Annotated in this window: 81 protein-coding genes, 5 tRNA genes, 1 other RNA gene and 1 pseudogene; 32 read left to right on the forward strand and 56 right to left on the reverse strand. The window is 64.7% G+C overall.

From position 1 onward, the window contains the following. From G3446_RS27955 to G3446_RS06035, 8 genes are all read right to left on the reverse strand, one after another. The coding region (locus G3446_RS27955) for a light-harvesting protein (RefSeq protein WP_164451697.1) at window positions 1-116 on the reverse strand (116 nt) is incomplete at its 3' end. Between the two features lie 93 nt (window positions 117-209). After that, window positions 210-440: a light-harvesting antenna LH1, alpha subunit gene (pufA, locus tag G3446_RS06005; protein ID WP_164451699.1), complete on the reverse strand. Its 231-nt coding sequence runs from the start codon at window positions 438-440 to the stop codon at window positions 210-212. Between the two features lie 16 nt (window positions 441-456). After that, a complete protein-coding gene (gene pufB, locus G3446_RS06010; RefSeq protein ID WP_007042216.1) occupies window positions 457-600 on the reverse strand; it encodes a light-harvesting antenna LH1, beta subunit in 144 nt (47 codons plus the stop codon). A gap of 950 nt (window positions 601-1,550) precedes the next feature. Continuing rightward, the gene (gene pufA / locus G3446_RS06015) at window positions 1,551-1,712 is read right to left on the reverse strand and encodes a light-harvesting antenna LH1, alpha subunit (protein WP_164451701.1); all 162 of its coding nucleotides are present in this window, start codon (window positions 1,710-1,712) and stop codon (window positions 1,551-1,553) included. Window positions 1,713-1,747: 35 nt separating this feature from the next. Then, entirely contained in the window at window positions 1,748-1,888 is a 141-nt protein-coding gene (pufB, locus tag G3446_RS06020; protein ID WP_012971756.1) for a light-harvesting antenna LH1, beta subunit, read from the reverse strand. A gap of 93 nt (window positions 1,889-1,981) precedes the next feature. Beyond that, window positions 1,982-2,185: a light-harvesting antenna LH1, alpha subunit gene (pufA, locus tag G3446_RS06025; protein ID WP_164451703.1), complete on the reverse strand. Its 204-nt coding sequence runs from the start codon at window positions 2,183-2,185 to the stop codon at window positions 1,982-1,984. A 16-nt stretch (window positions 2,186-2,201) separates the two neighbouring features. Then, window positions 2,202-2,345, reverse strand: coding sequence for a light-harvesting antenna LH1, beta subunit (gene pufB, locus G3446_RS06030; protein ID WP_007042216.1), 144 nt, complete (start codon window positions 2,343-2,345; stop codon window positions 2,202-2,204). A 341-nt stretch (window positions 2,346-2,686) separates the two neighbouring features. After that, window positions 2,687-3,178: a hypothetical protein gene (locus G3446_RS06035; protein WP_245232341.1), complete on the reverse strand. Its 492-nt coding sequence runs from the start codon at window positions 3,176-3,178 to the stop codon at window positions 2,687-2,689. A gap of 293 nt (window positions 3,179-3,471) precedes the next feature. Between G3446_RS06035 and G3446_RS06040 the strand changes: the two genes are divergently transcribed. Together G3446_RS06040 and G3446_RS06045 are read left to right on the forward strand one after the other, a co-directional pair. Further along, window positions 3,472-4,986, forward strand: a complete 1,515-nt coding sequence (locus tag G3446_RS06040; protein WP_164451705.1) for an ATP-binding protein — start codon at window positions 3,472-3,474, stop codon at window positions 4,984-4,986. Then, window positions 4,983-5,687: a response regulator gene (locus tag G3446_RS06045; RefSeq protein WP_164451707.1), complete on the forward strand. Its 705-nt coding sequence runs from the start codon at window positions 4,983-4,985 to the stop codon at window positions 5,685-5,687. The genes G3446_RS06040 and G3446_RS06045 overlap by 4 nt, the downstream gene beginning before the upstream one ends. Window positions 5,688-5,915: 228 nt before the next feature. On the opposite strand, the gene G3446_RS06050 is transcribed toward G3446_RS06045, so the two are convergent. Further along, on the reverse strand, window positions 5,916-6,638 hold the full coding sequence (locus G3446_RS06050; RefSeq protein ID WP_164451709.1) for a hypothetical protein: 723 nt from the start codon (window positions 6,636-6,638) through the stop codon (window positions 5,916-5,918). Window positions 6,639-7,175: 537 nt separating this feature from the next. Between G3446_RS06050 and G3446_RS06055 the strand changes: the two genes are divergently transcribed. Together G3446_RS06055 and G3446_RS06060 are read left to right on the forward strand one after the other, a co-directional pair. Beyond that, window positions 7,176-9,812: a glycosyltransferase gene (locus G3446_RS06055; protein WP_164451711.1), complete on the forward strand. Its 2,637-nt coding sequence runs from the start codon at window positions 7,176-7,178 to the stop codon at window positions 9,810-9,812. A gap of 211 nt (window positions 9,813-10,023) precedes the next feature. Beyond that, window positions 10,024-10,413 (forward strand): septal ring lytic transglycosylase RlpA family protein, encoded by a 390-nt coding sequence (locus tag G3446_RS06060; protein WP_164451713.1) that lies wholly within the window; start codon window positions 10,024-10,026, stop codon window positions 10,411-10,413. Window positions 10,414-10,636: 223 nt separating this feature from the next. On the opposite strand, the gene G3446_RS06065 is transcribed toward G3446_RS06060, so the two are convergent. The 5 genes from G3446_RS06065 to egtB all read right to left on the reverse strand — a co-directional run bounded on the left by G3446_RS06065 (window position 10,637) and on the right by egtB (window position 18,391). After that, window positions 10,637-11,662, reverse strand: coding sequence for an ABC transporter permease (locus G3446_RS06065; protein ID WP_164451716.1), 1,026 nt, complete (start codon window positions 11,660-11,662; stop codon window positions 10,637-10,639). Between the two features lie 3 nt (window positions 11,663-11,665). Continuing rightward, window positions 11,666-12,547 carry an ABC transporter ATP-binding protein gene (locus G3446_RS06070; RefSeq protein WP_164451718.1) on the reverse strand — a complete coding sequence of 294 codons (882 nt, stop codon included), beginning with the start codon at window positions 12,545-12,547 and terminating at the stop codon, window positions 11,666-11,668. A gap of 9 nt (window positions 12,548-12,556) precedes the next feature. Beyond that, window positions 12,557-15,349 (reverse strand): phosphoenolpyruvate carboxylase, encoded by a 2,793-nt coding sequence (gene ppc, locus G3446_RS06075; RefSeq protein ID WP_164451720.1) that lies wholly within the window; start codon window positions 15,347-15,349, stop codon window positions 12,557-12,559. 685 nt (window positions 15,350-16,034) lie between these two features. Beyond that, window positions 16,035-17,090, reverse strand: a complete 1,056-nt coding sequence (egtD, locus tag G3446_RS06080) for an L-histidine N(alpha)-methyltransferase (protein WP_164451722.1) — start codon at window positions 17,088-17,090, stop codon at window positions 16,035-16,037. Next, a complete protein-coding gene (gene egtB / locus G3446_RS06085) occupies window positions 17,087-18,391 on the reverse strand; it encodes an ergothioneine biosynthesis protein EgtB (protein WP_425338381.1) in 1,305 nt (434 codons plus the stop codon). The genes egtD and egtB overlap by 4 nt, the downstream gene beginning before the upstream one ends. 430 nt (window positions 18,392-18,821) lie before the next feature. Between egtB and G3446_RS06090 the strand changes: the two genes are divergently transcribed. Further along, entirely contained in the window at window positions 18,822-19,487 is a 666-nt protein-coding gene (locus G3446_RS06090; RefSeq protein WP_164451842.1) for an LON peptidase substrate-binding domain-containing protein, read from the forward strand. 328 nt (window positions 19,488-19,815) lie between these two features. Here G3446_RS06090 and G3446_RS06095 read toward each other — a convergent pair whose 3' ends face one another. Continuing rightward, entirely contained in the window at window positions 19,816-22,347 is a 2,532-nt protein-coding gene (locus tag G3446_RS06095; RefSeq protein WP_164451723.1) for a PAS domain S-box protein, read from the reverse strand. Window positions 22,348-22,593: 246 nt separating this feature from the next. Here G3446_RS06095 and G3446_RS06100 point away from each other — a divergent pair, with 246 nt between their 5' ends. Continuing rightward, the gene (locus G3446_RS06100) at window positions 22,594-22,920 is read left to right on the forward strand and encodes a HesB/IscA family protein (protein WP_164451726.1); all 327 of its coding nucleotides are present in this window, start codon (window positions 22,594-22,596) and stop codon (window positions 22,918-22,920) included. A gap of 34 nt (window positions 22,921-22,954) precedes the next feature. Beyond that, complete coding sequence (locus G3446_RS06105; protein ID WP_164451728.1) at window positions 22,955-23,386, forward strand: SufE family protein; 432 nt, start codon at window positions 22,955-22,957, stop codon at window positions 23,384-23,386. A 182-nt stretch (window positions 23,387-23,568) separates the two neighbouring features. Here the strand turns inward: G3446_RS06105 and G3446_RS06110 are convergent, their stop codons facing one another. Next, window positions 23,569-25,719, reverse strand: coding sequence for a xanthine dehydrogenase family protein molybdopterin-binding subunit (locus G3446_RS06110; protein ID WP_164451730.1), 2,151 nt, complete (start codon window positions 25,717-25,719; stop codon window positions 23,569-23,571). Next, on the reverse strand, window positions 25,712-26,176 hold the full coding sequence (locus tag G3446_RS06115; RefSeq protein WP_164451732.1) for a (2Fe-2S)-binding protein: 465 nt from the start codon (window positions 26,174-26,176) through the stop codon (window positions 25,712-25,714). Before G3446_RS06115 ends, G3446_RS06110 begins: the two co-directional genes overlap by 8 nt. A gap of 244 nt (window positions 26,177-26,420) precedes the next feature. Between G3446_RS06115 and G3446_RS06120 the strand changes: the two genes are divergently transcribed. Both G3446_RS06120 and G3446_RS06125 read left to right on the forward strand, forming a co-directional pair. Continuing rightward, window positions 26,421-27,500 (forward strand): efflux RND transporter periplasmic adaptor subunit, encoded by a 1,080-nt coding sequence (locus tag G3446_RS06120; protein ID WP_164451734.1) that lies wholly within the window; start codon window positions 26,421-26,423, stop codon window positions 27,498-27,500. Continuing rightward, window positions 27,497-30,616: an efflux RND transporter permease subunit gene (locus tag G3446_RS06125; RefSeq protein ID WP_164451736.1), complete on the forward strand. Its 3,120-nt coding sequence runs from the start codon at window positions 27,497-27,499 to the stop codon at window positions 30,614-30,616. Before G3446_RS06120 ends, G3446_RS06125 begins: the two co-directional genes overlap by 4 nt. A 486-nt stretch (window positions 30,617-31,102) precedes the next feature. Here G3446_RS06125 and G3446_RS06130 read toward each other — a convergent pair whose 3' ends face one another. The 16 genes from G3446_RS06130 to rpsB all read right to left on the reverse strand — a co-directional run bounded on the left by G3446_RS06130 (window position 31,103) and on the right by rpsB (window position 46,406). Next, entirely contained in the window at window positions 31,103-31,483 is a 381-nt protein-coding gene (locus G3446_RS06130) for a c-type cytochrome domain-containing protein (protein ID WP_164451738.1), read from the reverse strand. 311 nt (window positions 31,484-31,794) lie between these two features. Next, on the reverse strand, window positions 31,795-32,370 hold the full coding sequence (gene rnhB, locus G3446_RS06135; RefSeq protein ID WP_164451740.1) for a ribonuclease HII: 576 nt from the start codon (window positions 32,368-32,370) through the stop codon (window positions 31,795-31,797). Then, window positions 32,364-33,551, reverse strand: coding sequence for a lipid-A-disaccharide synthase (gene lpxB / locus G3446_RS06140; RefSeq protein ID WP_164451741.1), 1,188 nt, complete (start codon window positions 33,549-33,551; stop codon window positions 32,364-32,366). The genes rnhB and lpxB overlap by 7 nt, the downstream gene beginning before the upstream one ends. A 132-nt stretch (window positions 33,552-33,683) precedes the next feature. After that, on the reverse strand, window positions 33,684-34,454 hold the full coding sequence (gene lpxA, locus G3446_RS06145; protein WP_164451743.1) for an acyl-ACP--UDP-N-acetylglucosamine O-acyltransferase: 771 nt from the start codon (window positions 34,452-34,454) through the stop codon (window positions 33,684-33,686). Beyond that, the gene (gene fabZ / locus G3446_RS06150; protein WP_164451745.1) at window positions 34,451-34,981 is read right to left on the reverse strand and encodes a 3-hydroxyacyl-ACP dehydratase FabZ; all 531 of its coding nucleotides are present in this window, start codon (window positions 34,979-34,981) and stop codon (window positions 34,451-34,453) included. The genes lpxA and fabZ overlap by 4 nt, the downstream gene beginning before the upstream one ends. Next, entirely contained in the window at window positions 34,981-36,027 is a 1,047-nt protein-coding gene (gene lpxD, locus G3446_RS06155; RefSeq protein ID WP_164451747.1) for a UDP-3-O-(3-hydroxymyristoyl)glucosamine N-acyltransferase, read from the reverse strand. Before lpxD ends, fabZ begins: the two co-directional genes overlap by 1 nt. Window positions 36,028-36,106: 79 nt before the next feature. Continuing rightward, a complete protein-coding gene (locus G3446_RS06160) occupies window positions 36,107-36,574 on the reverse strand; it encodes an OmpH/Skp family outer membrane protein (protein ID WP_164451844.1) in 468 nt (155 codons plus the stop codon). 65 nt (window positions 36,575-36,639) lie between these two features. Further along, on the reverse strand, window positions 36,640-38,922 hold the full coding sequence (gene bamA, locus G3446_RS06165) for an outer membrane protein assembly factor BamA (protein WP_425338382.1): 2,283 nt from the start codon (window positions 38,920-38,922) through the stop codon (window positions 36,640-36,642). 128 nt (window positions 38,923-39,050) lie between these two features. Then, complete coding sequence (gene rseP / locus G3446_RS06170) at window positions 39,051-40,415, reverse strand: RIP metalloprotease RseP (protein WP_164451751.1); 1,365 nt, start codon at window positions 40,413-40,415, stop codon at window positions 39,051-39,053. 18 nt (window positions 40,416-40,433) lie between these two features. Further along, on the reverse strand, window positions 40,434-41,621 hold the full coding sequence (gene ispC / locus G3446_RS06175; RefSeq protein WP_164451753.1) for a 1-deoxy-D-xylulose-5-phosphate reductoisomerase: 1,188 nt from the start codon (window positions 41,619-41,621) through the stop codon (window positions 40,434-40,436). Window positions 41,622-41,634: 13 nt separating this feature from the next. Continuing rightward, window positions 41,635-42,462 carry a phosphatidate cytidylyltransferase gene (locus G3446_RS06180; RefSeq protein WP_245232342.1) on the reverse strand — a complete coding sequence of 276 codons (828 nt, stop codon included), beginning with the start codon at window positions 42,460-42,462 and terminating at the stop codon, window positions 41,635-41,637. Between the two features lies 1 nt (window position 42,463). Further along, entirely contained in the window at window positions 42,464-43,258 is a 795-nt protein-coding gene (locus tag G3446_RS06185) for an undecaprenyl pyrophosphate synthase (RefSeq protein WP_164451756.1), read from the reverse strand. Between the two features lie 32 nt (window positions 43,259-43,290). Next, a complete protein-coding gene (frr, locus tag G3446_RS06190) occupies window positions 43,291-43,848 on the reverse strand; it encodes a ribosome recycling factor (RefSeq protein WP_164451758.1) in 558 nt (185 codons plus the stop codon). Between the two features lies 1 nt (window position 43,849). Further along, entirely contained in the window at window positions 43,850-44,572 is a 723-nt protein-coding gene (pyrH, locus tag G3446_RS06195) for a UMP kinase (RefSeq protein WP_164451760.1), read from the reverse strand. A gap of 53 nt (window positions 44,573-44,625) precedes the next feature. Continuing rightward, window positions 44,626-45,513, reverse strand: coding sequence for a translation elongation factor Ts (gene tsf / locus G3446_RS06200; RefSeq protein WP_164451762.1), 888 nt, complete (start codon window positions 45,511-45,513; stop codon window positions 44,626-44,628). Window positions 45,514-45,662: 149 nt separating this feature from the next. Then, entirely contained in the window at window positions 45,663-46,406 is a 744-nt protein-coding gene (rpsB, locus tag G3446_RS06205) for a 30S ribosomal protein S2 (protein ID WP_164451764.1), read from the reverse strand. Window positions 46,407-46,919: 513 nt separating this feature from the next. On the opposite strand from rpsB, the gene map reads away from it, so the two are divergent. The 3 genes from map to G3446_RS06220 all read left to right on the forward strand — a co-directional run bounded on the left by map (window position 46,920) and on the right by G3446_RS06220 (window position 50,899). After that, window positions 46,920-47,702: a type I methionyl aminopeptidase gene (map, locus tag G3446_RS06210; RefSeq protein ID WP_164451766.1), complete on the forward strand. Its 783-nt coding sequence runs from the start codon at window positions 46,920-46,922 to the stop codon at window positions 47,700-47,702. A 19-nt stretch (window positions 47,703-47,721) separates the two neighbouring features. Further along, complete coding sequence (gene glnD, locus G3446_RS06215) at window positions 47,722-50,379, forward strand: [protein-PII] uridylyltransferase (protein WP_164451768.1); 2,658 nt, start codon at window positions 47,722-47,724, stop codon at window positions 50,377-50,379. Between the two features lie 169 nt (window positions 50,380-50,548). After that, a complete protein-coding gene (locus G3446_RS06220) occupies window positions 50,549-50,899 on the forward strand; it encodes a hypothetical protein (protein WP_164451771.1) in 351 nt (116 codons plus the stop codon). A gap of 86 nt (window positions 50,900-50,985) precedes the next feature. Here G3446_RS06220 and G3446_RS06225 read toward each other — a convergent pair whose 3' ends face one another. Then, the gene (locus G3446_RS06225; protein WP_164451773.1) at window positions 50,986-51,360 is read right to left on the reverse strand and encodes a VOC family protein; all 375 of its coding nucleotides are present in this window, start codon (window positions 51,358-51,360) and stop codon (window positions 50,986-50,988) included. Between the two features lie 126 nt (window positions 51,361-51,486). Between G3446_RS06225 and dapC the strand changes: the two genes are divergently transcribed. The 4 genes from dapC (at window position 51,487) to dapE (ending at window position 55,201) form a co-directional block, all read left to right on the forward strand. Continuing rightward, entirely contained in the window at window positions 51,487-52,698 is a 1,212-nt protein-coding gene (gene dapC, locus G3446_RS06230) for a succinyldiaminopimelate transaminase (protein ID WP_164451775.1), read from the forward strand. A 135-nt stretch (window positions 52,699-52,833) separates the two neighbouring features. Further along, window positions 52,834-53,655 carry a 2,3,4,5-tetrahydropyridine-2,6-dicarboxylate N-succinyltransferase gene (gene dapD / locus G3446_RS06235; protein ID WP_164451776.1) on the forward strand — a complete coding sequence of 274 codons (822 nt, stop codon included), beginning with the start codon at window positions 52,834-52,836 and terminating at the stop codon, window positions 53,653-53,655. Further along, the gene (locus G3446_RS06240) at window positions 53,655-54,002 is read left to right on the forward strand and encodes an ArsC family reductase (RefSeq protein ID WP_164451778.1); all 348 of its coding nucleotides are present in this window, start codon (window positions 53,655-53,657) and stop codon (window positions 54,000-54,002) included. Before dapD ends, G3446_RS06240 begins: the two co-directional genes overlap by 1 nt. Continuing rightward, on the forward strand, window positions 53,999-55,201 hold the full coding sequence (gene dapE / locus G3446_RS06245) for a succinyl-diaminopimelate desuccinylase (RefSeq protein WP_164451780.1): 1,203 nt from the start codon (window positions 53,999-54,001) through the stop codon (window positions 55,199-55,201). The genes G3446_RS06240 and dapE overlap by 4 nt, the downstream gene beginning before the upstream one ends. 13 nt (window positions 55,202-55,214) lie before the next feature. On the opposite strand, the gene minE is transcribed toward dapE, so the two are convergent. The 8 genes from minE to ffs form a co-directional block, all read right to left on the reverse strand. Next, window positions 55,215-55,484 carry a cell division topological specificity factor MinE gene (gene minE / locus G3446_RS06250; RefSeq protein WP_164451782.1) on the reverse strand — a complete coding sequence of 90 codons (270 nt, stop codon included), beginning with the start codon at window positions 55,482-55,484 and terminating at the stop codon, window positions 55,215-55,217. Between the two features lie 6 nt (window positions 55,485-55,490). Continuing rightward, window positions 55,491-56,300, reverse strand: coding sequence for a septum site-determining protein MinD (gene minD, locus G3446_RS06255; protein ID WP_164451783.1), 810 nt, complete (start codon window positions 56,298-56,300; stop codon window positions 55,491-55,493). A gap of 52 nt (window positions 56,301-56,352) precedes the next feature. Next, complete coding sequence (gene minC, locus G3446_RS06260; RefSeq protein WP_164451785.1) at window positions 56,353-57,141, reverse strand: septum site-determining protein MinC; 789 nt, start codon at window positions 57,139-57,141, stop codon at window positions 56,353-56,355. A 226-nt stretch (window positions 57,142-57,367) separates the two neighbouring features. Beyond that, window positions 57,368-57,712, reverse strand: a complete 345-nt coding sequence (locus tag G3446_RS06265) for a histidine triad nucleotide-binding protein (RefSeq protein ID WP_164451787.1) — start codon at window positions 57,710-57,712, stop codon at window positions 57,368-57,370. A 452-nt stretch (window positions 57,713-58,164) separates the two neighbouring features. Continuing rightward, on the reverse strand, window positions 58,165-58,761 hold the full coding sequence (gene recR, locus G3446_RS06270; protein WP_164451789.1) for a recombination mediator RecR: 597 nt from the start codon (window positions 58,759-58,761) through the stop codon (window positions 58,165-58,167). A gap of 19 nt (window positions 58,762-58,780) precedes the next feature. Continuing rightward, on the reverse strand, window positions 58,781-59,104 hold the full coding sequence (locus G3446_RS06275) for a YbaB/EbfC family nucleoid-associated protein (RefSeq protein WP_164451792.1): 324 nt from the start codon (window positions 59,102-59,104) through the stop codon (window positions 58,781-58,783). A gap of 149 nt (window positions 59,105-59,253) precedes the next feature. After that, entirely contained in the window at window positions 59,254-60,957 is a 1,704-nt protein-coding gene (gene dnaX, locus G3446_RS06280) for a DNA polymerase III subunit gamma/tau (RefSeq protein ID WP_164451794.1), read from the reverse strand. Between the two features lie 175 nt (window positions 60,958-61,132). Continuing rightward, window positions 61,133-61,229: signal recognition particle sRNA small type (ffs, locus tag G3446_RS06285), an RNA gene on the reverse strand. 283 nt (window positions 61,230-61,512) lie between these two features. Between ffs and G3446_RS06290 the strand changes: the two genes are divergently transcribed. Beyond that, window positions 61,513-62,727, forward strand: coding sequence for a hypothetical protein (locus G3446_RS06290; RefSeq protein ID WP_342450053.1), 1,215 nt, complete (start codon window positions 61,513-61,515; stop codon window positions 62,725-62,727). Window positions 62,728-62,776: 49 nt separating this feature from the next. Here G3446_RS06290 and G3446_RS06295 read toward each other — a convergent pair whose 3' ends face one another. Further along, the gene (locus tag G3446_RS06295; RefSeq protein WP_164451798.1) at window positions 62,777-63,322 is read right to left on the reverse strand and encodes a hypothetical protein; all 546 of its coding nucleotides are present in this window, start codon (window positions 63,320-63,322) and stop codon (window positions 62,777-62,779) included. Window positions 63,323-63,500: 178 nt separating this feature from the next. On the opposite strand from G3446_RS06295, the gene G3446_RS06300 reads away from it, so the two are divergent. Then, window positions 63,501-63,899, forward strand: coding sequence for a hypothetical protein (locus tag G3446_RS06300; protein ID WP_164451800.1), 399 nt, complete (start codon window positions 63,501-63,503; stop codon window positions 63,897-63,899). A gap of 46 nt (window positions 63,900-63,945) precedes the next feature. Here G3446_RS06300 and G3446_RS06305 read toward each other — a convergent pair whose 3' ends face one another. The 4 genes from G3446_RS06305 to cysS form a co-directional block, all read right to left on the reverse strand. Beyond that, window positions 63,946-65,397, reverse strand: a complete 1,452-nt coding sequence (locus G3446_RS06305) for a nickel-dependent hydrogenase large subunit (protein WP_164451802.1) — start codon at window positions 65,395-65,397, stop codon at window positions 63,946-63,948. Window positions 65,398-65,722: 325 nt separating this feature from the next. Further along, window positions 65,723-66,730 carry an NADH-quinone oxidoreductase subunit B family protein gene (locus G3446_RS06310; protein WP_164451804.1) on the reverse strand — a complete coding sequence of 336 codons (1,008 nt, stop codon included), beginning with the start codon at window positions 66,728-66,730 and terminating at the stop codon, window positions 65,723-65,725. Further along, complete coding sequence (locus G3446_RS06315; RefSeq protein WP_164451806.1) at window positions 66,727-68,121, reverse strand: sensor histidine kinase; 1,395 nt, start codon at window positions 68,119-68,121, stop codon at window positions 66,727-66,729. The genes G3446_RS06310 and G3446_RS06315 overlap by 4 nt, the downstream gene beginning before the upstream one ends. Before the next feature lie 101 nt (window positions 68,122-68,222). Then, the gene (cysS, locus tag G3446_RS06320; protein ID WP_164451846.1) at window positions 68,223-69,605 is read right to left on the reverse strand and encodes a cysteine--tRNA ligase; all 1,383 of its coding nucleotides are present in this window, start codon (window positions 69,603-69,605) and stop codon (window positions 68,223-68,225) included. 179 nt (window positions 69,606-69,784) lie between these two features. Between cysS and G3446_RS06325 the strand changes: the two genes are divergently transcribed. Further along, entirely contained in the window at window positions 69,785-70,273 is a 489-nt protein-coding gene (locus tag G3446_RS06325; protein WP_164451808.1) for a peptidylprolyl isomerase, read from the forward strand. 146 nt (window positions 70,274-70,419) lie between these two features. On the opposite strand, the gene G3446_RS06330 is transcribed toward G3446_RS06325, so the two are convergent. From G3446_RS06330 to G3446_RS06340, 3 genes are all read right to left on the reverse strand, one after another. Then, the gene (locus G3446_RS06330) at window positions 70,420-71,337 is read right to left on the reverse strand and encodes a general secretion pathway protein GspB (protein WP_164451810.1); all 918 of its coding nucleotides are present in this window, start codon (window positions 71,335-71,337) and stop codon (window positions 70,420-70,422) included. After that, window positions 71,334-73,196, reverse strand: coding sequence for an AAA family ATPase (locus G3446_RS28925; RefSeq protein ID WP_164451812.1), 1,863 nt, complete (start codon window positions 73,194-73,196; stop codon window positions 71,334-71,336). The genes G3446_RS06330 and G3446_RS28925 overlap by 4 nt, the downstream gene beginning before the upstream one ends. Before the next feature lie 688 nt (window positions 73,197-73,884). Further along, window positions 73,885-74,364: a helix-turn-helix domain-containing protein gene (locus G3446_RS06340; protein ID WP_164451814.1), complete on the reverse strand. Its 480-nt coding sequence runs from the start codon at window positions 74,362-74,364 to the stop codon at window positions 73,885-73,887. 83 nt (window positions 74,365-74,447) lie between these two features. On the opposite strand from G3446_RS06340, the gene G3446_RS29110 reads away from it, so the two are divergent. From G3446_RS29110 to G3446_RS06380, 8 genes and pseudogenes are all read left to right on the forward strand, one after another. Then, window positions 74,448-74,666 carry a helix-turn-helix domain-containing protein gene (locus tag G3446_RS29110; RefSeq protein ID WP_164451816.1) on the forward strand — a complete coding sequence of 73 codons (219 nt, stop codon included), beginning with the start codon at window positions 74,448-74,450 and terminating at the stop codon, window positions 74,664-74,666. Window positions 74,667-74,679: 13 nt separating this feature from the next. Continuing rightward, window positions 74,680-75,003 (forward strand): helix-turn-helix domain-containing protein, encoded by a 324-nt coding sequence (locus tag G3446_RS06350; RefSeq protein ID WP_164451818.1) that lies wholly within the window; start codon window positions 74,680-74,682, stop codon window positions 75,001-75,003. After that, on the forward strand, window positions 74,993-75,886 hold the full coding sequence (locus tag G3446_RS06355; protein ID WP_164451820.1) for a helix-turn-helix domain-containing protein: 894 nt from the start codon (window positions 74,993-74,995) through the stop codon (window positions 75,884-75,886). Before G3446_RS06350 ends, G3446_RS06355 begins: the two co-directional genes overlap by 11 nt. Continuing rightward, window positions 75,883-76,587, forward strand: coding sequence for a hypothetical protein (locus G3446_RS06360; RefSeq protein ID WP_164451822.1), 705 nt, complete (start codon window positions 75,883-75,885; stop codon window positions 76,585-76,587). The genes G3446_RS06355 and G3446_RS06360 overlap by 4 nt, the downstream gene beginning before the upstream one ends. A 118-nt stretch (window positions 76,588-76,705) precedes the next feature. Continuing rightward, complete coding sequence (locus tag G3446_RS06365; protein ID WP_164451824.1) at window positions 76,706-76,996, forward strand: hypothetical protein; 291 nt, start codon at window positions 76,706-76,708, stop codon at window positions 76,994-76,996. Then, window positions 76,993-77,280, forward strand: coding sequence for a hypothetical protein (locus G3446_RS06370; protein ID WP_164451826.1), 288 nt, complete (start codon window positions 76,993-76,995; stop codon window positions 77,278-77,280). Before G3446_RS06365 ends, G3446_RS06370 begins: the two co-directional genes overlap by 4 nt. Beyond that, window positions 77,277-77,525 (forward strand): hypothetical protein, encoded by a 249-nt coding sequence (locus tag G3446_RS06375; RefSeq protein WP_164451828.1) that lies wholly within the window; start codon window positions 77,277-77,279, stop codon window positions 77,523-77,525. Before G3446_RS06370 ends, G3446_RS06375 begins: the two co-directional genes overlap by 4 nt. Beyond that, window positions 77,495-78,094 (forward strand): annotated as a pseudogene (locus tag G3446_RS06380) (site-specific integrase); the annotation flags it as partial. The gene G3446_RS06375 and the pseudogene G3446_RS06380, both read left to right, overlap by 31 nt. 16 nt (window positions 78,095-78,110) lie before the next feature. Here G3446_RS06380 and G3446_RS06385 read toward each other — a convergent pair. The 4 genes from G3446_RS06385 to G3446_RS06400 all read right to left on the reverse strand — a co-directional run bounded on the left by G3446_RS06385 (window position 78,111) and on the right by G3446_RS06400 (window position 78,608). Next, window positions 78,111-78,186 (reverse strand) — tRNA-Lys (locus tag G3446_RS06385). A gap of 51 nt (window positions 78,187-78,237) precedes the next feature. Further along, window positions 78,238-78,313: transfer RNA gene (locus G3446_RS06390), tRNA-His, on the reverse strand. A gap of 82 nt (window positions 78,314-78,395) precedes the next feature. Next, window positions 78,396-78,472 (reverse strand) — tRNA-Arg (locus tag G3446_RS06395). A gap of 59 nt (window positions 78,473-78,531) precedes the next feature. Further along, window positions 78,532-78,608, reverse strand: a tRNA-Pro gene (locus G3446_RS06400). A gap of 207 nt (window positions 78,609-78,815) precedes the next feature. On the opposite strand from G3446_RS06400, the gene folD reads away from it, so the two are divergent. The 3 genes from folD (at window position 78,816) to G3446_RS06415 (ending at window position 81,097) form a co-directional block, all read left to right on the forward strand. After that, window positions 78,816-79,673, forward strand: coding sequence for a bifunctional methylenetetrahydrofolate dehydrogenase/methenyltetrahydrofolate cyclohydrolase FolD (folD, locus tag G3446_RS06405; protein WP_164451830.1), 858 nt, complete (start codon window positions 78,816-78,818; stop codon window positions 79,671-79,673). 126 nt (window positions 79,674-79,799) lie between these two features. Further along, window positions 79,800-80,237, forward strand: a complete 438-nt coding sequence (locus tag G3446_RS06410; protein WP_164451832.1) for a PGPGW domain-containing protein — start codon at window positions 79,800-79,802, stop codon at window positions 80,235-80,237. A 26-nt stretch (window positions 80,238-80,263) separates the two neighbouring features. After that, a complete protein-coding gene (locus tag G3446_RS06415) occupies window positions 80,264-81,097 on the forward strand; it encodes a hypothetical protein (protein ID WP_245232343.1) in 834 nt (277 codons plus the stop codon). Window positions 81,098-81,137: 40 nt separating this feature from the next. Here G3446_RS06415 and G3446_RS06420 read toward each other — a convergent pair. After that, window positions 81,138-81,228 (reverse strand) — tRNA-Ser (locus G3446_RS06420). Between the two features lie 174 nt (window positions 81,229-81,402). Here G3446_RS06420 and G3446_RS06425 point away from each other — a divergent pair. Beyond that, window positions 81,403-82,236 carry a class I SAM-dependent methyltransferase gene (locus tag G3446_RS06425; protein ID WP_342450054.1) on the forward strand — a complete coding sequence of 278 codons (834 nt, stop codon included), beginning with the start codon at window positions 81,403-81,405 and terminating at the stop codon, window positions 82,234-82,236. Between the two features lie 74 nt (window positions 82,237-82,310). Here G3446_RS06425 and malQ read toward each other — a convergent pair whose 3' ends face one another. Further along, the gene (gene malQ, locus G3446_RS06430; RefSeq protein WP_164451834.1) at window positions 82,311-83,825 is read right to left on the reverse strand and encodes a 4-alpha-glucanotransferase; all 1,515 of its coding nucleotides are present in this window, start codon (window positions 83,823-83,825) and stop codon (window positions 82,311-82,313) included. 376 nt (window positions 83,826-84,201) lie between these two features. On the opposite strand from malQ, the gene G3446_RS06435 reads away from it, so the two are divergent. Next, complete coding sequence (locus tag G3446_RS06435) at window positions 84,202-87,765, forward strand: EAL domain-containing protein (RefSeq protein WP_164451836.1); 3,564 nt, start codon at window positions 84,202-84,204, stop codon at window positions 87,763-87,765. The last annotated feature ends 189 nt before the right edge of the window (window positions 87,766-87,954 follow it).

The raw sequence follows: 87,954 nt of genomic DNA on the forward strand, positions 1-87,954 counted from the left end.
ACGAACAGGTGAGCCAGAGCCGCCAGACCAACGAAGGCGGTGTAGGTCACTTTGAACTGCTCGTGGAATTCTTTTGCTTGCTGCTCGGTCAGACCCGACAAGGATTGCTCGGCCATCGATAAACCTCCCAAAGGGATGAATGAAGTTGCCTCTGTCTCTACAGATGGCAGTTATTCCACCGCGGCAGCGTCTGCCACGACGATACGAATTCAGCTAGCAGCAGCCTCGGCCGGCGCGGCCTCAGCTGGCGCGGCCTCGACAGCCTCAGGAGCCGGAGCACTCCAGCCCTGACCGTCGAGCGAGAAGGCAACGACGTGGACCAGAATCGCGAGCGCAGCGATTGCGATCAGAGTCGGAATCAACCAAGTGGCAGGATTGACGACCAGCCAGAACTTGTAGTCATTTTCGAGTGGCTTGTAGCCCATGAACTCAATTGCCATGATTCTTAATCTCCGATTACCACCAAGGATTCGCTGCGATGACGAACAGATGCGCCAAAGCTGCCAGACCGACGAATGCGGTGTAGGTCACTTTGAACTGCTCGTGGAACTCTTTTGCCTGCTGCTCGGTCAGACCCGAGAGACTCTTCATATCAGCCATTGTTAGGCCTCCGTAAATACTGATATCAACACTCACGCAACCTTAATGAGGACATCGAGCGATACGGCTCGCGACCAAAGAAGTGGTCTCAGAGGTCCTCAACCCGGTTTCAACACACCAGGATCCCGTCTAGATCCTGGGTGTCATCTTAGCTTGACATGGGCATATGTCAAGCCCCTTAGACAGTGATCTCGAGAGGATATCCCCGCCCTTGAGCGAGCGCAGTGTTCTGCGCTTCCGACATATCGAAACCTTGAAACGGCTGGGCATTTTGTGCATAGGGAACTGCCCGTTACCCCCGCCGGAGATCGCCTCAGAAGCCGAGAACAGGCACCCGAGCTCAGCCAGCATTGAGTCCATCCGAGCCTGGGCAGCACCGACCGAGGTCGAGAGCAGCTAAAGACCCAAGAGAAATCGGCGAAGGGGGTAGTCGGTTAGCTCCTCCTGGCACAACATCTTGTGATTTGCTACCGCGCGACTCGCCTCCTATCCCTCGCGGAACCTCCAGCCAATTAGGCACTTGAAGTCCCAAGGGCTAACTTAGCTATACCTTGTCGAACGACATGTAGACTGAGGCGGAGCTAAGCGATCACCCCCTATCGGCGAATATCGAAGGCGGTGACGCCGTACGGCTTCTCGAAGCCGATCGGATCGGTCGACGAGTGCTCGCCGCCGGCCAGATCACGGCCACTGGACGCGAGCATCAAGAGGTCAGAACCTCGGCAGGACAACCTCTGGGGGCTTGCCACTGATGCCGGGCCGCCCTTTTCCGGGGTGACCGAGCTTTGCGATCTGCTCATCGTCAAAAATGAGCATGAAGGGGAATCGGGAAGGGATGCCGTCAGCGGCGACAGAGAGAGCTACGAAGGGAATCAAACGCAGCCAGACGCACCGACAGGTGCGCCTGGCCAGTCGCGACGAACAGGATCGGCGCGACTCTCGCTAGACGATCAAGCGTGCCAGCCGAGACCGATAGCGAAAACGACCCAGTGAACAGCGATGGCAATCGCCAGCGTAGCCAGCAGGATAGGCATCAGCCAAGTGGCAGGATTGACAACCAGCCAGATCTTCCAGTCGTCTTCAGGATTTTTCGGCTTTGCGACGTCGCTCATTATATTGACCTCTTTAGTCGAGAGCTAAAACTAGATTACCACCAAGGATTGGCAGCAATGACGAACAGGTGAGCCAGAGCCGCCAGACCAACGAAGGCGGTGTAGGTCACTTTGAACTGCTCGTGGAATTCTTTTGCTTGCTGCTCGGTCAGACCCGACAAGGATTGCTCGGCCATCGATAAACCTCCCAAAGGGATGAACGAAATTGCCTCTGTCTTTACAGACGGCACTTATTCCACCGCGGCAAGACAAGCCGCGACGAGACGAAATCACTCAGCCGGCGCAGCCTCGGCAGCCTCAGGAGCCGGAGCGCTCCAACCCTGGCCGTCGAGCGAGAAGGCAACGACGTGAACCAAGATGGCTGTCAGCAGGACGGCGGCCAAAGTAGGAATCAGCCAAGTAGCAGGATTGACGACCAGCCAGAACTTGTAGTCGTTTTCGAGCGGCTTGTAGCCCATGAACTCAATTGCCATGATTCTTGATCTCCGATTACCACCAAGGATTCGCCGCGATGACGAACAAATGCGCTAGGGCCGCAAGACCCACGAAGGCGGTGTAGGTGACCTTAAACTGCTCGTGGAATTCTTTCGCCTGCTGCTCGGTCAGACCCGAGAGACTCTTCATATCAGCCATTGCTTGGCCTCCATACTGGGAAGATTGTGTCGCCATTTGCACGCTGGCGGTGGAGCACTCGGCAGCTTGCCGCCAGATGTACGCCATGCCCAAAGCCTGGGACTTAAAAACCTTAGGACCCGTCTGCGATCCTGGGTGTCATCTTAGCTTGACACAGCAAGATGTCAAGCCAGTTTTACATCCAAGGACGGCCGAATCAGCCAGCCCGGGGCAGACTTCGAGAGCCCTATTGACCGAGCGCAAAAAACCACCTGAAATCCAAGCGATTCACTTGGACGTTCCGCGTTGCCGAGCACGCAAGGCTCCAGACACTCGGACATGCGGAGGAGGCCAGCACACCCCTAAGCGAGCCAGCTCTTAAGATACGAAATCAAAATAGCCAGCGTCGCGATGACGACAGTGGCGATCACGGCGACTTTCCCCATGTACCACAGCATGGAGATGACAGGGCTGAGACTGGGCAAAGCAACGGGCTGATCCTCTTCTTGCTCTTGCTCTTGCTCTTGCGACGGCTCATCCGAGGACGAAGCTGCCGGCGCGGGCGCCTGCTTGCCGGGCTCGACGGGCTCGAAGGCATAGGGAGAGGTACCGACCACCTTCAGAAACTGGGTGCTCGGACCGCCATCGCCCTTGGACATGACGACCATCTCAGTATCGACCGGCAGCTGCTCGATCGCCGCGAACTCCGCGGCAAAGGCTTCAACAGTGTCTGCATCGCCTTCGTGCTCCCAAGACGACGCCTTCTCAGGCCAGGTTCTTTTCGCCGCAAACTTCACGAGCATTTCCTCATTCAGGTGATTCGGGTTGGGGAGCGCGACCTTGCGTGGACGCAAGCCGTCGCGACACGACACAAAGACAGAAGGCGCCCGAGACTCAGCAGTACATCGGCCGGGACAGGCGCGCCTGGGATACAGTTAGCCTACTGGAATCAGGGGATTGTATTTCGGCAGCCGCCCGTTGTCAGCCGCGGGGACTGACCGCCGTCAAGGATGCCTCATGCGTCATGCACGCGTGAAGCCGACGCATGAGGCGTCGATGAGCGAAAAGCTCGGCAAGCCAATCGCTGGCGGCCGACTGCTCCCTCTTGGTTCATCTTTCTTGCAAGCTGGGCCACCATCATCCGACCATGCGGCTGTCGATCCACTCCAAGCTGTTCCTCACCATCCTTTTCGCCTGCCTTGTCGTCCTCGCTGGCTCGCACGCCGTCATCCAATGGTCCTTCCAGCGCGGCCTCGTCGAGCTGGCCGACGCGCGCGAGCAAGACAGGATCAACCGCATCGCCGACCGCCTGGTCGACATCTACCGCCGTCAGCTCTCTTGGGATCCCTTGATCGAAAGCCCCAGCCTCTGGGTGAGCGCCCTCGTGGGACGCCGCGAGCCCTTCTTCGAGATCGGCCCCGAGCCCGGACGACTGGATCGCCGCCCGCCGTGGATGCGCCACGCGCAGCCCCCGCCCGGCGTCTGGCCGCCGCACGAGGCACTGGATCATCTGCGCAACCGCGACCGCCCCGCCCCCTTGGAGCTGCGCCTCATGCTGCTGGACGCGGATGGCAAGGCGCTCTACGGGAGGGAGGCCCTGATCGCGGACGCGCGGCGCATCCCGCTGGAGCTGGAGGACGAGATCATCGGAGAGCTGGCGCTGCTGCCAGGCTCGCCTATCCCTGAGTCCGCGGAGCTGCGCTTCCGCGCCACCCAGGGCGACCGGCTGTGGATGATCGCCCTGGCTACCCTGCTGCTCTCGGCCGCCCTCGCCTACCCCTTGTCGGTTCGTCTCGTCCGCCCGGTCCGCGGCTTCCAAGACACGGCGCGACGACTGGCCGCCGGCAACTTCTCGGCCCGCGTGCCCACCTATGGCGGCGACGAGATCGCACGTCTCGGCCGGGACATCAACGCCCTGGCTGCCGCACTGGAAAGGAACGAGTGCGCCCGCAGACGCTGGGCGGCCGACATCTCGCACGAGCTGCGCACTCCAATCGCCCTGCTGCGCGCGGAGATCGAGGCCCTGCAGGATGGGATGCGCCCTTTCGACCGCGACGCCCTGGACAGGCTGCACGGCGACACCCTGCGGCTCGGGCGGCTGATCGACGACCTCTACGAGCTCTCGACCTCGGATCTCGGCGCCCTCGGCTACCGCATGGAGGAGACCGACATCCTCGACCTGCTCGCCGCTGACGTCGAGGCGTTCCGGCGGTCGTTCGCGGAGGCCGGCCTTGCGCTCAGGCTCGACACCGAGCTCATCGGCCCCGTCACCATGACCGCGGACGCGCAGCGCCTCTCGCAGCTGTTCCGCAACCTCATGAGCAACAGCCAGCAGTATACGGACGCCGAGGGAGGACTCGCCATCACCCTCAGCCGCCGGGAGCACTGTATCCTCATCGACTTCCAGGACACGCCACCTGGTGTGCCCACGGAGGCGCTGCCGAAGCTCTTCGAGCGCCTCTACCGCGTCGATGCCTCGCGCAGCCGCCACACCGGCGGCGCCGGGCTCGGCCTGGCCATCGCCAAGAACATCGTCGACGCCCACGGCGGAAGCATCAGCGCCCATCCGTCCCCGACGGGTGGCCTCTGGCTGCGCATCAAGCTGCCCGTCGCCTGTTTTGCGCGCAATCGTAAGAAGAAGACCAAGCCCCAGATATCATGACCAACCGCACCAAGCCACTCATCCTGATCGTCGAGGACGAAGAGCGCCTCGCCAAGCTCGTCGCCGATTACCTCCAGGCATCGGACTTCAACGTCCACCACCTCACCGATGGCACCAACGCCGTCGCATGGACGCGCGACGAGCAGCCCGACCTCGTCCTCCTGGACCTCATGCTGCCGGGAAAGGATGGCTTGACCATCTGCAAGGAGGTCCGCGCCGACAGCCAGGTGCCCATCATCATGACCACGGCGCGCATCGAAGAGATCGACCGGCTGCTCGGCCTCGAGCTCGGCGCGGACGACTATGTCTGCAAGCCCTACAGCCCGCGCGAGCTGGTCGCCCGGGTCAAGGCCGTGCTGCGACGGACGCTCCAGACCGGCCAAAGCCGCACGCCAGGCCCGCTCACCCTGCTCCCCGACCGACTGCGCGTGCGCTCGGGCGACTGCGAGATCGAGCTCACCGCAGTCGAGTTCGCGCTCTTGGAGACGCTGCACGAGTCACCCGGCCGCATCTTCTCCCGCGACCGGCTGATGGACCGTATCTATAAGGATCACCGCGTCGTCTCCGACCGCACCATCGACAGCCACGTCAAGAAGCTGCGACGCAAGCTGGCTGAGCTGCTGCCCGAGCGGGAGCTGATCCACTCCGTTTACGGCGTGGGCTATCGCTACGAAGTGGCCGAAGCCGAGGAGGGAAACTGAGCGGGAAAATTGAACGGAGAACTGAAGAACCGGGATGGCGTCGCGCGGCCTCGCGATACAGAGACACCAATGCCGCACGATCACCAATTTTTCAGACTCAGAGGACAAGTGGGAGTATCGATCACCCAACCCAAATGAGGCGGACGCGCCTCCCCTCAATAGCAAACCGACCTCTACTGAGAAGCCGGAAAACGCCTGAACTGACCCCCACTTCCTAGAGTTGACGCGCTAAGACGCCTCAAGCCGAGCTCCACCCTTCTTACGCCAGCCGACCGTGACGACGCCAAGCAGGCCAGACCCAAAGAGCCAAGCCGCAGCCGGCAACGGAACCGCTTGCACAAGAAGGTCTTGCTTGCCGGGCTTACAACATGTGCCCTCGCTGACGAGTTTCTTCAAGCCGATGGATGATGATGGGCTTGCAGCCCAGCCCGTCAGGTAATCCTGCGCCTGATTCAAGATCTGGCCATCGGTTCCAGTAGCATTGAAACTTCCACTTCCAAGGTCGTAGGCAGAGTTCCCAGTATCGTAAACGATTTCCCAAACAGCGAGCTGCATCGCGGCCTTATCACCATTGCCTAGGCTCGATGCATTCGCCAAGCTCCCGCCAAGGTACGTACTGAACATTCTTGACAGAGCGCCTTCGACTTCCTGAGAAAAGCTTCTTACATCCCAGGTAACCTTCTCATTGAGGCCGATTCCATCGTGTAAGTCGACACAAAACGCGACGAAATCGGTACTTGAGCTACCACCAACATAAGCGGTTGGATCCGCGGTATCCTGCAGGGTGAAGAGCCCTGCTGTAACCGACTCGCCGTTAGCCTTAACTGCTACCCCCTCCACAGTCGTCAGCGTTGCCGTAACCGTAGCCGCCGATGCAGCCCCAAGAGTCAACCCACCCAGCACTGCAGCCAGCGCAAGGTAGACAAAAGACCTAGTTGATAAACGCCTCATTCTTGACACCCAATACTCTGCGATGATGAACCTCGAGCTCGACCCCAAACCCGCCTTCCCAGCGACAAAAATCGAAGCAGCGATCGCCGTCGAGCCACACTCGCCGCAAAGCAATGCAATAACGATTCCAACAGAGCAAAAGCCAAAAAATACGTAATTTTACGCAGTTACGCCGGAACAGGTCGCGCCATTTGCACTTTCTTGAGACGCATCAGCTTTACAATAAAGGTACAAATACTCAAGCAGCACTACTCAGAAACTGTTTTATTTTCTAAGACTTAGGAGCCCCAATCACGATGCGCCGACGCAGCTGCACAGGCCCGTAACCCGATAACAGGCATGTGACACAGGAAGCACCATGCGGCGTAAGCCTCGGCTCAGATACGCGACTCTCCACACCGCCCCACCTAACCGCTTCGCTTCACCCGCAGTCATGAGCCGTCGGCTCATGACAAGCCTCACCCCAGACTGCCCTTCTCGCGCTAGACTCTGCGCCCCAGACATCGCAATCGCGCCTTCGCGCGTCCGGGCCGCCCCATGAACCGCTCGATCAACATCCTCATCCCCATTCTGATCGCCCTGCTGACGGTGGCGGCCTGGTGGCTCCTGAATCGCCCCAACGATGAGCCGCCTTGGCCGACGCGGATCCAGGGCTTTTCCTTCTCGCCGATGCAGGCCGACGACGATCCGAGCCAGGATCGCTTTCCGTCGGTCGAGGAGATCGAGGGCGACCTCGCCTTGCTGGAGGGGAAGGTCCATGCGGTGCGGACCTATACGGTCGAGGGCACCCTGGCGTCAGTACCCAGCCTCGCGGCCAAGCATGAGCTGAACGTCACCCTGGGCGCCTGGATCGGGGACAAGCCCGAGGAGAACGAGCAAGAGCTCGAGCGGCTGCGGGAGGTGCTGGCGAAGGGCTACCGCAACGTCGTGCGGGTCATGGTCGGTAACGAGGCGATCTTGCGCGACGACGTCGAGGTGATGGAGCTGATCGACACCCTCGACCGCGTGCGCAAGATGACCTGGCTGCCGGTCAGCACGGCGGAGCCTTGGCACGTCTGGCTCAAGTACCCCAAGCTGGTCGAGCATGTCGATTTCATCACCATCCACCTGCTGCCCTACTGGGAGGGCGTTCCGCTCGATCAGGCCGTCGACTACGCGGTCAGTCGCTACGACCAGGTCAAGGAGGCCTACCCCAACAAGCCGATCATCATTGGCGAGGTCGGCTGGCCGAGCAACGGGCGGCGCAATCGCGGCGCCGAGGCCTCGCCCGCGAACCAGACCCGCTTCCTGCGCCGCTTCCTCGCCAAGGCCGAGGCGGAGCACTATGTCTACTATGTCATGGAGGCCTTCGATCAGCTCTGGAAGCTCAAGACCGAGGGGGCCACAGGCACCTACTGGGGCGTCTACAACTCGGACCGCGAGCCCAAGTTCGATTTCACCGAGCCGGTGGTGCGCATCCCGCATTGGCGCGAGCTCGCGGGTATCTCCGTGGTCATCGGCATCCTGCTGCTCGCCTTCCTCTATCGCGACAGCTCAACCCTCTCCAAGCGCGGCAAGAGCTTCCTCGCCCTCATTACTTACGCCATCTCGACCGGCGCGGTCTGGATCGTCTACGACTACACCCGCCAGTACATGACGCCAGCGACCGCCGGCGTCGGTCTCCTGCTCTTGGTCGGCGGCGTGGGGGTGATCGTGCTGCTGATGGCCGAGGCCCACGAGTGGGCGGAATCCGTGTGGCTGCGCAAGTGGCGCCGGCCCTTCCCGCGCCGCTTACTGCCGGATGCCGAGCTGCCCTTCGTCTCGGTGCATGTCCCGGCCTATAACGAGCCGCCAGAGCTGCTGAAGGAGACGCTGGACGGCCTCGCGGCCCTGGACTATCCGCACTTCGAGGTCCTGGTCATCGACAACAACACCAAGGACCCAGCCGTCTGGGAGCCTGTGCGGGACTATTGCGACCGGCTCGGCGAGCGTTTCCGCTTCTTCCACGTCGACCCGCTCGCCGGCTACAAGGCGGGCGCGCTCAACTTCGGGCTGCGCCGGACCAGCCCGCAGGCAGAGGTCGTCGCCGTCATCGACGCCGACTACATTGTCAAGCCGGAGTGGCTGCGCCACCTGGTGCCGCCGTTCGCCGATCCCGAGGTCGCCATCGTGCAGGCGCCGCAGGACTACCGCGACGCGCATCAAAACGCCTTTAAGGCCATGTGCATGGCCGAGTACCGCGGCTTCTTCCACCTCGGCATGGTCACCCGCAACGAGCGCAACGCCATCATCCAGCATGGCACCATGACCATGATCCGCCGCAGGACGCTGGAGGAAGGCGGCTGGGCCGAGTGGTGCATCACCGAGGACGCCGAGCTGGGACTGCGGGTCTTCGAGGCCGGCCACAAGGCGCTCTACATCCCCAGCACCTACGGGCGTGGCCTGATGCCGGACACCTTCGCGGACTTCAGAAAACAGCGCTATCGCTGGGCCTATGGCGCGGTGCGAATCCTGCTGCGCCACTGGCGCGAGCTCCTGGGAGTGCGCAAGTCGGCCCTCTCGGCCGGGCAGCGCTATCACTTCGTCGCCGGCTGGCTGCCCTGGTTCGCGGACGGCTTCAACCTGCTGTTCAATTTCGCGGCCCTGGCGTGGTCGGTCGCCATGGTGCTCTATCCGCAGCAGATCACCCCGCCCTATATGTCGATCGCCCTGATCCCGCTAGTCCTCTTCGGCTTCAAGATGACCAAGAGCCTGGTCCTCTATCGCCGCCGGGTGACCGCGACCTTCCGCCAGAGCATTGCCGCCGGCCTGGCGGGGCTCGCGCTCTCGCACACCATCGCGCGCGCCATGTTCGGCGGCCTGATCACGGGCAAGCTCGGCTTCTTCCGCACCCCCAAGATGGCCGAGGCACCTGCCGTCGTTCGCGCGCTGGGCGACGCCCGCGAGGAGGCCCTGCTGGCCTTCGCCTTCCTGCTCGCAGCCTTCGCCGTCATGCTGCGCGACGACGCCTTCATGCTGGACGTGCGCATCTGGGCCGCGGTGCTGGTGGTTCAGTCCATTCCCTACCTGGCCTCCGTGCTGGTTTCGCTCATCAGCGCCTGGCGGCACCTTTCAGCCGACCTCGTCGGCCCCATGTCCGCTATGAGCTTCGATGCCGACGCGCCGGTCGAGCGGCCGATTCGGCGCGAGGCTTAGAGCGGCCTCAGAGGCGAGCCAAGGGTGTCACCATGGATGGCGACCCGACCAGCAAGCCGAATAATCGACCAAGGCGCTTTCACGATATCTGTCGATTTCAGGGTTTACCCTACATAGGGTTTTCCCTAGACTTCACCCTCATTGCAGAATTGGAGGCATCCCCGGATCAGCACAAACCGGAGATGCGCCCAGGATGAATGAGGTTTGATCCATGAGAAAGACGCTTGTCACGGCTGCCCTGCTGGCCGCATTCCTACCCTTCGCCAGCACCGCAATGGCCGCGAAGACCGCGCCCGGTCAGACACAAAAAGGCATCGCTTCCTATTATCACGACAGCCTGCACGGCAATAAGACGGCCAGCGGGCAAGTCTACAACAAGAACCGGCTGAGCGCCGCGCACAAGACGCTCCCGCTCGGCTCCAAGGTGAAGGTGACGGACACCAATACCGGCCGCAGCATTGTCGTCAAGGTCAATGACCGCGGCCCCTTCGTCAAAGGACGCATCATCGATCTGTCGAGGGCCGCGGCGCGCAAGCTCGGCATCGTCAAGCGCGGAATCGCTCGTGTCGAAGTCAAGGTGCTGAGCACACCCAGAGGTTAGGCGATTGCCGGAAATTCTTATACCAGGTGGCGCCGGATTGAGGTCCGCCTTAAAGGAGCGCCGACAGGGGCATCGCTGGGCGATGTGACTGGCGGGGCGACACAGAAGGCGGGCGTCAAGACAAGCCAGATGGTATGGGAATTGACAGAAATCGCCCTAGTGTCCCACCGGCAGAGGGGAGGTCGCGGCCCGCCCTCTGCACGCTATCCAGATCGGCTGCCCGCTATTCCCACCGAAACAGCCAGGTCGCCAGGCTCAGAAAACAGACGGCCAGCGCGACCAGAAGCCCAACTTGCGGCAGTACATCCCAGACGCCCGCACCCTCGATCATCACCTTGCGCGCCGCCTCGACCAGATGCGTGAGGGGTAGCACCCGCGAGAAGGACTGCGCCAGCGCATTCGTCCCCTCCATCGAGAACCAGACGCCGGATAGCAGCAACATGGGCCATGAGATGAGGTTTAGCAGACCGTCCGCCACTTCCTCGGTGCGCAGCCGCGCCGCCACGATGAGCCCTAGGCTGATGGTGCAGAGGGCACCGGCGACATAGACGAGCCCCAGGGCGATGTAGGACCCGCGCATCGGGAAATCGAGCAGCAGCTCGGCACCGAGATAGACGACCAGGCTCGCGCCCAGCACCACCAGGAGCCGCGAGATGACCTGCGCGGTCAGGAACTCCCAGGGCCGCAGCGGGGTCGCCTTGAGCCGCCGGAGCACGCCGTTCTTGCGATAGCGCACGACTACCCAGCCAACGCCCCAGAGGCTGGAGAACATGACGTTCATCGCGAGCACCCCAGGCAGCACCCAATCGACATAGCGCAGCGCCTCTCCGGTCACCGTGGCGCGACGCGGCAGCTGCGCCCCCGCGTCATCGCCGTAAGCGCCGAGCAGCAGCCGCTCGGCCAGATAACCGTTGGCCGAATTGAGGTTCACCCAATAGGCGGGCGCCGCGCGCAGATCCAGCAGCAGGTCCAACTGGTGGCGCTCCACCTTGAGGATGGCGGGATCTGGGGTGTCGAAGGGGACAAAGCTCAGGTGCTTCAGCCCCAAGAAGGGCGACTCCACCTGCGTAATGTCGGCATCGGGTGCGACGACGCCGATCTTCAGAAGCCCCTTATCGTCGGCCTGAAAGATGAAGGCGAACGCCAGCACCATCAGGATGGGCATGAGGATATTCCAGCTCAGCCCGGCCCGATCACGATAGAACTCGCGATTCCGGGCGACGAGCACGGCAAGGATGCGCTTCAGCATGACTCAGGTCCTCAGCGCATGGCCGGTCAGCTTCAAGAAGAGGTCCTCGAGGTTGGGCGTCGCCACCCGCAGCTCGGTCAGATCGGCACCTATGTGCTCCAGCTCGGCCAGCATCCGGGACACGTCCTCCGCGTAGAGCTCGATCTCGCCATTGCCGACGAGCGCGCCCTCGGGCAAGGACGCATGATCCGGCCAGGCGGTATCCGGCAGGCGAATCACGCGCGCCGGAAAATGCTGTCGGACCAGCGCTTCAGGGCTTCCCTCGGCGATGATGCGGCCGTGGTCGACGATGGCGATGCGGTCGCAGAGCCGCTCGGCCTCTTCCATATAGTGTGTCGTCAGGATCACCGTGGTCCCGAGCCGCCGCACCCGCTCTATCAGGCCCCAGAAGTTGCGCCGCGCTTGGGGGTCAAGACCTGTGGTGGGCTCGTCGAGGAACACCAGTTGCGGCTCGTTGACCAGGGCGATGGCCAGCAGCAGACGCTGGCGCTGACCGCCCGAGAGCTTGCGCGTGTCGCGATTCAGGATATCGGCGAGATTGCAGAGGCGGATCAGCTCATTGCGATCCGCGCTCTGGCGATAGAGGCTGGCGAACATGTCCAGTGACTCGCCAACCGTCTGAAACTCCTGGAGCGCCGTGGCCTGGAACTGGATGCCGATGCGCTCGGCATGAGCGCGGCTCAGGGGCTGCCCCTCGAAGTAGACGGCACCCGAGGTCGGCGTCTGAATCCCCTCCAGCATCTCGAGCGTCGTCGTCTTGCCCGCCCCGTTCGGCCCCAGCAGGCCGTAGCATTGGCCCTTCTCGACCATGAAGCTAATGCCGTCGACGGCGCGCACGCCAGGATAGAGGCGCACAAGCTCTCGGGCTTCGATGAGGGGTGTCATTCGCCAGGGCTAGCCGGTGTTGCGCATTCCGGCCGCGATCGCGTTGATCGACCTTAGCAGCGGATCGAGCCAGGCCTCGCGCTTCTCTTCGTCCTCCTCGGCGCGATAACGCGCGAGCACGGCGACCTGAATGTGGTTGAGCGGATCGAGATAGAGGTTGCGGCGCGCGAGCGAGTGATTGAGGTCGGGCGTATCTTCCATGAGCACCCGCAGCCCCGCCACATTGAGCACCTGAGTCAGGGTACGCCTGTACTCCTCTTCGATGACGCTGAAGATGGCCGCGGCCTGCTCCTGATTCTCCGACAGCCGAAGATACTCGCGGGCGATGCGCATCTCCGCCTTGAAGAGGGACATCTGGGTGTTCGACAGCAGGGCGCGGAAATAGGGCCACTCCTGATACATTTTTTGGAGCTTGGCCAACCGCTCGACGTCGGTGCCTCGATAGCGCTCGATGGCATAGCCGATTCCCAGCCAAGCCGGCAGGGTATGCCGCGACTGGCCCCAACCGAAGACCCAGGGGATCGCCCGAATCGAGCCGAGCGAACGGTCCGCCTTCTTGCGGTGCGAGGGCCGCGAGCCGATGTTGAGCAGCGCGATGCCATCGAGCGGCGTGCACTCGTAGAAGTAGTCGAGAAAGCCGTCGGTCTGGCGCACCAGCTTGCGATAGGCCTCTTCGCCATAGCGCGCGAGCTCGTCCATGATGCCCAGATAGTCGTTGCGCTCTTCCTGCGGGGACTCGATCAGACAGCGGCTCGCCTTGATGAGTCCGCTGATCCCCATGGTCAGCTCGTAGCGCGCGGTCTCCGGGTTGGAGTAGCGGTAGGACAGCACCTCGCCCTGCTCGGTGAACTTGATCTGCCCGTGCACGGTATCGACGGGCTGCGCCAGGATGGCCTCGTGGGTGGGGCCGCCGCCACGCCCCACGGTGCCGCCGCGCCCGTGGAAGAGCCGGCAGGCCAGGCCACGGTCGTCCGCGAGCGCGATCACCTTCTTCTGCGCCTCGAAGAGATTCCAGCTCGACGACAGGATGCCGCCGTCCTTGCAGGAGTCCGAGTAGCCCAGCATCACCTCCTGCTGATTGCCGGACGCCTTCAGCAGCCCCTGGTAGGTCGGATTGTCGAGCAGCGTCTGCATGACCTGATCGATATGGCTCAAGTCGTCGATGGTCTCGAACAGGGGCGAGACCTGGATGCTGCAGAACCAGCCCTCGGCATCCTTGCCGACCAGCCCCGCCAGGCGCGCCAGCAGCATGACCTCCATGACATGACTGGCAGAGTGGGTCATGGAGATGACGTACTGACCAACGACCTTCTGGCCGATCTCGGCGCGCATCCGTGCGATGACTTCGAAGACCTCCAACGTCTCCCGCGTCTCGGCCGTCAAGGTGGCCTTGTCGATGACGAAGGGATGCGGATGGGCGATGGCCTCCGCAAGCGCCATGAGCCGCTGCTCCTCCGTGAACGCCTGGTAGTAGGGCGCTCCGGCCTGGCGCGCGAAGAGCTCGGTGACCGCTTCGGTATGGCGGGTCGATTCCTGGCGGATATCGAGATTGACGAGATGGAAGCCGAAGGTCTCGGCAAGACGGATCAGATCCTGCAGCGGCCCGCTGGCGGCGTTGGCGTCGCCGTGATGCACGAGCGAGTCGCGGATCAGATAGAGATCGTTGAGGAAATCCCGCTCGTCGCAATAGCCTTCCGGCAGCCCGTCGTAGTCCCGCCCCTCCATGCGCGCCCGCACCCGGTCCAGATTCGCCTGCAGGCGGTGCCTCATCATCGCCAGCTTGCGGCGATAGGGCTCGTGGAGAAAGAGCCGCTGGCGCTGCCCCATGGTGTCGACCCAGTAGTCCTCGTCGGCGTCTAGGCTGTCGAGAAACTCGGGAGAAGGCTGACAGAGCGCGCTCGAGTGACTTAGCATCCGCCGCAGCCCCGCGAGACGCTCCAAATAGAGCTCGAGCACCAGCTCGGCGTGCATGCGCACGGCAAGCTCCGTGGTCTCCGGCTTGACGAAGGGGTTGCCGTCGCGATCGCCACCGATCCAGGAGCCGAAGCGGATGAAGCTGGGCACACGAATGCCGCAGGTCGCGCCGTAATTGCGGCGCACCGCCTTCTCCAGAAAGCGGTAGACCAGGGGGACGGCCTCGAAGAGCGACTCGCGGAAAAAGTAGAGCCCCTGCTGCACCTCGTCCGTCACCTGCGGCTTGTGCACCCGCACCTCGTCCGTCTTCCAGAGGATCTGGATATGGGTGAGGATCTCCTGCAGCTTGTCCTCCAGCTCCTCCTCGTTGAGCTTGCGCCTGTGCAGGTCCTGGCCGATGAGAAAGATGCGCCGGAAGGTATCCGAGATGGTCCGGCGTTTGGACTCGGTGGGATGGGCGGTGAACACCGGCAGATAGACCAGATGCTCAAGGAGGCTCTGGAAGTTCTCGGCGCTGACGCCGTCCTCCGCGAACTGGCGGACCGTGTCGTCGAAGGAGCCCATCCAGAGCCGCTCGCCGGCGGAGATGAGATCCATGCGCGCGAGGTGGGCATTGAGCTCCTCGGCGACGTTGACGAGGCCGAAGTAAATGGTGAAGGCGCGGATCACCTCGGACAGGGTCTGGGGATCCAAGCCCTCGATCCGTTTCATGAGCTTGTCGCGCAGCTCCGCGTCTTCCTGCTCGCGCAGCTGCATGAAGCCGTCGCGCAGCCGCTCCACGATGACGAGGACGCGCTTGCGGCTATGCTCGCGCAAGACCTCGCCAAGGAGGGCGGTGAAGAGCTGGACATCACGTTCCAGCGTCTGCTCTTGGGTCAAATCGTTCATTGGGGCAGTACTCGATACCGGCAGCCGAAACAGGGCGATGCTGCGGATACTACCCCGCGCGAGCGTGACGAACAAAAACCATGTCGCCGATAAGAGATCTTCCGTCCCGACCCAAGTGGGCCGCCGCAAGCGCCCTTCGCCCACTCGCCGAGATCAGACAGCATAAGGTGATTTCCGGGAAACAGATTCCCCGTAGGATGGGCAAAGCGCAGCTTGCCCATCGTCCAGGCGCCTGAGCGACCTGGGTGGGCACGCCCCACAAACGGCTTCCCCATGCGCGCCGGCGTGCCAGGGGCTTTGCTCATCCGACTGGAGGCGCTGTTCTGGGTAAGATCATTTCAGGAAATCACCCAGGGCAACGGAAGCGGGAGAAAGGGACCGTCCGGCGGTCGAGAAGGAAATCGCCGACTTGAGCCCCCGAGAGAAGGAGCGCGCAAAGGCGCTAGACGCTGCCCAAGAGATCCTTGCATGCCAAGACCGCGAAGCGGCTTGCCCGAACACTGGACAGAATTCACGGGATTCTCAAGATCCGCAGGATTCATGCAGAGCACTCTTTTATCTGAAGAAATCCCGTCAATCCTGCAAAGCTTTGTTGATTCTGTCCGTTTTCTCGAGGCGCGCCTCTGACGACGGAGGGGCTGTATTCAGACAGCTTCTGAGCGCAGATGCGCTCAGTGTCGCTCCGCTAGGCCAGGCTGCCGCGGGCAGCAACCCGCAGGCAATGGACGCTGAAGAGCTGCTCGGAGTCCGTCCACACCTCCTCCGCCTCGAAACCGGCATCGCGCGCGAGAGCCTGGAAATCCGCGATGCTGTATTTGTAGGAGCACTCGGTATGAATGGTCTCGCCCTGCTTGAAGGGAATCTCGCGTCCGGCGATCCGCACGCTTTGGTCGCACAGACTCTCAAGGTGCATCTCGATACGGCTGACCTCGGCGTTGAAGAAGGCCTTGTGACGAAACGCACTGGTATCGAAGTCCGCCTCCAGCTCGCGGTTGATGCGCGTCAGGAGGTTGAGATTGAAGGCGGCGGTCACCCCCTGTGCATCGTTGTAGGCGGCACTCAGAAGGCTCGGGTCCTTGCGCAGATCGACGCCGATGAGCAATCGCCCGCCTTCCCCGAGCACGCCGGCGACCCGCCGCAGAAGCCCGCGGGCCTCCTGCGGCTCGAAGTTGCCGATGCTGGATCCGGGAAAGAAGGCCGCGAGCTGGCTCCAGCCGGGCTCCAAGGGCAGCTTGAAAGGGCCGGAGTAATCGGCACAGGCGGCCAGAATCATCAGTCCTGGGAAGCGCTCGGCCAGCGCGTGGGCGGACGCGAGCAGGTGGTCCTTGGAGATGTCGACGGGCACGTAGACATGGGGCCGCAGGGCCGCCAGCAAGGTCTGAATCTTGAGGCTGCTCCCGCTCCCCAGCTCGATGAGGACATTCTCGCGGCCCAGGCGGTCGGCCATTGCCTCGCCATGGGTCTCCAGGATGCCGATCTCGGTTCGGGTCGGATAGTACTCGGGCAGCTCGGTGATGGCGTCGAAGAGCTGAGAGCCGCGCCGGTCATAGAAGAGCTTCGGCGAGAGCCGCTTCGGAGACTGGCTCAAGCCTTGGAGGACCTCCTCGCGCAGGTCGGCTATCGTCGGATGGTAGTCGCAAAAGCTGACCCGGGCGTCCTGCGTCGGCTCTGCCGAATCGGAGTGCGCGTCCAGGGCCGGACCTTGGGGGTCCCGGTAAGCTGCCGCTGCGGCTTGCGTCATTTGAGTGTCTCCGCGAGTCGGAATCCTTTGAATTGCCAGCGCTCGACTGGATAGAAGAAGTTGCGATAGGTGGGCCTGATATGATCCAGCGAGGTGGCGCATGAGCCACCGCGCAGCACCATCTGATTGCACATGAACTTGCCGTTGTACTCCCCGAGTGCGCCGGCCGGGGCACGATAGCCTGGATAGGGCAGATAGGCGGAGCCGGTCCACTCCCAGACGTCGCCGAAGAGCTGCTTGAGCCCCGCGCCATCGGGCGCAGGACGCGGATGCAGCCAGCCGTCGTCCACGAAGTTGCCCGCGATCTCGACCGCGTCCGCGGCATGCTCCCACTCGGCCTCGGTCGGCAGGCGCTTCCCGGCCCAGGTCGCGAAGGCATCGGCCTCGTAGTAGCTGAGGTGGCAGACCGGCTCGGCTGGATTCAACGGGCGCATGCCGGAGAGGGTCATGAGCTGCCAGGCGCCATCCACCTCCTCCCAGTACAGCGGGCAGCGCCAGCGGCGTGTCTGAACCTCGGCCCAGCCGTCCGAGAGCCAGAGCGCTGGATTCTGGTAGCCGCCGTCCTGAACGAACTCGAGGTACTCGCCATTGGTCACGGGACGATCGGCAACCGCAAAGGGCTCGAGAAAGACCCTGTGCCTGGGGCGCTCGTTGTCGAAGCCGAACGCCGCGTCCGGTCCGCTGCTGTCCAGGCCCAGACGCACCAGACCGCCCTCGAGCGGCTCCCAGCGCAGGGGTGCGGGATCCGCGAGCGGCGACTGAGGCAAGTCTTTGAGGTAAGCCGGCCGCAGCGGATTGTGGGCGAAGTGGCGCTTGATGTCGGTCACGAGCAGCTCTTGATGCTGCTGCTCGTGATTCAGGCCGATCTGCAGACGCATTGCCACGCGCGGCCAGTCGGCGACATCGCAGCCTTCGATCAGCCGAAGCATGGCCGCGTCGACATGGTGGCGGTAATCGTAGACCTCGGCGACGGTCGGGCGGGACAGCAGGCCGCGCTCCTGGCGAGGCCAGAAGCCAGCCCCGGTCTGCTCGTAATAGCTGTTGAAGAGGTGCTCGAACCTGGGATGGAAGACGCTGTAGGCCGGGAGGAAGGGCCTGAGAAGGAAGGTCTCGTAGAACCAGGACACATGCGCCAAGTGCCACTTCGGGGGACTGGCCTCGACGACCGTCTGGAGGCCGTAGTCTTCGGTCTCCAACGGCTCGCAGAGTCGCTCGGAGAAGGCTCGAGCGCGCTTGAAGCGCTCGCGGAGCACGGCGCGCGAATCTCCGGCCGCGTCCTTCATGGTTGACGATTCCTGCATGGTTTCCTCATCTGCTCAGGTCCTGACTGCGCGCGCCCGCGCGACGACCGCGATTGCTGGATGCGCAGGCCAAGCCAACACCCGGCCGCCGGGATTCGGCTGAGCCGAATCGGACCACCAGCCTCTCGGATGGATGGCCGACGGCAGCGCCGGCAAGCGCGCCTGCCCGCAGACTGTGCGGCCGGCAGGAGCGATTTCCACCAACCCCGTCAGTCGGGCTTTCAGGATTCGGCTCGGGAGGAGGCCCGGACTGCACGCCGCAGGGAGCCAGGCCGCGCCGACCGCATGCCGAGAAGGAAGCGGATCGGCTCACCCCGCAGTCCGGGCTGTAGAACTGCGATTGATGCCCCATGTAGGGGCCAAGAGATCGCAAGCTAAGCGGCAGCAGCGCAATCGCGCCGAGCGCCCGCGTCGGAGCCTGGAGTAGATGATGACTCGTAATCCCTTCTTCCCGAAATTCTCTGATCTCCCCCGCGAAATCCCGATCTTTCCGCTGGCCGGGGCGGTCGTCATGCCGGGTGTCCAACTTCCGCTCAACATCTTCGAGCCACGCTACCTCAACATGGTGACCGACAGCCTTGCGTCGAGCCATCTCCTCGGCATGATCCAGCCAACCAGCGAGACCATGATGGAGGAGACGCCCGAGATCCATCGTGTCGGCTGCGCGGGCCGAATCACTTCTTACAGCGAGACGTCCGACGGGCGCATTATCCTCGTCCTGACCGGCGTCTGTCGCTTTCAGGTGTCGAAAGCGCTCGAGGAGCAGAACGGGTACAGGCGCGTCAAGCCCGACTGGGAGCGCTTCGCCGCCGACTATCACGCCGAAGAGGGCCCGGCGATCGGGGATCGCGATGGCTTTCTCGGCTCGCTCAAGACCTACTGCAGCCTGCGCGGCGTCGAGATCCCCTGGGACGACATCGAGAAGATGGGCGACGGCGAGCTGATCAATCTCCTCTGCGCCCACCTGCCCCTCAGCCCGGAGGACAAACAGGCCTTGATCGAGACTCTACAGGCGGCAGAGCGGGCCTCGCTCATGCGCGGTCTGCTCGACATGGCGGCGGCCTCCAGCATGCGGGTCGCCGAACATAGGCACTGACGCGGCTCGAAAAAGAGGATGATCGACAGCCGCGTCGCGCAGCCAATGAGTGATGACGCTCTGTTACGCCCCGCCTGATCAGGCGCCTTGTCCAGCCGCTCGGCCGGCTTGTATCCATGTGCCGAGAAGTCGTCTCAGAGGAGATGCTTCGGGAAGTCCGGGGCCAGCTCACCCGCAACATCGGCCAATGCGGAGCTGCACAGCTTGGATTGGCTCTCGGATGGCTGTCGTGATGGTCTAGAGCGGGCTCCTTGGTATTAGGTGTCGACGAGCCGAGCCCCTGTCCTTTGCGCCTTGCGCGTCTCTCGATCGACAGGTCGCCCCACCCTTAGCAGGACAAGCGATCCAAGACTGCCTGGAGCCTGCTTCGCTCCAGCGGCTTGACCAAATGCTCGTCGAAACCGCCGTCCAAGGACCGCTCGCGGGCGTGCTCATGACCGAGACCGGTCAGGGCGACGAGCATCAATCGTCCGGGCTCCGGATAACGCTGACGGAGCCGTCCCGCGAGCTCCACGCCATCCATGCCTGGCATCCCGATATCGAGCAAGGCGAGGCGCGGCTCGAAGTCTCCGAGCAGCGCGAGCGCCTCGGCACCCGAGCTGGCCGTGCGCACCTGATAGCCTTGAATCTCGAGCAGCATGGCCAGCGCGCCCGACACGTCGGCGTTGTCATCCACCACCAAGACTTTGAGCGCCTCGCCACCTCCGGCCGCGGGATGCGACTTCAACGGCAGCTGCGCGGCGGTCGGATGATCGTCCGCGAGCAGCGGAAGGCGCAGCTCCAGCTCTGAGCCCAAGCCAGACCCTTCACTCCGGGCGTCCAGGCGACCGCCGTGCAGCTCGGCCAGGCGCCGGGCGATCGTCAGCCCGAGACCCAGGCCACCATCGCCTGACTCGGATTGCGTGACGCCTTGCGCAAAGGCCCCGAACATGGATTCGATCTGGACCGCCGACATCCCCTGACCATTGTCCCTCACCCGCACCACGACATCCCTGCCGTCCAGGGCATGATCGACGTCGATCGCTCCGCCACGCGGCGTATATCTCGCGGCGTTGACCAGGAGGTTGAGCAGGATCTGAGAAAGCCGGACCGGATCGCCTTGGACGCGCACCTGCTCGGGGGGAAGCTCGTAACCGAACCTGTGGTCGCGCTCCTGCATCATCGCCCGCACCCCATCCACGGCCTGCTTTACCACCTCCCTGAGCGCGATCTCACGTGTATCCAGGTCGATGCGGTCACGCACGATCCGCGAGACGTCGAGCAGGTCGTCCAGCAGTCGCCCCATGTGGGCGGTCTGGCGATCGAGCACGTCGACCGCCCAGACGATGCGCTGATCCTCACCGATCCCGATCGAGCGGATGATCTCGACCGCATTGCGGATCGGCGACATGGGATTGCGCAGCTCGTGGCCGAGCATCGCGAGGAATTCGTCCTTGCGGCGGTCGGCCTCGAGCAGCGCCTGCTCGGCCGCCTTTTCCTTGCGAATGTCGCGCGTCACCGTGGCATATTGGAGCGGCCTTCCGGTCTCGGGGTCGTCGATGCGCAGGGCATCGTAGAAGACCGCGATGGGCTCTCGGGTCCGGAAGTGGCGAAAGCGAAACTCCCCCGCCCATCGCCCCGTCCGCTCGACCGCCGGCATGATGGTCTCGCGAAAGAAGGGATGATCCTCGGGCAGTAAGAAGTCTTCGATCTTGATGACAGCCGGCTCGACGTCAGGGTCCAGCCCGACGAGATGCTTGCCCGCCTGATTGATATAAACGCCACGATGATCCAGGCTCGCGATCGCGATGAGATCGGACGAGCATTCGACGACCGTCGCCAGATCCCGCGCGCGATCCTCCGCCGCGCGTCTGTCCGTGATGTCGATGATGGCGGCCAGGGCGCGCAGCGGATGCCCGGCGTCGTCGCGGATGAAGGTCATGTTGACCAACGCCCAGATCACCCGACCGTCCTTGCGGATATAGCGCTTCTCGACGAAGTAGTCGGTATCCTCCTGACGCAGCGCCCGCTGGTAGCGAATGGCGTCGTAAGCGAGGTCTTCAGGGTGGGTAAGCTCCCTGAAGGTCATCCGCAGCAGCTCGTCGGCCTCGTAGCCCAAGAGACGACGGAGTCGCTGGTTGACGCGCAGCAGACGCCGGGTCTCCGGCTCGACGACCACCATGCCGACGGTCGCGAGCTCGAACATGAGCCGAAACTGATTCTCGCTTTCCCGCAGCGCCTGCTCCACCCGCATAGTGTCAGTGATATCGCGATTTGCGACACGCCGCCCCGCGAAAGTGCCGTCGGACCCATAGACGGGCTTACAAGCATGCTCGACCCAGCGGACCTGGCCATTCGCGTTCTGAATGCGCAGCCTCAGCCGAGTCTCTGGCCGAAGAAATGGCTCTCCGCTTAGGTGCTCGGTGAAGGCCTGGCGATCCTCGGCATGAACGATCGAGGTCAAGAGCGTCGGGTCGGCTTCGAATGCCTCGACCCCATAGCCTGTCACCGCCTCGCACGAGGGCGACATCCATCGCAGCCCGCCATCCGGCCCGATCCAATACTCCCAATCGAAGGTATGCGTCGTCAGGATCCGCCAGGTCTCGGCCTCTCGCGCAAGCTCGGCGACCACCTTGTCCATTGGCGTCAAGTCCAGGGCGCAGAGCGTCAGGCCAAAGACGTTTCCAGCCGGATCTTTCGAGGGCACCAGGGTAAGATCGAGCGCTCGCTGCTGCGTTGAATCTCCGAGCACGAAGCGCCCTTGATAGGCACGCCCCGTCCGCATGACTTGCGTCGCAAGCTGCTTGAGCTCGGCACAAGCCACCAGGGCTCCATCCCAGCCAGCGACCGGCGGCGCCCCCACTTGCTGTGGACGTCTCACCCAGGTCGGCGCCAGATCCGGGCTCAGTGTACAAATCGCAATCGCGGCGCCAGCATCTGACTGGGAGACGCTACGCTGGCCGGCTGCGAGCACGTGGAGATGGGGAAGCAAGGGAGGGTCTGCGTGAGCTGACGGCGGTATCGCATCGACCATACTCGCCGGATAATCCCCATTCAACCTTGAAATCTGGGGCTTTCGCGTCTAGTTCCTGACCGAAATCAGGATTCGCACTCAGAGGTATAGAAGATGGCAGTCACACTGACAGAGGCCGCTGCGCGGCACGTCGCCGACATGATCGAGAAGCGCGGCCATGGGCTTGGGCTAAGGGTCGGGACCAAGAAGAGCGGTTGCAGCGGCTTCGCCTACGATGTCGACTACGCCGACAGCCTGGACGGCGGTGATCAGATCTTCGAGAGCTTCGGGGTCAAGGTCGTGGTCGACGAAGCGAGCATGGAGCACATCGACGGTATGGAGATCGACTTCGTGAAGTCGAACTTGCTGAATCAGGGGTTCGAGTTCAAGAATCCGCGCGCCAAGGATCAGTGCGGCTGCGGCGAGTCCTTCAGCGTCTGACGCTCAGCGCACACCCGAATGAAGAGTCCGCTCCATGGAAAATGACGAGATCAGAGAGATCATCGAGAACTTCGAGCTGCTGGGCGACTGGGATCAGCGCTATCAGTACCTGGTCGAGATCGGCGAGCGCCTGCCGGCGATGCCGGCGGCGCTCAAGACCCAAGCCAACCGGGTCGTCGAGTGCATGAGTCTGGTCCATGTCGCCACCGAGCCGGATCCCGACCGGCCCGACCACCTGATCTATCGCGGCGATTGCGACACGGCGATCATCAAGGGTGTGGTCGCCCTGCTGGTAGGCCTATTCTCACGAAAGACGCCAGCGCAGATCGAGGCGCTGGATGTCGATGCCCTCTTCGAAGGACTCCAGCTCGAGGAGCACCTCAGCCCCAATCGGCATGTAGGCGTCTACGCCATCGTCAATAAGATGAAGGGGCAAGCCCAGGCCCTAGGAGCCTGTCCGACTTAGGATGAATCGGCTGCGGAACCGGGAGAACGGCCCCTTTCGCGCCGGTTTTTCGTTACATAGACCCCCTATGCGCCTCAAAACCGGCGCGAAATGGCCTCGCTCTCCCACTTCCTCGCTTCGCCCCCCCCAAGTCGGACAGGCTCCTAGCCTGCTGAGGGGGTGTTGCGCCGCAAGCCAGCCCCTCAGCTCGGCGGCAGTCGGATCGGCAGGGCGCGAATCGGCTGCCCGGTGAGGACGCGTACCGCGTTCGCGACCGCAGGTCCGATCCCGGGCACCGCAAGTCCGCTCACGCCGCCCGGCTCGGCGACGCTGGGCAGGATATCCACGGCGACCTCGGGCATCTCATCGAATCTCAGCAGGGGATAGGTGTCGAAGCCGAGCTGGTCGACCTGGCCGTCGGTAAAGGTGATCTCGCCCTTGAGCGCGGCGGTCAAGCCGAAGGCAATGCCGCTCAGGATCTGCGACCTGACGATCTCCGGATGGACGACAGAGCCGCAATCCACCGCGCACTGGACACGGTGCACCCGGACGCTGGCGTCTTGGATGGAGACCTCCGCCACCTGCGCGATGTGACTCCCGAATGCGGAGACGAGTGCCAGGCCACGCGCACGCCCCGCGGGCGGCTCCTCGCCCCAGGCGAAGCGCCCCTCCACATGGTCCAGCAGCTTCAGCTGGCGCGGACTCTCGGCAAGCAGCTGTCGCCGCATCGCGATCGGATCCTGCCCGGCCAGGCCGGCGAGCTCGTCCAGGAAGCACTCGACCGCAAAGCTGTTGTGCGTATAGCCGCCCCCCCGCCAGAGCCCAATCGGAGCCGGGGTGTCGGCGCGCCGATACTCGACACGCGCCGCGGGGATCGCATAGGGGATGTCCGCAGCCCCCTCGACCATTGCATCGTCGATGCCGTCACGAATCCGCTCGGGCGCGACCCGCGCCAGCACCGATGGCCCGACGACGCGGTGGAACCAGGCCCTGACTCGCCCCTGATCGTCGACGCCACCACGCAGCCGATGCAGCGTCATGGGCCGGAAGTCGTCGTGGCGAAAGTCGTCCTCGCGCGTCCAGATGAGCTGCACCGGACAACGGGCCGCCTGCGACAGCTCGACCGCGTCGGCGACGAAGTCTTGCTCGAGCCTGCGCCCATAGCCACCGCCGACGAAAGTGGTGTGGACCCTGACGCGCTCTGGCTCCAGGCCGGTGATCTGGCAGGCCAAGGCGCGCGCCGCCTCCTGGGCCTGAGTGGGAACATGGAGGACGCAGGCGTCGGCGCGCACCTCGGCGGTGCAGGTCATGGGCTCCATGCAGACATGCGGCTGAAAGCCAACCTGGTAGACCGCCTCGATCTCTTGCGCGGCCTTGGCGAGGGCCCGGCTCACGTTGCCATGCTTGCGCGCCACGGCCGAGCGCCCCTTGAGCCCGATCTGCAGCCGAGCCTCGATGCGCGGCGTCTCGAGGCGGCGATTGCCGCTCGGTCTGCAACTGACCTCCAACTTCTCGCGGCCCTCGAGCGCCGCCCAGGTCGAGTCGGCCAGCACCGCGATGCCGCTGTGCACGGCGAAGACATCTCGGACTCCGGGGACCTCGAGTGCGGCGGCGTCCCGCCAGCCCTGCACCCAGGCCCCGAGCACTGGACAGCGATAGATAGTGGCGAAACGAAGTCCCGGCAGTCTGATATCGAGCCCGAAGTCGGCGCGGCCGAGCACCTTCGCGGGCACGTCCAGACGCTGCGGCGAGGTGCCGATCAGTTGCCAGCTCTCGGGCGACTTGAGGGCGACCCGCGTGTCGGGCTCGAGTCCGGCCGCCACCTCGACGAGCGCCCCATAGCTCAGACGGCGGATACCATCGCTGTGGTGAACGCTGCCGCGATGCGCGCGGCACTCCGACACCTGCACCTGCCAAACGGAGGCTGCCGCCTGGATCAGCAGGGTCCGCGCCACGGCACCTGCTTCGCGCAGCTTGAGCCAGCCATCGCGGACCGAGGTGCTCTGACCTGTCGCCTGCTCACCGAGCAGGGCGTTCTCGTAGGCCGGGGCGACGGGCGCTGCCACGACCTCGACCTGATCCAGCCCGACCTCCAGCTCCTCGGCAATCAGCATCGGCAGGGCCGTCATCACGCCCTGCCCCATCTCGGAGCGCGCAAGCATCAGCTCGATACGGCCATCTGCCAAGAGACGGATCCAAGCGTTCGGCTCGACCTCCGTCGCGGCTGACGCGGCGGGCCGCGTCTCCGCATCCGCACTCAGCCAGACACCAAGCGCCAGCCCGCCCCCAGCGGCAAGGCCAACCTTGAGCAGCGCGCGCCTGGTCATGCCAGGTCCATGCTTGGCGTCAGCCATTCCGGACCTCCGGGTTGGCGGCGCGAAGGATGGCGCGGCGAATCTGTTCATAGGTGCCGCAGCGGCACAGCACGCCCGACATGGCCTCGTCGATCTGGGCATCCGTGGGCCGCGGATGCTTGTTGAGGAGCGCGGCCGCCATCATGATCTGACCGGGCTGGCAGTAGCCGCACTGAGGAACCTGCTCCAGGACCCAGGCGAGCTGCAGGGGATGACGTCCATCCGGGGAGAGCCCTTCGATGGTGGTGATCGAGCGACCTTGCGCCTCGGCCAGGGTGGTCGCACACGCCCGCACCGGCTCACCGTCGAGGTGAATGGTGCAAGCGCCGCATTCCGAGCGACCGCAGCCATATTTGGTCCCGGTCAGCCCGAAGTGATCGCGAAGCACCCAGAGCAGCGGCATCTCCGGATCCAAATCGAGCTCGCGCGGCTCGCCGTTCAAATTCAAAGAGATCATCGCATCCCAAGTCAGGATCAAACGGACGCAAGGCCAGGTAGCATTGCAGATTTCGGGGAAAGGCGAAAGTAAGCCCATCAAGGGGTCAATAGTGGAGCGCCTCAGGATGATACTGCAGCTCCGGCGGAGCCGCGCGCTTGCGCCAAGGCTCATCACTCGCCCACAACGCCTACAACCAGCTTCAGCACGCAGCCGAGCATCCAGACGCCCAGAGCCCTTCGACGCCGAGAGCCAATCAACCAAGATGCCGCATATTAAGCTTGTCCTTCTCTGCACGCTCCTCTTCCTTCAGCCGGCAGCCGCCCAGGCGGCCAGTGCCGGCCCCGGAAAACCAGCCCCGGTCATGGCCGCCACCGCCAGCGTCCGCGCCCTGACCGAGCGCGTCGAGGCACTCGGGACGCTCAAGGCCAACGAGTCCGTGGCCATCACCTCCAATGTCACCGAGACCATCTCGGTGGTGCATTTCGACGATGGGGAGCGCGTGGAGGCGGACGCGCTGCTGGTCGAGATGACCAGCGCCGAGGAGCACGCCCTGCTCGAAGAGGCGCAGGTGCGCGTGGACGACGCGGAGCGTCAGTATCGTCGCGTCAAGTCCCTGGTCGCCCAGCGCTCGGCGTCGGAGTCCTTGCTCGACGAGCGCAAGCGCGACCTGGATACCGCCCGCGCCGTCTTGGTCGCACTGGAGTCGCGGCTCGCGGACCGCATCATCAAGGCGCCCTTCGACGGCGTCCTGGGGCTGCGCAACATCAGCCGCGGCGCCCTCGTCGAGCCGGGCGACCTCATCACGACGCTCGACGACGACCGCGTCATGAAGCTCGACTTCTCCGTGCCGAGCCGCTACCTGAAGGACCTCGAGCCTGGGCTCAAGATCGAGGCGAAGACGGCGGCCTTCGGCGACGAGGTCTTTATGGGCGTGGTACGCGGCGTCGACAGCAGGATCGACCCGGTGACACGCTCCGTGCTGGTGCGCGCCCTGGTACCCAACCCCAGCGGCAAGCTGAGACCAGGTCTCTTGATGCAGGTCGATCTGCTGACCAATCCGCGCAAAGGGATCGTGATTCCGGAAGCAGCCGTGCTTCACGAGGGCCAGAAGCACTTCGTGATGGTCCTGAAGGAAGCCGACCAAGGCTTGACGGCCGAGCGCCGCGGCATCCGGATCGGGACCCGCCTCCCCGGCCTGGTCGAGGTGCGGCAGGGCCTGGATGACGGCGAGCGGGTCGTCACCGACGGCCACGACAAGATTCGCCCCGGTCAGCCGCTCAGCATTCTAGAAACGGATGACGGCGCGCCTGACCAGGCCGCCCTGACGGAGCGCGCGCAGTGATCCTCTCGGATGTCTCCATCACAAGACCGATCCTCGCGAGCGTCCTGTCACTGCTGCTCGTCGCCTTTGGGCTGGTCTCGTTCGACCGCCTGCCGCTGCGCCAATTCCCGGATACGGACCCGCCGGTCGTCTCGATCGAAACCCTCTACCCAGGCGCGGCGGCCATCGTCGTCGAGAACCGCATCACTCAGCTGATCGAGGATCGCATCGCCGGCATCGAAGGCATCCGCACCATCGAGTCGAGCAGCGAGGACGGGCGCTCGCGGGTCACGGTCGAATTCAGCATCGATCGCGACATCGACGGCGCGGCCAACGACATTCGCGATCGCGTCTCCGCCGTTCTCGACCAGCTGCCGGCCGAGACCGATCCGCCCGAGATCCAGAAGGTCGACAGCAACGAAGACGTCATCATGTGGCTCAATCTGACGAGCGACCGCATGAGCGTCCCCGAGCTGACCGACTACGCGCGCCGCTACCTGGTCGATCGCTTCTCGGTGCTGGACGGCGTCGCGCGCGTGCGCATCGGCGGCAGCCAGGTCTTTGCCATGCGCGTCTGGCTCGACCGCAAGGCGCTGGCCGCGCGTGGCCTCACGGTGGCCGATGTCGAAGACGCCCTGCGCGCCGAGAATCTGGAGCTGCCGGCCGGCGAGGTCGAATCCATCGATCGCCAGTTCACCGTGCGGGTCACTCGCAGCTTCAACACCGCCGATGACTTCGCGCGACTGGTGCTGGCGCGCGGCCAGGACGGCTATCTGGTCCGCCTGGGCGACGTCGCCCGCGTCGAGCGCGGCACCGAGGAAGACCGCACCTTCTTCCGCGGCAACGGCGTGCCCATGGTCGGCATCGGCATTATCAAGCAGTCGACGGCCAATACCATCGCGGTCGCCGAGGCCGCCAAGGCCGAGATGGAGCGTGTCAACGCGACGCTGCCGGCGGGCATGGCGATCAAACAAAGCTACGACACCTCAGTCTTCGTCAAGGACGCCATTCGTGAGGTCTATAAGACGCTGGGCATCGCTATCGGCCTGGTCATCCTGGTGATCTTCCTCTTTCTCGGCAGCCTGCGCGCCACACTGGTCCCGGCCGTCACGGTGCCCGTCTCCATCGTCGCCAGCTTCACGGTGCTGCTGGCTCTAGGCTTTTCCGTCAATATACTGACCCTGCTCGCCCTAGTCCTGGCGATCGGCCTGGTGGTCGACGACGCCATCGTGGTGCTGGAAAACATCCATCGGCGCATGGAGGAGTATGGCGAGACACGGCTGGTCGCGGCCTATCGCGGCACACGTCAGGTCGGCTTCGCGGTGATCGCCACCACCTTGGTTTTGGCGTCGGTCTTCATCCCGATCGCCTTCCTGCAGGGCGATGTCGGTCGCCTGTTCGCGGAGTTCGCCCTGACCATGGTCGCCGCCGTGGTCTTCTCCTCCTTCGTCGCGCTCTCGCTCTCCGCGATGCTCGCCTCCAAGGTCCTGCCGCCGAGCCATCAGGGCGACAGCCGCGGCCACAACTTGCTCGATATGGTGGACCGCGCCTTCGAATGGGTGCGGCACGCCTATGCCCGCGCGCTTGGCTTCCTGCTGCGCCAGCCGTGGATCGTGCTGCTCAGCCTGGTCGCCACACTGGCCGCCGCCGTCTGGCTCTTCCAGCAGATCCCCAGGGAGTACACCCCCAAGGAAGACCGCGGCGCCTTCTTTGTCCTGGTCAACGGGCCGGAGGGGGCCTCCCATGCCTACATGAAGGACTACATGAACGAGATCGAGCGCAGGCTGCTGCCCTATGCGGAGAGCGGCGAGGCGCTGCGTGTGCTGGTGCGCACACCCAGATCCTTCTCCAGCACGGCGACCTTCAACAGCGGCATCGTCATCATCGTGCTGGCCGATTACGCTAAGCGCCGCTCGGCCTGGACCATCATGGGCGAGATCCGCGCCAAGCTCGCCGACCTCCCAGGCGTTAGGGCCTTCCCCGTGATGCGGCAAGGGTTCGGCGGCCGCACTCAGAAGCCCGTCCAGTTCGTGCTCGGCGGCGGCACCTACGAGGAGCTGGCGCAGTGGCGCGACACCCTGCTCGGCGAGATCGAGAAGGACAATCCCGGCCTGGTCGGGATCGACTGGGACTACAAGGAGACCAAGCCGCAGCTCGAGGTGGAGATCGATTATGACCGGGCCGCGGATCTCGGCGTGACCGTCGGGACCATCGGGCGCACCCTGGAGACCATGCTGGGCTCGCGCAAGGTCACCACCTATCTCGAGAGCGGGGAGGAGTACGACGTCATCCTCGAAGGCGAGCGCGAGACGCAGCGCACCCCGGGCAGCCTCGACAATCTCTATGTCAGCTCCTCGCGCAGCGCCGCGCTCATCCCGCTCGCCAATCTGGTGAAGGTCGAGGAGTCGGCGGATTCGCCAAGCCTCAACCGCTTCAATCGCATCCGCGCCATCACCCTAGAGGCGACCCTGGAAGACGATCTGGCACTGGGCAAGGCGCTCAGCTACCTGGAGCTCAAGGTCCGGGAGCACCTGCCGGAGCGCGCCCAGATCGACTACAAGGGACAGAGCCGCGACCTGCGCTCCAGCAGCCAAGGGGTGCTTTTCGTCTTCCTGCTGGGCATCGCCGTCGTCTACCTGGTGCTCGCCGCCCAGTTCGAGAGCTGGGTGCACCCCTTCGTCATCATGCTCACCGTGCCCCTCGCCATGGCAGGCGCCCTCCTCGGGCTCTGGGCGACGGAACAGACGCTCAATATCTACAGCCAGATCGGGCTGATCATGCTAGTCGGCCTCTCCGCCAAGAACGGCATCCTCATCGTCGAATTCGCCAATCAGCTCCGGGATCAGGGGCAGGAATTCCGCACGGCCCTGCTCGAGGCATCCAGCGTGCGCTTGCGCCCCATCCTCATGACCGGAATCACCACGGCCGCGGGATCCATCCCTCTCCTCCTCTCGAGCGGGGCGGGCTCGGAGACACGCATGGTCATCGGCACGGTGATCCTGGCCGGCGTCTTGGCGGCGACCTTCTTCACCCTCGTGGTCGTGCCCGTCGCCTATGACCAGCTGGCGCGCCGCACCGGCTCGCCAGGGGACGTCAAGCGGCAGCTGGAGCACGAGCTGACCGAGAGCCGAGCCTGATGCTCGGCCGCGAGGACATCTGCCCTCCACGCTAGCCCTGGTTTCCGAGTCGCGATCGCAGCCTATCGACCGGATCGAGCAGGCAAGGCTGGGAGAAGAGCGGAGCTGCAGGGTGGATGGCGGGGCTGCACCTCGCCAGGCTAGCGGCAGCGGCCTCTCGACTCAGGCGGAAGCGGATGTTCTTTCGCACATCCCTGTGCTGTCGGCGGTCACGCCGATCGACGGAAGATCCCTGGAAAGATGCGCGCGGCCGTCGAAGGACTCGCGAAAAGCCGCTTCGACGCGCGCTTGGCCCCTGTCCTGAAGGCCCGTTCTTTGCGCCGCTAAGGGATCAGGCGGGTATGGAGCTTGAGACCGGCGAGGCATCCGTGCCCCCCCGATTCATGGGTCAGAGACGCGGACATGTCGCCGCGATTCTCGGTCGAGCCTGAGGCATGAGACCGCCTCGGACTCATTGGTGGAAAGACCACTGGAAATCCATCGCGATCAGTTGTTCTGCGCCCCTTGTGCGATCCAGGTCTCGATGAGGGCAATCTCTTGATCCGGGATCGGCTCTTTCTGATGCGGCATGCGGATCGACGGATCGACTTCACCGGCGACCAGGCGGTAGAGGCTGCTCGAGATCGAGTCACCTGGAACGATCACCGGGCCGAACTTAGTGCCCTTCATCAGCGAGTCATAGGACTCGACGAGGAAGCCACTCGCCTCGAAGCCAGCACCACCGTTGAGATGACACTCGACGCAGTGCTGCTGCAGGATCGGCTTGACGTCTGCGGAATAGCTGACGCTCGGGTCTTTACCACAGCCCACGAGCATCAGTGCGACAGGTAGCCCAAGGACGGCGGAATATTTCATGATCTTTTTCATCTCGTCATCTCCTACATCGGATAGAGCAAGGCTGTGCGTGCAGCCACCGAACCACTTCGCCACCGCTGAGCCCGTCCTTCGGGCAACCAGAAAATTGCACCGAAGGCGGAGCGTCTGACGCTGTAAACATAGCTCCTGGCTGGAGATCAAAACTATGACCCAGGCAACAGTTTGACCGACGAGGAATAGACTTTTCGTATGGCGATTGCGGACGGTCAGTATCGCGCTGGCCGCTGGTGGCTGACAGGTCGCTTCCGGATCAGAGCTTCACCGAGCACCCTAGGAGCCGACAGGATGCAAGTCGGCCCGCGCTAAGGCGGATCCCGCCCTTCGAGCACACGCCTGACCGGAGCGAAGCTCTTGCGATGATGAGACGTTGGCCCAAGGCGGGTCAGAGCCGCAAGGTGCGCGGCCGTGGGGTAGCCCTTGTGCGCCGCAAAGCCATATCCCGGACAGGCGTCGTCCAATGCCAGCATGGCGCGATCACGCGCCACCTTGGCGAGGATGGAAGCGGCCCCGATCTCCAGAACCCGTCCATCGCCGCCGACGACGGCTTGTGACGCCACCTCGAGCGGCGGACAGCGATTGCCGTCGACGAGGACGAGACCGGGGGCCACTGCCAGCGCGGCGACCGCACGCTGCATGGCGAGCATGGAGGCCTGCAGGATATTGAGGCGATCGATCTCCTCGACGCTCGCCGTGGCAATCGACCAAGCCAGGGCCGAGGCGCGGGTCTCGACATCCAGACGCTCGCGCCGCGCCGCCGTCAGCCGCTTCGAGTCATCGATTCCAGACAGCGGCCGCGCCGAGCCCAAGATCACCGCGGACGCATAGACGGGGCCCGCCAGGGGCCCCCTGCCCGCTTCGTCGACCCCGGCGATCAGCATGGTGAAGGCGCGCCCGACGCCGGATGACCAATCAGATCGAGGACCGCCACTGCCGCCGAATCGGCGGCATTGCGACGCAGCTCACGATGGATACGTGCGTACTCGAATGCGATGAAACGGCGACGATCGCCGTCGTCCAGCAGACCCAGGAGCGCGGGCGCGAGCAGCTCCGGTCTGCAGCGATCCTGGAGCAGCTCGGGAGCCAGCTCGCGACCGGCCAGGAGGTTCGCCATCGCCACATGCGGCACCTTGACCAGACCCAGTGTCTTGACGAGATGATAGGAAATGGGATGCACCCGATAGCCGACGACCATTGGACGCTTCAGCAGCAAGGCCTCGAGCGTCGCGGTCCCAGACGCCGTCAGCACGCAGTCGGCCGCCGCCAAGACATTACGGCTATGCCCGTCGACGACACTCAGGGGCAGACCGGGGGCGCAATGCCTCAGCTTCGCCTCGAACAGCGCGCGGAGACGCCCACTGACCATGGGGGCCGCGAAGACCAGATCCGGCCGCGCCTCGAAACAGCATTTGGCAGTCTCGATAAAGGGCTCGGCGAGGCGCTCGACCTCGCCCATCCGGCTTCCCGGCAGCACGGCGACCAAGCACCCCTGCTCCGGCAAGCCAAGCGCCCGACGCGCGGCGAGGCGATCGACCTCCAGCGGGATGGCTTCCGCCAGCGGATGGCCGACGTAGGTCGCCGGAACGCCGTGCTCGCGCAGAAAGGTCTCTTCGAAGGGAAAGATGCTGAGCATGAGATCGACGGCACGCCGAATGCCACGGACCCGACCGGGCCGCCATGCCCAAACCGTCGGACTGACGAAATGAACGGTACGGATCCCCTTGTCACGCAAGCGCCGCTCCAGACCGAGATTGAAGTCAGGCGCGTCCACACCGATGAAGACATCAGGTGGATTGGCGAGGAAATAGCGCTCGAGCGCGGCACGGATCGCCAAGAGCTCGCGCAAGTGCGCAAGCACCTCGGTCAGGCCCATGACCGCGAGGCGCTCCTGATCGAAAAGCGTACTGCAGCCGGCCTCGAGCATACGCGGTCCCGCGATTCCAACGAATCGGACATTGGGCACGCGCGCACGAATCGCCTGAGCCAGGGACGCACCCAGGAGGTCGCCGGACGGCTCGTTGGCGACGATGCCGACGACGAGCGGATCGCCGCCCTCAGGCATCCGCTCGCCTCCGAGCAGGATCCTCCCAACGCACGTCCTCGGGAGACGCCGGCAAGCCGATGGCGTGAGGCAGGCGCGTCCAATCGCGCTTGGGACGGCTAGGCCGCGGGACAGGAGACCGCCGCCGCCACATCAACGGACGATGCTGCGTGTGGACGTGGCGATGAAATCGAGCAGCATCTGCAGCTCGGGCGCATCGTCGCTCATGCCGCGGATGCGCTCGACGGCCTGATCGCGTCTGAGATTCGCCAGGTAGAGCGCCCGGTAGGCACGCTTGATGGCCTGAATGGCATCCGCCGAGAAGCCGCGCCGCTTCAGCCCCTCCGCATTGATGCCATGGGGCTCCGCGGGATGGCCGCCCACCGTGACATAAGGCGGCACGTCCCGCGAGAGAACAGACCCCATCGCACAGAAGGCATGCGCGCCGATGCGGCAAAACTGATGCACGATGGTGAAACCGCCCAGGATCACCCAGTCATAGATCTCGACATGCCCACCCAGGGACGCCGCATTGGCCATGATGACGTGATCACCGATCACACAGTCATGCGCGACATGGGTATAGGCCATGAAGAGATTGTCGTTGCCGATCCGCGTCACTCCCTTGTCCTGCACCGTCCCTCGGTGCAGGGTGGCGAACTCGCGGATCTGGTTACGGTCGCCGATCTCGAGCCAGGTGGACTCCCCGCCGTACTTCTTGTCCTGAGGATTCTCCCCGACGGAGGCGAACTGGAAGATGCGATTGTCCCGGCCGATACGCATGGGACCCTTGAGCACCGCGTGTGGCCCGACGCTGGTACCAGCCCCAATGCTGACATCCGCGCCGATGACTGCGAAGGGACCGACTTCAACACTGGAGTCGAGCTCGGCACCAGCATCGATGACGGCCGTGGGGTGGATCAAGCAGTGAAGTCTCTTGCGGTGCACATGATCTCGGCGGTGGCGACGACCTTGTCGTCGACGCGCGCCTCGCCATCGAACTTCCAGATGCCGCGCCGCACGGGACCGAGCTTGACTTCCATGATCAGTTGATCGCCGGGCTCGACCGGGCGCTTGAACCTCGCCTTGTCGATGCCGACGAAATAGTAGAGCGACTTCTCCCCCACCTGCTCCGGACGGGATGCCATCGCCAGGAGCCCGGTCGCCTGAGCCATCGCCTCAACAATGAGAACCCCAGGCATCACAGGGCGCACCGGAAAGTGTCCCATGAAGAAGGGCTCGTTGAAGCTGACGTTCTTGAGTGCGACGAGATAGTCGTCGACCTTGTAGTCGATGACCTTGTCGACCAATAAAAAGGGGTAGCGGTGCGGCAAGAGGCTCAGCACCTTGTGAATATCCATGGTGCTCACAACACTCTCCGCACGCTTATCTTGCTCTGCACGACTGTCTTGCTCTCGGGAATTCGTCGGCGCCTGATGCGATCCATCCATCAGGACTCACCCTGGCCTTTCTTTGCGTTCATTGCTTCGATTGCTGCTTCCAGTTGTTTGACTCGGCGCGCCAGCTCGTCAAGATGCCTGAAACGCGCCACATTGCGCCGCCAATCGCCACTCGGCATGGCAGGGATGCCGCTGCTGTAGGATCCGGCCTGCGTGAACGACCGCGTGACCATCGCCATGCCGGTGAAGTGGACGTCGTCGCCGATCTCCAGGTGTCCCGCCATGCCGACCGCGCCCGCGATCGTGCAGTTACGTCCGATCCGCGTCGAGCCCGAGATGCCGGCATTCGCCGCGATCGCGGTGTTTTCGCCGATGACGACGTTGTGGCCGATCTGGATATGGTTGTCCAGCTTCACGCCGTTGCCGATCACTGTGTCCTCGATGGCGCCGCGATCCACCGAGGTATTCGCCCCGATCTCGACATCATCGCCCAGCACGGCGCGACCGATCTGAGGAATGCGCACCCAGAGCGCGCCGTCGCGAGCGAATCCGAAGCCCTCTCGGCCGATGACCGCGCCTGGATGCATGAGCGCCCGCTTGCCGACCACAGTCCCAGCGCACAGCGTCACGCGCGCGACCAAGCGGCTATCTTCTCCGACGCAGACGCCCTCGCCCAGGATGCACCCTGGACCCACGAAGACACGGGCCTCGACGACCGCGCCCGCCTCGACGACCGCGGTCGGACCGATCCAGGCGGACGGGTCGATGCGAGCCCTGGGATCCACGACCGCCGAGGGATGCACTCCCCCAGCTATCGGCGCATCCGGATGCAGGATGCGCGCGGCCCGTGCGTAGGTGAGATAAGGGTTCTCACTGATGAGCACCGGAACCTTGGCGAGCGCGGCGTCCTTCTCGGTGAGAACCACCGCCCCGGCACGGGTCTCGGGCAGATAGTCGCGATACCTGGCGTCACCCAGAAAGGTCAGACTCCGAGAATCGGCCTTGGCGAGCTGGGCGACGCGCGATACCACGGCCTCGCCGTCGCCCCGCAAGGGGACCGCCAAGCGCGCGGAGAGCTCTTTAAGACGCACCTCCAATGAACTGATCTCCCGGGCAGCCTGTTCGTCGTGAGCCCAGCTCGACCGCTCGGGCCAGGCTAGGTGCCACGCACTCGCGTCACTTCTTCTCGAAGACTTCCTTCAGACGCTCGATGACCAGATCCGAGATATCGATGCGCGGGTTCGAGTACACCAAGCCGTCACTGATGATGAGGTCGATGTCATTCTCCTTGGCCAGCTCGACGACGACCTCCTGCACCTGCCGACCGAGCTTGGTCCTCAGCTCGTTCTGGCGAAGCGCGAAATCCTCCTGGAACTCGTCGCGCGCGTACTTGAGCCGGCGCGTCCGGCTCCGAATGTCATTCTGCAAGCGCTGGATCTCGCTCTCGCTCATGAGCGGACCGTCTTTCTCGAGCTGACGCTGCAGTGCGGCGATCTGCTCCTGCTGCCCTCTGAGGCTACGCTCGCGCTCCTCGATCTCGGCCTGAAGCGCGTCCCTCGCCGCCTCGTATTGCGGCGATTGCTCGACGACCCGATTGGGATCCACCACGGCAATGCGGTAGTCGCCCGCACCCGCCAACGGCATCGCCAAGGCGCCGAAAAGCGTCGCCAGGCAAAGCAAGAGCGTCTTCAAAACAAGCTCCGCCTTCACTAGAAGGTCTGACCGAATCCGAACTGGAAGACCTGGGCGTCGTCGCCGTCCTGCTCGTTGAGCGGAAAGGCCAAGCTGAGCGAGAGCGCGCCAACTGGTGACAGCCAGGTCACGGAGAGTCCCGTCGAGTAGCGCAGATCGCCGATATCGAAGCCCGTGGGTGCGAGCAGGTCCGAGTCATAGGTCGACCAGACGTTGCCGAAGTCGAAGAAGGCCCCGAGACGCAGCGTCTTCTCGAACTCCCCGCCGACGGGCGCCGGCGCGAAGAGCTCCAGGCTACCGACCAGCTTGAGATTGCCGCCCACCGGATCGTCGGTGTCGATCTCGCGCGGTCCCAGGGAGTTCGCGACCCAGCCGCGCACGGAGCGCGGACCACCTGCATAGTAGTTCTCGAAGAAAGGAAGATAGTCGATATCTCCGTAGCCATCGCCGTAGCCGACATCCGCAGTCATCGCAAACACGAAACGCGACGTCAGCGGGATGAATCGCTGCTCTTCGAAGCCGACCCTGTAATACTGAAGATCGCTGCCGGGGACCGCGATCTCGGCCCTCGCCACCCTCAGCCCACCACTCGTCGGAAAGATCGCGGTATCGCGCGTATCGCTCGTGTAGGACGCTGAGATCAAGAGATCGTGGAAGGTGTTGCCGTTGTCTTCCACGAACTGCTGCGCGATGCCCGACTCTCCCGCCGTGAAATCTGTGTACTGATAGCGGAAGCCCAAGCCCGCGCGACTGGTATCCGTGATCGGCAGACCGAAGGTCATGCCCGCGAGGCCGACATCTGTCGAGTAGTCGGCGCCGATCAGCTCGTCGAAATCCGTCTCCCGATAGGAGAGATCGAAGCCGCGGCTGATGCCGTCCACGGTGTAATAGGGGTTGTTGTAGCCGAGCTGGTAGAGTCGCGTGGCGGTACTGGTATTGAAGGCCAAGGAGACGCGCTTCCCCGTACCGAGGAAGTTCTTCTGAGTCACGCTCGCATTGAGCAAGATGCCCTGGGATTGCGAGAAGCCGATACCCGCGGCCAGGTTGCCTGCCGGCTTTTCCTTGACCGTGACGTCGACATCGACCTGATCGGCGGAGCCTGGAACCGCCGGCGTCTCGATAGTGACGTCCTCGAAATAGCCGAGCCGCTGCAAGCGCTCGCGGGACTTGCGAACGAGGTCGGCCGAGAACCAGGCGGTCTCGAGCTGCCGCATCTCGCGACGCAGCACCTCGTCGCGCGTGCGGGTATTGCCCTTCATGTTGACCCGGCGGACGTAGACGCGCTTGCCGGCGTCCACGAAGAAGGTCACCGTGACCTCTTTCGCCGCCTCGTCGATCTCCGGCACCGTATTGACGTTCGCGAAGGCATAGCCCTCGTCACCGAGCAGGCTCGAGATGCGCTCGGCGCTCTCGGTCGTGGCCTTGCGCGAGAAATACTCGCCGCGCCTGAGCTGGATCAGCGGAAACAGCTTCTCGGCGGGAACCGAGGGATCGCCGGCCAGCTTGATGTCGCTCACGCGGAAAGGCTCGCCCTCCTCGATCGAGACGGTGACATAGATCTCCTTTTTGTCCGCACTGATGGAGACCTGGGTCGACTTGATGTCGAACTTGATGTAGCCGCGATCCAGATAGAAGGAGCGCAGCGACTCGAGATCACCGGCGAGCTTCTGCTTGGAGTATTGGTCGTTCTTGCTGTAGAAGGAGCTCCAGCGGGTGGGGCCGAGCTCGAACTGCTTGAGCAGCTCTTTCTGGCTGAAGGCGTCGTTGCCGATGATGTTGATCTGCTTGATGCGGGCCGTCAGCCCCTCGGTGATCTCGATGTTGACCGCGACGCGGTTGCGCTCCAGCGGCGAGACCGTCGATTGAATGAGGACCCCGTACTTGCCGCGCGCGAAATACTGACGCTCGAGCTCCTGCTCGATGCGGTCCAGCACGGACCGGTTGAACACCCGCCCCTCTTTGAGGCCGATATCGGCAAGCGCGGCGGTCAAGGCCTCCGTATCGATGTCCTTGTTGCCCGTGATCTTGATCTCTGCAATGGCGGGGCGCTCCCTGACCCAGATCACGAGCACGCTGCCGTCGCGCTCGACGCGCACGTCATCGAAGAAACCGGTGCGGTACAAGGAGCGGATGATGCCGCCGGTGACATCCTCGCCGACGGTGTCGCCGATCTGGACGGGTAGATAGTTGAACACCGTGCCGGGCGCAATCCGCTGCAGTCCCTCGACGCGAATGTCGGAGACCTGGAAAACTTGGGCGAAGGCGGGAAGCTGCACGAAAACGAGCAGCACAGCGAGCAGGAGCGCCCGCTGAGCACCAGAGGCGAGATTCCGAATAGTCACGCGCAACACGAGGTCCCCTACGTCAAGGCGCCGTCTGCTCAGACGGTCGGCATCCAAGGCGCGCTAGTATAAGGGATCAGGGGAAATTAGCCCAATAGCCTGGACAGGTCGACATAGAAGGCGAGCGTCATGAGCGCCGCCAGTAGGACGAAGCCCACCTTCTGCCCCTGCAGCTGAGCCTCTTCCGAGAGCGGGCTTCCCTTGATCCACTCGACGAAGAAGAAGAGCAGATGCCCACCATCCAGCACCGGGATGGGCAGCAAATTTAGAATACCGAGACTGATGCTCACGATGGCGAGGAACTTGACGAAGGAGTCCAGCCCGTAGCTCGCCGTCCTCCCGGCGGCCTCGGCGATGGTGATCGGACCGCTGAGGTTGCGCACAGAGGCCTCGCCAACCAGCATGCGCCCCATCACCCGCAGCATCAGGGCGCTCATCTCGACGGTCTTGCCGACCGCCTCGCTCATCGCCTCGACCGGCCCATAGCTTACCTTCACGAGGTAGCCGGCCATGAGATCCTCAGGGACATCGACCCCGGCGCCGATGCGCCCGACGCGCTCGCCACCGCTGTCGATGACGCGCGGCGTGACGGCCAGGTCACGAACGACGGCCCCGTCGCGCTCAACGTCAAGCTGCATGGGCTCGCCCGGACGATCACGCACCATCTCGACCCACGCCTGCCAGGAAGTGACAGGCACGCCGCCCGCCGAAAGGATGCGGTCTCCGACTTGGAGACCAGCCTGGTCCGCGGCCTCGCCGGGGACGATCTCGCCGATGACCGGGGGGATCTGGGGCCGGCTCGGCTCGAGCCCGAGGTGATCGAGAAGGTTCGGCTCCTCGGCCAGGTCAGCGATGACGCCGCCGGGGACCACGAGCACGCGCTCCTCGCCGCGATCGTCGCGGACCCGCACGCTCAGATCGGCCCCGTCCATCGCTTCGACGGTCACCGCGAAGACGGCCGTTTCCCAGCTGCGCGCAGCACGGTCGCCGACCTGGATCAGCTCGTCACCCGGCCTGAAGCCGGACTCGGCCGCGATCGACGCCGGCTCGACCGTCCCGACCACCGGCTTGAGGCCGGTATCGCCGGCCATGAAGACCGCCCAGTAGGCGAAGATGGCGAAGAGCAGATTGAACAGCGGCCCCGCAGCAACGATCGCCGTGCGCTTCCACAGCGGCTGACGGTTGAACGCCTGATCGAGCAGGGCTTCGGGGACCTCTTCCTCGCGCTCATCCAGCATCTTCACGTAGCCGCCGAGAGGAATCATGGCGATGACGTACTCGGTACCGTCCGGACGACGCTGCCAGCGCGCCAGTGCCTTGCCGAATCCGATCGAGAACCTGAGCACCCGGACGCCGAGGCGGCGGGCTACCCAGAAATGACCGAATTCGTGGACCGCGATCAGAATCGCGAGCGCGACAACGAAGGAGCCAATGGTGAATAGCAAGTCCATAGTCGTCCGGTTGGTGAGCTAGGCCGCCCGCGCCCGCACCGCGTGCTCGGCCGATTCACGGGCGCGGCGGTCCACGTCGAGCAAGAATTCGAGCCCCTTGTCCGCCACGGACTCGTTCGGCAGGGCCTCGAGCGTGTCTGCAACGACAGCGGCAATTCCCGGCAGATCGACACGACGGTCCAGGAAGGCGGCAACCGCGACCTCGTTGGCGGCATTCAGCACCGCCGGCGCCGTCCCTCCACGCCGGGCGGACTCGAACGCCAGCCCAAGGCAGGGGAACCGCATCAAGTCGGGCTCCTGGAAGTCGAGGTGCGCGACGGCGAAGAGATCCAGGGGAGCGACACCTGAATCGATCCGCTCGGGCCAGCCCATTGCGTGAGCGATCGGCGTACGCATGTCCGGGTTACCCAGCTGTGCGAGAACGGAGCCGTCCTCGTACTGAACCAGCGAGTGAATGACACTCTGCGGATGCACCACTACTTGGATATGGTCGGTATCCGTGCCAAACAACCAGCACGCCTCGATCACCTCGAGTCCTTTGTTCATCATGGTGGCCGAGTCGACGGAGATCTTGCGGCCCATAGCCCAGGTGGGATGGGCGCAAGCCTGCTCGGGGGTGACGCTCGAGAGCTGATCGACCGGCCATTCCCGCAAGGGCCCGCCCGAGGCCGTCAGCAGGATGCGCTTCACGCCGACCCGCGGCAGGCCATCGGCGAAATTCGGCGGCAGACACTGAAAGATGGCGTTGTGCTCGCTGTCGATCGGCAGCAGCTCGGCGCCGCTATCGGACACGGCCTGCATCAGCATGGCGCCGGCGACCACGAGCGACTCCTTGTTGGCGAGCAGCACCCGCTTGCCTGCCCGCGCCGCGGCCAGCGTGGGCCGCAGACCGGCGGCGCCAACGATGGCGGCCATGACGTAGTCGGTCTCGGGCAGCGCGGCAACCTGCTCCAGGCCCTCGATGCCGGAGAGGATCTCGGGCCGCCCCGACATATCGGCGAGCAAGTCGCGCAGGCGCGCCGCAGCATCGGCGTCCGCCATGACGGCGAATTTCGGACGGTGCTGACGGCACTGATCGGCGAGCCGCTCCGCGTCGCGGTTGGCGGTCAAGGCGACCGCCTGGAAACGGTCGGGATGGCGCGCCAGCACGTCGAGCGTGCTGACGCCGATGGAGCCCGTGGCTCCGAGAACGGTCACGCCAATCACAATCTACTCCGAATCAGGTTAGGGCCCAGGCCACGCCGAGGGCGAACACAGGGGCAGCCGCGGTCAGGCTGTCGATGCGATCCAGCAGCCCCCCGTGCCCAGGCAAGAGTTGACTGGAATCCTTCATGCTCCGCCGACGCTTCAGCAGGCTCTCGTAGAGATCGCCGACGACCGAGATGAGGGCCGCCAGGCCGCAAACGATCAACGCCAACAGGGTATGCGGCGCGTCGAGACCGAGCGCCCAGGCGAGCCCGAGCCCACAGACCGCGGCCCCCACCATGGCCCCATAGACACCGGCCCGCGTCTTGCCCGGGCTCACCACGGGCGCCAGCTTCGCGCGCCCCCAGCGCCGCCCAACGAAGTAGGCCGAAGTATCAGCGGTCCAGATCAGGATCAGGAGAAAGAGCACCAGGCCCGGCCCCGAGCCCGGCACGCTCCGCAGACTCATCAAGGCCACCCAGGATGGCAGCAGCACCAGCAGGCCGACGCCCAATTGCAGCGGCTGGGCCCCAGCCACCAGATCGATTCGCCGCGTGAGCAGAATCCGCGCCGCTTGCAGGACCCACCAGGCCGCGCCGACGAGAAGGAGCGGCATCTGCAGCGTCGGCAAGGCCCAGAGCACCCCGACACAGCCGCCGACCAGGGCTAGATAGCCCGCGCGCTGCCCCTGCTGCGAGATCCCGGACAGGGCGCACCATTCCCAGGCAGCGACGAGCAGCACGAGCAGGAAAAAGACGCCGAAGGCCGCTTGTGGCAGCAGCAGCACGGCCGCGATGACGAGCGGGCCGAGCGAAAAGGCAGTAATGGCGCGGCGGCGCAGGCTACTGGATGCCAACGCCATGCTAGCCTCGCGCATAGAGGGATAGGGGCGACATGGTCTCGGTCTCGACCTGATCGCCGGTGCGTCCGAACCGGCGCTGGCGCCGAGCATAGTCGTCGAGGGCCAAGCCATAGGCCGCCTCGTCGAAGTCCGGCCAAAGGGTATCCGTGAAGTAGAGCTCGGCATAAGCCGACTGCCAGAGCACGAAGTTGCTCAATCGCTGCTCGCCCCCAGTGCGAATGAAGAAATCGGGCTCCAGGAGGTCGGGAAAGGAGAGGTAGTCGGCAAAGAGGGCCTCGTCGATCCGATCCGGGTCGAGACGCCCCGCCCTCGCCTCTGCGGCGAGGCGACGCGCGGCCTGCATGATGTCCCATCGCCCGCCATAGTTGGCGGCCACCTGGAGGTTGAGCCGGCCGTTCTCCGCGGTCAGCGCCTCTGCCTCGGCGATGCGATGCTGCAGCTTCTCGGGGAAGGCGCCGCGCTCACCGATGACGCGCAGACGCACCTGATTTTCATGCAGGCGCCGGACCTCGTTGCGCAGGGCGCTCATGAAGAGCTCCATGAGGATGTTGACCTCGCTGCGGGGACGGCGCCAATTCTCGCTACTGAAGGCGAAGAGCGTCAGGATCTGAACGCCGCGACGCACGCTTTCCTCGACGGCGGCGCGAACGCTCTTGACGCCCTCGCGGTGCCCGGCGGTACGCGGGAGAGAACGCTGCTTCGCCCAGCGGCCGTTCCCGTCCATGATGATGGCGACATGCTTCGGGGTCCGATGGTCGACATCGGACGGGAGAACGACAGGGGTTGCAGTTTCCACGATAGCTCTAGGGGGAGCGAGTCCCGAGGGACTCAAATCGACATCAGGTCTTGCTCTTTCTCGGCCAAGACGGCATCGACGTCCTTGACGTACTGGTCGGTCAGCTTCTGGACGATCTCCTGACCGCGACGCTCGTCGTCCTCGGAGATCATCTTTTCCTTGACGAGCTCTTTGAGATCGTGGTTGGCATCGCGACGGATGTTTCGGATCGCGACCCGCGCCTGCTCGGCCTCGTGACGCGCCACCTTGATGAGGTCGCGCCTGCGCTCCTCGGTCAGCGCCGGCATGGGCACGCGAATCACGGTCCCGGCGGTATTGGGATTGAGCCCGAGGTCCGATTGCATGATCGCCTTCTCGACGGCCTGGACCATGGCCTTCTCCCAAGGCTGAACGGCCAGGGTTCGGGCGTCTTCGGCATTGATGTTGGCAACCTGGCGGATCGGCACGTCCGAGCCGTAGTAGGACACCATGATGTGGTCGAGCAATGACGGGTGCGCGCGCCCGGTGCGGATCTTGGCTAGCTCGTGGGAGAGCGCCTCGACGCTCTTGCCCATGCGGTCGGCTGCATCTTTCTTGATATCGTCGATCATCTTAGCTCTCGCTCACGACCAACGATCCGACGTCCTCGCCACGGATCAATCGCAGCAAGGCACCGGTCTCGTTGATGTTCATTACGCGCAGTGGCATGGCATGGTCTCGGCACAGCACGATGGCCGTAGCGTCCATCACCCGCAAGTCTTCGCGCAGCGCCTGATCATAGCTGAGGCGGGGATAGAAGGCTGCGCTCGGCTCGGTCACCGGATCCGCGGAGTAGACACCGTCCACCTTGGTCGCCTTGACCAGCAGGTCCGCACCGATCTCGACCGCGCGCAGGCTCGCTGCGGAATCCGTGGTGAAGAAGGGATTACCTGTACCGCCGGCGAAGAGGACGACGCGCCCGCACTCCAGGTGCTTGAGGGCACGCCTGTGCGCATAGCCCTCGCAGACCTGGTCGACCTCGAGCGCCGACATCACCCGCGCCGGCAAGCCCAGCCGCTCGAGCGCATCCCGCATGGCCAAGGCGTTCATCACCGTCGCAAGCATGCCCATGTGGTCGCCGGTGACGCGATCCATCCCACGCGCCGCCAGACCCGCCCCACGGAAGATGTTACCGCCCCCGATCACCAGCGCGACCTGCGCGCCCGCCGCGACGAGCGCCTGCACCTCGCGGGCATAGCGCTCGAGCACGTCCGGATCGATTCCATGAGCACCCTCTCCCATAAGCGCCTCGCCGCTGAGCTTGAGCAAGATGCGTCGATAAACGAGGGCGGTCATACCCGAGCTCCTATAGCGCCTGGATCGTTAGCCGTCCAGGATACAGCAACTGCTCAGCTGCCGCGAACCTGCGCCATGACCTCGTCGGCGAAGTTCTCGGTCTTCTTCTCGATGCCCTCGCCTACTTCGACGCGCATAAAGCGCTTCACCTCGGCGCCGGCCTGCTTGAGCAGCTTCTCGACGCTCTGATCGGGGTCCTTGACGAAGGCCTGACCGAGCAAGGTCACCTCTTCCAGGTACTTGCGCACGCGCCCCTCGACGATCTTGTCCATGATGGCCTCGGGCTTGCCGCTCTCGAGCGCCTGCGCCTTGAAGATCTCGCGCTCCTTGGACAAGGTCTCCTCGGGCACCTGCTCGGCACTGACGCAGATCGGATTGCTCGCCGCGATGTGCATTGCCAGATCGCGCCCCAGGGTCTCGTCGCCGCCGACGAGATCGACAACCACACCGATCTTCAGGCCATGACGGTAGCTGCACAAGGTCCCGGCGGCCGCATCGAAGCGCACCAGGCGACGTACCTGGACGTTCTCGCCGATCTTCGCGACCAGCGCCGCCCGCGCCGACTCGACAGTCTGCGCGGAATCTCCCGCAAATGCCGCAGCCGAGAGCGCCTCGGCGTCTTGAGCATCGCTGCTCAGGGCCGTCTCGGCCGCGCCTTCCGCAAAGGACTGGAAGTTGGCATCCTTGGCCACGAAGTCCGTCTCGGAATTGACCTCGACCATGACGCCGCGCTTGCCGTCGTCCGCGATCTTGATGACCACGACGCCCTCGGCGGCGGTCCGGCCCGACTTCTTCGCGGCCTTCGCCTGGCCTGACTTGCGCATCGCCTCGATCGCGGCCTCGATGTCGCCATTGGCATCGACGAGCGCCTTCTTGCACTCCATCATGCCCGCGCCGGTACGCTCGCGGAGATCCTTAACCATTGCGGCTGAAATCGCCATCGCTATCTCACCTCTTCACCCGCTGTGGGTGGTCACGAACTCTAGATACGAAACCGCCGCTGATCGCGGCGGCTGAAGATAAAGACTGGGGTCGCGCGGGGCACCGTTGCGCGCCGGCAGGCGCGGCGCGCAACGGGCAATGCGCGTGCTTAGCTGGAGGCCGCTTCCACAACCTCTTCCGACTGGGCCTCTTCGCCGCCGTCACGACGCCCGACCATGGCCGCGGCCGTGTCGCGGCCATCGAGGATGGCGTCGGCAGCACCAGTGATGTAGAGACGCACGGCGCGAATCGCATCATCGTTGCCCGGGATGACGTAATCGACCTTGCTCGGATCGTTGTTGGTATCGACCACACCCACGACCGGGATGCCGAGCTTATTCGCCTCGGTGACGGCGATCTTCTCGTGACCGACATCGATGACGAACATGGCGTCCGGCAGTCCGTCCATGTTCTTGATACCACCCATGCTTTGCTCGAGCTTGTCGCGCTCGCGCGACAGACCAAGGGCTTCCTTCTTGTTGAAGCGCTCGATGGTCCCGCTCTCGAACATCGCCTCGAGCTCCTTCAGGCGCTTGACGGAATGGCGGATCGTCTTGAAGTTGGTGAGCATGCCGCCCAGCCAGCGGTGGTTGACATAAGGCATACCGCAGCGGATCGCCTCCTCCTTGATGGCGTCGCGGGCGGCCCGCTTGGTGCCGACGAAGAGGATCTTGCCGCCGTTCGCGGCGAGCGTTCCCAGATAGTTGACGGCCTCTTGATAGAGAGGCAGCGTCTTCTCGAGGTTGACGATATGGATCTTGTTGCGGTGCCCGAAAATGAAGGCACCCATCTTGGGGTTCCAGTAGCGGGTCTGGTGGCCGAAGTGGACTCCAGCCTCCAGCATCTGTCGCATCGTAACTTCGCTCAACGTATTTACCTTTCGATAGTCTCGGGTTAGGCCTCCACATGCCCCACACGACAACCCGCGCGAGCGGGCACCCAGCCGTATGTGTCGACACGTGTGTGGACAAGGTGACGCGCCGCAGCGCCCATGCGGTCCCGGCAGCGACACCGAATCGACTCGATCGGTGGATCGAGCCGACAGCTGGAGCCAGCCGATCGGCGCCAGGGGCGCGAGGTCGGGCAGCCCGAGGACTCGGTGACGAGTGGAACCTATAGGAGCGGCCGGCATGCCGGCGGACGGCGCAAGTGCGATCGGCGTCTCCTGACAATCCGCCTAGGGACACAGGCCCACTTGGCGAAACCGGGAACGCCCACACATGCCTGATTTGGCAAGTGCGCAATCCGTTTGAGACGCTGTTTGCGGCCCGGCGCGGCGTTTTATACCATAGCGGGTCTTTCGCAAGCAATTGACTCGCATGGGTCGGGAATCGACACGACAGTCGTGGACGCCTCAACAAGCAATATGAGTGTGCAGATCAAAACCCCTGAGGCGATCGAGAAGATGCGCGTCGCCGGTCGGCTCGCAGCCGATGTTCTCGACATGCTCGAGCCTCACGTGCGGCCCGGCGTCACTACCGAAGAGCTGGACCAGATCTGCCACCGACATATCACCGAGGTGCAGGGCGCCATTCCAGCCCCCCTCGATTACCGCGGATTTCCGAGATCCATTTGCACCTCGGTCAACCACCAGGTCTGCCACGGCATCCCCAGCAGCCGGCGCCTGAAAAAGGGCGACATCGTCAATGTGGATATCACCGTCATCAAGGACGGCTATCACGGAGACACGAGCAAGATGTTCTTCGTCGGCGAGCCCTCCGTGCTGGCGCGCCGCCTGGTCACGGTCACCCAGCAGGCGATGATGATGGGAATCGGCGCCGTGCGCCCGGGCGCCACGCTCGGGGATATCGGACACGCCGTACAGACCTTCGTCGAGTCGCATGGCTACTCGGTCGTGCGCGAATATTGCGGGCACGGGATCGGCCGCGACTTCCACGAAGACCCTCAGATCCTGCACTACGGCAAGCCCGGAGAGGGACTCAGGCTGGAGCCTGGAATGTGCTTCACCGTGGAGCCCATGGTCAACGCCGGCAAGCGCTTCATCAAGGTGCTGCCGGACGGCTGGACGGTCGTCACCAAAGACCGCACCCTGTCCGCCCAGTGGGAGCACACGATCCTGGTCACGCCCGAGGGCTATGAGATCTTGACCCTGCGCACCGAGGAGCGGGGCGAGCCCGCGCCCGCCTGAGCACCGAGCGGCTCAGCACGTGGACGTCGCGCAAGATCAGCCCTCGGGAGCTACCCCGCCGCCGCCCCAGGCCGCCGCGTCGCTCATTCCGGCCTTCAAGGACAGGCTGCGCAAGGGCAAGGAGCTGCTCTACAGTCAATTCGACCAGGGCACGCCGATCACCAATCTGGTGCGGCAGCGCAGCCAGCTCATCGACGAGGTCCTGAGAGATGCCTGGGCCGCGCATTTCGGCACCTCGGATCAGGCCGGCCTCGTCGCCGTCGGCGGCTACGGACGTCAGGAGCTGCAGCCGGCCTCCGACATCGACATTCTCATCCTCATCGAGCCAAAGGCCGAGGGCGAGCTGATCGAGCCGCTCGAGCGCCTCATCATCTTCCTCTGGGACATCGGCCTCGAAGTCGGCCATAGCGTTCGCAGCGTGAGCGACTGCGTGCGCGAGGCATCCGACGACGTGACCGTGATGACCAACCTCATGGAGGCTCGCCTGCTGTGCGGAGACGCCGGCCTCCTCGAGCGGATGCGCGAGGCGACGGGCCCGGATCGCATCTGGGACAGCGAGGCCTTCTTCGCGGCCAAGACCCGCGAGCAGCGCGCGCGCTGGCAGAAGTACGGCGATACGGCCTACAACCTCGAGCCCAACATCAAGGAGAACCCTGGCGGCCTGCGGGACATCCAGATGATCGGCTGGGTCGCCAAGCGCCACTTCGCCGCCGAGACCCTGCACGAGCTCGTCGATCAGGGCTTCCTGACCGAGGCCGAGCATGAAACCTTGGTAGACGGCGAGACGCTGCTTTGGCGCATCCGCTTCGCCCTGCATCGCCTCGCCGGACGTCGCGAGGACCGCCTGCTGTTCGACTATCAGCGCAGCTTGGCGAAGGCATTCGGCTTCGCCGACGGCGAGAACAATCTCGCCGTCGAGCAGTTCATGCAGCAGTACTACCGCACGGTCCAGGAGCTCAACCGTCTCAACGAGATGCTCCTGCAGCTGTTTCGCGAAGCCATTCTGCTCCACGATGAGATCGGCCCGCCCATCCCCATCAACAAGCGCTTCCAGTCCCGCAGCGGCTACCTCGAGGTCACCTCGCCCAACGTCTTTCGCCGCTATCCCATCGCGCTGCTGGAGGTCTTCCATATCCTCCAGACCCACCAGGAGATCGAGGGCGTCCGCGCCAGCACCATCCGCATGATCCGGGAGAACCGTCATCGCATCGACGACGGCTTCCGCGCGGATCTGAGGGCACGCAGCCTCTTCATGGAGATCCTGCGCGAGCCGATCGGCATCACCCACGCCTTCCGCCGCATGAACCGCTATGGCGTGCTCGCGGCCTACATCCCCGCCTTCGCCAACATCGTCGGGCGGATGCAATACGACCTGCTGCACGTCTACACGGTGGACGAGCACACCCTGATGCTGGTGCGCAACCTGCGCCGCTTCACCATCCCCAAGCACGACGAGGAGTTTCCACTCTGCAGCGCGGTCGGCCGGCGCATCCCCAAGCTGGAGCTGCTCTACCTCGCGGGACTCTTCCACGACATCGCCAAGGGACGCGGCGGCGACCATTCCACTCTCGGCATGCGGGACGCCTGGGAGTTCTGCCGGCTGCACGGGCTGAGCGAGTTCGACAGCCGCCTGGTCGCCTGGCTGGTCGAGCAGCATCTCGTCATGTCGATGACGGCCCAGCGCAAGGACATCAGCGACCCGGAGGTCGTCCAAGCCTTCGCCGAGCGCATCGGCGACCCGACCCGGCTCGACTATCTCTATTTGCTGACTGTGGCGGACGCGCGCGCGACCAACCCCGAGCGCTGGAACAGCTGGCTGGACGCGCTGCTGCGGGAGCTCTACTACAGCACTCGGCGCACGCTCCTGCGCGGGCTGGACAATCCCCAGGCCCAAGACGAGCTCATCACCCAGAAGCAGACGGAGAGCACGCGCCTGGTCGCGCGCTATGGTGTCGACCCCGAGGCCTGCAAGCGGCTCTGGCGCAAGTTCAGCCTGGATTTCTTCCTCCACAATTCGCCGGACGAGATCGCCTGGCAGACCCGCCAAATCTTGGAGGCACACCCAAGCCAGTGCCCCTTGGTCGTGATTCGCCCGCAGACCGCACGCGGCGGCACAGAGGTCTTCATCTACTCACGCGATCGCGCCAACCTTTTCGCCAGCACCACAGCGACGCTGGACCAGATGGGCCTGGACATCATGGATGCGCGCGTCATGACGACGGACGACGCCATGGCGGTCAACAGCTACCAGGTGCTCGGGCCTGACGGCTCGCCCATCGACGACCCACTGCAGATGCAGGAGATTCGCGCGACCCTGGAGGACAACATCGCCGAGCCGACACCCACCGCCATCAAGGTCGCGCGCTCGGTGCCACGCCGCCACCGCTATTTCCCCATCGAGACCCGCGTCAGCTTCTCGGCCGACCAACCGAACCAGCGCACCATCATGCGGTTGACGACACTCGACCGCCCAGGGCTGCTCGCCGAGGTCGGGGCCGTGTTCCAAGATTGCGGCATCCGGCTCCAAAACGCGAAGATCGCCACCGTTGGGGCGGAGGTCGATGACGTCTTTTTCATCACGACCGAGGATTCGGCGCCCATCACCTGCGAGAAGGCCCTGGCGTGCCTGAGGGTAAAGATCCATGAGCGACTCGAGCAGCAGACGACTCAGGGCTGAGCGATTCTGCCCTGCAGCCGAAGCAGCGCGCCCGCCTCGGCGAGGACCGGCGGCCTGGCCATTGGCGCTCGCACTGGCGCTTGGCCAGGTGTCGGCGAGCCTTGCGGATGCCGGCCAAGCATGGCCGTCGGACACTCCAAGCACCGACCCGCAAGGGATGTGGCGGGACATGGCCGAGACGCCCCCGGCCTCGCCCTGGCTCGAGGAAGTGCGGGCACAGCGTCGCGCCTGGGAAGCGAGGCGCAAGGCTGCCCGCGACGAGTTTGAAGCGCGGCGGCGCACCAACAATCCGCGCGCATCGGCACGCCAAGAGGCCTGGCAAGAGGATTTGCGCCAGCGTCGCGCCCAGCGTCAAGAGCGCATCGATCAGGAGCGGGAGCTGTTTCGCAGCCTCGGCCCCACACCGCCAGCAGCGCCCGCGCCGGGCGAGCAGGGTGGCGAGGGCAGCTACCCTGCCCCAGGAGACCCGATGCTCAAGCCGCCGGGCTGGGACAATCTCTGGTACTTCCGCAGCTTCTAGCAACCTGGCATCCGGCGACCTCGCTCGCGGCCGCCGCTGAAGCAACACGGATGTGACGCGCGCGCCGAAGGGCACCGAGACTCGGGCTAGACGGCCTCGATCAGCTCCAGGCCATTGCCGTCCGGATCACGGCAGAAGACCGCCCGGCGACCGGAGCGGCTGCGGGTGAAGGGAAGCCCCGCGGTTTCGAGACGCCCAATGAGATCGTCGATCGAGCTGACGACCATCGCGAGATGACGGTCCCGCCCCCCATGGAGCGGGCGGCCGTCGACAGGGTCCGGATTCGGCAGCTCCAGCAGATGGATCTGTCGGTCGCCCACCGACAGCCAGGCGCCTGGAAACGACAGCTCGGGCCTGTCGTCACGGACCTGCAGCCCGAGGATGCCGACGTAAAACCGCAGCGCCTCGGCTGTATCGGCAACGATCAAGCTGACGTGATGGATGTCCTGAACGAGCGCCATCGAGTCCTCCCGGCGAGCCCTCGGGTCGACGTGGAGCGGGCCTGCCCCTTGCCCTATACTAGACGACTTTGCTCGGAAGGCGCACACCGAGCGAGCAACACTCTTCTCTGACAGGCCTGCCACGCAATGAATCCAGATCTGGGCCTCCTACAGCCCTACCCGTTCGAAAAGCTCCAAGCACTCAAGCGCAACATCGATCCGCCGAGCCATCTCGATCATCTCGCCCTCTACATCGGCGAGCCCAAGCACCCAACGCCCAGCATGATCTCGGATGCCGTGATCACGCACCTGCACCAGCTGGCGGTCTATCCGACGACGCGAGGCCTACAGGAGCTGCGCGAGACCATCGCCGCCTGGCTCAGCCGTCGCTTTCACCTCGCCGCCGAGGGGGCCGGCCTGCCCGGCATCGACCCAGAGTGCCAGATCCTGCCGGTGAACGGCACCCGGGAGGCACTCTTCTCCTTCGCTCAAGCCGTCGTCGACCGCAGTCGACGCCCGCTCGTCCTGATGCCGAACCCCTGCTATCAGATCTACGAAGGGGCCGCCCTCCTCGCAGGCGCCGAGCCTAGATACCTCGGCTGCTACAAGGAGAACGCATTCATCCCGGACTTCGAGGCCGTGGACGCCGCAACCTGGGACCGCTGCCAGCTGCTCTATGTCTGCTCGCCCGGCAACCCGACGGGGGCCGTCTTCAGCGAAGAGACCTTCGCCCGGCTCATCGAGCTGGCGCACCGACACGACTTCGTCATCGCCTCGGACGAATGCTACTCGGAGATCTATCCCGACGAGTTGCAGCCGCCGGTTGGACTGCTCCAGGCAGCGCGCGCGGCCGGCAATGAGGATTTCAGCCGCTGCATGGTCTTCCACAGCCTCTCCAAGCGCTCCAACGCGCCCGGCTTGCGCTCGGGATTCGTCGCCGGCGACGCGCGCCTGATCGAGGGCTTCTTGACCTACCGGACCTATCACGGCTGCGCCATGTCACTCGCCGTGCAGCGCGGCAGCATGGCCGCCTGGCAGGACGAAGCCCATGTGCGCAAGAACCGTCAGCTCTACCGCGAGAAACAGGCGGCCGTGGAAGCCATCCTCGGCGATGTCATGGACCTCGGCCCGCGCGGCGCCGGCTTCTATCTCTGGCCGGAAACGCCGATCCCCGACGCGGAATTCGCGCAGCGCCTCTTCGCCGAGGAGAATCTGACCGTGCTGCCCGGGAGCTTCCTCGCACGCGAGATCGACGGTATCGGCCCAGGCGCGCAACGGGTCCGTATCGCGCTCGTTCCACCACTGGACGAATGCGTCGATGCCGCCCAGCGGATTCGCCGCGTCATCGAGCGGCTGTAGCCATGCCGCAGCCCGCCCCAAGACCTCCAGCCCGCAGGCGCCCCGAAGCCGCCCACGGGCGCTGAGCCCGGCCGCTTCCGGGGCGCCCGCCAGACCGATTCGCCAGCACGCAACACATCACAGGTAGACCAAGCCATGACCGATCACGAGAGCATCATCACCGAGGCCTTCGAGCGACGCGCGGAGATCACCCCCCGCTCCGTCGAGACCCACATCCGCGACGCTGTCCTAGACACCATCGACAAGCTGGATAAGGGAAAGCTGCGCGTCGCCGAAAAGCAGGACGACAGCTGGGTAGTCAATGAGTGGATCAAGAAGGCCGTGCTCCTGTCCTTCCGCATCGAGGACAATGACTTCATCAAGGGCGGCTTCACCAACTACTACGACAAGGTGCCCTCTAAGTACGCCGATACCAGCTCCCGCGAGCTGCGCGACGGCGGCGTGCGCGTCGTCCCGCCGGCCACGGCGCGCAAGGGCTCCTACATCGCCCCCAGCTGCGTGCTCATGCCCTCCTACGTCAACATCGGCGCCTACGTCGACTCAGGCACCATGGTCGACACCTGGGCCACCGTCGGCTCCTGCGCGCAGATCGGCAAGAACGTGCACCTCTCCGGTGGCGTCGGTATCGGCGGCGTGCTCGAGCCCGTCCAAGCCGCCCCGACCATCATCGAGGACAACTGCTTCATCGGCGCCCGCTCGGAGATCGTCGAGGGCGTCATCGTGGGCGAAGGCGCGGTCATCTCGATGGGCGTCTACATCGGCCAGAGCACCAAGATCTACAACCGCATGACGGGCGAGATCCTCTATGGCCAGGTGCCGCCAGGTGCCGTGGTCGTCCCCGGCAATCTCCCGGCGAAAGATGGAAGCCACAGCCTCTACTGCGCCGTGATCATCAAACAGGTCGACGAGAAGACCCGCGGGAAGGTCGGCATCAACGAGCTGCTGCGCGACATCTGATGCTCAAGCTCTATGGCATCCCGAATTGCGGGACGGTCAAGAAGGCGCGCGCCTGGCTCGACGCCAAGGGCATCGAGTATGCCTTCCACGACTACAAGAAGGCTGGACTCGACGAGCAGCAGCTAAGCGCCTGGGTGGCCGAGCTTGGCTGGGAGTCGCTGCTGAACCGTCGCGGCACCACCTGGCGCAAGCTGCCGGAGGGCGTCAGAGCAGGCATCGACGAGGCGAGCGCCATCAGGCTGATGCTGGAATCCCCGTCGATCATCCGCCGCCCGCTGCTCGACCTTGGCACGAAGCGCCACCTCGGCTTCTCCGAGGCCGAGTACGAGGAGCTGTTCGCCTCATGACAATGACCTCGCCAACACTGATGCTGGCCTGCGACCTCATCTCGCGGCCGTCCGTCACGCCCGAGGACGCGGGCTGCCAAGACCTCATCGCCGCGCGCCTGGAGAGGCTTGGCTTCCGCATCGAGCCGATGCGATTCGGAGAGGTCAGCAACCTCTGGGCGCGACGTGGCGATGCCGGGCCACTGCTCTGCTTCGCCGGCCACACGGATGTGGTGCCGACAGGTCCTTTGGCGGACTGGGCATCCGATCCCTTCGTGCCGACGATCCGCGCAGGCCAGCTGTTCGGTCGCGGCGCCGCGGACATGAAGGGCTCGATCGCCGCCATGGTGACAGCGGTCGAGTCGTTCGTCGCCCAGCATCCGGATCACCAGGGATCGATCGCCTTTCTGATCACCAGCGACGAGGAGGGGCCTTCCGTCGATGGGACGGTCAAGGTCGTCGAGCGCCTGCAGCAGCGCGGCGAGCGGATCGACTACGCCTTGGTGGGAGAGCCTTCCAGTCGCGCCAGGCTTGGCGATTCCATCAAGAACGGCAGACGCGGCAGCCTATCCGGCTGGCTGAGGATTCATGGCAAGCAAGGCCATGTCGCCTACCCCCAGCTGGCCAAGAATCCCTTCCATGCCAGCGCCGAGGCGCTCGCAGCGCTCTGCGCCGAAGTCTGGGACGAGGGAAACGACTACTTCCCGCCGACCAGCTTCCAGATCGCCAACCTGAGCATGGGAACAGGCGCCGACAATGTGATTCCGGGGCACCTGGAGGCGCAATTCAACCTGCGCTTCTCGACGGAGCTGGACCCAGCCGCCATCAAGGCCAGGGTTCAAGGCATCTTGGACAAGGGCGACTTCGACTACGAGATCCGCTGGCGCCTGTCCGGCAGCCCCTTCGTCACACCAGTGGGACGGCTCGTGGAGGCAGTCAGAGGCGCCATCCAGGACGCCACTGGCATCGAGACCGAGCTCTCCACAGCAGGCGGAACCTCGGACGGCCGCTTCATCGCGCCGATGGGCGCCCAAGTGGTCGAGCTCGGCCCCATCAATGCGACCATTCATCAGGTCAACGAGTGCGTGGGTGTCGATGAGCTCGTTCAGCTCTCCCGCATCTACGAGCGCACGCTCGAGGAGCTGCTCACCAAGGACGAACGAGGACGCGCTCCCCAGACGCGCGTGCGGGACAGCCCCAAACCGAACAGCTCGTCATGAAGCGGCCGCCCGCTTAGGCCTGATTCTGAGCCGTATCCGGCAGCACGATGTTCAGCTCCAGAACCTCATGCGAGTCTTCCTGCTCGTAGTTGACGGACACGGCGCTCAGATCGACGTCCACATACTTGCGGATGACGGCGAGGATCTCCTGCTGGAGCTGCGGCAGATAGGAGGGCTGATCGCGGGCCGCACGGTCGTGCGCGACAAGGATCTGAAGACGCTCCTTGGCCAAGTTGGCGGAGCCCTTCGAGCGCGAGGAGATAAAATAATCGAGCAGACCCATTGATCGTCACCCCTTGAACAAGCGGCTCAGAAAGCCTTTCTTTTCAGGGTTGAGGAAACGGTGCGGCACATCCTCACCCAGATAGCGCGACACCATGTCATTGTAGGCCTGCCCAGCGTCGCTCTCGCGATCGAGGATAACGGGCACACCAGCGTTGGAGGCATTGAGAACCGCCTTCGACTCGGGCACCACGCCCAAGAGCTTCAGCGAGAGGATCTCCTGCACGTCGTCGACGCTCAACATCTCGCCATTGGCCACGCGCTCCGGATCGTAGCGCGTCAGGAGCAGGTATTCGCTGATCGGCTCCTCGCCATTCTCGGCGCGACGCGAGCGACTGGAAAGGATCCCGAGCATGCGATCCGAGTCCCGCACCGAAGAGACCTCCGGGTTCGTCACCACGACGGCGTCGTCGGCAAAGTACATGGCCATGTTCGCGCCATGCTCGATGCCTGCCGGCGAATCGCAAACGATGAAGTCATAGCCTTCCGAGAGCTCGGTCAGAACCCGGTCGACACCCTCTTTGGTCAGGGCGTCCTTGTCTCGCGTCTGCGAGGCAGGCAGCACGTAGAGATGATCGCAACGCTTGTCGCGGATCAGCGCCTGATTGAGATTGGCCTCGCCATTGATGACATTGATGAAATCATAGACGACGCGCCGCTCGCAGCCCATGATGAGATCCAGATTGCGCAAACCCACGTCGAAGTCGATGACCACCGTGCGCTTGCCTTGCTGAGCCAGCCCCATCGCGAGGGCCGCGGACGTCGTCGTCTTGCCGACGCCACCCTTGCCCGAGGTAATCACGATAATTCTCGCCAAAGTCACACCCTCCTTAAAAGGGATCTATTCCGTTTCCCGGCTCTGCAGACCGTCATAGTTTTTCGATGCGGAGCACCTTCTGATCCAGGAAGATCTGGACAGGGACCCCACGCATTTCGGATGGGATGTTCTCGCTGACGCGATAATGCCCAGCGATCGAGACGAGCTCTGCCTGAAGGTCTTGGCAGAAGATGCGCGCCTCCAAGTTGCCGCTCATGCCGGCTAGGGCGCGCCCGCGCAATGGACCATAGACATGGATGTTGCCGTCGGCCATGAGCTCGGCGCCCGAGCTGACGGCAGCCGTGATGGAGAGATCCCCGCCCGCCGCATAGACGCGCTGCCCGGAGCGCACTGGCCGCGTGACGAGCAAGAAACCTTGATTGGCACGCTGCGCCTGGCCCTGCGAGGCCCGTGGCTGGGGCGCCTGCTCGGAGGGCGCGCTGTCCTCGGGCTCGGCGCCCTCGGCCTCCTTGGTCTTGTCGCGCTTGACATAGGAGTCGCGCAGCACAGCAAGCTCCAAGGCCTCCGCCGCGGCATGCTGCTCCTTGCTACCACCACGCACGCCGAAGGGAATCATGCCATAGCCGCGCAGCAAGCCGACCAGCAGCGGCAGGTCGGCCCCGCCAGCACCGGACCCGGCGAGCCCGCTGAGGTCGATGACCACGGGCGTGTTGCGAAAGAAGTGCGGGGCCTTCTCGACCTTCTTCCCCAGACGCGCCGCGACAGCCTCGACGTTGTTGTCCATGAGGCGAATGATCGGCAGCGTAAAGCTCGCTGCCTTCAGCTCGAAGGATCTGGATCCATCCGCATCGTTGTTTTGAGAGCTCGAATTCACTGCCATGTTCGGTTTGACTCGGGCGCCATTGCCCCTTCATCTCCTGTTGTCATCGTTCCGCTCCTGCATGCCGAGATGCGGCCTCGAGCGGTCGCGCAATCCTAACCCGTGAGGACGCCACGTAATAGTGCCGACGCGCCGCGCGGGCGCCGCGCGCGCTCAGTAGAGACGAGGCCGGCCTCTTCGGCTCGCCTAGCCCGGGCTCGAGCGACGGCCCCACGAGCACTTCAGCTCATCCCGGAGGCCATTGCAGCGGCCGGCCGCCAAGCACGTGAAGATGGAGATGGAACACCGTCTGACCCGCACCCGCATTGCAGTTGATGACGGTTCGATAGCCACCTTCGGCAATGCCCTCGGCCTCCGCGACCTTGGCGGCCGCCAGCAGGAGCTTGCCGAGCAGCTCGGCATCGGCGGGCGTCGCATCGTTGAGTGTCGGGATGGGCTTGCGCGGAATGACCAGGACATGCGTCGGCGCCTGAGGACTGATGTCCCTGAAGGCGACGACATCGTCGTCTTGGTAGACGATGTCCGCGGACATCTCGCCGGACGCGATCTTCCCGAAAATCGTATCTGACATTTGCTCCCCCATTTCTTGAACACTCGCCTGGATGGCAACCAAGCCTCTCGACTGAAACTGGCCGCGCCGATCCGAGCCGCCCTTAGCGGCGCGCTTCGCACAGGCGCCTCACCCCAAACCGAGCTGTCAGCCTCCGGCCTCCGGCCTCCAGCAGCAGGCGCTTGAAAACCCGCGAATCGGCGACCTGCGAATTGGCGATTCAAGCAAGACCCGCCACGGCCAGCCTATCCGGTGAGGTCCGCGACGAGCGGAGACTGCGACAGCACAACGGCTGGAGCCCGGTCGCTGGCGCCTGAAGGCCTCTGCCAATCAGGGCGTCGATCATCGATTGGCCCAACCTCCGGCTGTAGGGTGGACAAGCGCAGCGCAGTCCACCAACGCAGGCGCGGGATTCGGTGGACTTCACTCTCGCTCGTCCACCCTAAGGGTCCAACTGACGATCGAGGCCCCAATCAGAGATCGCGGCGCCCGGCGAACGCCAAGGCGAGCGTTCCCCCATCCAGATATTCAAGCTCTCCGCCAAGCGGAACGCCGTGTGCGATACGCGACACCTTCACGCCATGATGCGCCGCGCGGTCCGCGATGAACTGGGCCGTCGCGCCCCCCTCCACCGTCGGGCTGATCGCCAGGATGACCTCGGCGAGCGACTCCTCACCGAGACGCCGCTCCAGGATATCCAGACCAAGGTCACTCGGACCGATGCCGTCGAGCGGCGACAGCCGTCCGCCAAGCACGAAATAGAGCCCTCTGTAGTCGGTGGCCTGCTCGATCGCAACGACCTCGGAGGGCTGCTCGACGACACAGATGGTGCCCGTCTCGCGCTTGCTGCTCGCACAGATCCCACAGAGGTCGTTCTCGGTGAGGGTCCGACAACGCTGGCAGCGCTGGATCCGGGTCATGGCCTCCGCCATCACGCGCGCGAGACGGGCGCCCCCGTCACGATCGCGCTCGAGCAGATGAAAGGCGATTCGCTGTGCCGACTTCGGACCGACCCCGGGCAGACAGCGCAGGGCATCGATCAGCTGATTCAGCAGGGAGCGCTCGGCCATGGTCCGTGCCCCGCAGGTGCTAGAACGGCAGCTTCATTCCTGGAGGCAAGGGCAGGCCCGAGGTCAGCTCAGACATATTCTCCTTGACCTTCTCGGCGATCCGCTGAACCGCTGCATTGGTGGCGGCCACGATCAGATCTTCGAGCATCTCCTTGTCGTCGCTCATCAGCGACGGATCGATCTCGACGCGCTTGACCTGGTGCTGACCTGTCATGGTGACCTTCACCATACCGCCACCGGCCTCCCCAGTGACTTCTTCCTGAGCCAGGCGCTCCTGCGCCTGCTTCATGTCTTCCTGCATCTTCTGGGCCTGCTTGAGCAAGCCACCGAGTCCAGCTTTCATTTCGGACTACCTCTCGAGGTTACGAGCTTGAAGTTACAAACAAGCGCCCATTGAAAGGGCGCATGGATGCGTTAAGCCACGCCTGGGCCGATCGACCGAGATTGCGCAAGGTCGACCGGACTGGGGGAAGCCGTCCCTGCAGTCGGACATCAATCGGCCGGGCGGATGCTCCCGGGGACCCACTCGGCATCCAGCTCGTCGCGGAGCGATTGGGCAAGGGGATCGGACTCGAGCGCCTGCACAGCCGCCTCCTGACGCTCCCCGGCCTCACGGGCACGGCGCTGCGCCAGCGTCTCCTGCTGCGGCCGAGCCACCTGGATATCCAGCTTGATGGTCTCACCGAGCGCCTCGCAAAGGGCGGACTCGAGCCGCGACTCCGCGCTCGGCACGCGTAGGTGCTGCGCGGAGGGATCCAAGGTCAGCACCAGCTTGCCTTGCGCCAGCTCCAGGAAGCCGCAATTATGAGCAAGCTGGCTCGCGATACCACCGAGGCTCAGCCGCGCCATGAGCTGTTGCCAGCCGTCGGGATCGAGCACCGCCCTGCCCGTCGCGGGAGCATCTTGCGCCTTTCCCGCAGCCGCGTGAGACGGGGCCGCAGCGCCGGCGTCGACCGGGCGCACCTGCGTGACCGAGCCGCTAGAAGGCTTGCGATTCGCACCGCCCCCGACAGGGCGGTGCTCCGCCATCGAGGTCACCTGAGCGGCCGGCCCCGGCTTCCCCGCGCCCATCGCGGGCGCCGCGGATCGAGCGGCCTCTCCAGGGGGCGCGCGCCCCGGACGGAAGGCGAGCGCGCGCAGCAGCACCATCTCGAAGCCGGCACGCGGGTCCGGCGCCAGCGACAGATCCGCCTGCCCGGTCAGGGCGACCTGGTAATAGAGCTGCAAATCCTCCGGCTGCATGGCGCCGGCGAGCGCGGCCAGCCGATCATGGTCCGGATCATCCGCGGCCAAGGCACCCGGAACCTGCTGGATGAGGGCCACGCGGTGCATCAGGGCGATGAGCTCGCGCAAGAGCTCTGGAAAATCCGGCGTCAGGGCCGAGACCCGCTCGACCTCCCTCAGGACGCGTGCCCCATCGCAGGCCGCCAGCGCGTCGAGGATATCCAGCGCCAGGTCGCCGCTCACGGTGCCGAGCATGGCCCGCACCTCGTCCTCGGTGACGCGCCCGCCACCGAAGGCGATGGCCTGGTCCAGCAGACTCAGGGCGTCGCGCATACTGCCATCGGCGGCGCGCGACAGCAATGGCAATGCGCTGGGAGCGAAATCCAGCCCCTCGGTGCTCAGGACGACCTCGAGCCGGTCGCGGATCTCGCCCGGCAGCAGGCGGCGCAGATTGAATTGGAGGCAGCGCGAGAGGACGGTGACTGGGATCTTCTGCGGGTCCGTCGTCGCCAGCAGGAATTTGACGTGCGGCGGAGGCTCCTCGAGCGTCTTCAGCAAGGCATTGAAGCTGTGCGAGGAGAACATGTGCACCTCGTCGATGAGGTACACCTTAAAACGCGCCCGCGCCGGGGCATAGGGGACATTGTCCAGCAGCTCGCGCGTCTGATCGACCTTGGTACGGGAGGCGGCGTCGACCTCCATCAGGTCCACGAAACGCCCGCCATCGATCTCCTGGCATGCGGAGCAAACGCCGCATGGACGCGAGCTGACGCCCTGCTCGCAATTCAGGGCCTTGGAGAGGATACGCGCGAGCGTCGTCTTGCCGACGCCACGCGTGCCCGTGAAGAGGTAGGCGTGGTGCAGCTGGTCTCGATCCAGCGCATTCGACAGCGCCCGCACGACATGCTGCTGCCCGACGATGTCGTCGAATGCGCGAGGACGCCATTTGCGGGCTAGCACCTGATAGGACATGCGCGACTGAGATCGGCCGGATTTGAGGTTGAGGATGGTTCAGATTGCGCGGGAGTGTAGCAGATGCGGCACGTCCCACTCACCGGATCGGCCGAAAGGGCAGTTGAGCACGAGCGGGAGGTCAGCTTCGCGGCGGCTCGACGGATATCGCACCCGGAAGGTTTGGGGCGGCGGCCGACGCCAGCCACACCCCGGCACACGATTCAACCGCTGCGGCTGCTCCCTTCCGGGCCTGACCGGGTTAACGGCTTCACGTTGCGAGGGGACCGGCGCAAGCCACCATAACGCAAGGCCTCGGAGCCAGCCCGAGGACAGCGCGTTAAGGTAGCAGAGGTTGCTGGCGAAAACAAACCGACCAAGGCCATCCCGCAAGCTGACCCACAGGGCAGCGGCCCGAATCTGTCAGGCAAGGTTGAAGCGCGCGCCCCGCATTGACACCTGAGCCGACGACGTCAAGCTATGCACATCCAAGCCCAAGCGAAATCAGTCGAGCAACCGCGTCCCACCATGTCTGCACTCATAAGATGCGCCGTCCCTTTGATCACGAGCCTTTTCGTGGCCCTGCCAGCGCCGCTTCCCGCCCAAGACCATCCTGGCGAGGGTCGTCCTGGCATTTGGGGACAGACACGCGACATCGCCACCGACTGGTGGAGCGAATCGCGCGATTTTGCCGAGCAGGCGATGCAGGACGCCCAAGGCCTCTTCCGGGAGAAAGAGGACTTCGGACAGGTCTGGGATTCCGTCGTGCCAACGCTGGAGGACACCTTGACGCTCGAGGAGCGCCAGGCGGAGCTGCCGGAGAAGGCCTGGTTCGGCGACGACCAGAGATCGAACAACGCCGAGATCCAGGCCCTGCTCGACGAGGCCGTGGACATCCTGACCGTCTCCCCGGCCCTGAAATATCGCGACCGCATCCAGGCCTTGCAGCAAGAGATCGTCGCGGCGCGCGCCGATATCGCGACCTATCGGCAAAAACGCGTTTCCGCTCCAGCGGAATCGACCATCAAGAAGACGGTCGACGACTATGACGACCTCATCGCCGGACGCGAAGACGACATCAGGCGCATTGGCAAGCAGATCGCCCGGCTCAAGCGCCAATTCGGTCAAGAGCTGCGCGCAATGGGAATCGACGTCAGTGACGAGCAGCTCGAATTCCTGCTCTCCACCGTGGTCGGCGACAACATGGTGGACCTCGGTATCCTGTTCGACAACGTCAAGACCATCACCCTGCAGCTCGAAGAGCTGGTAGAGCAAAGCGGCGAAGATCTCGAGAGCGCACGACGCTACTACGGCCTCTATGTGGTGCTGCTGAAGTCGCTCGACCGCATGCATGTCCAGATCGAAGCGGCGATCAGCGAGCGTTACCTGCCGCAGATCGACGACATCATCGATCAGGCACAATCGCTCGCGGGCGATACCCAAGCGCTCTTGCGGGAGGCACCAGAGAAGGCCGACCTGCTGAATGCGAACCTGGAGGCGCAGCAGCTCACCATTCAAGCGGCCGGCGTCTATCGCCAGTATCTGAAGGACCAGGCCAAGCAGGTCGCCAAGGCGCGCAAGGAGCTGGAGAAGGACATCGCGGCCGCCTGGAATACCTACGAGACGGTGCGCGTCTCCGGCGAGCTGGTCGGCCTGGTGAGATCGAGCCAACAGCTTCTGGAGGGGCTGATGAATCGCCAGATCCCATCACTGCGGCCTTTCGAAAATCTCGAGATGCAGCGCGAGATCCAGCAGCTGACGCAGCGGCTGCGAAGCGGCGAGCCGCGCTGAGGGAGCGCAGGCCCAAAGCGGCCCTGCCCGCAGCCGCGGGCGGGCAGGCTCAGGGCCGGTAGGGATAGGGCTCGGCCCGCCCGAGCGGCAGATAACCGAAGACGATGTTCGCCCGCGAGCCGTCGTCGAGCGCCAGCTTGCCAATGCCGTTGCGTCCATCCATGGCCAGGATCATGTCGGCCCAGCCGCTACGCCCGTCGTTGCAATAGACGTCGAACAAGGCGTCTTGCGAGTCGCCGAGGCCGTTATAGCTGGCACTGCAGGCATTGACGCCATTGGAGACGCGAAAGCTCGCGGCGAAGGGCGGCGCCGAGTCATAGTGTCCGGTATAGACGTCCTCGTCGAACATCACGGCAATGGGGCCAGAGGTCGAGTGACCTGGGGGAATGTCGTTCGGACGCGGGGTCTCGAAGTATTCAAGCACCTCGCTCACACACCCCGAATAGTCCTCCAGATCCAGGTGCCGGCACAGCCGATCGCCGTATTCCTGCGGCGAAACGCTGGTGGCGATCCCGCCCAGGTGGTTTGGCGGCAGCACGGCACAGCCCGCGATCAGGGACGACACGCCAGCAGCAACGGCGACCAGTCGAAACATAGGCTTTCTCCACTTAGCCATGGTGATCGATCGGTCTGGAAGTTTACCCCGATCCCGCTTTCCCGTGTGGTCAGTTAGTCATTAATGGTGCACAGGGTCGCGATTTCCGGCTAAAGTTCCGGGTTGTGGCGTCATGGAGACGCCTCCTCATTCGCCGATCGAGACTGGAGTGAGACCGATGAGGCCCGAAACCCGACTGCCGCGCTTGCATTCACCGCTCTTGAGACAGAGGATCGCGCTCGCCGCGACTGTACTGATCTCGTCGCTCGCGCTCTGGGGATGCGCGAAGCCGCTGAGCCCGGACGGCCCCGTGCCCCAGCAGTTCACCGAGCTGAGCTGCCTCGCCGACTGCCGTGCCGCCAAGAAGAGCTGTGACGCGCAGGCACGCTATGACTACCGCCAGTGCGAGGCCGGCTACGCCGCCTCTTTCCGCGGCTACCGCTGGTGCCTCGCCTCCGCCTTCTCCGAGGAGGACTGTGGCTACCCCTGGTGGTCATGCGCCGAGAATCTCTACGGCTATTGCTCGAACCGCCACCAAGAGTGCCAGCGCGCCTGCGACCCGCTCTCCATCTACTGAGGGCACTGCCTGTGCCGAGCGCGCAGCCTGGCGAAAGCCGCCCCGCTCAGTGCACGGTGCAGACCATGCAAGGATCGAAGGAGCGCACGATGTGCTGGACGGCGACGGGCGTGCGCTCGCCATCGCGCGCCTCGGCTCCGACGAGGGCCTGCTCCAGAGGACCCGGAGCCCCATGCTGGTCGCGCGGGGAGAAGTTCCAGGTCGTGGGCGCCACGATCTGGTAATTCAGGATCCGCCCGTTGCGCACCCGCAGCCAATGCCCGAGACTGCCGCGCGCAGCCTCGACCAATCCGGCACCCTCGCACTCCTCCGGCAGGGGGCTCGCCGCGCAGAAGGGCTCACCTGGCTCCAGGGCCCGCGCCCAGGTCTCCATCGCCATCAGGATGCGCGCGGACTCGATCAGGCGCGCGATCACCCGGCTGGCGACATTGCCCCCAGTCCGCCCAACAAGGTCGCGAATCAGCGGCTGACCATCGACGACTTGACGGGCAAGGGCCCCCACCTCGACGACCTGGCCGTCTAGCCGGGGCGCCTTGCACCACGTATAAGCCCCTGGCTTCTCAGCGACCGGGAGGGTATTGCCCGCGCTCGGGTGCTGCGGCCGTGAGCCACCGAGCACGAAGGCGTGCGACAGATCCTCCGCGATCGCCTCCACGTCCAGTGCCCCCAGGTCGCCGTCGCGCCAGAGTCCGGACGCGAACAGGGGGCGGCCTGCGCGCGGATAGTTTCCGTAGCTCATGAAGCGGTCGACCGCGCACCCGAGCCGATCGAGCCGAAGGTCGCGCACCAGCCGCAGGAAGCCACGAAGATCCCCCTCCCCTCGCGGAGCCGCCTCGCTCCAGGCCTCTAGGGCCGCGACCCCGTCGAGCGCGACCATGGCCTCGAGGGCATCGCCGAAGAGACGTGTTTCGAGAAAACGCCGAAAACCCGCCAGGATCATGGTGAGCCGAATGCGCTCCTGCGCCTGGACCGCGCGCGTCGAGCCGCCCGGCTGGAGACTCAGGCTATGCGGCCACTTGCCGGCGAGCAGCCCCATGAGGTGCAAGAGCTGCGCGCGCGCCTGGAGAAGCTCACCCGCCGCGCTTCCCGACCCCGCGCGAAAGCGCGCGGCAACGGCCTCGTACCAGGGCTCGTCGGCATAGACGGGCCGGGCGAAGTCGGGCATGAAGAAGAGATAGAAGTGCGTGAGATGGTCGGCCAGATTCTCGCAAGCGAGCATGAGATTGGTCGCAAGCTCGCCATTGGGCGGCGCCTGGATGCCTTGCGCCTGGCGAAGCGCATGGGCCGCGGCCACCGATTGCGACACAGAGCAGATCCCACAGATCCGCGGCACGATCACCAGGCTATCGAAGGGATCCTTGCCGAGCATGATCTGCTCGAAGCCGCGATAGAGCGGAGAGACCACCCAGGCCTCGCTCACCCGACCGTCCTCGACCTCGATGCGGACCTCGAGATCACCCTCCACCCGATTGAAGGGGCCGACGACAAGACGACTCATGGCCAGCCTAGACTCGGCACCGAGCTGAAGCGGCCGCCTCTCGGCCTCCCCTGAGCGGACGAGCCCGAACAGCGAATCGACGACAGCACCGAAGACAGCGCCGCGGCGAGCACAAAGGGCCAAGAAAGAAGACGCATCAAGCTGAAGCGAGCTGCCGCATCGGAAAGAGCGCGAAGCCCATAAGGGATTTCAAATCGTTGCAAAGCCGATCGTCCTCATCAAGCGGATGAAAGCCATGTATCGGTCAAGCGCTTGTTTCCCTTTGCGTGCTTTGCGCCTTTGCGGCTCAAGTCATGCCTGCAGGACAAACGCACGCCTCGCGCCGCTAGCGCCGATAGGGGTTGCGCACAGAAGGCGACACCACGAGATGGTCTGCCTCGGCATTGCGCCGCAAACGCTCAGGCGTCGCCGCCTTCGAGAGCGAGGCCAGCGCGACGAACCATGCCTTGGGCATGTCGGTCGGCAGCCCGACCGGGATCCCCGCGATCGCGGGTGTCTCCAGAAAGGCATGCCCGGGCTCCTCGAACTCTGGCGCCGTGCAGTTGATACAGGCATAGCCGCCGCGGGTACAGGAGCCCTCGCCGTTCCACAGCCGCAGGTTGCAATCCGCGTGCGCCTGGGTACCCAGACAGCCGAGATGCTCCATGAGACAGCCCAGGTCAGAGGGCCGGATGGCGCTCGCCTTGTATTCGTAGAACTCGTTGCGCGGGCAGCCATGATGGACCAGATGGTCGTAGAACATCCGGGGGCGCTGATAGGGGTCCAAGTCGGTCTCGGCGACACTGTCCAGCGCCAGGGCGGCAAGCGTCTCGCAGACCCAATTCGGATGCGTCGGGCAGCCCGCCACATTGACCACCGGCAGCCCTGAGCGAGCACGATAATCGCCGCCGAGCAGACCGCCGCGATGGGCACCCTCGAACTGCAGCCCACAGGCATCGGTCGGATTCGGACCGCCCGCGGTCACGCCGCCGAAGGCGGCGCAGCTCCCAGCGGCCACCACGAGCCGAGCCCGCTCAGCCAGAGCCTGCACCCAATCCGTCATGGCGCGATCCGTCCCCGCCAGCATGTGGAAGCGTCCGGTTCCCTCTGGCCCCCGAAGCAGCGCACCCTCGACGCAGAGGATGTCTAACGGCATAGCCCCGGACTCCAGGGCCGCAAGCAGATCGATCACCTCGCCACCACTCGCCTCGCTGAGGGACGGGTGCCAAAGCAGCTCGAGGCCCGCGGCTGCCAGGGCATCCGGCAGCGCGGGCGCCTCGGCGCAGAGCAGCGACATGGAGCAGCCGCCGCAGCCCCCGGACTGCAGCCACAAAATCGAAGCCGGCGCGCTCATGCGGGCAGCTCCATCACGAGACGGGCGCCACCCTCTGCGCGGTTTTCCGCCATCAGACGGCCGCCGTGGTCCGCCACGATCCCATAGCTAATGGATAGACCCAGCCCGGTTCCCTGGCCGACCGGCTTGGTCGTGAAGAAGGGATCGAAGATCTTCAGCAGGTCGGATTCCGAGATTCCCGGACCATTGTCCTCGACACTCAGACGCACGACTGGCGCCCCATCAGGATCGGCACCAACAGCGGAGCCCTCTGCTCGCTCCAGCGCCTGGAGGCTGACATGCACACGGGGTCCCTCGACTCCCTTGATGGCGTCCAGCGCGTTCTGTACCAAATTCATCACTACCTGGTGGATCTGGCCGGCGTGGCCGCGAATTTCAAGCCGCTCCGGGAGCCGGGTCTCGACCTGGGCGCCCGGATGGCTGCCCTTGGTCACCCAGCGCACCGCCGTTTCGACCACGTGGACCAGATCGAAATTCGTGTGCTCGCCCTTCTGGCCACTCGAAAAGCGCCGCAGGTCCTGGACGACGTCCCGCACGCGCTCGGCCCCCTCCAGCGTCCCGCGAATCAAGGGGTCCAAGTCGTCGAGCAGACGCTCGATCCTCAGCTCTGCCTTCAACGCCTGCAGGGATTCCGGCGGGTCCGAGGCATCCACGGCGTCGCAGTAGGTCCGCAGACGCTTGCGGTAGCGCTCCAGCGCATGCACGTTGCCATAGACGAAGCTGATGGGATTGTTCAGCTCGTGCGCGACCCCAGCCACCAAGCGGCCCAGGGATGCCATCTTCTCGGCGCCGATGAGCTGACTCTGGGCCTGCTTGAGCTCGTCGTGCGCGCGGTTCAGGGCCTCGTAGGCGCGGCGCAGCTCACCGACCGGCCGGCCGATCAGGACCATCCCCACCAGGCGCCCTCGGGAGTCGTAGCGCGACGAGCAGTTCACCGCGAGCGGGACGTCCTCCTGCTGGGCGCGCAGCGTCAGCTCGCAATCATGGACCGCGTCGTTGCGGATGGTCTCGGCGAAACCGCTGGCCAGCTCCAGGCACTCGGCGGTGAGCAAGGATTGGAAGGGACGACCGATCAGCCCCTCCTCCGGGATCCCTGTCAGCGACTCCAAGGCCGCATTGACCTCCTCGATCCGACCATTGATGTCGCAGACGATGAGGACATCCGTCATGGAGGCGAGCACGCTGAAGATGAACTGGTGCGCCGCCTCCAGGGCCGCGTTCTTCTGCTCCAGCTCGACCTGGTAGCGCACCAGGTCGGCATAGGTCTCATCCATCTTGCGGATGACCTCGATCCAGAGGTCATCCTGACGTCCTGCCCCCTCGGCGGATCCAAGTGCGTCCGGTGTCGGTCGCGTCTCGACGGAGTCGGTGTCTGTGCGAGGCTTTGCCATTGAGCGAGCTGCGGTTGATCGCGCGCGATGCGCACCGACGAAGGCCGATTACCAGCCGATCTCTACAGCCGCCGACTCAGGGAGTCAGGGGAAAGGGCTGGCTATCCGCGCCGCCAGGTCGTCCCGGATGCGCCGTCCTCCAGAATGATCCCAGCCTGGGTCAACTGGTCTCTGACGCGGTCGGCCTCGGCCCAATTCTTGGCGGCGCGCGCCGCCCTGCGCTGCTCGATGAGGGCATCGATCTCGGCGTCCGAGAGTCCATCCGAGGTGGACTCGCCGCGCAGAAAAACCTCCGGATCGGACTGCAAAATCCCCAGGACACCGCCCAGCCCGCGCAGCTCCGCGCCGAGGGCCGCCGCGCGCGCGCCATCTTCGTCACGCACCCGGTTGATCTCCCGCACCAGGTCGAAGAGGACAGACAGCGCCACGGGCGTATTGAAGTCGTCATCCATGGCTGCGCTGAAGCGCTCGCGGAAGGACGCGCCGCCCGCCGGCTCGGCCGCCGGAAGTCCGCGCAGCGCCGTGTAGATGCGCGTCAGCGCACCGCGCGCGCCTTGCAGGTGCTCGTCGTCGTAATTGAGCGGACTCCGGTAGTGGCTGGTCAGGATGAAGTAGCGCACTTCCTCCGGCCGATAGCGCTGCAGGATCTCGCGCACGGTGAAGAAGTTGCCCAGCGATTTGGACATCTTCTCCTCGTTCACCCGGACGAATCCGTTGTGCATCCAGACGTTGACGAAGGGCTCGCCAGTCGCGCCCTCGGATTGCGCGATCTCGTTCTCATGATGCGGGAACTGCAGGTCCGCACCGCCGCCGTGGATGTCGAAATGGCTGCCGAGGGCACAGGTGCTCATGGCGGAGCACTCGATGTGCCAGCCTGGGCGCCCGCGTCCCCAGGGCGAATCCCAGGCGGGCTCATCCGGCTTGGCGGCCTTCCACAGCGCGAAGTCGAGCGGGTCGCGCTTGGCCTCGCCGATCTCGACGCGCGCGCCGGCGCGCAGATCCTGCGGGTGCTTGCCGGAGAGCTTGCCGTAGTCTGGAAACTGGCTCACGGCGAAGTAGACGTCGCCATTGTCCGCGACATAGGCCAGACCACGCCCGATGAGGGCCTGCACCATGCCGAGGATCTCGCCCATGTGCCCGGTCGCCCGAGGCTCGTCCGTCGGCGGCAGGACGCCGAGCGCCTCGGCGTCCTGGTGCATGGCGGCGATGAAGCGCTCGGTCAGCGCGGCGACGGGCTCGGCGTTCTCATTGGCGCGCCGGATAATCTTGTCGTCGATGTCCGTGATGTTGCGGATGTAGGTCACGTCGTAACCGATCGCCCGCAAGTAACGGTACACCACGTCGAAGACGACCATGACGCGCGCATGCCCCAGGTGGCAATAATCGTACACCGTCATCCCGCAGACGTACATCCGAGCCTTTCCGGGCTCGATCGGTGTGAAGGGCTCCTTGCGACGGGTCAGGCTATTGTAGATCTGAAGCATCTGGGCGATTCGACTCATGAAATGAACTGCGGTTGAGCCTCACATCTTAGCAAAGCGCGCTCTCCGCCGGTGACGGCGCCTTTCCGTGCCTGGCAAAAGTCCTTACCATGTGACGACTTGGAATCGACACGAGACGAGGTGCCCCCGATCGGCGCCACTCAATGCTTTGGAGCCATTGCATGATCAAACTGACGACCAACCACGGCGATATCCTTATCGAGCTCGACCCCGAGAAGGCCCCGGCCACCTGCGCCAACTTCGAGCAGTACGTCCGTGACGGCCACTATGACGGCACGCTCTTCCACCGCGTCATCAACGGCTTCATGATCCAGGGCGGCGGCATGACGCCCGACTTCAACGCCAAGCCGACCCGCGCCCCGATCGAGAACGAGGCCAAGAACGGCCTCAAGAACGTCACCGGCTCGCTCGCCATGGCCCGCACCATGGCCCCGCACTCGGCCACGTCGCAGTTCTTCATCAATGTCGCGAACAACGACTTCCTCGACTACCCGAGTCAGGACGGCTGGGGCTATTGCGTGTTCGGCAAGGTCACCGAAGGCATGGAGACCGTGGAGGCCATCAAGGGCGTCAGCACCGGCAGCAAGAACGGCCACCAGGACGTCCCGATGGAAGACGTCATCATCGAGAAGGCCGAGATCGTCGATTGAGCCCGCTCGCCCTCCCCTGAGCACGCCGAGCGGGGCCGCGGCCCCGCTCGGCGTGCCGTATCCATCCAGCACCCCTCGGCCCAGCCGCCCACCGCATCTGTGGCATTCTCACCGCACGACACCAGACTCACCGCTCTACTCCAGACTTACCGCGGCACATAGAAGGGGTTGCCGACATAGCTCAGCACGGCCCCTTCCTTCAGGATCTGCTCCACACGCAAGCCTTCCCGCGTCTCCTCGCCTTCAAGGTATTTCATGCCGTTGATCACGACGAAACGCTTGCCTAGATCGTCGTCATAGACGTGCACGGTCATGAGGTAGGCAGGAACCATGGCGCGCTGCTGAGCGGTCAAGCGCAACCGCGTCGGGTCACCCGTGATCTTGGCGCGCTTGCGCGCGGATTCAGGCGGCGGAATGCCCTTCTCGCGCCGCAGCTGCTGCTTGAAGGACTCGATATCCTGCACGAGATCCGGAGGGATGAGGCTCCGCTCTGGCCGCTGCCCCAGCCCCTCGTCCATCGGCGCGCGCATCCCGCTGAGGGCATCTTGCTCGGCCTGCAGCTGACGCAGAAGGGCTTCCTCGGTTGCGGGGTCGAGCGGACCTTCGGTCGGGCGCGCATAGGTGCCAACCAAGCCCCCCTCTTCGACCGCATCGCGCGGCTTCGGAGCCACAGGAGCGGGCCGAGCCGCACGCTTGGGTGGCGGCGCTTGGATCAGGACCTGCACCTGCTGCTCGGCGCCAGGCTTGGGCGCGATCGGCGCGCGCGGAGCCTCCGGCGGCATTGCCGTGGGGACCGAGATCGGAGCCGGACTCATGCCCTGCGCCGCCTCGGCCGCCGGCCGGCCATCCTCGGCAGGGGCTTCGACCGGATTGCCACCGCGAAAGGCGGCGTAGAGCGCGATCAGCACAGCCAAGGCGGCAAGCCCGACAGCTAGAAAGACCCAGTAGTTGTGGGGGACGGGCTGCTTGTCTTCGACGAAAATCCCGCTCGCATCCAGCGTCGGAATCTGACCAAGCTCGCGCTCCTGCTGCGATTTCTTGAGCGCCTCGAGGATATAGCTCATGGCCCGCCCTCAGAGACCACCGACGCGGCGAGGTCGCCCGGCGCCAGACTCGGCACGCCTTCCAGAGAAACGGCATGCTCCAGGGCGACAAAGGTCCGCGGACCCGCGATCCCATCAGGCATGAGCCCTTTCGACGCTTGAAAGGCGCGCAAGGCACTCTCCAAGGCGGCGTCGAAAATGGCAGAATCACTCTTGAGCACGCCCAGGTTCGGCACCTTCGCCAACTGATCTCGCAGCCAGCGCACGTCGTCGCTGGAGGAGCCCGCAGCGAGGAAATCCGAGCCGCCAGGCGGCAGCTTCCACACCAGCAGATAGTTGCCGGTCCACGCCGATTCCAAATCGGCAACCGCGACCCGCTCGGCGCCTCCAGGCGCCTCCAGCGTCGCCTCGGTCACCCCGAGCTCGACCAAAGGCACATAGGCGAGCGCGCCGCCTGCCGCGCGGACCTCGAGCAGCGCCGGCAGGTCGAAGAATCTGACATGGCTCAAGCGCCCCTCCTCCTGCGCGCAAGTCAGACCGAAGGTGAGTATCCGCTCGCAGGGATCTCCGACGCCAAGCGTGTCCAGATCCAGCCCCCAACGCCTGAGCAGCAAGATCATCGCCTCGGTCTTGGGTCTCGCCAAGTCCTCGGCCGAGAGGGATGCGGACGACTCCACCGAAGTCACGGATTCCACCGGCTCAGGCTCGCCGGTGCCGACGGCCGGCGAGGGAGCCCCAAGGACGCCAGGCTGCGGCACTTCTACCCCATCGGTCGGAGTCACGGACGCTGGGCGCACCTCATCCTGGCCTTGCGCCAGACCCACAGCCGGAGCGCCCTCCCCCGCGACCTCCGGCGCACCAGAGACCTCTTCAGGGACATCGAGCGCGGCGCCACTCGACTCGGCCATTTCACGCGACTCTCCCGCATCCTCCTCGACCAAGCTGGCGATCAGCCGCCCCGGATCGAGTCCGAGACGCGCATTGGCCGCAAGCGCGAGCGCTACAGCGACCCCGCAGGACGCCAAGCCGATCAGCGCCAACTGAAACGGAGACCGCGCCTTCTCGTCGACCGGATCGCCGCGCACCTCGCGCGCCGCCGCGGACACGATCGCCGGCGTGACCTGAGAGCCACGCGTGACGCAAGTACCCAAGAGGGCACGATCGCAGAGGATGTTGACCAATCGGGGCACACCGCCGGAGAACTTGTAGATTCGGCGAACGGCGCGCGCCGAGAACAAGGGGCGATCCACGCCCGCGACGGCGATGCGATGGCGAATATAGTCGCCGGTCTCCTTCAAGGTGAAGGGGGTCAGGTGGAAACGCGCCGTGATGCGCTGATTGAGCTGCCGCAGACGATCACGCTCTAGCATCCGCCGCAGCTCAGGCTGGCCGATCAGAAAGATCTGCAACAGCTTGTGCTTGGTTGTCTCCAGGTTGGTCAGCAGCCGGATCTGCTCCATCGCCTGAGGCAGGAGATTCTGCGCCTCGTCGATGATGAGCACCGGCCTGCGTCCCTTGGCATAGGCTTCCAGCAGATACTCGTTGAGGCGGTCGACGAGCATCTTGTTGGAGAGCTTTCCCTTGGGCAGGGGGATGCGAAACTCCTCGCACACATTGGTCAGGAGCTCGTTCGCGGACTGCGCCGGGTTGAGGATGAGCGCGACCTCGACGCCCTCCGGAAGCTGCTCCAGAAAGGCACGACAGACGGTCGTCTTGCCGGTGCCGACCTCTCCCGTCAGGAGCACGAAACCGCCGCTCTCTCCCGCGCCATAGAGGAGGTGAGCAAGGGCCTCCTTGTGCTGAGCACTGAGAAAGAGGTATTGCGGATCAGGGGCAATCGAGAAACTGGGCTCTTTGAGCCCAAAGTATTTCGGATACACGCTGGCTGCTCGGTGCGGCGATCACCGCGGCCTGCCCGGAAGCTCCTGCTCGGGCGGCCTAGGCTCGGCAATAAGTTCGACGATGGAAGCTACGCCCGATGAGGCCGGGGGCTCGATCTGCGTCACTTGGCAGGACGGAGCTGCCTCACTCTTCTCGAGCACGACCATAACTCGAGCACGACCATTCTCGAGCACGAGCATGTGCCGAAAATGGAGCAATCGCGAAACCCGACCTCCTCGCTCGCCCCCCTCCCGGAAATCGAGCATCACGATCCAAATGCGGGATACCGGCTCGGGTGCGCGAAGAGCGCGAGACTAGTTCAGCCAGGAATCGAGCGTCAAGCAAGCGCGCACGACCCATGACAGGCAGCCCGCACGCATGCTGAGCCCTGGGTCCGGCGAAATCGGACGCATGCCGCGTGACGGGTCCGCAGGCTGCCGAGCCAGGGCCCAGGGCTCTAGGCGTCGGGCAGAAAAAAGCCGACGCGTCGTATGACGTCGCCGGCTGATGATGGTGGGCCGTGTAGGATTCGAACCTACGACCAATGGATTAAGAGTCCAGCACCCGCCAGCATACTTCTTAAAAATCAACACGTTAGACCGCCACCCCAGCTACTAAAGTGTCTGTTTGTGCCAGGAAGTGACGTCCGCCGACTCACGTCCTGCACACTGATTTGCACACCGCCCATTAGTCGCGCTGCTTTCGCGGCTTAGCGAGACGACCGACGCTAGCCAATCTCTCGACATGACGGAAAGCATGCAGCAGCAGCAGGTACCCTTCCTTGTCTGGCTGGAAGGTCATCTGGATGGATTTCAGCACGCCCCATTCAGCATTGCTGATCTCAAGGACGCCGCACATCGGCTCGTCCTCGGCGAGCGCCCGCAGACCGGCGGCCACGAGGGGGTCGTTCAGCACGGCCATTCGCTGATCGGCGGCGCAGTCTACGCCATGCTCGCTGACACCATCAAGCAGCCAGGCCACCGTCGTGTCCGCTGCCTTCGCCAGCTTGCGCAAGACTTCCGGCGAGGGCTCCCGATCACCGACCTCGATCTGGCCATAGTACGGCTGCGAGATACCCGCCAGCTTCGCAAGCGCCGCCTGGGATAGATTCAAGCCCTTGCGGGCGGCCCGAAGCCGATTGCCGAGTTCGCTGCTCATATCGGTCATTATTGCACAAGGCAATCACCTTGCCGGAAATGATAGCTGATAGCTAGTATTAGTTCACAGAAGCAATAGCGGAGACTTTGACGATGCCCGCAGAATCGACACTCCACAAACTCCATTGTGCCCTGAAGGCCGCTCGACTTCGCGCGGGACTCACGCAAGCGCAGATGGCCAAAAAGATGCGCCTCTCCCAGGGCTACCTCTCCCAAATCGAGTCAGGTGCGCGCGTCCCAAGCCTGCGCGTCCTGCAACTGGCCGCTCAGACCACGGGAGCCAAGCTCTCAGAACTCCTCGACGCCGCTTAGGCCGGAGGCGCGCATGGACCACGACGCGATCCGCTGGGCATGGCAGCAATGCCCCTCACCCATGGCGAAGCTCCTCCTCTTGGCGCTGGCGTTCGCCTCGGAGGAGGCCGAAACACCCGGCATCTGCCAGGTCGGGATCAAGCAGCTCGGCCCTATGACTGGGCTCTCGCGCAGCACCGTCTTTCGGGCGCTGGCCGAACTCGAAGCCGCCCGCCTCATCCGCCGCGACCGACAAGGCCACCATCACGACGCAACGATCTACCAGCTCGCGCTGAACTACTGGACGCCGCAAGCCGCCGCAGCGGCCATTGATCGGAGGCTGACCCATGAGCTTTGAAGCGATGCGCTGGGCGCTCTATCGGCCTGGGCTCACGCTCAAGGCCAAGGTGGTCCTGATCGCGTTGGCGGATTGCTGCAAGGACCGGGGTAGTGGCAATACCTGTTGGCCAGGTGCAGAGCATCTGATGAGCGTCACGGGGCTTTCACACAGCAGCGTTTCCCGCGCCATTAAGGAGCTGGCCAGCACAAAGCCGCCGACGATCTTATGTGACTACACCTTGGGAAAGACGACACGCTACACCCTTCCGGTCGATGATGCGGAGGTCAAAACGCACACGAAAAGCGCACGAATGAGCGAGGATGAACCGCACCAACTTGGTGCGGATGCGTGCCTATCGGATGCTGACCATGGTCAGGCTGACCAGGGTAGTATGGTCAATCTGACTAGGGGGTATGGTCAGGCTGACCAGGGTGGGTATAGTCAGGCTGACCAGGGGTATAGTCAGCCTGACTACCGAACCAGTAAAGAACCAGTAAATAACCCCCTAGGGGGAAGAGAGAGAGAGTCTTCTTCCCGCGCGCGTGAGATTTCCGAGTCCGCAAGTAAGACTCTCTCTCAGACCCCCGAGGGGGAGTGTTCACACGATCAGGCCGTGCACATCGACGCGGTGACGCTCGACTGGCAAGAGATCGCCCGAGCGCTTCGACCCGACATCGCAGCAAAGCCAACCTGGGAGAAATTCCGGGTCTACCACCAGAGCCAAACCCTCACCGCCGAGGAGTGGGACGCACGGTGGCGCCTGTGGATTTTGCGCGAGCGAAATAATTGCCAATCGAGTGCTATACTTGCTTACAGCAATAATCCAGCACCCGGACGCTTGACCGCCATGCTCGGCGGTCAGGCCATCGACGCCACCCGCTACGAGGTCATTGAGCAATGAACACCAGCGACGCCCACGCGTTCGAGACCGAACTCCTCGGTCTGCTGGAGCTCTACGGCAAGCCCGCGCCGACCGACGCCGCCCTGGCGTTGTGGTGGCGCACCCTGGAGCCGTTCCCGTGGTCCGTGGTCAGCCGCGCGCTGAGCCTGCATGCAGCCGAGTGCCAGTTCGCACCCACGCCGGCCGATCTGGTCGGACGCATCCGCGCCCTGGATGGACGGCCCGCGCCCGAGGAGGCGTGGTCGATCGCGGTCGAGGCGACGGACGAGGCCGCGACGGTGGTCTGGACGGGCGAGATGGCCGAAGCCTGGGGCGTAGCTCAGCCGATCCTGGAGGCGGGCGACAAGGTGGGCGCCCGCCAAGCCTTCGTCGCGACTTATGCGCGTCTGGTGGCCGATGCGCGCCGGACACTGGTCCCGGCCGCCTGGCGAGCAAGTCTGGGGCACGACCCCGAGCGGCGCACCGAGGCGTTGACCCGCGCGGTCGAGCAGGGCCGGCTGCCGCATCAGCACGCCGCCGCGCTCCTGCCACCGCCCAAGCCGAATGGCGAGATCGCCGCCGTTGCGGGATTACTCGCTGGCAACGTCCATCGGCTTCCTGACTTGCAGGCTCGCAACGCGCGCCGGTTCGTCGCGACAGTGCGCGCGGCACTGGCGGGCCAAGAGCCGCCCCGGAGCGAGGAGGCGTCCGAGAGCGCCTGAGCGCATCTCAGCGTGCCCACGTTAATTGCTCACAGATGCGAATACATTCTTCCCGCAATCACCCTGGAGAGCCGTACAGCGCCGCTGAGGAGCATTTCCAGAACGAGGCTCAAGCGAGATGAGGGCAACGACAGCGACCGAGCAGAGCACCTACACCGCCGGCTCGATCCGCATCCTGAGCGAGCTGGATGCCTCCGAGCGGTTCGCCTTTGCGCGAGCGGCCGAGCTGGCGACGCTCTACCCCGAGTGGCCCCAGGCCTTCATCGCGCGGATGGTCGAAGCGTGTCACCTGTCCGGCTGGCCAGTGGAGCTGGCCGAACAGCGCTACCTCGCCGGGGATGCCTCGGTATTGCCGACCCGGGAGTTTCACGCCTGCTACGCGGAGTTGCAGCGGGAGGCGCGCCCATGAGCGACGCCTGGCGCGGGGTCTTCCAGCTCGCCGCCGACACGCACTCAGGGGCAGTGGGACCGCTGGCCGCAACGCCCGAGTGTGCCTCGCCCGAGGGCTACCGCGCCCTGCTCCGCCGGCGCTACCGCAACTGCCCCGACGTGCGGCAGCAACTCGCCGTCCTGGCCCGGCACCTGGCCGGTGGGTCCGCGCGCGCACCGCTGCCGATCACCGGACCTTACGCGGACGAGGCGCGCGAGATCCTGAACGCCATCTACAACCAGCCCCAGGAGGGCCAGCCATGAGCCGCCGTGCCTTTCGCCTGACGCCGGTCGAGCCGCGGGAGCGAGACATCCAGGACGCGATCCTGCGCTACCTCGCCGTCGACCGGCGAGTGGCCTGGGCCAAGCGCTTCAACACCGGGGCGCATGTCGTTGAGGGACGCGACAAGCAGGGCAAGCCGAAGCGGCTCGCCTCCTCGAAGCTGCCGAGAGTCCACGCCGCAAGCAGCGCTATCCCTGGCTGCATGATTTCATTCGCCTGGGGTTGAACTCGGGATTGCGCCCGGGGGAAATGCTGTGGCTGGAGTGGCGGCGGGTCGACCTTCAAGGTGGGTGCATCACCTTCGAGGCCGCCCGCCCAGGAGCACCAAAGACGGGACAGAAGAACGGCAAGCCGGGGCGCGTACCGCTGAACCAGGAAGCTCGAGAAGCGATCCTAGCACGCGCGCGCTTCAGGGCGGAATATTGCCCTGCGTCGCCGTGGGTTTTTTGCCGGAAGGATGGCAGCCGGATTGAAAGCGTGAAGAAGGGGTTTGCCGCGTGTGTAGCAGACGCCGAACTGAGCGAAGTGCATCCTCACGACTTGAGGCGCACGTTCGGGTCTTGGCTTGTTCAAGCAGGAGTCGGCATCGAGCGGGTTTCTGGATTGCTCCGGCATGGAGATGTCGCAATCACGGCCCGCGTCTATGCGCATCTTCGACCCGACGATTTAGCCTCGGCAGCCGCGATTCTCGACCGCCCGAAGCAGCCTCAACCGCCGGTGCACTTGCACACTGATTTGCACACTAACCCGAAAAGCCAGGGAGCAGAAAAGAAAAAGCCGGCGTTAACCGGCTGATTCTATTCTTCATATTTGGTGGGCCGTGTAGGATTCGAACCTACGACCAATGGATTAAGAGTCCACTGCTCTACCAGCTGAGCTAACGGCCCTGTAAGCTGAGGCGACTGGCTAGCGACTGCACTGCCAGCTGCCGATAAAATTGGGGTGGACGATGGGGCTCGAACCCACGACCACTGGAACCACAATCCAGCGCTCTACCAACTGAGCTACGTCCACCATAGAACCAAACAAATTGGCATCCTGCTGCCATTTTACCGTAACTTGCCAAGTCCTGGTAAGCAACGGATTGCCTCGCTTTTGGCACGCCCGGCAGGACTCGAACCTGCGACCCACGGCTTAGAAGGCCGTTGCTCTATCCAGCTGAGCTACGGGCGCTTAACTGGGCGCAGTCGCGGCGCGGCTCGCGCCCGCGGAGGCTGCCTGGTTGGCGTGTTTGGTCGGGGTAGAGGGATTCGAACCCCCGACATCCTGCTCCCAAAGCAGGCGCGCTACCAGACTGCGCTATACCCCGGCTTCGGATGATCCATGCATTGCCACCTGCTTTGAGAGTGGCCCGGAACCGAAGACCGCGAAGTTTACGGAGGGAGCCGTAGCACGTCAAGACCGATCTGCGCACGCCGCGCGAAGGCGGGGGCGTCGCAATCAGGGCACCCCGAGCATTCCGTCGACCGCGACGAGTCGCTATCATACTGTTCTTTATGGGACATGCAGGTTAGCTATGAGCGCAGCAATACTCGACGGCAAGGCCATCGCGGCGAAGATTCGGGCCGACATCAAGACATGCGTGGAGCATCTCGTCGCGAACGGCGGCAAGGCGCCCGGGCTTGCCGTGGTGCTAGTGGGCGAGAATCCCGCCTCTCAGGTCTATGTGCGAAACAAGCGCAAGGCATGCGCGGAGGTCGGCTTCTACTCAGAGCTGCACGAGCTTGCCGCGACGACCTCGCAGGACGAGCTCGAGGCCCTGATCGACCGACTCAATGCCGACCCCAAGATCGACGGCATCCTCGTCCAGCTCCCCTTGCCGCAGCAGCTCGACGAGACGGCGATCACCGAGCGCATCCTCCCCACCAAGGATGTCGATGGCTTCCATCCGTATAACGTCGGCCGCCTAGTGCAGCGCATCCCCTTGCTGCGCCCCTGCACCCCCAAGGGCATCATGACCATGCTGGAGCACACGGGACACTCGCTGGAAGGACTCGACGCCGTGGTCATCGGCCAATCCAACATCGTCGGGCGCCCCATGGCAATGGAGCTGCTCGCATCCAAGTGTACGGTCACCATCTGCCATAGCCGCACCAAGGACCTTGCCGACAAGGCCCGGGGCGCCGATATCCTGGTCGCTGCTGTGGGGCGTCCGGCATTCGTGCCAGGAGACTGGGTCAAGGAAGGCGCTATCGTTATTGATGTCGGCATCAATCGCGGCGCCGACGGCAAGCTCATCGGCGACGTCGATTTCACCTCCTGCCGCGAGCGCGCCTCCTGGATCACGCCAGTCCCCGGCGGCGTCGGCCCCATGACCATCGCAACACTGCTGCAGAACACCTTGCAGGCAGCGGATCTACACGCAGCCGCATAGAAGGCCAAGCCGTATCGGCCGCGGTCGGGCTCCGCGCCGAGCCCATCGAGCTGCGCCCGGAGACATCGAGGGCGTTGACAACCAGCACCGCCGCCGCTCCGCGCAGAGCTGCAGGGGGACAGAGGCATGATCGAGCAGGCGTTGACCTGGACCGAGCATCACGAAGATGTCCTGCTGTGGATCGGCGGCGTCTCGCTGCTGATCTGCATCCTGTCCGTCTTGGCACTCCCCTTTCTCGCGGCACTCATCCCCGAGAACTACTTCGCTGATCCCGCGCGCCACCGCCCACCCCTGCGCCGCCGCCATCCCGCGGTCTACATCGCGATCAGAGCGGCGAAGAACGCGCTTGGCTGGCTGCTCGTCATCGCAGGGATCCTCATGCTCGTGCTCCCCGGGCAAGGCCTGCTGACGATCCTGATGGGACTCGTGCTCAGCGACTTCCCAGGCAAATTCGCGCTGGAGCGCAGGCTTGCCAGCAGCGCGAAGATCATGGGGGGCATCAATTGGCTGCGCCGCCGCGCCGGCCGGCCACCCCTGCAAGCACCGGCGGCAACACTGGATTGATCGCGCCCCGACGAGATCGAGCACCAATGCGCGAGGAGATCCCGAGCCCTATGACCGGCGCGGCAGCCTTCGAGCGCTACGTCGGAATCGACTATTCGGGGGCCGAGACCCCAACCTCCAGCCTCAAGGGTCTGCGCGTCTACGTGGCGCAACAGGGCATCGCGCCAAGCGAGCTCCCTCCACCGCCCAGCCCCAGGAAGTATTGGACGCGACGAGGAATCGCCGAATGGCTGCTCGAGCTACTTGCCGAGCCCGCTCCAACCCTGGTCGGTATCGACCACGCCTTCTCTTTTCCGATCAGGTATTTCGAGACCCATCACCTCGAGCCCGACTGGTCGAGCTTTCTCAAAGACTTTCGCACGCACTGGCCAACGGATGGCGACAACATCGACGTCGACTGCGTCCGCGATGGCTTCGCCGGCGACGGCGCGGCCCGGATGGGCAGTGCAAAATGGCGCCGCGTCACGGAAACCCTCTGCAAGGCGAAATCCGTCTTCCACTTCGACGTACCAGGCTCGGTCGCAAAGTCCACCCATGCAGGCTTACCTTGGCTGCTGCTACTCAGGGAGCAACTCGGAAGCCAGCTGCACTTCTGGCCCTTCGATGGCTGGGCGATTCCGCGCGGCCACTCGGCGATCGCCGAGGTCTACCCCTCACTCTGGAGCAAGGCCTTGCCAAGGGAAGATCGGACGCCCGACCAGCACGACGCCTATGCCGTGACGGCCATGCTGGAGCGACTGGATCGCAGCGGCGACATCGCGAAGCTATGGGAGCCTGCACTCACGCCACAGGAGCGGGCAGTCGCGCAGGTCGAGGGGTGGATTCTCGGCGTGATGCCGACGACGGGCGGCAGCCGATAGAGAGGTCGCCCTAATGCTGCCGTGGAAGACTGAGCTTGAATGGCGGAGAGGGTGGGATTCGAACCCACGATAGGCTATTAACCTATACACACTTTCCAGGCGTGCTCCTTAAGCCACTCGGACACCTCTCCGGAGAATGACGTCGCCGGGCGCTTTGGCCGTTCGAAACGGGGGCGCGCGACCTTCCCTGTCGTTCAAGAGCGCGGAAAGATACATGAGATCCGCCCCGGTTTCAAATCCGACATCGCCCACGCGCCCGCCGCATAATAGCGCGACTCCAGCAGCAGCCATATTCGAGCCCAGCCGTGCCCGCACGCCAGCAAGTCTCTCCACCCCAAATTGCCGATCAGGTCGACCGCCACCGCCTTTACGAGCTCGCGGTCCAGAGCCCGAGCGCCGAGGTAGACTTAGTCGACCGCACATTTAGGATGCTGCGCGGCCGCAGCGCGCGACTGCTGCGTGAGGATTTCTGCGGGACAGGGGCGGTTTGCTGCGAATGGGTCCGGCGACGCCGCACGAATCGCGCCTGGGGACTGGACCTGGACGCCGAGGTGCTCGACTGGGGCCTTCAGCACAATGTCGCCGCGCTCGACGAGGCCGCCCGCGCGCGCGTCGCGCTTCGGCAGGCCGACGTGCTCGAGCCCCAAGCGCAGCCAGTGGACATGGTGCTCGCCATGAATTTCAGCTACTGGCTGCTGCGGCGCCGCTCAGCCATCCTGAGCTACTTTCGGCGTGTCCGGGAGTCGCTGCGCGAGGACGGCGTGCTCTTCCTCGACGCCTACGGCGGCTACGACGCCTTTCGGGTCTTGAGCGAGGAGCGGCGCGTCAGCGATCCGGACGGGCGCGACTTCACTTACGTGTGGGACCAAACCGCCTATGACCCGATCTCCGGCCGACTGCAGTGCGACATCCATTTCCGCTTCGATGACGGCTCGGGCCTGGAGCGCGCCTTCAGCTACGACTGGCGGCTTTGGACGCTGCCCGAGATCCGCGAGCTGCTCGCGGAGGCCGGGTTTGCCAGGACGCTCGTCTACTGGCAGGGCTGGGACGAGGACGACGAGCCGGACGGCAACTTCTTGCCGGTCGAGACCGGCGAGCCGGACGCCGGTTGGATCGCCTATCTCTCCGCCGAGAAATGAGCCAGCCCCGGCCACTCAGCGGATCGGGGTGAAGAACAGCACACGGGGCGCGCGCCCATGCCGCTCCGCCCGAGCTATTCGGCCGGATAGGGCGTGCGCGCGTAGAGTCTGCTGAGCACTCGCAAGCGCTCGGCGGATGCGTCGCTCAGCATCTCGTCGCGATAGCGCCAGATCCAGTTGCCTTCCTCTGTGCCTGGACGATTCATACAGGCCTCGGCGCCGAGACCGAGCACATCCTGCAATGGAAATAGCGCCATGACCGCCGTCGAGCGCAGCGCGGCACGAATGAATTCCCAGTGGATCTCACTGCCGTCGTCGCTGCCGAGATAGGCGCTGATGTTGCGCCGCAGGGCGTCCTGCCGGGCTTGCCACCAGCCCAGGGAGGTGTTGTTGTCGTGCGTCCCCGTATAGACCGCGAGACGCCGACGGTGATTGTGCGGCAGAAAGGACGAGGCGCCGTAACCGTCTTCGAGGTCCTCGAATCCGAACTGCAGGATGGCCATGCCGGGCAGACCGAGGGCATCGCGCAGAGCCTCCACGTCCTCCGTGATGACGCCGAGGTCCTCGGCGATCAGCGGCAGGTCTTCGCCGAGCGCATCGCGCAGCGCCTGGAATAGCGCCATGCCCGGACCCCGCACCCAGTGGCCGTTGATCGCCGTCTCTTCGCTGGCGGGGATCTCCCAGTAAGCGGCAAATCCACGGAAATGGTCGATGCGGACCAGATCCACCAGCTCGAGGATCCTGCGCAGACGCTCGACCCAGAAGGCGTAGCCATCTTCGGCGACCTTGGTCCAGTCATAGAGCGGATTCCCCCAGCGCTGTCCCGTGCTGCTGAAGTAATCCGGCGGCACGCCGGCGATGACACGCGGGCAACCCTGCTCGTCGAGCTGGAACCACTCCGGGTGCGTCCAAACCTCGCTCGAATCATGGGCGACGAAGATGGGCATGTCGCCGACCAGCCGCACGCCGCGCGCTCGCGCATAGGCGCGCAGCTCCGACCACTGACGCGCGAACACATACTGGATGAAGCGCTGGAGCTGCAGCTCATTGGCATAGCGCGCGGCCCAGTCTGCGAGCGCACCCGGGTCGCGGCGCGCGAGCTCGGGCTCCCAGTCGGTCCAGGGGCGCAGCTCATGGTGCGTCTTGAGCGCGTGGTAGAGGGCGTAATCGTCCAGCCAGGCGCGATGCGTCTCGCAAAAGCCGGCGAGCGCATCGCGGTCGGCCTGCGTCGCACGCGCCTCGAATCCCGCCATGGCCCGTTCGAGCAGCGCGTATTTCCAAGGCCCAACGGCCCCGAAATCGACGTGGCCGGACGGAAATTCCGGCCGTTCCAGATCGGCCTCTTGAATCCACCCCCACTCGAGCAGCAGGTCCGGACTGATCAGCAGGGGATTCGCGGCGAGGGAAGACGTGCACTGATAGGGGGAGTCCCGGTATCCCGTCGGACCCAGGGGCAGCATCTGCCACAGACCTTGACCGGCGGCGGCCAGAAAGTCGACGAAACGGCGCGCCGAAGGCCCAAGGTCCCCGACGCCGTGGGGACCAGGCAAGGAGGTCGGGTGAAGCAGGATGCCGCTCGAGCGGTGCATGGCAGAATCGACCTCCGATCAAGACTTGGGGGTTGGGGGAGTCGGGAGTCTACCCAAAGCGCCACGGAAAAATCTCATCGAGTTACCGTATCGCAACGCATGCTCCGAATATCGGACACTCGAACACAGCCGCGGCGAGCAGGTTATGCTTGTATCCAGGGGCGCAATCGTCCGAGTCCTTGGCTCGACCACGCGTCACTCTCGGCGCCTGGCCGCCATGCACTGGGACCTGCCGTGGAGCGCCCCGCGATTCGGGTCGACGTCCGAGCGATTTCGGCCTGATAATCAGGAGCTGTTCTCATTGAAGATGTGCTCCGGCCAGCGACTTTCCACGCTGTACGGCTGGTGGCAGGCTACCTGGACTGAACGTGAAGCAATGAAATCGAAGAGTGATCCGGGATCGGTCGCGAGCATCCGCGAGAAGGCGCGGCTGCTTCTGCGTGATCGGGCCATCGAGAGCATCGTCGAGGAGCTGCATCGCGGGGAGATCCAGCTCGTCGACATCATGGAGGAGCTCTATCTCTACCACCGCGAGATAAAGCTGCAGCAAGAGGCGCTGCGCGCGTCGCAGATCTTCAGCGACCAGGCGCTGGCGCGCTTCGCCCAGCTCTTCCACAATCTTCCGGTACCCGCCCTGGCGCTCGCAACAGATGGCACCCTCAAGGACCACAACAAGGCCGCCAAGGATGCCCTGGCGCTCGACTGCCGACTCTTCCCCCAGCTCGCGACGCGCGAGGACGCCACCAAGCTCGGCGCCGCGCTGCAAGAAGCGCGTGCCCGCGGCCATGCGGCGCGCTCGGAGATTCGGCTGCGCAGCGCGCGCTACGAAACCCTGATCGCCGATGTCCGCCTGCTGCAGCTACCGGCCCTGGAGAGCGATGAGCCCGAGATCATCTGCACCTTCGTCGACCAGACCGACCGCATCAAGCAGCGCAAGGCCTTGGTCGCAACCGCCGAGGTGGTCGACGCCAGCACCACGGTGGCGGTGCGCTGGGAGGCCAAGCCCGGCTGGCCCCTGGTCTATGCCTCGGAGAACGTGCGCCATTGGGGATTCCCGGCTCAGGCGTTCGCGTCCGGCTACGTCCACCTGATCGACCTGGTACACCCGGACGATCGGGATCGCGTCGAGCGCTGCTTTGCCGCCGCGATCGACAAGCAGCAGCCGCACTTCACACTCACCTGCCGCCTCATCCGGGCCGACAACAAGGTCCGCTGGGTCGAGCTGGAGGCCAGCACCAAGCGCATCCCCGGCATCTCGGGTCCCTGCTACCAGGGCCTCATCCGCGACGTCACCGAGCGCGAGCAAGCGCAAGCGGCGTTGCGCCAGCAATTGCGATTCAAGGAGCTGATCTCTGAGATCTCCTCCCTGTTCGCGAACAGCCTGCGCGAAGAGCTCGACAGCAAGCTCACAGAGGCGCTCGCGCGCATCGGGCGCTTCGCGAGCGTCGACCGCTGCTACCTGCAGCAGTGCAGTGGCGACGCCCCTGGGCTGCGCCCAACCCACAGCTGGTGGAGCAGTCGCAGCGGCAAGGATTCGGAGCGGCGCCGACACATCGATGCGAGCGCCCTCGACCTCTGGCTGCCGCGGGTGGCTCAGGAGCCCTACATCAGCATCCCGGACGTCATGAAGCTGCCGCCCGAGCAGGATGCCCTGCGCTCGGAGCTGACCGGACAGCTGATCCGCTCACGCCTGCTCCTTCCGGTGCGCAGCGCGGGCCAACTGCTCGGCGTGCTCGGTCTGGATTCGATGCTCAAGGCGCGCGCCTGGTCGGAAGAAGAGATCCGGCTCCTGCGCCTCGTCAGCGAGACCATCGCCAGCATGCTGGTGCGTCAGCGCATCGAGGTCGAGCGCCGAGCCAGTGAAATGCGCTACCAGCATCTCAGCGCCTCGATGAGCGATGTCGCCTATTCGAGCCTCAAGCGCGCTGGCGGACGCTATCAGATCGACTGGATCACCGACTCGGCGGAGGCCCTGACCGGCTATGCCGCCGACGAGCTGGTCGCGCGCGGCGGCTGGAGCGCGCTCGTCCTCCTCGATGATCGCCAGACCTTTATGCAACGCGCGCTGGACATCGAGCCCGGCGCCAAGACCAGCTGCGAGCTTCGACTGCGTCACCGCGACGGCTCCACGCGCTGGGTCAGGGCCACCACCGAGTGCCAGGAAGACCCGGATCATCAGGGCGCAAGGCGGCTCTATGGCGGGCTCATCGACATCACAGAGCGCAAGACCCGCGAGACAGAGCTTCAGCGCCTCGCGCTGCTGGTCGAGCAGAGCCCCAGCATCGTCGTGATGACGGACCTGAGTGGGCGCATCGAGTACGTCAACGCCAGATTCAGCCAGGTCACCGGCTATGCAGCCGAGGAGATTCGGGGCAGTCAGATCCAGCAACTGACCGCCGAAGAGGATCATCCGTCACCAACCTGGCTAACGCTCTGGCAGACGCTGAGGAGCGGGGAGACCTGGCGCGGAGAGATCGCGAGCCGCACCAAGTCCGGCCAGCGGCTGTGGGAGCAAGCCCTGGTCACGCCACTGCGCGACGAGCAAGGCGTCATTTCACACCTCGTCAAACTGGGCGAGGACATCAGCGACAAGAAGGCCCTGACCGAGCGCCTCACCTACCTGATCCACTACGATCCCCTGACAGGGCTTCCCAATCGCGCGCTGATGCGGGAGCGGATCGACCGCGCGCTCGCGCGCGCGAAGCACGACGGGCATGGCGTCGCCCTACTCTCCATCGATCTCGACAAGCTCAAGCTGATCAACGACTCGCTTGGCCACAGCGCGGGAGACGAGCTGCTCCGCGAGGTCGCGCAGCGCCTCCAGGGGCTGCTCGGCGGCGAAGACGCCCTCGGGCGTTTCGGCGGGGACAATTTCGTCCTCCTGGTCAGCCGGCTCGATCAAGCCCAGGATTCCGTCGCCCTGGCGGAGCAAGTGCGCGAGCAGCTCGAGCAGCCGATCAAGCTCGCGGACGATCTGGCGCGGATTACCGGAAGCATCGGCATCGCACTCTATCCGGAGGATTCGGAGACCGCGGAAGAGCTGATCAGTCACGCCGATGCCGCCCTGCATCAAGCCCAAAGCGACGGCAGACGCCTCTATCGCTTCTACACGCCGGCACTCAACGAGCAGCTGCTCGAGCAGTTCCAGCTCGAGCAGGCGCTGCGCCATGGGCTCGAGCACGACGAGCTGATGCTCTATTACCAGCCGCGGGTCGACATCCGCAGCGGGGAAATTCTGAGTCTGGAGGCCTTGGTGCGCTGGAACCACCCGGAGTGGGGGCTGGTGGAGCCGGCACGCTTCATCCCGATCGCAGAGGCCACGGGCCTGATCCTCGACCTCGGCCCCGTGGTGCTCAGAGCGGCGTGCAAACAGATCAAGGCGTGGCAGGAGGCAGGCGTTCCGATCGTCCCGATCGCGGTCAATCTCTCCGCCAAGGAGCTCTACCAGGATGCGCTCGCGACACGCATCGCCGAGATCATGACGGCGGCGTCAGTCGATCCGCACCAGCTCGAGATCGAGATCACCGAGAGTGCCACCATGCACTCGGTCGCGAAGGCCATCGAGATCCTCACTGCGTTGCGCAGCCTGGGACTCGCACTCTCCATGGACGACTTCGGGACAGGACATGCATCCCTGAGCTACCTAAACCAGCTCCCCATGCAGACGATCAAGATCGACCGATCCTTCCTCACGAAGATCGGCGGCCACACCGAAAAGGGTGCGGATCAGCACGCAACCATCGTCAAGGCGATCATCGGCCTAGGACTGAACCTCGGGCTCAAGATCATCGCAGAAGGCGTGGAGACAGCCTCGCAGCGCGACTTCCTCATCGAGCATGGCTGCGATGTGGGTCAGGGGCATCTCTTCAGCTTGCCGCTGCCCGCCGAGAAGATCGAGCCGCTGCTGAGATCCGGCAGCGTGCCACCAACCCTTCATTAGCGCTCCGCGCAGCCTGTCGCCTGTTGCCTCTGGCGAGCGCCATCTGAATGAGGGGCCCACGGATCCGCAGACGAGCCGCTTATGCTAAGAAGAGCAGTTGAACCGCAAAGGGCGGTAGAGTAGAGGCCAGGGTCGCCCCTGGCCCCCCTCGTCAAACGCAGCATGCAGATTTCCCGCACTGCGCTTTCC

The organism is Thiorhodococcus minor (genome assembly GCF_010820565.1).
GTDB classification, from domain to species: domain Bacteria; phylum Pseudomonadota; class Gammaproteobacteria; order Chromatiales; family Chromatiaceae; genus Thiorhodococcus; species Thiorhodococcus minor.

What these genes read in the sequence shown, in the direction of transcription:
- pufA (WP_164451699.1), bottom strand. Translation starts at nt 440, where the DNA reads ATGGCAATTGAGTTCATGGGCTACAAGCCACTCGAAAATGACTACAAG.
- pufB (WP_007042216.1), bottom strand. Translation starts at nt 600, where the DNA reads ATGGCTGATATGAAGAGTCTCTCGGGTCTGACCGAGCAGCAGGCAAAA.
- pufA (WP_164451701.1), bottom strand. Translation starts at nt 1,712, where the DNA reads ATGAGCGACGTCGCAAAGCCGAAAAATCCTGAAGACGACTGGAAGATC.
- pufB (WP_012971756.1), bottom strand. Translation starts at nt 1,888, where the DNA reads ATGGCCGAGCAATCCTTGTCGGGTCTGACCGAGCAGCAAGCAAAAGAA.
- pufA (WP_164451703.1), bottom strand. Translation starts at nt 2,185, where the DNA reads ATGGCAATTGAGTTCATGGGCTACAAGCCGCTCGAAAACGACTACAAG.
- pufB (WP_007042216.1), bottom strand. Translation starts at nt 2,345, where the DNA reads ATGGCTGATATGAAGAGTCTCTCGGGTCTGACCGAGCAGCAGGCGAAA.
- G3446_RS06040 (WP_164451705.1), top strand. Translation starts at nt 3,472, where the DNA reads ATGCGGCTGTCGATCCACTCCAAGCTGTTCCTCACCATCCTTTTCGCC.
- G3446_RS06045 (WP_164451707.1), top strand. Translation starts at nt 4,983, where the DNA reads ATGACCAACCGCACCAAGCCACTCATCCTGATCGTCGAGGACGAAGAG.
- G3446_RS06050 (WP_164451709.1), bottom strand. Translation starts at nt 6,638, where the DNA reads ATGAGGCGTTTATCAACTAGGTCTTTTGTCTACCTTGCGCTGGCTGCA.
- G3446_RS06055 (WP_164451711.1), top strand. Translation starts at nt 7,176, where the DNA reads ATGAACCGCTCGATCAACATCCTCATCCCCATTCTGATCGCCCTGCTG.
- G3446_RS06060 (WP_164451713.1), top strand. Translation starts at nt 10,024, where the DNA reads ATGAGAAAGACGCTTGTCACGGCTGCCCTGCTGGCCGCATTCCTACCC.
- G3446_RS06065 (WP_164451716.1), bottom strand. Translation starts at nt 11,662, where the DNA reads ATGCTGAAGCGCATCCTTGCCGTGCTCGTCGCCCGGAATCGCGAGTTC.
- G3446_RS06070 (WP_164451718.1), bottom strand. Translation starts at nt 12,547, where the DNA reads ATGACACCCCTCATCGAAGCCCGAGAGCTTGTGCGCCTCTATCCTGGC.
- ppc (WP_164451720.1), bottom strand. Translation starts at nt 15,349, where the DNA reads ATGAACGATTTGACCCAAGAGCAGACGCTGGAACGTGATGTCCAGCTC.
- egtD (WP_164451722.1), bottom strand. Translation starts at nt 17,090, where the DNA reads ATGACGCAAGCCGCAGCGGCAGCTTACCGGGACCCCCAAGGTCCGGCC.
- egtB (WP_425338381.1), bottom strand. Translation starts at nt 18,391, where the DNA reads ATGCAGGAATCGTCAACCATGAAGGACGCGGCCGGAGATTCGCGCGCC.
- G3446_RS06090 (WP_164451842.1), top strand. Translation starts at nt 18,822, where the DNA reads ATGACTCGTAATCCCTTCTTCCCGAAATTCTCTGATCTCCCCCGCGAA.
- G3446_RS06100 (WP_164451726.1), top strand. Translation starts at nt 22,594, where the DNA reads ATGGCAGTCACACTGACAGAGGCCGCTGCGCGGCACGTCGCCGACATG.
- G3446_RS06105 (WP_164451728.1), top strand. Translation starts at nt 22,955, where the DNA reads ATGGAAAATGACGAGATCAGAGAGATCATCGAGAACTTCGAGCTGCTG.
- G3446_RS06110 (WP_164451730.1), bottom strand. Translation starts at nt 25,719, where the DNA reads ATGGCTGACGCCAAGCATGGACCTGGCATGACCAGGCGCGCGCTGCTC.
- G3446_RS06115 (WP_164451732.1), bottom strand. Translation starts at nt 26,176, where the DNA reads ATGATCTCTTTGAATTTGAACGGCGAGCCGCGCGAGCTCGATTTGGAT.
- G3446_RS06120 (WP_164451734.1), top strand. Translation starts at nt 26,421, where the DNA reads ATGCCGCATATTAAGCTTGTCCTTCTCTGCACGCTCCTCTTCCTTCAG.
- G3446_RS06130 (WP_164451738.1), bottom strand. Translation starts at nt 31,483, where the DNA reads ATGAAAAAGATCATGAAATATTCCGCCGTCCTTGGGCTACCTGTCGCA.
- rnhB (WP_164451740.1), bottom strand. Translation starts at nt 32,370, where the DNA reads ATGCTGATCGCCGGGGTCGACGAAGCGGGCAGGGGGCCCCTGGCGGGC.
- lpxB (WP_164451741.1), bottom strand. Translation starts at nt 33,551, where the DNA reads ATGCCTGAGGGCGGCGATCCGCTCGTCGTCGGCATCGTCGCCAACGAG.
- fabZ (WP_164451745.1), bottom strand. Translation starts at nt 34,981, where the DNA reads ATGGATGGATCGCATCAGGCGCCGACGAATTCCCGAGAGCAAGACAGT.
- G3446_RS06160 (WP_164451844.1), bottom strand. Translation starts at nt 36,574, where the DNA reads ATGCCGTTGGCGGGTGCGGGCGACTACCGCATTGCCGTGGTGGATCCC.
- rseP (WP_164451751.1), bottom strand. Translation starts at nt 40,415, where the DNA reads ATGGACTTGCTATTCACCATTGGCTCCTTCGTTGTCGCGCTCGCGATT.
- G3446_RS06180 (WP_245232342.1), bottom strand. Translation starts at nt 42,462, where the DNA reads ATGGCGTTGGCATCCAGTAGCCTGCGCCGCCGCGCCATTACTGCCTTT.
- frr (WP_164451758.1), bottom strand. Translation starts at nt 43,848, where the DNA reads ATGATCGACGATATCAAGAAAGATGCAGCCGACCGCATGGGCAAGAGC.
- pyrH (WP_164451760.1), bottom strand. Translation starts at nt 44,572, where the DNA reads ATGACCGCCCTCGTTTATCGACGCATCTTGCTCAAGCTCAGCGGCGAG.
- tsf (WP_164451762.1), bottom strand. Translation starts at nt 45,513, where the DNA reads ATGGCGATTTCAGCCGCAATGGTTAAGGATCTCCGCGAGCGTACCGGC.
- rpsB (WP_164451764.1), bottom strand. Translation starts at nt 46,406, where the DNA reads ATGCGACAGATGCTGGAGGCTGGAGTCCACTTCGGCCACCAGACCCGC.
- map (WP_164451766.1), top strand. Translation starts at nt 46,920, where the DNA reads ATGAGTGTGCAGATCAAAACCCCTGAGGCGATCGAGAAGATGCGCGTC.
- G3446_RS06220 (WP_164451771.1), top strand. Translation starts at nt 50,549, where the DNA reads ATGGCCGAGACGCCCCCGGCCTCGCCCTGGCTCGAGGAAGTGCGGGCA.
- G3446_RS06225 (WP_164451773.1), bottom strand. Translation starts at nt 51,360, where the DNA reads ATGGCGCTCGTTCAGGACATCCATCACGTCAGCTTGATCGTTGCCGAT.
- dapC (WP_164451775.1), top strand. Translation starts at nt 51,487, where the DNA reads ATGAATCCAGATCTGGGCCTCCTACAGCCCTACCCGTTCGAAAAGCTC.
- dapD (WP_164451776.1), top strand. Translation starts at nt 52,834, where the DNA reads ATGACCGATCACGAGAGCATCATCACCGAGGCCTTCGAGCGACGCGCG.
- G3446_RS06240 (WP_164451778.1), top strand. Translation starts at nt 53,655, where the DNA reads ATGCTCAAGCTCTATGGCATCCCGAATTGCGGGACGGTCAAGAAGGCG.
- dapE (WP_164451780.1), top strand. Translation starts at nt 53,999, where the DNA reads ATGACAATGACCTCGCCAACACTGATGCTGGCCTGCGACCTCATCTCG.
- minE (WP_164451782.1), bottom strand. Translation starts at nt 55,484, where the DNA reads ATGGGTCTGCTCGATTATTTTATCTCCTCGCGCTCGAAGGGCTCCGCC.
- minC (WP_164451785.1), bottom strand. Translation starts at nt 57,141, where the DNA reads ATGGCAGTGAATTCGAGCTCTCAAAACAACGATGCGGATGGATCCAGA.
- G3446_RS06265 (WP_164451787.1), bottom strand. Translation starts at nt 57,712, where the DNA reads ATGTCAGATACGATTTTCGGGAAGATCGCGTCCGGCGAGATGTCCGCG.
- recR (WP_164451789.1), bottom strand. Translation starts at nt 58,761, where the DNA reads ATGGCCGAGCGCTCCCTGCTGAATCAGCTGATCGATGCCCTGCGCTGT.
- G3446_RS06275 (WP_164451792.1), bottom strand. Translation starts at nt 59,104, where the DNA reads ATGAAAGCTGGACTCGGTGGCTTGCTCAAGCAGGCCCAGAAGATGCAG.
- dnaX (WP_164451794.1), bottom strand. Translation starts at nt 60,957, where the DNA reads ATGTCCTATCAGGTGCTAGCCCGCAAATGGCGTCCTCGCGCATTCGAC.
- G3446_RS06295 (WP_164451798.1), bottom strand. Translation starts at nt 63,322, where the DNA reads ATGTTTCGACTGGTCGCCGTTGCTGCTGGCGTGTCGTCCCTGATCGCG.
- G3446_RS06300 (WP_164451800.1), top strand. Translation starts at nt 63,501, where the DNA reads ATGAGGCCCGAAACCCGACTGCCGCGCTTGCATTCACCGCTCTTGAGA.
- G3446_RS06305 (WP_164451802.1), bottom strand. Translation starts at nt 65,397, where the DNA reads ATGAGTCGTCTTGTCGTCGGCCCCTTCAATCGGGTGGAGGGTGATCTC.
- G3446_RS06310 (WP_164451804.1), bottom strand. Translation starts at nt 66,730, where the DNA reads ATGAGCGCGCCGGCTTCGATTTTGTGGCTGCAGTCCGGGGGCTGCGGC.
- G3446_RS06315 (WP_164451806.1), bottom strand. Translation starts at nt 68,121, where the DNA reads ATGGCAAAGCCTCGCACAGACACCGACTCCGTCGAGACGCGACCGACA.
- cysS (WP_164451846.1), bottom strand. Translation starts at nt 69,605, where the DNA reads ATGCTTCAGATCTACAATAGCCTGACCCGTCGCAAGGAGCCCTTCACA.
- G3446_RS06325 (WP_164451808.1), top strand. Translation starts at nt 69,785, where the DNA reads ATGATCAAACTGACGACCAACCACGGCGATATCCTTATCGAGCTCGAC.
- G3446_RS06330 (WP_164451810.1), bottom strand. Translation starts at nt 71,337, where the DNA reads ATGAGCTATATCCTCGAGGCGCTCAAGAAATCGCAGCAGGAGCGCGAG.
- G3446_RS06340 (WP_164451814.1), bottom strand. Translation starts at nt 74,364, where the DNA reads ATGACCGATATGAGCAGCGAACTCGGCAATCGGCTTCGGGCCGCCCGC.
- G3446_RS29110 (WP_164451816.1), top strand. Translation starts at nt 74,448, where the DNA reads ATGCCCGCAGAATCGACACTCCACAAACTCCATTGTGCCCTGAAGGCC.
- G3446_RS06350 (WP_164451818.1), top strand. Translation starts at nt 74,680, where the DNA reads ATGGACCACGACGCGATCCGCTGGGCATGGCAGCAATGCCCCTCACCC.
- G3446_RS06355 (WP_164451820.1), top strand. Translation starts at nt 74,993, where the DNA reads ATGAGCTTTGAAGCGATGCGCTGGGCGCTCTATCGGCCTGGGCTCACG.
- G3446_RS06360 (WP_164451822.1), top strand. Translation starts at nt 75,883, where the DNA reads ATGAACACCAGCGACGCCCACGCGTTCGAGACCGAACTCCTCGGTCTG.
- G3446_RS06365 (WP_164451824.1), top strand. Translation starts at nt 76,706, where the DNA reads ATGAGGGCAACGACAGCGACCGAGCAGAGCACCTACACCGCCGGCTCG.
- G3446_RS06370 (WP_164451826.1), top strand. Translation starts at nt 76,993, where the DNA reads ATGAGCGACGCCTGGCGCGGGGTCTTCCAGCTCGCCGCCGACACGCAC.
- G3446_RS06375 (WP_164451828.1), top strand. Translation starts at nt 77,277, where the DNA reads ATGAGCCGCCGTGCCTTTCGCCTGACGCCGGTCGAGCCGCGGGAGCGA.
- folD (WP_164451830.1), top strand. Translation starts at nt 78,816, where the DNA reads ATGAGCGCAGCAATACTCGACGGCAAGGCCATCGCGGCGAAGATTCGG.
- G3446_RS06410 (WP_164451832.1), top strand. Translation starts at nt 79,800, where the DNA reads ATGATCGAGCAGGCGTTGACCTGGACCGAGCATCACGAAGATGTCCTG.
- G3446_RS06415 (WP_245232343.1), top strand. Translation starts at nt 80,264, where the DNA reads ATGCGCGAGGAGATCCCGAGCCCTATGACCGGCGCGGCAGCCTTCGAG.
- malQ (WP_164451834.1), bottom strand. Translation starts at nt 83,825, where the DNA reads ATGCACCGCTCGAGCGGCATCCTGCTTCACCCGACCTCCTTGCCTGGT.
- G3446_RS06435 (WP_164451836.1), top strand. Translation starts at nt 84,202, where the DNA reads ATGAAATCGAAGAGTGATCCGGGATCGGTCGCGAGCATCCGCGAGAAG.